Raw genomic sequence first — 103395 nt, forward strand, 5'->3', positions numbered from 1 at the left:
GAGGGCGCTCGCCTTCTATCGCCAGGACGAACCCGTGTTCGGCCCGCTGGATTTCCAGCTGGCCGAAGGCGAGATCGCCCTGGTCGAAGGCGACAACGGCAGCGGCAAGACCACCTTGCTGCGCATCCTGGCCGGCCTGCTGCATGTCGAGGAAGGCGAGCTGCGCTGGCGCGGCGAGGCCTGGCAGCGCGACGCGCAGCTGGGCGACGTGCTGTTCCTCGGCCATCACCTGGGCCTGAAGGGCGACCTCAGCGCGCGCGAGAATCTCGCCGTCGCCGCCGGCCTGTACGGCCGCCGCGACGAGCCGGGCCCGGCCGACGCGCTGCGCCGGATCGGCCTGGCCGGCTACGAAGACGAACCCGTGCGCCGCCTCTCCGCCGGCCAGAAGAAACGCGCCGCGCTGGTGCGCCTGCTGTTGCTGCCGGCCACCTTGTGGCTGCTCGACGAGCCCTACGCCAACCTCGACCGCACCGGCATCGAGCTGGTCAACGGCCTGCTCGCGCAGCATGCGGCGCGCGGCGGCGCGGCCCTGGTCACCAGCCATGGCGCGGTGAGCTTCCTCGGCGGCGAGCCGCGCCGCATCCGGATGCACGCATGAGCCGGCCGCCGCTGGCCGCCGCCTGCGCCGCCCTGCTGCGCCGCGACCTGGTGCTGGCCTGGCGCCGCCGTGGCGACATCGCCATGCCGGTGCTGTATGCGCTGATCGTGGCCACGCTGTTCCCGTTCGCGCTCGGCCCGGAAGAAGCCCTGCTGCAGCGCATCGCCGGCGGCGTGGTGCTGGTCACCGTGCTGCTGGCCATGCTGCTGGCGCTGGATGCGATGTTCCGCGGCGACATCGAAGACGGTTCGCTGGAGCAGCTGGTGCTGGCGCCGCAGCCGCTGGCGCTGATGCTGGCGATGAAGATCCTGGCGCACTGGATCACCACCGCGCTGCCGCTGATCGTGATCGCGCCCCTGCTCGCCGGCATGCTGCACCTGCCGGGCGCGGCGATGCCGGTGCTGCTGCTGGCGCTGCTGCTGGCGACGCCGCTGCTCAGCCTGCTCGGCGCGATCCTGGTGGCGCTGACGGCCGGCACGCGGCGCTCTGGTATGCTCCTCGCGCTGATGCTGCTGCCGCTCTGCGTGCCGGTGGTCATCTTCGCCGCCGGTGCGGTTTCCGCGGCCCAACAGGGGTTGCCCTGGCTGGCTCCCGTCGCCTGGCTGGGCGCGGCGCTTGCCCTGGCCCTGGTGCTCGCGCCGCTGGCCTGCGCCGCCGCCCTACGTATCGCCCTGGATGCCTGACACATGGCCAACTGGATCCCCCTCTGGCTGCACAAGCTCGGCTCGCCGCCGATCTTCTACCGCTTCGCCGGGACGCTGCGGCCATGGGCGCTGGGCCTGGCCCTGCTGCTCGGGGCGGCCGCGCTGTACGGCGGGCTGGTGCTGGCGCCGGCCGATTACCAGCAGGGCGACGCCTACCGCATCATCTTCATCCACGTGCCCAGCGCCTGGATGAGCCTGTTCATCTATGGCGTGATGGCGCTGGCCTCGTTCATCGCCCTGGTCTGGCGGATCAAGCTGGCCGAGGTGGTGGCGATGGAATCGGCGCCGATCGGCGCGGCCTTCACCTTCGTCACCCTGGTCACGGGCTCCTTGTGGGGCAAGCCGATGTGGGGCACCTGGTGGACCTGGGACGCCCGCCTCACCTCCGAGCTGGTGCTGCTGTTCCTGTACCTGGGCGTGATCGGCCTGTACCACGCCTTCGAGGATCGCCGGCAGGGCGCGCGCGCCGCGGCCTTCCTGGCCATCGTCGGCATCGTCAACGTGCCGATCGTGCATTTCTCGGTGAACTGGTGGAACACGCTGCACCAGGGTTCCACCGTGCGCATCCTGGGTCCCTCCAAGATGAGCGGCGACATGCTGTGGCCGCTGCTGACCATGATGCTGGCGACCAAGCTCTACTACATCGCCAGCCTGTTCGGCCGCGTGCGCGCCGACCTGCTGGCGCTGGAGAGCGGCAAGGACTGGGTGCGGCAGATCGCCGAAGCGGAGGAACGCCGGTGAGCCATTTCCTCGCCATGGGCGGCTACGCCGCCTACGTATGGCCGGCCTACGCGGTGTTCTTCATCGTCCTGGTCGCCGATTACCTGGCGCCCGGCATCCGCCGGCGCCGCCAGCTGCGCGAACTGCGCGCACGCCTGGCGCGCCAGAGCGCGCGCCAGCAACGCAACCCGACGCCCTCGTCCTGACACTTACGCTGATTGGGCGACGCAGAGTGACCTTATGAATCCCACCCGCAAACGCCGGCTCACCGTCGTACTCCTGGTTCTCGCGGCGGCCGTCGTGGCCATCGGCCTGACCGTATTCGCCCTGCAGCAGAACATGAATTACCTGTTCACGCCCAGCCAGGTGCAGTCCGGCGAGGCCGGCCAGTACAAGACCTTCCGCCTCGGCGGCATGGTCAAGGCCGGCTCGATCCAGCGCGCGGCCGATTCGCTCAAGGTCACTTTCACCGTGATCGACGCCAGCGGCGCGATGCCGGTCGAATACAACGGCATCCTTCCCGACCTGTTCCGCGACAACCAGTCGGTGATCGCCACCGGCCGTATGGACAACGCGCGCTTCATGGCCACCGAAGTGCTGGCCAAGCACGACGAGACCTACATGCCGAAAGAACTGAAGGACGCCATGGCCAAGGCGCACCAGGGCAAGACGATCAACGAGGCCGCCGCGCAGGACAAGCCGCGATGACGCCGGAACTGGGGCAACTCGCGCTGATCCTGGCCCTGCTGCTGGCGCTGGCGCAGGGCGTGCTGCCGCTGCTCGGCGCCTGGCGCGGCAACGGTGCGCTGATGGCGGTGGCGCGGCCGGCCGCGGCCGGCCAGGCGGTGTTCGTGGCGCTGGCCTTCGGCGTGCTGAGCTGGGCCTTCCTGCATTTCGATTTCTCGGTGCGCTACGTCGCCGACAACTCCAACCTGGCCCTGCCCTGGTACTACCGGCTGGCCGCGGTGTGGGGCGCGCACGAAGGCTCGCTGCTGCTGTGGATCTTCATCCTCAACCTGTGGACGGTGGCGCTGGCCGCGCTCAGCCACAAGCTGCCGGACGTATTCGTGGCGCGCGTGCTCGGCGTGCTCGGCCTGATCGCGGTGGGCTTCATCGCCTTCATCCTGTTCACCTCCAATCCGTTCGAGCGCCTGCTGCCGATGCCGCCGGACGGCGGCGATCTCAACCCGGTGCTGCAGGACCCGGGCATGACCTTCCATCCGCCCGTGCTGTACATGGGCTATGTAGGTTTCTCGGTGGCGTTCGCGTTCTCCATCGCCGCCCTGCTCGGCGGCGAGCTGGAACAGGCCTGGGTGCGCTGGGCGCGGCCGTGGACCAATGTCGCCTGGGGCTTTCTTTCCGCCGGCATCGTGGCGGGCAGCTGGTGGGCCTATGCGGAACTGGGCTGGGGCGGCTGGTGGTTCTGGGATCCGGTGGAGAACGCCAGCTTCATGCCGTGGCTGGTCGGCGCGGCGCTGATCCACGCGCAGGCGGTGACCGAAAAGCGCGGCGCGCTGCGCGCCTGGACCATCCTGCTATCGATCTTCGCCTTCTCGCTGTCGCTGCTGGGTACGTTCCTGGTGCGCTCGGGCGTGCTCACCTCGGTGCATGCGTTCGCCTCGGATCCGAAGCGCGGCCTGTTCATCCTGTGCTTCCTGGCTGTGGTGGTCGGCGGCTCGCTGCTGCTGTATGCGCTGCGCGCGCCCAAGGTCGCCGGCGGCAAGCCGTTCGGTGTGGTGTCGCGTGAAACCGCCATCCTGATCGGCAACCTGATGCTCACCGTAGCTGCGGCCATGGTGCTGCTCGGCACGCTGTTCCCGCTGCTGGGCGATGCGCTGAACCTGGGCAAGATTTCGGTGGGCCCGCCCTACTTCGGTTTCCTGTTCACTCTGCTGATGATTCCCATCGTGCTGCTGCTGCCGTTCGGCCCCTATCTGCGCTGGGGCGAGAAAGGCGGCCTGCCGCCGCTGAAGAACGTGGCCGTACGCGCCGGCATCGCCGCCCTGGCCTGCGCCATCGCCGCCGCCTTCACCACCGGCTGGGCGCTGAAGGCGATCGCCGGTACCGCCGCGGCGGTGTGGTGTTGCGTCGGCACGCTGCTGTATGTGCTCAAGCGCTGGCGCGAGATGCCCGCCGGCCGCCGCTATCCGGCCGAGATGGCCGGCATGCTGCTGGCGCATTTCGGCGTGGGCGTGTTCCTCGCCGGCGTGCTGCTGACCGAGGCACTGAGCGTCGAGCGCGACGTGCGCATGGCGCCGGGCCAGGTGCAGACCATCGGCGGCTATGACTTCCGCTTCGACGGCGTGCACGTTGCCGACGGCCCCAACTGGCAGGGCGACCAGGGCACGGTCACGGTGATGCGCGACGACCGCGAGATCGCGGTGATGCATCCGCAGAAGCGCACCTACACGCGCGGCCAGGTGCAGACGGAATCGGCGATCGATGCGGGCGTGACGCGCGATCTCTATGTCGCCCTGGGCGAGCCGATGGACCGCAACGATCCGGAAGGCGCCTGGGCGCTGCGCCTGTATCACAAGCCGTTCGTGCGCTGGATCTGGGCCGGCGGCCTGCTGATGATGCTGGGCGGTTTCTTCAGCGCGGCGGACAAGCGTTTCCGCCTGCGCCGCGAAGCTACGGAAAAGCTGCCGGCGAGCGCGCAGGAGTCGCACGCATGAGCCGGCTGGTACCGTTCTTCGCTTTCCTGCTGCTGGTGGCGCTGTTCGGTTTCGGCATCTGGTGGAACACCCGCCACGACCAGCGCGAAGTGCCCTCCCCGCTGATCGACAAGCCCGCGCCGGCGTATGCGCTGCCGAAGCTGGACGATCCCGCGCAGACGGTCACGCGCGAGGCGATGCTGGGCAAGCCGTATCTCATCAACGTGTTCGCCAGCTGGTGCGTCGCCTGCGGCGAGGAACACCCGGTGCTGATGAGCGAAGGCCAGCGCGTCGGCGTGCCGCTGGTCGGCTACAACTACAAGGACGAGCCGGACGAGGCCAAGGCCTGGCTGGAGCGCCACGGCAATCCCTACGGGCTGGTGATCGCCGACCGCGAAGGCCGCACCGCGATCGACTTCGGCGTGTACGGCGCGCCGGAAACCTTCCTGGTCGATGCCAAGGGCGTGATCCGCTACAAGCGCATCGGCCCGCTGACGCCCGAGGTGATCGAGCGGGAACTCAAGCCCGCGATCGCCGCGCTGCGCAAGGAAGCGCCATGAACGCCGTGTTCCGTCGTGCCCTCTTTGCGCTGGCGTTGGCGCTGTGCTGCGGCGCGCTGAACGCGCAGGCGATCGACCCGCTGCCGTTCAAGGACCACGCCGAGGAAACCCGCTTCCAGCAGCTCACCCGCGAACTGCGCTGCCTGGTCTGCCAGAACGAGAACCTCGCCGACTCCAACGCCGATCTGGCGCGCGACCTGCGCCACCAGGTGTTCGAGCTGATGCGGCAGGGCAAGAGCGATGCGCAGATCAAGCAGTACCTGGTCGACCGCTATTCCGACTTCGTGCTGTACGACCCGCCGGTGCAGGGCAGCACGCTGCTGCTGTGGTTCGGCCCGCTGGCGATCCTGCTTGCCGGCGCGGCCGTGGTGGTGGTGACCGTCCGCCGGCGCAGCCGCGCGCAGGCGCCCGCGTCGAACCAAAGCGCGAACGACAGCAGCCCGAACGACGAAGGGGACGATTGGTGAAGCCCGTTTTCTACCTGGCCGCCGCGGCGATGATCGCCGTGGCGCTGGCCCTGCTGCTGGTCCCGCTGGTCCGCCACGGGCGCCGCCAGGGCCGTCCGCGCGGCATCTTCGTGCTGGCCCTGATCGTGGCCTTCGCCCTGCCGCTGGGCGCGGCGGGGCTGTACCTGCTGATCGGCACGCCGGTCGCGCTCAACGGCGTGGAGAAGCAGCCCGAGCAGCCGCTGTCGATCGACCAGGCCGTGGCCGAGCTGCAGAGCCATCTGCAGGCCGAGCCGAAGGACGCGCAGGGCTGGCTGCTGCTGGCGCAGACCTACGCCACCCTGCGCAAGTCGGCCGAGGCGCGCGACGCCTACGAGCATGTGCTGAACCTGCAGCCGGACAGCACCATCGCGATGGTCGGCTGGGCCGAATCCGATTCGATCGTCCGCACCGACCACCGGATCGACGGCCGCGCGCTCGAACTGCTGCAGCGCGCCGTGCAACTGGAGCCGGACAACCAGCGCGGCCTGTGGCTGCTGGGCATCAGCCAGTTCCAGCACGACCGCTATGCCGAAGCCGCCACCACCTGGCGCAAGCTGCAGCCGCTGCTCGACCCCGGCTCGACCGTGGCGAAGGCGGTGGCCGAGCAGATCGCCGTCGCCGATGCGCGCGCCGGCCAGCCGCCGGTCGCGCAGGCAACCGCCACGCCCGACGGCCCCGCCTTGCAGGTGCAGGTCTCGCTGGCGCCGAAGCTGAAAGACCAGTTGCACGTGGGCCAGACGCTGTTTGTCTATGCCCGTGCCGAACAGGGCCCGCCGATGCCGCTGGCCGTGGCCAGGCTGGACGCCTCCACCCTGCCCGCCACGGTGACGCTCACCGATGCGATGGGCATGACGCCGCAGCTGAAGCTGTCGTCCGCGGCGCGCGTGTTCGTCGGCGCGCGCATCAGCAGCAGCGGCCAGGCCATCGCGCAATCCGGCGACCTGGAAGGCGATGCCGGCGTGGTCGAGGTGAGCACCAGGGCGCCGATCAAGATCGAAATCGATAAGGTTCACTGATGAGCCACGACGCGCGACGCTATTTCAGCCTTCCCTCTCCGTTCCCCATGAAGCGTGGCGGCGAACTGCACGGCGCCCGCGTGGCGTTCGAAACCTGGGGCGCGCTGAGCGACGCGCGCGATAACGCGCTGCTGATCCTCACCGGCCTGTCGCCGAGCGCACATGCCGCCTCGAACGAGCAGGATCCGTCGCCGGGCTGGTGGGAGGCGATGATCGGACCGGGCAAGGCGATCGATACGGACCGCTGGTTCGTGATCTGCGTGAATTCGCTGGGCAGCGACAAGGGTTCGACCTGCCCGGCCTCGATCGATCCGGCCACCGGCGAGCCGTACCGGCTCAGCTTTCCCGAATTGGCACTTGAAGACGTGGCCAACGCCGCGCATGCCGCGGTGAGTTCGCTCGGCATCGAGCAACTGGCCTGCCTGGTCGGCTGCTCGATGGGCGGCATGAGCGCGCTGGCCTACATGCTGCTGCACCCCGGCAGCGTGCGCACGCATATCAGCGTGGACACGGCGCCGCAGGCGCAGCCGTTCGCGATTGCGATCCGCTCGCTGCAGCGCGAGGCGATCCGGCTCGATCCGCAGTGGAACAATGGCCGCTACGACGACGCGCACTATCCGGAAACCGGCATGAGCATCGCGCGCAAGCTCGGCGTGATCACCTACCGCTCGGCGATGGAATGGAACGGCCGCTTCGCGCGTATCCGCCTGGACGCCGAGCAGCGCGACGACGACGTTCCCTTCGGCTTCGAGTTCCAGGTGGAGTCGTACCTGGAAGGCCATGCGCAGCGCTTCGTGCGCACCTTCGATCCCAACAGTTACCTCTACCTGTCGCGCGCCAGCGACTGGTTCGACATCTCCGAGTACGGCGAAGGCAGCATCCAGGCCGGCCTGAAGCGCATCCGCGTCGAGCAGGCGCTGGTGATCGGGGTCAGCACCGACATCCTGTTCCCGCTGGAGCAGCAGGAGCAGATCGCCGAGGGCCTGGAAGCGGCCGGTGCCGCGGTGGAATTCGTGGCGCTGGATTCGCCCCAGGGGCACGACGCCTTCCTGGTCGATATCGAGAATTACAGCCGGGCCATCGGGGGCTTCCTGGGCCGCCTTTGAGCCATCCGGGGCCCGCCGCCCCGCCCGGGGGCTGGTAAGATCGGCTTCTGTCGCAATCGCTCTTCCGAGAATCGCATGCTTACCGTCGAATTCCCTGGCTGTCGCAAGCTCATCGATGCCATCGACACTGCCGTCAGCAAGCCCAGCACCCATGAGATCACCGACAGCCTGCGCAACAGCCTGTGCCAGCTGATCCGCGGCCAGGAAGTGAAGCTCCCCGACTGCGTCTTCGAGACCGTGGAAGGCCGCTACGCGCGCCGCGAGCTGTACCGCAGCGAGGACCACGACTACTGCGTGGTCGCCATGACCTGGGGCCCCGGCCAGGGCACCCCCATCCACGACCATTGCGGCATGTGGTGCGTCGAGGGCGTCTGGAGCGGCGCGCTGGAAGTAGTCCAGTACGAGCGCCTGGCCGACGAAGGCAGCCAGTGGCGCTTCCAGCCGGTCGGCTCGATCCAGGCCGGCCCCGGCTCCGCCGGCAGCCTGATCCCGCCGCACGAGTACCACACCATCCGCAACCCCAGCGACGACGCCGTGGCGGTCAGCCTGCACATCTACTCCGGCCCGATGACCCACTGCGCCATCTTCAAGCCCGTCGTCGGCGCCACCCAGTGCTACGAACGCACCGACCGCCAGCTGGGCCTCGACCCCGTCCACTGAACCCGGCATAATGCCCCGCTGCAATGCCGGTGTGGCGGAATGGTAGACGCGGCGGACTCAAAATCCGCTTCTGGCGACAGAGTGGAGGTTCGAGTCCTCTCACCGGTACCAAGAGGTAGTTTTGGGACGTTCCATAGAGTCCAGAGCGCTTAAAAAAAAGCCCGCAGATATGCGGGCTTTTTTATGTCTATCGCCCGCCTAATCCAAGCAGACGGCCATTCTTTGCGTCTTCGACACCAGTGAGAAGATCGCGTCTTCCTGGTCGCCTCGATGGGCGACGAACCATTCCGGGATCGCGACATTTTGCGGCCAGCGAAATCAGCCGACTGTCATGACGCAGCCTATGGGCGGTGAGGGTCCCGACCAAATCACCCAAGACAACGTCGTGTGCCTTCCACGAGGCGTTCACCAAATCATTCCAGCAATGCCATACAGCCCTCAGGGACCCTAAGGGCGTCTTTCCGGCTCCGGCGGTCTCACGAAACGAGATGACGCTGTGTTTTACTGGTTCGACATAACTGGAAACGTGTGAAGTCCTGGGTGCACTCGTTTGCGTGGACACGAAGATTCGTCCGCCCCCGGAGGATCGCCCCTCCTGCGGAGTAAATCCGTAGCTAGGAGTCGTTAAGCCCGATGCACTGGGTGTGTTGGCACCCAATAGGGAAACCTTAGTACGATCGAATTACCTAGGATCGGGGGGGAGGGAAATGCCTAGTGCTGCTTCTATCTCAATTAAGGAGACGCTTGCACTCCTTGATAATGAATTCAAAGGACTGAGCGAGGGCATTGGGCGAGCTCAGTATGCTTTTTGGCTGGGCTCCGGAATATCCCGCGATCGGGTGATCGGACTCGACGGCGTCCTCGCGAAGCTCCTCGAGTTCCTGCGCATCCACACCACCGCAGCCGCTGATTGTAAGTATCGCGTGGCGCTGGAGAAAATTATCGCCATGGCGGCTCCCTCCGCAGACGAACGAGCGAGGATTGACTTCTCTCAGCCGGTAGCGACCTGGCCGGACCTGAGCATAATCCTGAAACGTCTGTGGAATCAGTATTCGGCCGTACTCTCAACAGATATCCCAGGTGAAAATCTCGACTATCTGTTATGGGTCGGCCTCGACTTCCCACACACCTTCAGCGCACAGCCCGCCGACGCCGAGCACTTAGCGATCGGCATGCTGGCCCTTGAAGGTGTCGTAACGGAATTGGCTACTGCCAATTGGGATGGTCTTCTTGAAGCCGCCATGAAGGAACTCGGCCACAACGAGACCTTCTATCAGATCACTGTAACCGGCGAGGAACTTCGCAATCCGGCTTCGGCCACCGTTCTCTACAAGTTCCATGGCTGTGCCCTGCGCGCGATCACCAACGAAGCTGAGTATCGTCCGCTACTCATCGCGCGTACGGCTCAGATCACCGGCTGGACTAGCAACGAAACGTTCAAGATCGTGCGTGACCAGCTTAGTGCCCTCCTTCAACGCAGCCGAACGCTCATGATCGGCATGTCGGCGCAAGATGAGGACATCAAACACCTCTTTGCGTCGGTAAACGCTCAGAAGGGTTGGAAATGGACCGATCAGCCGACGCCCATCGTGTTCTCTGCCGACGAGCTTGGCGATGATCAAAAGAACGTTCTGATCGGAGCGTATGGCGAACCTGACTATGAGGGCCATCGAGTCGAAATCTGCGAAGCCGCGCGACTCAGAGCATACGCCAAACCCCTTTTACTCGGGTTGCTTCTCCATGTCCTCGCAGCCAAGTTGAAGATCCTCGCTAGTGATGCGATGGACGGTCATCTCGACCAGACAGCCCGGGACGCGATTGAGGGAGGGATTAAGACGCTTCGCGACCGCATAGCCGATGCCGGTAACTCCGATCGTCTGGGCCTCGTACGTGCCATAGCCGCCGGACTTGCGCGCGCTCGCCATCAGTTGCAGAACGGAGTCAGCGACCCGGGGATACCATCCTATTTCCCGCTGGACGGTGATCCTACACACCGTATGAAGGACAAGTTGGCACTGAAAAGCTCGGGTCAACGAGAGGCAGCCGTTGCCCTAGGTTTGATCGGACTAGAGGAACAGGACGCAAACTGGGTTTGCTCCGTCGACGATCCGGTCGATGCGCGAACAGGCGCCTTGCGACTCACCTCACCCAACGCGAGTGCGCGCGTTATTTTTGCTGCCAATGACGATACGGTTACCAGTCTGCTCGACGTGGGTGCCTTCGATGAATCCGATGACGATGCCGTGGTCATTTGCTCCGGCCGCGTCTCAGAGCGACAACAACGCAGCCCCAGTGCCTCGATGCGCAGCGGTGCTCTTGGACCCAGATACGTTGCCTTTGGATCGATGCTCAGCGGCGTCTCGGATCTGGACGAGCTACGCGCCCAATTTCGTGGAGAGGCGGGTTTATGAGCACAACCGACAACGTAGTCGATATTCTCGTTCGCGAGGGTGGCTATCGCATACTCCCGAAGCCCCTAAAGGTAGGCTCCATACCATTCGACTTCACGTACGCCCTTGTCGCCGGCAATCGGGCAAATGATCTTGTCATCATCATCGAACTTAAGGGCGATACCACCGATGATGGCGTGACCCGGAAGGTTATGGCACTTACTCGCGCACTCGACGTCATGCAATCAAAGCGGCCCGTAACGGCAGTTCTCACATCCGGACAGCCGCTAGCCGAGACCGTCCGATCAATTGGCAAAGTCTGCCGTGTTTTACCGGTTGGCGCACCGACGGGTGCCGATGCTATGAGTGCGGTTCGGGACTGGCTTTCCGTTCTTCTACCACTCGCTCAACCGCCTGCTGTCGAAACGCTTCTCGATTGGCAGGCTGATCTGGGTACCGCCATCGCGGCATACAACAAGAATGAGTTCGTTGACACAGTGATCAAAGCTTCGCAACGCGGCAAGGACAGTGTCGAAAAGGTCTTAGCCGATGCGATCACTCTATCAATTGACGCCGCACTCAATGATGAGGGAGAGAGGAAATGAACGGAGCTCGACTTAAAAATCTCGTCATTGAGAACTTCCGCAGCCTTCGCGGCAAGATCGTTGTGCCTCTCGATGCCCAAGTCGTGCTGATCCATGGCACCAACGGCATGGGTAAGACGAGCATCCTGTCGGCAATCGAACTCGGACTTACGGGCAAGATCGCGCACCTTGCGACCGAAGGATCGAGCTATCGTTCCTACCTTACGACCCTCGGCGCTGAAAACGGCTCGATCTCAATCACCACGACCGCCTCTATCAGCGAACAGGCCATCGCGACCGGAACACTTACTTTTTCCGACACCACGTTCCTCCCGAAGCCCCTACTGAATGTCGACGATTCCCGGTTCTTCGCGGAACGATGCTATCTGCCGCAAGCGACTCTGAGCCGGCTACTCGAAATCTATGATGACCAGAAGGCGGGCAAGACCTCGCCATTGACCCTGTTTGTCAAGGAGCTCCTCGGCCTCGATCCGATCGACGCCCTGGTCGATGGCCTCGACCACGCCTTCAACGTGACACGAGTGCGCAAACTGGTGCCCGAGTACCGTCGCCTTGAGGAAATCAAGAACTTCTTGAAGGATGAGATCGTTAGAAAAGAGCAGTCGATTGATAGAGCAAGTAAAGCAGCCAACGAGCGACTCGGCCGCCTCAATGAAATCCTCTCTCTGATCGACGATGGATCGGCAATAACCGTCACGGAGAGCGCCGACCTAGGTCAATTGAAGGCTTTGCTCGAAGCTGCCCGTGACGGGGATAGACAACTCGTGGCACTCAGTCGAACGCGCTCAGAATTACGCGGACTGAGCGAAAGATGGCGAGATCTGCCACCGCAAGACTCAAGCCACGATCAGGCTACCAGAGAGAGGGCTGATCGGACTGCGAGCGACGCGCTTGTCGCCTGGCAGATCGATCGCGGCGACGCGCTTCAAAGCGCAATCGATGCGGCCCTCTCCCATTTCACCGACATCCCCTCGCTTCAGGACAGTCCCGAACAAAGTAGATCCGATGCGGAGCGACGCGCGCGGGCGGAGGCGGATCGTTGCGAGCGTCTGCTCGCAACACACGTTGCCGCCAGCGAACGCATGGAGGCTTTGAACGTGATCGTACAGCGCGCATCCACGCGAATCGACGAACTCAACCAAGATTTATCCGGAGCGGTTGAAGACGCAAAAGCGCTCGCGAACGCGCTCGCTGGCGTGACCCCCTACATCAAAGGCGAAACATGTCCTGTCTGCTCCCGGAACTATGCAGAGATGGATGCTGGATCACTCTCAGCCCATGTTGCCACCAAGATCGCCTCGCTCAGCAACGAAGCCGGGCGTCTCCAGGCGATGGCTGCGGTACGCGCTGAGGAAATTGCGCGACTTGCCTCCGCGAAACGTGATCTCCTCAGCGCCGCTAACGGCCTGCTTTCTTTGGAAGCTATTGCGGAGCTAACAGTTCGACAGGCTCAATTGACAGATATGGCACATCGCCTATCGAGACTGAAGGACGACGCCGCGGAAGGAAGCCGACTGATGATTGATCTGGCGATCGCTCGGCAGGCCGTCATAACGGCTCGCCGACGGGACGAGCAATCTCAATCACTACTTCCCGAAATCGATACCCTAGTTCAGTCCATCCTGCACTGCCCCACCAGCAGTTTTGAGAGCATCGACCTCGCACTGACCAATGCCCTTAAGGTCCTTGAGGAGCGCATCACCGCCGCCGAGCGCGTCACATCCGACAGGATCAAAGCAGGCTCTGAGATCGATTTGCGCATTAGCGACCTCGCACATATTGACGCCCTTCGAACGGAATGTGAAAAAGCGCGGACTCGCCTCCAATCAGTGAACGACGCATTCAAACAAACAGATGTCACGCGCAAGTATGCAAAGACCGTCTCCGAGGCCGCCGAGGGCGTACGCTCTGACATCGTGAAGAAGGTGTTCAACACCGGGCTCAACAAGGTTTGGCGCGATCTGTTCGTACGCTTGGCTCCATCGGAGCAGTTCGTTCCCGCATTTCGTCTGCCACTTGGTAATGGCGGAAAGGTCGACGCGGTTCTCGAGACGCTCCATCGAAGCGGGGTAGCTTCCGGATCCCCCGGCGCGATGCTGAGCCAAGGCAATCTCAACACAGCGGCGTTAACCCTCTTTCTTGCTCTCCATCTATCAGTGCCAGTACGCACCCCATGGTTGATCTTGGACGATCCCGTCCAATCAATGGACGATGTACATATTGCACAGTTTGCCGCGTTGCTTCGCTCACTTTCCAAAGGCATGAATCGGCAGGTAGTGATCGCTGTACACGAGCGCTCCCTATTCGACTACCTCTCCCTTGAGCTTAGTCCCGCGTTCCCCGGCGACAGTCTAATTACCATCGAAATTGCCCGGAGCTTCGCTGGTGAGGCGATCGCGACACCACGTGCATTTGCGTTTAAGGACGATCGGGCGATCGCCGCCTAAGGTATCGGCAGATCACGTCCGGCACTGGGAAGATCGTTGTGATCGTTTCGTGGAGGCAACTGCGACACGCGCGGCGGGTCAATTCGCCAGATCCTCACGCATCTCGCAGCATCAGCACCACCTTTAGGCGTCGACGCGTCCTGTTAAGCGAGGGATCAAGCGCTCTCACCTTTGCTGGCTACAGCTTCTAGTAGGGGCTGTCGGCGGGCTGGCCAGCAGCATTGGTCCACATGTCATCGGGGAGCGAGCGATCGCGAAGACATATCGGGTCATGGTCCGCATACGCACATAGGGGACGAGAGCACTTATCCGGTACTGCCACTCAGTGCCGCAGATGCACACCTTCCGGGACCGATGAAAACTTACATGCGACCATCGCTCAGAACGGCCGGTCTACGAAGAATGCACGCAACCACTCAGCAAATATTGCTTGGGCGCATCCATCACGTCCTTGGCAGAAATGACGGCGCTAATGGCCTCGCAATGCGCTCTGAGCGGAATACCTTGGGGAATCACCAAAGGGTGTCCATCAGGAGAGGTTCGATTGAGAATTACCCAGACCCTTGTTGCCGCCGCATCGGTCCCGGTGACGCCCAAGACATCCAGTCCCGATCCATTGACGTTCTCCTTCAAGATCGGATTTGGCTCCTTGCTGCCGCGGTTGTCGAATTCCACACCTTGCAGGACGGCGTAGTAATCCTTGGTGCCCAGTTCTCCGCGGCTGAAGTAACCAGCGAGCGCAAGGTAGAGCCCACCTGCGCCAATCACTAGAACCAGGAGAATTGCTGCGCCGTACATCCAGGCGCTGCTCGTCTGTGCTTCGTTGTTCAAGAGGTGGCCCTCAGTCAGTTCGTCTTGAGCTGTTGGCATTCGGACTACACCGAAATGCTGCTCTCAATCGACGCAACCTCGCTGTTTTGCCGCGCAACCCACCCCCACGCAGGCAATCCCCTACAGACAACCTCTGGTTGCTTTGATAATTTTCTTCGCGTTGCCCGCGCTGTTGCCGAAGACGCGTTGCGGGCAACCATGGCAGCAATGCTGTGAGAGCGCGGGCCAAGGGTGCAGCGAACACCCCTGACCCGCTAACCATCACCAACTGTACGAGAGTCGATCATGGCTACCCCAGATCATACGGCACGCACGCGCTCGCCGATCCCCTCGGCGACCTCCTCACCGCACATTCGGGCTGTCCGACGATCCAGCGGACACGATTGAAGAACCGCGGTTCAAGCGCTTTCGTAAGAATCATCTGAGCCGTATCTACCCGGCACGTCGCACTGTGCGACGGCGAAAGCCGCTGACACCGCACACCACTTCCTCCATCAAGCCGCCCGGGCCCAGCCTTGGGCCACTGGTGAACCTCGAGTCCGTGTGGTCGCGGCACGCCGTGCTGTCTGGCGACGTGCCGTTCTCGGAGCGAGGGCGCGGCGCCTTTTCAGCAAGGAGTTGCTTATGAATATCCACGGCGAGCCCTGGATGACCCGTCACGTGCACTACTTTTCCGATCCCGACGCGGGGCCGGATGCGATGTTGAACGATGCCACCGAGTGGTTGAAGTACGCCCATACTTCGATCCAGTTCCTCGCCGAGCTGGTCCACGAACGCGGCAGCCCGGATGCACAACGGTTGCCGATCATGCTGGATGGCATCGCGGCGTTCATCGAGATGGGGACGCGCTGCGTGGAGCAGGCGCATGGGCGGATGCAGTGGCAGCAGGTGCGGGATGAGGCGGAGAGGTCCGCGGCGGGGGTGTAGTTCGAGCGCCCGGCGTCGATGCCTCGTTCCGTAGTTCTGGATGAGGAGCGGAGGTCGGACATCTCCGCTCCATGCTCCCCTGGGGTGGCAAGGGCGGCCCTCAGGCCGCCCTTGGAAGATCAGCGATTCTTGTGACTCTGCTCGCCAGCCTTGACGTGCTGCTCGTGGCTGCCGCCGCGCTGCTCGCTCGAACCTGCCTGCTTGCTCTGATCCTGGCTTTGGTTCTTATGGCTTTGCTCGCCTGCCTTGACGTGCTGCTCGTGCGAAGCGCGGTCGCCGCCGCGATTACTGGTATTGCCTGTGTTAGCCATGATGAGATCCTCAAGTCGATGTATCGGAATGCGGGTCATCAAACGCTGCGCCCGCGAGATCCACTTTCGCGCCTGGGACCTGCACGCGACGTCGGTCGCGCATGAAAGAAGCTTGCATCTTGGTGAGGAGGCTCTTGCACGGAATGCCAGTAGCTTGGGCCACCGCGGTGCCGGTTCTCTTCGAGACGGGGGCGCATCGACCATAGCCAGCTCGTCATTCCGGCGCAGGCCGGAATCCAGTTTCGACGTGGGTCGGTGGTCGCGACAACCCGACGATATCGGCACTGGATTTCGGCCTGCGCCGGAATGACGGCAAAAAGCGTTACGCGGCGGCGATGGCGCTACAGCCTTAAGCAAGCTTAAAGAAACAGACTTTTCCTAAGGACATACTGAGTTTCCGCCGCCAGAATCGAACGGATGAGGAGGAAGCGGCGATGAATACGAGCATAGACAAACCATTCACGTTTCACGATGACCTGAGCGATTCCGCGCTCGCCGTCGGCATCGCGATGCACCTGGATGCGGCAATATCCCTGCTGCCGGAAACTCATGAGGCGGCTGAATCCCTGCGTTGCGCACGGCGGGCTGCCTTGAAACTGGTGCGGCGCCTGCAGGAACGCACGCGCGCCGCCGGCGCAAGCGAGTCCGCTGCCCTGGAACACGATCCCGCGTGATCGACTCGCTGCGTAGCGGCCTCAGACGCACGCAGCGCCGCGCTCACTCCGCGATGCGCGTCGTCTGGACGTTGACCACGCGCCACACGCTGCCTTCCTTCACATACGTGTCCGTATATCGATAGTGGCTGCGGAACGGCTTGCCCTGGTAGGTGCCGTGCATGTCGGTGCGACCGTTGATCAGCGCGGTATTGCCGTAGAGGCGAATCTTGAAGTCCTCGACCGTGTAGGGCTCGATCACCAGGTCGGGTGAGGTGAGATTCTGCAGGAACTGTGCTTTGTCCGCGGTGCTGCCGTCGCTGCCGATCTGAAAAAACGTGTCGGACATGTTCTTTGCAATCGCCTGCTTATCCTTTTTCACGATCGCCACGTCCCAGGCATCGGCCTGAGCCTTCAGCGCCGCGTGCAGGCCAGCGTCGGACGAGTCTTTTGCGAAACCAGGCAACGTAGCCAGCAGAAGCAGCAGGGATATCGAAGCGGTTCTTGGCATGATCATCGGTCACTCCCCCTCAGAATGTTCAACGAGCTTACTGGAAGGGATGGAGGCGCCTGAAGTACCTATCCCAGCCCCGCACGCCGACAAAAAAGCCCGGCGTCATGCCGGGCTTCTCAACCGAACAAAACGGCCGCCACTATTTACCGAAGTATTGGCGCACGGACGCCGAAGACACTCCGACCAGTTTCACCGCCGCCCGCAGTTCGTCCGGCGTGCAGCCGAATGCCTTGCACCAGTAGCGAACCTCCCATTCCTCGTGCACGTTCACCTTGGCCGCATCCTGCGGACCGCGCTTGCTCAGATCGTCAGACATGGCTCTCCCCGATCGCTGATAGCCCTGTCGACAACGCGATGCACATACCGCGCGCCCAGAGCCGGTCGCAGTGTTCGGCGCCAGCCCTGCCCGCGTCTTTAGATTAAATACGAAAATGCGCTCACGTCGGTTGTGTAAGACCGGCTGCATAGGGGTTCACTGACATCGCATCGAGCTGGTGGATCGTGCCGAGCGACAGTGTCGGAGTGGGATTGGCCGGTGCCTGCGACAGACATCCCGCGGTGCCACGCTGGTCGTTTCCCGCCTTGACCGCGGCCGCCGCCTCGGCGGCGAAGCTTGAGGCCTCCCGGGCGGCCTCATTGGCGGCCCGCACCGCCATCTCGGTGTCGTGACTGGGCTGCCTCGCCGCGGCAGCCACTGCCCTGTCCGCGGCAGCTTGTGCCACGTCGGCGGCTTGCTGAGCCTGGTGCGCCAGCGCCTCGGCGGTGCAGCTGTCTGGCGCGGCCATGGCCTTCCGCGTCGCATTCGCGGCATCGACAGCGGCGGACAGTGCCGCCTCCGCCGCATCCTGCGAGTCGATCTCGGCCGCCGTGCAGGGATTGCCCTCAGAACTGGTACATGCATTTTGCGCGGCGTTCGAGGTGTGATCGGCGGCATTGGAAGCCGAATTCGCACCGCTGGAACCGGAAACGGAACCTACCATGGCAACAACTCCTATCGGGGGGAGCCCCACCCTAGTCAGTCGCTCATCCACGATCACACTAGGACGTTCCCTAGGGGCGGGCTGGCAGCACCCCACCCGGGTCCACCGACGGGCACGGTACTTGCCTGATCGCTGGCAGTGAGCAACCGGGGATCGGAACCCATGAATGCCGCGGTGCGCGCGGAAAGCGCCAGACCTGTCTACACCGAAGCCGTCCGCCGGGTGCTCGCCCAGCCGCATCTGCGCGACCTGCCGCCCGCAGGGGCATCCACTCCAGTGCTGCGCCAGCATTTCACCGTGGGCGGCGAAGCCACGCGCCTGCAGATGCTGGCCTGGAGCGACTACGTGGGACGCATCCTCGACGTGCCGGTGTCGCGCGCCCAGGTCGCCAACGGCTTTCATGGCGAGCTCGATACCTATGTGTTCAAGGACCTGAGATTCCTCGACAGCCGCACGGATCCCGTGGCGCAGATGCGCACCGCGGCGAGGATCTCGACCGATAACGTAAGCGACTACGTCTTCCATATCGTGCTGGACGGCATCGCGGAAACCGAGGCAGGACCGCGCCGCAAATCGACGCAATTCATACCGGGCGTGCTCGCCCTGGACATGTGCCAGCCGATGCTGATGCAGCGGCCGACCAAGTCGCGGGTGATGGCATTCTTCCTGCCGCGCGCGATGGTGGACGCCGCCATCCCTGATGCCGAATCGCTGCATGGCAACGTGGTCACCTACAACACACCGCTGACGCTGCTGCTGCGCGAACAGCTGCTCACTATCGCCAGCGATCTGCCGAGCATGAGCGATGCGGAAGCGCAAAGCGCGGTGAGCACGGGCGCGCAGCTGGTGCTGGCCGCGTTCGGCAAGATGCACCACCTCAGCCATACCGCGCGGGCCGCCGCGCGCGCCGCCATGCTCGGACGCATCAAGCGCTATATCCGTGCCAACCTGCATGCGCGCGAACTGGCGCCCGAGCACATCCTGCGCGGCTTTCCGCTGGCCCGTCCCACGCTGTATCGCATGTTCGAAACGGAAGGCGGACTGCACGCCTATATCCGCAACTGCCGGCTGCGCGAGGCGGCGGATCGACTCGTCGGCATCAAGACGATGTCGGTGACGCAGATCGCCGACGGGCTTGGCTTCAACTGCCCTTCCGATTTCACGCGCGCCTTCCGTCGCGCCTACGGCGTGGCGCCGCAGGAGTTCAGGGCGTTGGGATTGGAGTGGTTGCGCGATACGGCCGAATAATCGCCATGCGATATCGCAGCCAAAGAAAAAGCGCCCAGGTTTCCCTGAGCGCTTTCTTTATTGGTGGGCCGTGTAGGATTCGAACCTACGACCAATTGATTAAGAGTCAACTGCTCTACCAACTGAGCTAACGGCCCTGAAACTTTAAATTTGGGGTGGACGATGGGACTCGAACCCACGACATCCGGAATCACAATCCGGTACTCTAACCAGCTGAGCTACGCCCACCATAACCTTTAAGATGTGCTGGCGCGCCCGACAGGAATCGAACCTGCAACCGTCGGCTTAGAAGGCCGATGCTCTATCCGGTTGAGCTACAGGCGCAATGCACTCAGGTGCAGAGCAACTGCTGGTCGGGGCAGAGGGATTCGAACCCACGACTTCCAGCTCCCAAAGCTGGCGCTCTACCAGGCTGAGCTATACCCCGATTTCGAACCTTCAGCCGCTTTCGCAACGCCGAAGCTTTGAAATGCTACGGGTGACGCTTCGCCCAGTCAATCCGTATCGAAGCACACCGAACACATCTTTCGTCCGGTTCCGAAAAACGATGTTCTGTTCTTCGGATGCAAACGGTGATGCGAACATCACTGCCTGCTTTGTATGGCGCGCCCGGAGAGATTCGAACTCCCGACCACCAAGTTCGTAGCCTGGTACTCTATCCAACTGAGCTACGGGCGCGTTGTAAAACCTTTGCCTTGATCGCTTAACCACCGGAGTGGAAAGCGCCGAAGCGAGAAGCGGAATTATTCAGATTCGGGCGGTGGTCGTCAATACTTTTTTCAGTTTTTTTTCACCGGCTGCCACAGCATTCATGTCCCGGTGGAGCGACCACGCATCGAAGGCGCGCATTCTAGCCGCCGAAAGCAGCATCGCCTAGAGGGTCAGCGGCGCTTGTCCGACGCTTCCTATACGACGCTCGCCCTCGCATGACATGCATCCCCAAACGAAGAAGGCGGCCATCGGCCGCCTTCTCGTTCAACTCGTTTCTGTCCCACGCTCAGACGTGCACGCTCAGACGTGCGGATGACGACTCTGCGTAGCCGGGTCGCCGACCTTGGCGCCCGCATCGCCGCGCGGCGGCGGAGGCGGCGGCGGTGTCGAGCCGGTGGCCGACTTGGTCCAATCCGCCGGCGGGCCCGGCACGCGGCCGGCCATGATCTCGTCGATCTGGTGCGCGTCGATGGTCTCGTACTGCAGCAGCGCCTCGGCCATCACGTGCAGCTTGTCGATGTTGTTGGTCAGCAGCTGCTTGGTGCGCGCGTAGTTGCGGTCGAGGATCGCGCGCACTTCCTCGTCGATCTTGCGCGCGGTCTCGTTGGAGACGTTCTTGTGCTGCGTGACGGCGCGGCCGAGGAACACCTCGTCCTCTTCCTCGCCGTAGGTCACCGGGCCGAGCGTGTCGGACAGGCCCCACTTGGTCGCCATGTTGCGCGCCATCTTGGTCGCGCGCTCGATGTCGTTGGAGGCGCCGGTGGTGACCTTGTCCTCGCCGAAGATCAGCGCCTCGGCGACGCGGCCGCCGTACAGCGAGCACAGCTGCGATTCGATCGCCACGCGGTTCATGCTGTACTTGTCGCCTTCCGGCAGGTACATGGTCACGCCCAGCGCGCGACCGCGCGGAATGATGGTGACCTTGTAGACCGGGTCGTGCTCCGGCACCAGGCGGCCGACGATGGCGTGGCCGGCCTCGTGATAGGCGGTGAGCTTCTTCTCGTCCTCGCTCATGGCCATGGAGCGGCGCTCCGTGCCCATCAGGATCTTGTCGCGCGCCTTGTCGAGGTGGCTCATGCGCACGTCGCGCGCGTTCTCGCGCGCCGCGAACAGCGCGGCCTCGTTGACCAGGTTGGCGAGGTCGGCGCCGGAGAAGCCCGGCGTGCCGCGCGCGATGGTCATGGCATCCACGTCCGGCCCGGTCGGGACCTTGCGCAGATGCACTTTGAGGATCTGCTCGCGGCCCTTCACGTCCGGCAGGCCGACCACCACCTGGCGGTCGAAGCGGCCCGGGCGCAGCAGCGCGGGGTCGAGCACGTCCGGGCGGTTGGTCGCGGCGATCACGATCACGCCCTCGGTGCCCTCGAAGCCATCCATCTCCACCAGCAGCTGGTTGAGGGTCTGCTCGCGCTCGTCGTGGCCGCCGCCCAGGCCGGCGCCGCGATGGCGGCCGACCGCATCGATCTCGTCGATGAAGATGATGCAGGGGGCGTGCTTCTTGGCCTGGTCGAACATGTCGCGCACGCGGCTGGCGCCGACGCCGACGAACATCTCGACGAAGTCCGAACCGGAGATCGAGAAGAACGGCACCTTGGCCTCGCCCGCAATGGCCTTGGCCAGCAGGGTCTTGCCGGTACCGGGCGGGCCGACCATCAGCACGCCGCGCGGGATCTTGCCGCCGAGCTTCTGGAACTTGCCCGGGTCGCGCAGGAACTCGACCAGCTCGCCGACTTCCTCCTTCGCTTCGTCGCAGCCGGCGACGTCGCTGAAATTGACCTTGATCTGGTCCTCGCCCTGCAGCTTGGCGCGCGAGCGGCCGAAGCTCATGGCGCCGCGCCCACCGGCGCCGGCCTGCATCTGGCGCATGAACCAGATGAACACGCCGACGATCAGGATGATCGGCAGCCAGTTGAGCAGCAGGCCGATCAGGGAGAAGCCGTTGTTGGCCGGCTCCTGCCGCACTTCCACGCCCTTGTCCTGCATCTGCTTGACCACCGAGCTGGTGGAGAAGCCGAGCACGGGGGCGACGGTGCGGAACGCGCTGCCGTCCTTGAGCTTGCCACTGATGGTGGCCGGCTGGTCGGCGCTGATCACGGCGGTGGACACGTTGCCGTTGTCCACGCTCTGCACAAAGCTGCTGTAAGGCAGGTCGGAGGACGACGCGCCATGCGGATTGAAGCTCTGGAACACCATCAGCAGGACCACAGCGATGATCAGCCAGAGCAACAGATTTTTAGCCATCTCGTTCATGCACGGTTCTCGCCCGGTTGAGCGCCACTGACCTTTCTTCCTGTGGCCAGCGCATAGACCTCACGCGAACGGGCGCGTGAGGCTTTGGGTTTACGCATAGTTACGCGCGAAAACTCCGCGCGCAAGCTACGAAGGTAATCGTCGAAGCCAGCTCCCTGGAATAACTTGATCAGGAACGAACCGCCCGGTTTCAGCCAATGGCGACTGAAGTCCAGCGCCAGCTCGGCCAGATCCATTGCCCGGATCTGGTCGGCCAGCGCGACACCACTCATATTGGGGGCCATGTCGGATAGGACAAGATCGAGCTGCTGCCCCTCCAGGCGGCTCTCCAGCTCGCGCAGCACGGACTCCTCGCGGAAGTCGCCCTGCAGGAAATCCACCCCCGCGATGCCCTGCATCGGCAGGATGTCCAGGGCCACCACCTTGCCGGTATCGCCCAGGCGCTGGCGCACCAGCTGCGACCACCCGCCCGGGGCGGCGCCCAGGTCGACCACGCGCATGCCCGGCTTGAGCAGCCGGTCGCGCTCGATCAGTTCTTCCAGCTTATAGACGGCACGGGAGCGCACGCCCTCGGCCTGCGCCTTCTTCACATAGACGTCATCGAAATGTTCCCGCAGCCAGCGGGAACTGCTTTTGCTGCGGGACATGGGTCGGCAACGGCCACAGATAGGGGGGAATGGGTCGGCATGATACCCTTGACGGTCCATTCGCCGCGAATCCGAGACTGAACGCATGTCGCTCTCCCCGTCACAGCGCCGCTATCTGCGCAGCCTGGCCCATGACCTGAAGCCGGTGATCCTGCTCGGCGCCAAGGGCGCGACCGAGGCCGTGGTCAAGGAACTGGACCTGGCCCTGACCCACCACGAGCTGGTCAAGGTGAAGCTGTCCGGCGGCGACAAGGACGAGCGCCAGGAGCAGATCGACTTCCTCGCCCAGGGCACCCGCGCCGAGAACGTGCAGCAGATCGGCCATATCGTGGTGCTGTTCCGCCGCAACGAGGACGAGCCCAAGCTCGCCCTGCCCCGCTGAGCCGCCGCGCATGGATCTCTCGCTCGACCGCCCCGGCGAATACCTGTTTGTCCGCCGCGTCGGCGCGCGCAGCATCACCGTAGTCGATCGCGAGTTCACCCGCAGCCTGGTGCTTTCCCCAGAGAAAGCCATCGAGAACTGGCCGGTCACCCATGCCGGCGAGCTGGACGCCGGCCACGTCGACGCGATCCTGGCGCTGGAACCGGAAGTGGTGGTGCTGGGCACCGGCGAACGCCAGGTGTTCCCCGCCGCCGCCTTCATAGCCGGCTTTCTGCGCAAGGGCGTGGGCGTGGAAGTGATGGACAACGCAGCCGCGGCCCGCACCTACGACCTGCTGGCCGGCGAGCGCCGCCGCGTGGTGGCGGCCTTCATCCTGCCGCCGGAAGCCTGAGCCGGCCTGCCGCCGCTCAGCGCGACGGCAGGTAACCCATCGGATCGACCGGATTGCCGTCGCGGCGGATCTGGAACTGCAGTTCGTCGCGGGTCGCGCCGGTGGAACCCATCTCGGCGATCTGCTGGCCCGCGCTGACGCGCTGCCCCTCCTTCACCAGGCGCTTGCTGTTGTGGCCGTAGGCCGACAGGAAGCTGTCGTTGTGTTTGATGATGACCAGCTCGCCGTAGCCGACCAGGCCGTTGCCGCTGTACACCACCACGCCATCGGCGGCGGCGCGGATCGGGTCGCCGGACTTGCCCAGGATCTCGATGCCGGGAATGGCGTCGCCCGACTGGAAGCGCTTGCCCAGCGAACCGTCCGCCGGCCAGCGCCAGTTAATGCCGGCGCTGGCGCGCGTGGCGCCCTGCGCCACGGCCTGCGGCGGCGCCGGCGGGGGTGTCGCGGCGGCCGCGGCGGTATGCGCGGTGGCGGGAGCGCCGGCGACCGGCACCACGGTGACGGCGGTCGATGCCGGCGCGGGAGCCGATACCGTCGCCGTGGCCGGCGCGGGCTTCACGGGAGCCGCCGGTGCAGGCGCGGGCGTTTCGGCGGTCGCCGCCGGATTGGCCGGCACCGTCTCGAAGCCGGCGCCGGCCGGAGTCCTGGCTGGCGGGTTCGCCGCCGGTTTCGGGGAAGTCGCGACCACGGCATGGCTCGCGGCGGGAGCCGCCGCTCCGCTCGCCGAGAGCTTCAGCGTCTGCCCCGGCCAGATCGTGTACGGCGCGGCGATGCCGTTCCACGAGGCCAGGTCGCGGAAATCCACGCCATTGCGGAACGCGATCGAATACAGCGTGTCGCCCTTCACCACGCGATAGCTGCCGCCCGGCGCCGCAGCGCGGGCCACCGGGGCCGGCGCCACCGTGCGTCCCTGCGTGCCGGCGGCCGGCTCGAACACCACCGAGCTGCGCGGCGACACGCAGGCGGCGAGCAACAGGGAAAGCGCGGCGGGGGCGAAGTAGCGGCAGTGTCCTTTCATGCGATGAGCATACCGAGCCATAACGTGATTTTCATACGGAAGTCCTGTTCGGGACTTCGCCGTAACATCAATGACGCAACAGCCACCATGCCAGCAGGCCGACCAGGATCACCACGGCGGCCCAGCCGATGCGCTCGATGTGCTTGTGCAGGACGCGCTCGGCGCGCTCGCCGAAGATGCGGATCAGCAGCGCCAGCAGCCACACGCGCTTGCCGCGGCCGACCGCCATGCAGACCAGGAACGGAATGATCGGCACGCCGACGATGCCGGCGGCCCAGGTGACGAACTTCATCGGCACCACCGGCTGCAGCGCGGCCAGCGCAAGCACCAGCAGCAGGCCGAGCCAATGCGTGTTCATCTGCGCACGCAGGCTTTCCACGCCCTGCTCGATCGGCGCCAACAGGTGCAGCGCCTCCAGCACCGGATGCAGGGCCTGGAACGCCCAGTGGCCGAGCGCATAGCCGACCAGCGAACCGAGCAGCGAGAACAGCAGGCTTAAGTTTGCGTAGAAAAACGCCTTGTGCCGCTTGCCGAGCATCATCGGCGCCAGCATCACTTCCGGCATGATCGGAAAGATGAAGGCCTCGACGAAGCTGAGCCCGCACAGGTAATAGACCGCCCTGGGGTGGCGCGCCCAGGTCAGGGCCCGGGCGTACAGCGTTCCGAACAAGCGCATCGAGCGTCCTTAAGGCATCAGCCGATGCCGCCCAGCAGCGGCACGAAGCTCACCGGTCCGAGTTCTTCCTGCAGGAAGTCGCCCTGCCCGTCGCCGCGCATGCGGATCAGGGTCTGGTGGCTGGGCGAACCGACGGGAGCGACCAGCACGCCGGTCGGGCTGAGCTGGTCCAGCAGCTGGGTGGGAATGGTGTCGCCGGCGGCGGTGAGGATGATCGCGTCGAACGGCGCCTCGTCCGGCCAGCCCAGCTTGCCGTCGTCGTGGCGCGAGCGCAGGTTGGTCAGCCCCAGCTGGCGGAAGCGGCGGCGCGCCTGGCGCAGCAGTTCCTCGATGCGCTCGACGGTGTAGAGCTGCGGCACCAGCGCGGCCAGTACCACGGCCTGGTAGCCGGAACCGGTGCCGATCTCCAGCACCTTCTGCGGCACGCCGAATTCCAGCAGCGCCTCGGTCATGCGCGCCACCACCCACGGCTGCGAAATGGTCTGGCCGTGGCCGATCGGCAGCGCGGTGTTCTCGTAGGCGCGCGAATGCAGCGCCTGGTCGATGAAGTGATGGCGCGGCAGGTTGCGGATCACCTCGATCACGCGCGCGTCCTTGATGCCGTCCTCCTTCAGCTTGGAGGCCAGCCGGTCGCGGGCGCGCTGCGAGGTCATGCCTTCGCCCTTCAGCGCGGACGGCGGCAGCGGATGCACGTTCATGCTCACGCGACTTTCTCTCCGCTGCGCGCGGCCATGTCGCCGCTGAGCGCGTTCATCCAGCTGCTGACCTTCTCCAGCGCCTGGAAGCGCGTGAGGTCGACGTGGATCGGCGTGACCGAGACATAGCCGCGGCGCACCGCGTCGAAGTCGGTGCCGGGACCGGCGTCGTCCACGTCGCCGGCCGGACCGATCCACCAGATCGGCTTGCCGCGCGGGTCGGTCTGCCGGATGCACGGCGCGGAACGGTGCCGCTTGCCCAGGCGGGTGACCTCGAAGCCGCGGATCTCTTCCCACGGCCGGTCCGGCACGTTGACGTTGAGGATGGTGTCGGCCGGCAGCGGATCGACCAGCAGGCGCTCCATCAGCATCAGCACGGCGCGCGCGGCGGAATCGTAGTGCTCGCCGTGGTGGTCCTGGCTGACCAGGGACACGGCGATCGCCGGCAGGCCGAGGAAGCGGCCCTCCATCGCGGCGGAGACCGTGCCCGAATAGATCACGTCGTCGCCCAGGTTGGCCGAGTTGTTGATGCCGGAGACCACGATGTCGGGCTCGTGCTCGAGCAGGCCGGCCAGCGCCAGGTGCACGCAGTCGGTGGGCGTGCCCGCCACGCGGTAGTAGCCGTTGTCCATCGGCAGCACGCGGATCGGCGCGTCGAGGGTCAGTGAATTGCTGGCGCCGGAGCGGTCCCGGTCGGGAGCCACCACGGTGACCTGGCCGACCGCACCGAGGCGTTCGGCGAGCACGCGGATGCCGGGAGCATCCACGCCGTCGTCGTTGCTTACGAGAACTCGCATCGTCATCCGTTCGAAAAACCCAGGGGCCGGTGCGTTCCCCGGCGCGCCAGCGATACGCCGAAGTCTACCCGAGCGGGACCGGGGTTTCATCGCCAGATGCACGCTCGCGGAGACTGCAACGAAGAATTCCTTCTCCCTCCGGGAGAAGGTGGCGGCAGCCGGATGAGGGTACGGGCGGAGCGCAACTCACAACTCCGCCCGTACCCTCACCCCAACCCCTCTCCCGGCGGGAGAGGGGCTTTAGTGCTCGCAATCTTGGTGGTCTAGGATGGCGCCCATGAAACGCCGCCTTCCCGCCACCGTGAACGACGACGACGCGCGCCTGTTCCGCGAGGCAATCGGCGAGATCCGCCGTCTCGACCCCGCCGAGCCGGCGCCGGCCGCGCCCCGGCCCGAGCCGCGCGCCCACATGCTGGAGGCGGACGAGGCCGCGGTGCCGGGCGAATTGCTCGACATGGCCTTCGATCCCGGTCTCATGGAAGTGGGAGAGGAGCTCAGCTATCTGCGCGACGGCTACCCGCCGAAGCTGCTCAGACAGCTCAAGCGTGGGCAGTTCAGCGTGCAGGACGAGATCGACCTGCACCAGATGAATGCGGCGGCGGCCACGGCGACCATCGCCGACTTCCTCGCCGAGGCGCGCGAGCGCGGCTTTCACTGTGTGCGCATCGTGCATGGCAAGGGTTTGCGCTCGAAAAGCGCCGGGCCGGTGCTGAAGGTGCTGACCGACCGGCTGCTGCGGCGGCGTGACGATGTGATCGCGTTTGCGTCGGCACGGCCGATGCAAGGGGGAACCGGGGCCGTGGTGGTACTGCTGAAGGGCTGAGCTCGCGCATCGGCGTAGGTTGGGGTGAGCGCAAGCGAACCCCAACGTGGCGACAGCGGTGCAGGCCTGTTGGGGTTCGCCTGCGGCTCACCCCAACCTACGAAGGTCAGGTGGTGGCGAGTTCGCGGACTACGACCGTGGCATACGCGCCAGCAGGCAAGCCGAACGTAAGCTCCAAAGCATCGTCCTCCAGCCACTGCCAGCGCAGCTGGTCCGGGATCAGGCGCAGCGGGCGGCGCTCCTGCTCCATGCGTGCCGCCACCAGGCCAGCGACGAGATCGGCGTTCGCACCCGCAAGCTCATTTTCCAACTGCGCCACTTCGGCACCCGCCGGCGACTCGCCCTGCCCCCACAGCGGGCCGGACGGATGGATATCGCCACGTCCCAGCCGCTCCGCCAGCACCGCGTCGAACGGTTCCGGCCCGAACCACGAACGGCTGCCGGCCAGCGACCACAGCTCGCCGTCCAGCGGCTTGTCCCAGGCATCGCGCTCGACGCGCGCGGCCAGCACTTCGTTGAACAGGTGCGAGCGCGCCGCCGACAGCAGGAACTGGCGCTTGTCGCGATCCACCCGGCGCCCGGCGAACATCGCCCGCGCCTGCTCCACATTGCCGCCGCCGCGGCCGAAACGCTGCTCGCCGAAATAATTAGGCACGCCGCGTGCGGCGATGCGTTCCAGCACTTCCCCGGCGCGCGCGCGATCGCCCTGCACGCCGCGCAGCACCAGCACGAAGCGATTGCCGCGCAAAGCGCCGCGCTTGAGCTTGCGCTTGTGGCGCGCAGCCGACAGCACCTTTACTTCGGCGTGCGGAAACGCCGACCAGTCCGGATCCGGCTTGCCGGCAAGCTGCACCGAGAAGGTCTGCCGCGTCACCGCGTGGCGATCCTTCAGTCCCGCATAGCCGACCGCCACCTGCGGCACGCCGGCATAGTTGGCCAATTCGCGTGCCACCCAATCCGTGGTGGCGCCACGCTTCTCCACCAGCAGCAGCGCGTGCTCGCCTTCGCCGTCGGCTTCGTAGCCGAGGATTTCTTCCACGCGGAAGTCCTCGGGGGAGCTGCGCAGCTGGGCGCTCAGCGGCGGGGTGCCATTGGCGTAAGGAAGATCGCTCATTCGATAAAAACCGGAAGGATGAAACCGCTCAGACCAGGAACACCGTCGCCAGCCCGAGGAAAATAAAAAAGCCGCCGCTGTCCGTCATCGCCGTGATCAGCACGCTCGACCCCAGCGCCGGATCGCGCCCATGCCGCGCCATCAGCATCGGAATGCCCACGCCGCAGAACGCCGCGAGCAATAAATTAAGCGTCATCGCCGCGGTCATCACCAGGCCCAGCGCCAGATGCCCGTACAGCGCCCAGGCCACCAGCCCGATCACCCCGCCCCAGACCAGGCCATTGGCCAGCGCCACGCCCATCTCCTTGCGCCATAGCCGCTTGGCGCTGGCCGGAGTGATCTGGTCCAGGGCCAGCGCGCGCACGATCATGGTGATGGTCTGGTTGCCGGAATTGCCGCCGATGCCGGCCACGATCGGCATCAGGGTGGCCAGCGCCACCAGCTTCTGGATCGAGCCCTCGAACAGGCCGATCACGCGCGAGGCGATGAAAGCGGTCACCAGGTTGATCGCCAGCCAGGTCCAGCGGTTGCGCACCGACTTCCACACCGAGGCGAAGATGTCTTCTTCCTCGCGCAGGCCGCCGCGGCTCAGCGCCTCGCTTTCGCCTTCCTCGCGGATCACGTCGACCATCGAGTCGATGGTGATGCGGCCGATCAGGTGGCTGCTGTCGTCCACCACCGGCGCGGTGACCAGGTCGTAGCGCTCGAAGGCCTGCGCGGTTTCGTAGGCGTCGTCGGCCGGGTGGAAGGTGTTGACGTCCGGCGCCATCACCTCGCTGACCATCTTTTCCGGCGAGTTGACCAGCAGCCAGTGCAGCGGCAGCACGCCGGTGAGCATGTTGTCGTGATTGACCACGAACAGCTTGTCGGTCTGCGCGGGCAGCTCGTCGAAGCGGCGCAGGTAGCGCAGCACCACCTCCAGGCTGACGTCCTCGCGGATGGTGACCATCTCGAAGTCCATCAGCGCGCCGACCTGGTCCTCCTGCCAGGACAGCGCCGACTGCAGCTGTTCGCGCTGCTGCGCGTCGAGGCTGGCCATCAGCTCGGGCAGCACCTCGGTCGGCAGGTCCTCGACCAGGTCGGCCAGCTCGTCCGCTTCCAGCGGCTCGACCGCGGCGAGGATCTCGCGCTGGTCCATGTCGGCGATCAGCGATTCGCGGACCGCGTCGGAGACCTCGAGCAGGATCTCGCCGTCGCGGTCGGCCTTGACCATCTGCCAGACGGTGAGGCGGTCCTCCAGCGGCAGCGCTTCGAGGATGTAGGCGATGTCGGCCGGATGCAGGCCGTCGAGCTGGCGCTGCAGTTCGGACAGGTGCTGGCGGTGCAGCAGGTTGTCGACCAGGTCCTGGTGCGGCCCGTGCTGCGCATGCGCGACCTGTTCCACCAGCTTGTGCCGGCGCAGCAGTTCGTTGATGCGCTCCAGCTGCTCGTGCAGCCGGTTGGCGGAACCGCGGACCTCGGCCTCGCTCACGCGAGAACCAGCAGCGCGCAGGCCTGGGCGGCGATGCCTTCGCCGCGGCCGGTGAAGCCGAGTTTCTCGGTGGTGGTCGCCTTGACGCTGACGCGGTCGACCTCGCAGTGCAGGTCCTCGGCCAGCCGTTCGCGCATCGCCTGCGCGTGCGGGCCGACCTTGGGCGCCTCGCAGATCACGGTGACGTCGACATTGCCGATGGCATAGCCGCGCTCGCGCATCAGCGTGTAGGCATGGCGCAGGAACAGCCGGCTCTCGGCGCCGCGCCAGCGCTCCTGCGAGGGCGGGAAATGCCGGCCGATGTCGCCCAGCGCCAGCGCGCCGAAGATCGCATCGCACAGCGCATGGATCACCACGTCGCCATCGGAGTGCGCCACCACGCCGCGACTGTGCGGCACGCGCACGCCGCCCAGCATCACGTGGTCGCCGTCGCCGAAGGCATGCACGTCGAAGCCCTGGCCGATCCGCATCATGCGCGCGCCCTCATGCCGTCCTGTCCAGAAGAAATTCGGCCAGCGCGAAATCGGCGGCCGTGGTCACCTTGATATTGTCCTCGGCGCCCTCGACGAGCAACGGGGCATGGCCCGCACGCTCCATCGCCATCGCCTCGTCGCTGGGCTTGAGCCCGCTGGCCGCCGCCGCGCGCAGGGCCGCGGCCAGTTCGCCGCGGCGGAACAGCTGCGGGGTGAAGGCGCGCCAGCGCTCCTCGCGCGGCTCGGTCGCCGCGCTGCGATGGGCGGCATCGGCGCGCTTGAGCGTGTCGCGCAGCGGCGCGCCGAGCAGGCCGCCGCCGGCTGGCACGGCCAGCTCGATCAGGCGGGCGATGTCGGCGGCGCGCACGCAGGGGCGCGCGGCGTCGTGCACCAGCACGAAATCGTCCGCGGCCACGTCGTTCGGCAAGGCATCCAGACCGGCCAGCACCGAATCGCAGCGCTCCGCACCGCCGATGGTGGTCAGCACCGGCTTGCCGCCGATGCGCTCCACGCCCGGCCAGCGCTCGTCGCCCGCGCCCAGCACCACCATCACGCCGGCGATGCGCGGATGGGTGGCCAGGCGCGCCAGCGTGTGTTCGATCAGCGGCCGGCCGGCCAGCGGCAGGTATTGCTTAGGTGTATCGCCACCGACCCGCGCGCCGCGCCCGGCGGCCGGCACCACGCACCACAGGGAACTCATCTCAGTGTCCGCCGCTGCTGGCGGCGGGCGCGGGCGTCGCCGCGCTCGCGGCGGCGCCCGGCTGCTCGACCACCTGGTAGAAGGTCTCGCCCGGCTTGATCAGGCCCAGCTCGCCGCGCGCGCGCGCCTCGACTGCCTGCTCGCCGTGCTTGAGGTCGTCCACGTCCGCGCCCAGCGCCTGGTTGCGCTGGAGCAGGCGCTGGTTGTCGTCGCTCTGCTTCTTCACCGCGGCGCGCAGGGTTTCCACCTCGTGCACGCCGCCGTTGCCGGTCCACAGCTTCACCTGCAGACCGATCAGCACGAGCAGCAGGATGAGAGCGATCCAGCGCAGCATGGAGGTGGCGTGACTCCGTCAGCCCGGCAGCTTGGCCAGGCTCGGGAACGCGTTGCGGCCGGCGTACTGCGCGGCGGCGCCCAGCTGTTCCTCGATGCGCAGCAACTGGTTGTACTTGGCCACGCGGTCGGTGCGGCACAGCGAACCGGTCTTGATCTGGGTCGCGGTGGTGGCCACGGCGATATCGGAAATCGTGGTGTCTTCCGTCTCGCCCGAGCGGTGCGACACGATCGCGGCGTACTTGGCTGCGTCGGCCATGGCGATCGCTTCCAGCGTCTCCGACAGCGTGCCGATCTGGTTCACCTTGATCAGGATCGCGTTGGCGATGTGCTTGTCGATGCCTTCCTTGAAGATCGCCGGATTGGTCACGAACAGGTCGTCGCCGACCAGCTGCACCTGCTTGCCGATGGTGTCGGTGAGCAGCTTCCAGCCGTCCCAGTCGCCTTCGGCCATGCCGTCCTCGATGGTGACGATCGGGTACTGCTTCGCCCAGCTGGCGAGCAGGTCGACGAACTGCGCCGGCGTGTAGACCTTGCCCTCGCCTTCCAGGTCGTACTTGCCGTCCTTGAAGAACTCGGAACTGGCCACGTCCAGGCCCAGCAGGATGTCGCTGCCGATCTTGTAGCCGGTCTTGCCGACGGCTTCGAGGATGGTGTCCAGCGCCTCGATGTTGGAGCGCAGGTTCGGCGCGAAGCCGCCCTCGTCGCCCACCGCGGTGTTCAGGCCCTTGCCCTTCAGCACGCTCTTGAGCGCGTGGAAGATCTCGGTGCCGGCGCGCAACGCCTCGGCGAAGCTGGGCAGGCCGACCGGCAGCACCATGAATTCCTGCACGTCGACGTTGTTATCGGCGTGCGCGCCGCCGTTGATGATGTTCATCATCGGCACCGGCAGCGCGCCGGGCTTGCCGGTGGTGCCGTTGATGGTGGCCAGGTACTGCCACAGCGGACGGCCCTGCTGCGCGGCCACCGCGTGGGCGGCGGCCATCGACACGCCGAGGAGAGCATTGGCGCCGAGCTTGCCCTTGTTCGGCGTGCCGTCCAGCGCGATCAGCTTCGCGTCCAGGCCCTTCTGGTCGGCCGCGTCGAAGCCCTTCAGCGCACCGGCGATGGCGCCGTTGACGTTGCCCACCGCGTTCTGCACACCCTTGCCCAGGTAACGCGACTTGTCGCCATCGCGCAGTTCCACCGCCTCGCGGGTACCGGTGGACGCACCGCTGGGCACCGCCGCGCGACCGAAGCCGCCGCCGGCCAGGGTCACTTCCGCTTCGAGCGTGGGATTGCCGCGGGAGTCGAGGATTTCGCGGGCGTGGATGCGGGTGATGTCGGTGCTCATGCAGTTCCTGTCCAGAAAGGGCGAAGGGGACGAACTAAAGCGGGGATAAAACTTTTGAAGATCAGAGCGTCTGTTCGAGGAAGCCGTGGCGCTTGGTGACGGCGTCCAGTTCCATCAGCGTTTCCAGCAGCGCTTCCATCTTGCCGAGCGGCCAGGCATTGGGGCCGTCGCTGAGCGCCTTGGAAGGATCCGGATGGGTCTCGGCGAACAGGCCGGCCACGCCGACCGCGATGGCCGCGCGCGCCAGCACCGGCACGAATTCGCGCTGGCCGCCGGAACTGGTGCCCTGCCCGCCCGGCAGCTGCACCGAATGGGTGGCGTCGAACACCACCGGGCAGCCGGTGTCGCGCATCACCGCCAGCGAACGCATGTCGGAGACCAGGTTGTTGTAGCCGAAGCTGGCGCCGCGCTCGCATACCAGGATGTCGTCGTTGCCGACGGCCTTGGCCTTGTCCACGACGTTCTTCATGTCCCACGGCGCCAGGAACTGGCCCTTCTTGATGTTCACCGGCTTGCCGGCGCGCGCCACCGCCTGGATGAAATCGGTCTGGCGGCACAGGAAGGCCGGGGTCTGCAGCACGTCGACCACCGAGGCCACTTCGGCGAACGGGGTGTATTCGTGCACGTCGGTCAGCACCGGCACGCCGACCTGGCGCTTCACTTCGCCGAGGATGCGCAGGCCTTCTTCCATGCCCAGGCCGCGGAAGCTCGAGCCGGAGGAACGGTTGGCCTTGTCGAAGCTGGACTTGAAGATGAAGTTGATGCCGAGCCGGCCGGTGATTTCCTTGAGCTTGCCGGCGGTGTCCACCTGCAGCTGCTCCGACTCGACCACGCAGGGGCCGGCGATCAGGAACAGTGGCTGGTCCTGGCCGACCGCGAAACCGCATAACTTCATGCGACGTTCTCCTTCGGTGCCGACGCCAGGCGCTCGCCTTCGCGCACCGCCTTGTACTCGCGCGCCGAACGCACGAAGCCGATGAACAGCGGGTGGCCGTCGCGCGGGGTGGAGGTGAATTCCGGATGCGCCTGGCAACCGAGGAACCACGGATGCTGCTGCTGCGGCAGCTCGACGATCTCCACCAGCAGGTCGTCCATCGACTTGCCGGAGATCACCATGCCCAGATCCTCGAAGGACTGGCGATAGCGGTTGTTGAACTCGTAGCGGTGGCGATGGCGCTCGCGCACCACTTCCTGGCCGTACAGCTCGCGCGCCAGGGTGCCGGCCTTGAGGCGGCACTCCTGCGCGCCCAGGCGCATGGTGCCGCCCAGGTCCGAGCGTTCGGTGCGCGTTTCCACTTCGCCGGCGGAGGTGGTCCACTCGGTGATCAGCGCGATCACCGGGTTGGGCGTGTTGCGGTCGTTCTCGCTGGAATCGGCGTCGCCGAGGCCGGCCACGTGGCGGGCGAAATCCACCACCGCCGCATGCATGCCGTAGCAGATGCCGAAGTACGGCACGCCATGCTCGCGGGCGTACCTGGCGGCCAGCACCTTGCCCTCGAAGCCGCGCTTGCCGAAGCCGCCCGGCACCAGGATGGCGTCGACGCCGCCCAGCACCTTGGCTGCGCCCTCCGCTTCCACCTGCTCGGAATCGACCCACTGCAGGTTCACCCGCGTCTGCTGCTTGATGCCGCCGTGGCGCAGGGCTTCGCCCAGCGACTTGTAGGCGTCCTTGTGCTCGACGTACTTGCCGACAATGGCGACGTTGACCTCGTCCTTGGGATGCTCCACCGCTTCCACGGTGCGCTGCCAGGCCGACAGATCCGCGGGACCGGCGTCGAGGCCGAGGCGCTTGACCACGATCTCGTCCAGGCCCTGCTTGTGCAGCCACAGCGGCTGCTTGTAGATGATGTCCACGTCGGTGGCGCTGATCACCGCCTGCTCCGGCACGTTGGTGAACAGCGCGATCTTGCGGCGCTCGCCGTCCGGCAGCGGCTGCTCGCAGCGGCACAGCAGCACGTCCGGCTGGATGCCGATCGAGCGCAGTTCCTTCACCGAATGCTGGGTGGGCTTGGTCTTGATCTCGCCGGCGGCCTTGATGTACGGCACCAGGGTCAGGTGCATGAACAGGCACTTCTCGGGGCCGTGCTCGATGCGCAGCTGGCGGATCGCCTCCAGGAACGGCAGCGACTCGATGTCGCCGACGGTGCCGCCGATCTCCACCAGGGCCACGTCGAAGCCGCGGGTGGCCTCGTGGATGCAGTGCTTGATCTCGTCGGTGATGTGCGGGATGACCTGCACGGTGGCGCCGAGATAATCGCCGCGGCGCTCCTTGCGGATCACCGACTCGTAGATCTTGCCGGTGGTGATGGAGTTCTTGCCGGTTAGGCGGGTGTGGACGAAACGCTCGTAGTGGCCCAGGTCCAGGTCGGTCTCGGCGCCGTCGTCGGTGACGTAGACCTCGCCGTGCTGGAAGGGGCTCATGGTGCCCGGGTCCACGTTGATGTACGGGTCGAGCTTCATCATGGTGACCGAGAGGCCACGCGCTTCCAGAATGGAAGCCAGCGACGCCGCGGCGATGCCCTTGCCAAGCGAGGACACCACACCGCCGGTGACGAAAATCAGGGGGGTCATGGGATGCAGCCGTGCTGGAAATCGGCATTTTAGCGGAGGTCGCTCCGTGCCGCGAGCGGTACGACGAAAATTCCTGTGGCGATTCATCGAGCCGCGCGCCGACCGGCTTCACCTCGGCTGCTAGCATGAACGGATGAGCGATTCCATTCCGTCCCGTCTTGCCCTCCTGCGCCAGGCCATGCGCCGCCACGGCGTCGATGCCTGCCTCGTGCCCAGCGCCGATCCGCACCTGTCCGAATACCTGCCGGAGCATTGGCAGGCGCGGAGCTGGCTGTCCGGCTTCACCGGTTCGGCCGGCACCCTGGTGGTCGCCCTGGAATGGGCCGGGCTGTGGACCGATTCGCGCTACTTCGCCCAGGCCGAGCGCGAGCTGGCCGGCAGCGGCATCGAACTGATGCGCCAGCGCGCCACCAGCGTGCCCGAGCACCTGGAATGGCTGCGCCAGCAGCTGGAGCCGGGCCAGCTGCTGGCGGTGGCCGGCGACAGCCTGCCGCTGGCCACCCGCGCGCGGATCGAACGCCAGTTCGAAAACACCGGCGCGCGCCTGCGCACCGACCTGGACCTGCCCGGCGAAGCCTGGTCCGCCCGCCCACCGCTGCCCGCCGCGCCGGTCACCGAACATCCGATCCGCTACGCCTGCATCGCCCGCGCCGACAAGCTCGCCCGGCTGCGCACCGCCATGCGCAAGCACGGCGCCACGCATCACCTGGTCTGCAGCCTGGACGACGTGGCCTGGCTGACCAACCTGCGCGGCAGCGACGTCGAGTGCAATCCGGTGTTCCTGGCCCATCTGCTGGTCGCCACCGACGGCCCGGCCACGCTGTTCGTCGACCGCCGCAAGCTCACCGACGCGCTGGTCGGCGCGCTCGCCGCCGACGGCGTGCGCATCGCCGACTACGCCACTGTCACCGACGCGCTCGGCGAGCTGGGCGCCGGCGACCGCCTGTTGCTGGACGGCTATCGCGTGGCCTGCGCCGTGGCCGATGCGGTGGCGCCGACGGTCCAGCTGATCGATGCGGCCAACCCATCCACCGCCTTCAAGGCGCGCAAGAGCGCCGGCGAGCTCGATCATGTGCGCGAAGTGATGCGCCGCGACGGCGCCGCCCTGGCGCGCGCCTTCCGCCGGCTGGAGGAACGCCTGACCGCCGGCATGAGCCAGACCGAACTGGACGTCGACACCCTGCTGCGCGAGGAACGCTCGGCCCAGCCCGACTTCGTCGGCGAAAGCTTCGCCACCATCGCCGGCTACCAGGCCAACGGCGCCCTGCCGCACTACCGCGCCACGCCCGCGCACCACAGCGTGCTCAAGCCGCAGGGACTCCTGCTGGTCGATTCCGGCGGCCAGTACCTGGGCGGCACCACGGATGTCACCCGCGTGCTGGCGCTGGGCGAGACCACGGCCGAGCAGCGCCGCGACGCCACCCTGGTGCTGAAGGGCCTGATCGCGCTGTCGCGCGCACGCTTTCCCAAGGGCGCCAGCGGTCCGCAGCTCGACGCGCTGGCACGCGCGCCGCTGTGGGCCTCGGGCATGGACTACGGCCACGGCACCGGCCACGGCGTGGGCTACTTCCTCAATGTGCACGAGGGGCCGCAGAACATCCGCCCGCCGACCAGCGGCGCGATGGTGGCGCTGGAGCCGGGCATGATCACCTCGATCGAGCCGGGCCTGTACAAGCCGGGCCGGCACGGCATCCGCCACGAGAACCTGGCGGCGGTGGCCGAGGCGGACCAGACCGAATTCGGTGAATTCCACGCCTTCGAGACGCTGACCCTGTGCCCGTTCGACCGCCGCGCGCTGGAACCGGGCCTGCTCAACCCGGAGGAGCGCGCCTGGCTGGACGACTACCACGCCCGCGTGCGCGCCGCGCTGAGCCCGCTGCTGGAAGGCGCCGACCTGGTCTGGCTGGAGCGGCATTGCGCGCCGCTGTGACATCGCGGCCGGCTTGACCTCCCCGGCCGGCCACCCCATCCTCCCGCGGCTATTTCCCCGCTTAACTTCCGGCAGAACCCCCGAGCATGAGCAGTCGCTACAACGCCGCCGACATCGAAGTCCTCTCCGGCCTTGACCCGGTCAAGCGCCGGCCGGGCATGTACACCGACACCAGCCGCCCGAACCACCTGGCGCAGGAAGTCATCGACAACTCGGTGGACGAGGCCCTGGCCGGCCACGCCAGCGCGATCGAGGTGATCGTGCACACCGACGGCTCGGTGCAGGTCAGCGACGACGGCCGCGGCATGCCGGTGGACATCCATCCGGAGGAAGGCATCCCGGGCGTGGAGCTGATCCTCACCAGGCTGCATGCGGGCGGCAAGTTCTCCGGCAAGAACTACAACTTCTCCGGCGGCCTGCACGGCGTGGGCGTGTCGGTGGTCAATGCGCTGTCCAGCCGGGTGGAAGTGACCATCCGCCGCGACGGCAGCGAATACCGCATGGCCTTCGAGCACGGCGATCGCGCCAGCGCGCTGGAAGTGATCGGCAGCGTGCCGAAGAAGAAGACCGGCACCACCGTGCACTTCTGGCCCGATCCGAAGTATTTCGACTCGCCGAAGATCCTGCTGTCCAAGCTCAAGCACCTGCTGCGCGCCAAGGCCGTGCTGTGCGCCGGCCTCAACGTCAAGCTCACCGACGAAGCCACCGGCGAAGTCGTGTCGTGGCATTACGAGGACGGCCTGCGCGACTACCTGCGCGGGGAACTCGAGGGCGCCGAGTCGCTGCCGGCCGAGCTGTTCGTGCATCACGTGGCGCGCGACACCGAAGGCCTGGACGTCGCCCTGGCCTGGCTGCCGGAAGGCGAGCTGGTGCAGGAGAGCTACGTCAACCTGATTCCCACCGCGCAGGGCGGCACCCACGTGAACGGCCTGCGCAGCGGCCTGACCAACGCCGTGCGCGAGTTCTGCGACATCCGCAACCTGCTGCCGCGCGGCGTGAAGCTGGCGCCGGAAGACGTGTGGGAGCGGCTGTCGTTCGTGCTCTCGGCCAAGCTGCTGGATCCGCAGTTCGCCGGGCAGACCAAGGAGCGCCTCTCCTCGCGCAACGCCGCCGCCCTGGTGGAAGGCGTGGTGCACGACGCCTTCAGCCTGTGGCTGAACCAGCACGTGGAACTGGGCGAGCGCATCGCCACGCTGGCGATCGAGCGCGCCAGCGCGCGCCTGAAGGCGTCCAAGCAGGTCATCCGCAAGAAGATCACCCAGGGCCCCGCCCTGCCCGGCAAGCTGGCCGACTGCACCGCCACGGATCTGAGCCGCACGGAACTGTTCCTGGTCGAGGGCGACTCCGCCGGCGGCAGCGCCAAGCAGGCGCGCGACAAGGAATTCCAGGCGATCCTTCCGCTGCGCGGCAAGATCCTCAATACCTGGGAAGTCGAATCCGGCTCGGTGCTGGGCTCGGAGGAAGTGCACAACCTCGCCGTGGCGATCGGTTGCGATCCGGGCAAGGACGACCTCAGCGGCCTGCGCTACGGCAAGGTGATCATCCTGGCCGATGCCGACTCCGATGGCCTGCATATCGCGACCCTGCTCAGCGCGCTGTTCCTGCGCCACTTCCCCGCCCTGGTGCGCGACGGCCACGTGTTCGTGGCAATGCCGCCGCTGTTTCGCGTGGACGTGGGCAAGCAGGTGTTCTACTGCCTGGACGAGAACGAGAAGACCGCGCTGCTGGCGCGCATCGAGCGCGAGAAAATGAAGGGCCAGGTCAGCACCACCCGCTTCAAGGGCCTGGGCGAGATGAATCCCGGGCAGCTGCGCGAGTCGACCATCCATCCGGATACGCGCCGCCTGGTGCAGCTCACGGTCGAGGACGGCGAAGGCACGGCGAAGCTGATGGACATGCTGCTGGCGAAGAAGCGGGCTGGCGATCGCAAGGCGTGGCTGGAAGAGAAAGGCGATCTGGCTACCCTCGAGGTCTAAAGCACCGCAACGTGAGCCCCTCTCCCCTCGGGAGAGGGGTTGGGGTGAGGGTACGGGCGAAGCGCAAGAGTGATGTGCACCGCTCCGCCCGTACCCTCATCCGGCTGCCGCCACCTTCTCCCGGAGGGAGAAGGATTCAAAGGTGAAGACTGAGGAAATGGCGGAGCGCCCGCTGCGGCGCTAAGGTACGCCGACTTCATCCGAGCCCCTCCACCATGGCCCTCCCGCCACCGCTGGACCTGCAACGCTGGATCGACGAACACCGCCACCTGCTCAAGCCGCCGGTGGGCAACAAATGCATCGTCGACGGCGACTTCATCGTGATGATCGTCGGCGGCCCGAACGCGCGCACCGATTACCACTACGACGAAGGCCCGGAATTCTTCTACCAGCTCGAAGGCGAGATGGTGCTGAAGGTGCAGGACGACGGCGCGGCGCGCGATATCCCGATCCGCGCCGGCCAGATGTTCTACCTGCCGCCGCGCGTGCCGCATTCGCCGCAGCGCATGCCCGATTCCATCGGCCTGGTGATCGAGCGCCGCCGCCTGGCCGGCGAGCAGGACGGCCTCATGTGGTTCTGCCAGCAGTGCAACCACAAGCTGTACGAGGAATATTTCACGCTCGACAGCATCGAGCGCGATTTCCCGCCGGTGTTCGAGCGCTTCTACCGCTCACTCGAGGCGCGCACCTGCACGCAGTGCGGCACCGTGCATCCGGCGCCGGCCAAATATGCGTAGGTTGGGGTGACAACCCCAACGCAACGGCGCGGTCAACGTGACGATGTTGGGATTGTCACCCCAACCTGCGCAGCCATTTCCTAGCCATCCGCCGCAGCGATTCGTCTGCGGCCGGATCGGCGGCAATCTCCGCCACCGGCTTCCAAGCCAGCGCCAGCGATTCCTCGCTGACCGCGAAATCCTCGCTGCCGGTGGCGCGCACCACGTAGCGCACGTCGTAATGCCAGTGCCCGGGTTCGCCGGCGCGGGCGGGAATCCAGTGGCAGTCCAGGTCGAACGGCGCCGGCTCGGCTACCAGCTCGGCCAAGCCGGATTCCTCCTCCGCCTCGCGCAGCGCCACGCCGGCCAGGTCGGTGTCGCCGTCCGCATGGCCGCCCAGCTGCAGCCAGCGGCCGAGCTTGCGGTGGTGGGTCAGCAGCACGCGCGCGCCGTCGGCGCTGACCAGCCAGGCCGAGCCGGTGAAATGCCCGGCCGCATGGTCGCGCTCGAACACGGTGGGCGCCGAGCGTAGGAATTCGCCGAATCCGGCGGCGACTTCGCCCTCGTCCGGATGCGCCTCGGCGTAGGCGGTCAAATGCGCGGAAAAAGCCTGGCGATGATCGTGCATGACTTGTGACATATAGGATCGGGATGAAGTGGACATCATAGCTGCGGCGCGTCTTGTACCCCTCCCAGCGCTCGGCTAAGGTTCGGTGCTTCCGCGCCGAGCACAACCTGTTCGTGGCGCCGAAATCCTTTGCCGGACCAGCCTTCTGGGCCCGCCGTTCGGTAGTCGTCCCAATAATGACAAGCGGCCATTCCCGGAGGGGGGAACCCATGCTGAAAAACCTGTTTGCGACGACGCAGATTTCGCCTGCGTCCGCCGATCTGCCGGGGGGCGGCGCGCACGGCGAGGCCACCCTCAAGCGCGCGTTGACCGCGCGGCATCTGGTCCTGCTGGGCATCGGCGCGATCATCGGCGCGGGTATCTTCGTCATCACCGGACAGGCCGCGGCCGAGCACGCCGGCCCCGCGATCGTGCTGAGCTTCGTATTCGCCGGCATCGCCTGCGCCCTGGCGGCGCTGTGCTACGCCGAGTTCGCGGCGATGCTGCCGGTGTCCGGCAGCGCTTACTCCTATTCCTACGCCACGCTGGGCGAATACGTCGCCTGGTTCGTCGGCTGGAGCCTGGTGCTGGAATACCTGTTCACCGTGGCCACGGTGGCGGCGGGCTGGTCGGGCTATTTCAACAAGCTGCTGGCCCTGATCAGCGGCTGGATCGGGCATGACGTGAGCTTGCCGCAGACCCTGGCGGCGGCGCCGTTCACCGTGGTCGACGGCCATATCCAGGCCACCGGCATGTTCATCAACCTGCCGGCGGTGGCGATCATCGCCGCGATCACCGGCCTGTGCTACGTGGGCATCACCCAGTCGGCCTTCGTCAACTCGATCATCGTGGCGATCAAGGTTACCGTGATCCTGCTGTTCATCGCCTTCGCCACCAAGTACATCAACCCGGACAACTGGCATCCCTTCATCCCGGCCTCCGAAGGCGCATCCAAGTACGGCTGGGCCGGCGTGGGCCGCGCGGCGGCGATCGTGTTCTTCTCCTATATCGGCTTCGACGCGGTCTCCACCGCGGCCGGCGAGGCGAAGAACCCGCAGCGCGACATGCCGATCGGCATCATCGGCTCGCTGATCCTGTGCACCATCCTGTACATCATCGTCGCCGGCATCCTTACCGGCATCGCCGATTTCCGCCTGCTCGGCACGCCGGAGCCGGTGTCCACCGCGCTGGACAACTACCCCAGCCTGCACTGGCTGCAGATCATCGTGGTGATCGGCGCGGTCACCGGCCTGAGCTCGGTGATGCTGGTGATGCTGATGGGCCAGCCGCGCATCTTCTATTCGATGGCGCGCGACGGCCTGATCCCGGCGGTGTTCGGCCGCATCCACCAGAAGTTCCGCACGCCGCACGTCGGCACCGTGGTGGTGGGCGTGCTGGCCGCCGCGCTGGGCGGACTGTTCAACATCGGCGTGCTGGGCGAAATGGTGGCGATGGGCACCCTGCTGGCTTTCGCCACCGTGTGCATCGGCGTGCTGGTGCTGCGCTATACCCGTCCCGAGCTGCCGCGCGCGTTCCGCGTGCCGGTGCCGTGGATCGTCTGCCCGCTCGGCGCGCTGGCCTGCATGGCGCTGTTCCTGCAATCGTTCCTGGAGCACTGGCGCTGGATGCTGGCCTGGATCGCGATCGGCCAGGCGATCTATTTCCTCTACGGCTATTCGCACAGCAAGCTGCGCAAGCCGGCCGCCTGATCCGCACCTCCGAGGGCCGGCTTCGCGCCGGCCCTCCCTTTTTGGCCGGCCGCGATCCGGCGCCCGCACCACCCAGGTCCACGCATGCTCAAGCAGCTTTTCGCCCGCAAGACCGATTTCTCTGACGCCGACGACTGCCACGGCGGCCCCTCGCTGCGCCGCACCCTGGGCAAGTGGGGCATCACCGCACTGGGCATCGGCGCGGTGATCGGTACCGGCATCTTCGTGGTGACCGGCCAGGCCGCGGCGGAGCATGCGGGCCCGGCAGTGCTGATCTCGTTCATGCTGGCGGCGATCTGCAGCGGCTTCACCGCGCTGTGCTACGCGGAATTCGCGACGCTGATCCCGATCTCCGGCAGCTCGTATTCCTATGCCTACGCCACCCTGGGCGAGCTGGTGGCCTGGTTCATCGGCTGGAACATGGTGCTGGAATACGGCATCTCCGCCTCCGCGGTGGCGGCGAGCTGGACCGGCTATTTCACCAGCCTGCTCGACCACGTCGGCATCCACCTGCCCGTCGCGCTGACCGAGGCGCCGCTGGCCTTCAAGGACGGGCACCTGGTCACCACCGGCCACCTGCTCAACCTGCCCGCGGTGGCGATCGTGCTGGCGCTGACCTGGCTGTGCTACGTCGGCATCCGCGAATCCTCGGGCCTGAACGTGCTGATGGTGGCGCTCAAGGTCGGCCTGATCATCGTGGTGGTGGTCGCCGGCTACCGCTACGTGGATCCGGCCAACTGGCATCCCTTCATCCCGGCCGAACAGGAACCGGGCAAGTACGGCTGGTCCGGCATCATGCGCGGCGCGGCGATGGTGTTCTTCGCCTACATCGGCTTCGAGGCGACTTCGACCGCGGCGCAGGAATGCAAGAACCCGCAGAAGGACCTGCCCTTCGGCACCCTGGTCTCGCTGGTGATCTGCACCGTGCTGTACCTGGCGATGGCGGCGGTGCTGACCGGCCTGATTCCCTATACGGAACTGGGCACCAGCGAGCCGGTGGTCACCGCGATCCGCAATCATCCGGAACTGGGCTGGCTGCGCCTGGTGGTGGAGATCGGCGCGATGATCGGCCTGTCCTCGGTGATCCTGGTGATGATCATCGCGCAGCCGCGCATCTTCATGATCATGTCGCGCGACGGCCTGCTGCCGCCGGTGTTCAACCGCATCCACCCCAAGCACCGCACGCCGCACCTCAACACGGTGATCACCGGCATCGGCATCGCCATCCTGGCCGCGGTGTTCCCGCTGGACCTGCTGGCCGACCTCACCTCGATGGGCACCCTGATCGCCTTCGTCGCGGTCTGCGCCGGCGTGCTGATCCTGCGCTACACCGCGCCGGAGCTGCCGCGCCTGTTCCGCGTGCCGGCGGCCTGGTTCGTGTGCACCGCCGGCGTGTTCAGCTGCCTGGCCCTGCTGTACTTCATGGCCTGGTTCAACTGGCTGCTGATGATCATCTGGACCGCGATCGGCCTGGCCATCTACTTCGGCTACGGCATGCGCCACAGCCGCCTGCGCCGCGCCTCCTGAGGCGATCTCCGCCGAATGCCCGCCAATGGCGGGCAATGCCGCAAAACGCCGGCGTATGGTGGCCAACTGAACAGAACTGCCGGGAAATACGCAATCCACCGGCATTTTTGATGTGTAGTCACGAATAGTTACATAACTATTTGTTTTCTCTCGTTTTAACGAGACTTTTTCGGGAAAAATTTTTCGCCCGGGCGCCCCAAACGGCGCTTTGGGGAGTAACATCTGCCGTCCGTGGGTTGATCACTTGGCAGTGGGCCCCGGATTGCCGCCCGGCGCGTCAGGCGGGTCAGCTCCTCGGCCTGACGCGTCTGGGCTGCATCTTCCTCCGGCTCGATCATTCGATCGCCGGGGAAGCTCCCAGACTCTCTCTTTCGAACGCGCTGCGGCGCGTTTTTTCATGCCTGTTCCACGCAAACAAAAAGGCCGGCACCAAGGCCGGCCTTCTTACGCATGTCGGTAACGCTCAGGCCTTCTTCGAATGCGACACGCACCAGCCCTTCGCATTCACCGACTTGCCCGGGAACAGCTGGCACGGGCCATAACCCGAGGCGCCGCCCGAATAGAACTGGCAGTTGGCGCAGGCGTCGCCGGCCTTGCGCTTGGCGTCCTTGGTCGTATTCGCGTCCTCGACATAACCCAGCGCCTTCGCGGTCGGATCGTCGGGGCTCACATGCGGCAGGTCGGCGGCGCGCGCCGTGCGCGGCAGCGCGCCGATCATCGCGGCCGCCGCGACCGTGCCGCCGGCAATCTTCAGGAACTGGCGGCGGGACTCGAGTTCTTTGTCGTTCGACATTGGGGACAACCTCCGTCTTGGGGACATGGCGCCGCGCCGGGCGGCGAATCGGCGGCCATGGTACGCCCGGCCCGCACAACACCATGAGAATGGCTCGCATTCGGCGCCGCCGCGGTCAAAAGGGCCAGCGGAGCGGCGTGCTATAGTCCCCTGCCATTTGGACGTCCATATCGCATGAGCCAGGTCCTTCCCTCCTCCATCGCCGCCGAGCTGTTCGCCGGGCGCGCCGACGCGATCGCCGATGCCGCGCGCGACCTTGCGCTGGCCGGCTGGACGCCCGCCACCAGCAGCAATTTCTCCATGCGCATCGACGCGGAGCATGCGGCCATCACCATCTCCGGCCGCGACAAGGGCAAGCTCGGCCGCGACGACATCATGCTGATCGACATGCAGGGCAAGGCCGTCGGCACCGATGCGCGCCCCAGTGCGGAAACCGAACTGCACACGCAGATCTATCGCCGCCTGCCGCAGATGAACGTAGTGCTGCACACCCACTCGCGCACGCAGAGCGTGGCCTCGCGCCTGTTCGCGAAGGAAGGCGTGGTGCTGCTCGAGGGCTGGGAGCTGCAGAAGGCCATCGCCGGCGAAACCACCCACGAGGCCGCGCTGGCCATCCCGGTCTTCCCCAACACCCAGCACATGCCCGAGCTGGTCGCCCAGGTCGACGCCTGGCTGGACAGCGGCAAGCCGCTGCACGCCTACTTGATCAACGGCCACGGCATCTACACCTGGGGACGTGACATGGCCGAAACCCGCCGTCACCTGGAAGCCCTGGAATTCCTGCTGGGCTGCGAACTGGATTTGAGGAGACTGTCCGCATGAGCCGCCTGCGCATTTTCGACGAGCAGCGCCCCGACGCACCGCTTGCCGTCCACGCCGAGCACGCCGCCATCGCGCGCGAACTGGGCCAGGTCGGCGTGCGCTTCGAGCAATGGGAAGCCAGCCAGCCGATCGCCCCCGGCGCCAGCCAGGACGAGGTGATCGCCGCCTACCGCGCCGACATCGACCGCCTGATGGGCGAAGCGGGCTACCAGGCGGTCGACGTGATCAGCCTTACGCCCGACCACCCGGACCGCGCCGCGCTGCGCCAGAAGTTCCTCAGCGAACACACCCACAGCGAGGACGAGGTGCGCTTCTTCGTCGCCGGCGCCGGCCAGTTCACCCTGCACATCGACGGCAAGGTCTACGACGTGCTGTGCGAACAGGGCGACCTGATCGGCGTGCCGGACGGCACCCGCCACTGGTTCGACATGAGCGAGGCGCCCTACTTCGTGGCGATCCGCCTGTTCACCAACAAGGACGGCTGGGTCGCCAACTTCACCGGCGAGGACATCGCCCAGCGCTTCCCGCGCATGCTGCCGCAAGCATCGGGCCAGGCCACGGCCTGAGCTTCCGCTGTGCATCGGCGGGCCCGGTTCGACGGGCCCGCGTTTCCGCTATCGCTTCCACGGCTAACCGCATGACCGTCATCCGCGCCATCGTCACCGACATCGAAGGCACCACCAGCTCGATCAGCTTCGTCAAGGACGTGCTGTTCCCCTATGCGCGCAAGCGCCTGCCGGCCTACGTGGAAACCCACGTCGACACGCCCGAGCTGCAGCACTGGCTGCACGAGGCGGCGAAGGAAGCCGGCCTGGTCGAAGCCAGCCGGCAGGAAGTGATCGACCTGCTGCTGCGCTGGATCGACGAGGACCGCAAGTCCACCGCGCTCAAGGCGCTGCAGGGCATGATCTGGAAGGACGGCTACGCCAGCGGCGAATACCGCGCCCACGTCTACCCGGAAGTCGCCGCCCGCCTGCGCGCATGGCGCGGCGACGGACTGCATCTGTACGTGTATTCCTCCGGCTCCGTGGCCGCGCAGAAGCTGTTCTTCCAGTACAGCGAAGCCGGCGACCTGACCCCGCTGTTCGGCGGCTACTTCGACACCGAGACGGGCCCCAAGCGCGAGCAGGCCTCGTACGAGAAGATCGCCGCGGCGATCGGCGAGCAGCCGGAGCACCTGCTGTTCCTCTCCGACATCGTGGAGGAGCTGGACGCGGCCAAGGCTGCCGGCTTCCACACCGCCTGGCTGCTGCGCCCGCCGTTGGCGATGCCGGCCGAGCCGCGCCACCCGGCGTATACCGATTTCGACGCCATCGCTCCCTGATTCGGCCGCGTACCTCGCCATGCGCATCGCCCTGACCGCCCTGCTCGCCTTCGCCGCCGGCGTGCTGCTGACCCTGCTGGCGCACCGCGCCGCACCGGCGCTGGCGGATGTACGCCATCCGGCCGTGCCTGCCGTCGCGGCAACGGTCCATGCGCCCGCCGTCGCCGCCAGTTCGGCCGGGATCGCCGCCCCGGCCGCGGAAGAGGAAGCCGACCGCTGGCCGGAGCAAGCCTCGACGCCGGAACAGGTCGCCTACGCCCAGCCCCGCCTGCTGCGCGACGCGGTCGCCAAGCTCGGGCCGCGCGTACAGGGCACGCCCAATCTCTACCTGGTGGCCTTCGCCGGCGACGGCGGCGAGGACGTATTCCACAACGAGGCCGAATACGCCGGCAAGCTGTTCGCCGACCGCTTCGGCGCCACGGTGCACCCGTTGCTGCTGGCCAACAGCCCCGACACGCTGGACACCCGGCCGCTGGCCACCTGGAGCAACCTGGAAAGCGCGCTGGACGCGCTGTCCGGCACGATGGACAAGGACCAGGACATCCTCGTGCTCTACCTCACCTCGCACGGCGATCCGGACCACAACCTGCTGGTCGACATGGACCCGCTGCCGCTGGACCAGATCGGCGCGCCGGACCTGGCCGGCATCCTGACCAGGCATCCGTTCAAGTGGAAAGTGGTGGTGGTGAACGCCTGCTATTCCGGCGGCTTCGTGCCGCCGCTGAAAGGCCCCGGCACCCTGGTGCTCACCGCCGCGCGCGCCGACCGCAGTTCGTTCGGCTGCGGCAGCGATTCCGACATCACCTATTTCGGCCGCGCCTGGCTGGTCGATGCACTGAACCGCACCGCCGATTTCATCGCCGCGTTCCAGCAGGCCAGGGGCGAGATCGCGCAGTGGGAAACGCGCGACCATCTGACGCCGTCCGAACCGCAGATCGATGTCGGCGCCGGCATCGCGGACCAGCTGGCGCGCTGGCGCGGGCATGTGAAGCCGGGCCCGGCGGTGGCGTTCGAGCCGACGCATGCGGACGCGGAGCCGGCCGGCCAGCGCTGAGCCATGGCTCGTCATTCCGGCGCAGGCCGGAATCCAGTGACCTCGGCGTCAGGTTTTCGCGATAACGCGAAGGCATCCTGTCGCGAACATCCAACGTGACTGTCACTGGATTACGGCCTGCGCCGGAATGACGGCGGTGGGTTATTGCGCAGGATTTCTGTCGTATCAACTCGACTGGTGACGCGCTTCCAGCACGCGACACACATCGCTCGTACTCAAGCCGCGCGCACGCAGCGCGACCATCAGATGGAAGACCAGATCGGCGGCTTCGCCGAGCAGTGCTTCGTCATCCTGCACCACGGCGGCGAGTGCGGTTTCCACGCCTTCCTCGCCGACCTTCTGTGCGATGCGGCGGATGCCGTCTTCGAACAGCCGCGTGGTGTAGCTGCCGGCGGGACGTTCGGCGGCGCGCTGCTCCACCAGGCGATCCAGCGTGGCGAGAAAGCCCAGCGGCGGTGCGACGTCTGCGCGCTCGCCGAAGCAGCTGGAGGTGCCCAGGTGGCAGGTCGGCCCTTGCGGCTCGGCCTGCAGCAGCAGTGTGTCGCCGTCGCAATCGATGCGGGCGGACTTCAGCGCCAGCACATGTCCGGAGCTTTCGCCCTTGGTCCACAGGCGCTGCTTGCTGCGGCTGAAGAAGGTGACCTGAGCGGAACTCAAGCTGTGCGCCAGCGCTTCGGCATTCATATAGCCGAGCATCAGCACCTCACCCGTCAGCCAGTGCTGCACGATCGCGGGCAGCAGGCCATCGCCCTTGCTCCAGTCGAGCCGCGAGAAATCGGTGTTGAGGTCGCTCATGGTCGGTTCCGGTCAAAGCCGCGTGGCGATGCCCGCACGGCGCAGGTACTGCTTCAACGAGGGAATGGCGATGGCGCCGCTGTGGAACACGCTCGCGGCAAGCGCGCCGTCGACGTCGGCCACGGCGAAGGCATCGCGGAAATGCTCCGGCGCACCGGCACCGCCCGACGCCACCAGCGGCACGCGGCACAGCGCGCGCGCCGCGTGCAGCTGTTCGAGGTCGTAGCCTTCGCGCACGCCGTCGCTGCCCATGCAGTTGAGCACGATCTCGCCGGCGCCCAGGCGCTGCGCCTCGTCGATCCAGTCCAGCGTGCGCCGCGCCAGCGCCTGGGTCTTGGTGGGGTCGCCGGTGTACTGGCGCACGCGCCATTCGCCGTCGGCATCGCGCAGGCTGTCCACGCCCACCACCACGCATTGCACGCCGAAGGCCGCGGCCAGTTCGCCGATCAGGGCCGGGCGCTCCAGCGCGGGCGAATTGACCGAGATCTTGTCGGCGCCGGCATGCAGCACCTCGCGCGCATCTTCCACGCTGCGGATGCCGCCGGCCACGCAGAACGGGATATCGATCGCGCGCGCCACGCGCTCGACCCAGCCGCGGTCCACGCTGCGACCCTCGGGGCTGGCGGTGATGTCGTAGAACACCAGCTCGTCGGCGCCTTCGTCGCGATAGCGCAGCGCCAGCTCGACGATCTCGCCCATCACCACGTGGTCGCGGAAGCGCACGCCCTTGACCACCTTGCCGTCGCGCACGTCCAGGCAGGGAATGATGCGGCGGCTCAGCATGCCAGCGCCTCCTCGATGGTGAAGCGGCCTTCCAGCAGCGCACGGCCCAGGATCACGCCCTGCGCGCCGGCCGCGCGCGCGGCGACGATGTCGTCCACCGAGCGCACGCCGCCGGAGGCCTGCACGGCCAGGGTCGGCGCGGTCCTGGCGAGATCGCGGTAAAGCTCCAGGTTGAAGCCGGCCAGCATGCCGTCGCGATCGATGTCGGTGCACAACAGGTGGCGCGCGCCGCGCGCGGCGTACCAGGGCGCCAGCTCGTCCAGCGAACGCGCTTCCAGCTCGGTCCAGCCGGCGCTGGGCAGTGCCCAGCGGCCGTCGATGCGGCGCGTGTCCAGCGCGACGGTGAGCTTGTCCGTGCCGAACTTGCCCAGCCAAGCGCCGACCAGCGCCGGTTCGCGGATCGCCACGCTGCCGACCACCACACGCGCGACGCCGGCATCGAACAGGCGCTGCAGGTCTGCTTCGCTGCGTACGCCGCCGCCGGCCTGCACCTGCATGCCGTCGCGCGCGAGCGCTTCGATCACCTGCAGGTTGTCCAGGCTGCCGGAACGCGCGCCGTCGAGGTCCACCACGTGCAGCCACGCAGCGCCTGCCTCTGCATAGCGCCGCGCCAGCTCGCGCGGCTCGAACTCATAAGTGGTCTGCTGGCCGTAGTCGCCCTGACGCAGGCGCACCACGCGGCCGGTGCGCAGATCGATGGCGGGGATGACGGTGAAGCTCATAGTTCCAGGAAATTCTTGAGGAGCCGTGCGCCGACACCGGCGGAACGCTCGGGATGGAATTGCATGCCGTGGAAATTGCCGCGCGCCACGACGGCGGAGAACGCGCCGCCGAAGTCGGCGGTGGCCAGCGTGCTGTCGTTGGCCGGCACGGCGTAGCTGTGCACGAAATAGGCCCAGGCATCGGTGCCCAGTCCGGCCACCAGCGGATGCGCGCGCTCGACCCGCAGGCGGTTCCAGCCCATGTGCGGCACGCGCAGGCCCGGCGCCTCGGCAAAACGGCTCGCCGCGCCCGGGATCACGGCGAGGCATTCGGTGGCGCCTTCTTCAGAGCGCTCGAACAGCAGCTGCATCCCTAAGCACACGCCCAGCACCGGCTGCGTCAGCGAACGTATCAGCTCGACCAGGCCCAGCTCGCGCAGGCGCGCCATGCCGGGGCCGGCCGCGCCCACGCCGGGCAGGATCACCCTGTCGGCCTGGCGGATGGCGTTCGCATCGGAGGTCAGCGCGGCATCGACGCCCAGCCGCTGCAGCGCATAGCGCACCGAACCGATATTGGTGCCGCCGGCATCGACCAGGACCACGGCCATTACAACGCTCCCTTGGTGCTGGGCAGCTCGCTGCCCTCGCGGCGCAGGGCCTGGCGCAGCGCCCGCGCCACCACCTTGAAGCAGGCCTCGACCATGTGGTGCGCGTTGTCGCCGTACACGCTCAGGTGCAGGTTGGCGCCCAGCGTCTCGCACAGCGAGCGGAAGAAATGCGGCACCAGTTCGGTCGGCACGTCGCCGACGCGCTCGCGCGGGAAGCTGCCCTCGAACACGAAGTACGGGCGGCCGGACAGGTCCAGCGCCGCGCTGGCCTGCGATTCGTCCATCGGCAGGGTGAAGCCGTAGCGCGCGATGCCGCGCTTGTCGCCCAGCGCCTGGCGCAGTGCCTGGCCCAGCGCAAGCGCGCAGTCTTCGATGGTGTGGTGCTCGTCGATCCGGGTGTCGCCGTCGCACTCCAGTTCCAGCGCGAAGCCGCCGTGCTTGCCGATCTGCTCCAGCATGTGGTCGAAGAAACCCAGGCCGGTCTGCGCCTTGGGCTCGGCGACGCGATCCAGGTCCACGCGCACGGTGATGCGCGTTTCCCTGGTGTTGCGCGTAACCGTCGCGGTGCGCGGCGCATCCAGCAGCTGGTGCGCGATCTCCTCCCAGGCCAGGCCCTTGGGGCCGACCAGGAAACCGCGCACGCCCATGTTGGCGGCGAACTGCAGGTCGGTCTGGCGGTCGCCGACCATCGCCGAGGCCGCGCGGCTCCAGCCGTCGTCGGCCAGGTAATGGCGCAGCATGCCGATGCCCGGCTTGCGGGTGTCCAGGCCGTCGCGGGGGAAGCTGCGGTCGATCAGCACTTCGCGGAAGCGCACGCCCTGCGAGGCGAGGATGCGCATCAGCAGTTCGTGCGGGCCGGTGAAATGCGCCTCGGGGAAGCTGTCGGTGCCCAGGCCGTCCTGGTTGGTCACCATCACCAGTTCGTAGCCCGCCGCCACGCAACGTTGCAGCGCGGCGATCACGCCCGGCAGCAGGGCCAGTTTCTCGTAGCTGTCGATCTGTTCGTCGGCCGGTTCTTCGATCAGGCAGCCGTCGCGATCGACGAAAAGCAGTTTGCGGCTCATGCGCGGTCTCCATTCAATACGTCGAGCACACGCGCATTCTCTGCCGGCGTACCGATGGTGATGCGCAGTGCATCGCCCAGATTGGGATAACGCCGCACATCGCGCACGACGATGCCGGCGGCGAACAGGCGCTGGTAGGCGGCGCCAGCGTCGTCGAAGCGCACCGCCAGAAAGTTCGCCTGCGATGGCAGCACCTCGCGCACACCCGGCAAGGCGGCCAGCGCGGGCGTCATGCGCGCGCGCTCCGCACGCACGATGCGGATGTGCTCCGCCGCCTCCGCCTGGCCCTGCGCCGACAGGCCTTCCAGCGCCGCCGTCACGCACGGCAAGGGCAGCGGATACGGCGGGATGATCTTCCGCAGCAGGGCGATCACCTCGGCATGCGCCAGCAGCGTGCCGATGCGCGCGCCGGCCAGCGCCCAGGCCTTGGACAGTGTGCGCAGCACGGCGAGGTTGTCGTAGGTATCGATCAGCCCGGCGACGCTGCCGCCGTCCGCAAACTCGACATAGGCCTCGTCCACCACCAGCAGCGCGCGCCCGGCCAGTTCGCGCGCAAGACGTTCGATCGTCGCGCGCGGCACCGGCTGTCCGGTGGGATTGTTCGGCGTGCAGACGAAGACCAGCTTCACCGCCGGCGTCAGCGCGGCCAGCAAGGCATCGGCGTCCACCGTGAAGTCGGCCGCGAGCGGAACCTCGACGATGCCCGCGTCCTGGATGCGCGCGCAGACCGAGTACATGCCGAAGGTCGGCGGCTGGATCGCGATGGCATCGCGGCCCGCGCGGCAGAACGCGCGCACCAGCAGGTCGATCGCCTCGTCGCTGCCGCGGCCGACCAGCAGCTGCTCTTCGCGCACGCCGTAGAGCGCCGCCAGGGCGCGCAGCAGCGCTGCCGGCTGCGGATCGGGATAGCGGTTGCAGCCGCGCCCCGCCTCGCCCGCCGGCGCCCAGGCCGATTCGTTGGCATTGAGCAGGATCGCGCCGCCGCTGGCTTCCATGCGCGCCGAGGAATACGGCTGCATGGCGCGGAGCTCCGGGCGGGCCAGGTCGAGCACGCTCATGCCCTTGCCTCCAGCGCGGCCAGGCGCAGCGTCACCGCACGGCGGTGCGCTTCGAGCTGCTCGGCTTCGGCCAGCGTCGCGGTGCACGGGCCGATCGCGCGCAGGCCGTCGGCGCTCAGTTCCTGCACGGTGATCTGCTTCTGGAAACTGGCCACGGACACGCCGCTGTAGCTGCGCGCATAACCGTAGGTGGGCAGCACATGATTGCTGCCGCTGCAGTAGTCGCCCACCGATTCCGGCGTCCATGCGCCGAGGAAGATCGAGCCGGCGCTGTCGATGCCGTCCAGCAGCGCGCGCGGTTCGGTCACCTGCAGGATCAGGTGTTCCGGCGCGTAGCGATTGCTCACCGCCACCGCCTGCGCCAGCGAGTCGACCAGGATCAGCCGGCTCTGCGCCAGCGCCTGCGTGGCGATGGAGGCGCGCGGCAGCGCGGCGCACTGGCGCTCCACTTCCACCGCGACGCGGTCGAGCAGCGCATCGGAGGGGCTGAGCAGGATCACCTGCGAATCGGGGCCATGCTCGGCCTGCGACAGCAGGTCGGCGGCGACGAATTCCGGATCGGCCTTGCCGTCGGCGATCACCAGCACTTCCGAAGGGCCGGCCGGCATGTCGATGGCCGCGCCGTCCGGGTCGCCGGAAACCTGCAGCTTGGCCTCGGTGACCCAGGCATTGCCGGGGCCGAACAGCTTGTCGCAACGGGGCACACTCCCGGTGCCGTACGCCATCGCCGCGATCGCCTGCGCGCCGCCCAGCTTGAACACGCGATGCACGCCAGTGACGCGCGCGGCGTACAGCACCGCCTCGTCGCAGCGGCCGTCGGCGCGCGCGGGCGAGCACAGCACCACTTCGCGGCAGCCGGCCAGGCCCGCCGGCACGCCGAGCATCAGCGCGGTCGAGGGCAGCGGCGCGCTGCCGGCCGGCACGTACAGGCCGACCTTGGCGATCGGGCGCAGCACACGCTCGACACGCACGCCCGGCGCGGTTTCCACCGCCACGGGGCGCGGCGCGGATTCGCGATGGAAGGCGGCGATGCGTGCGGCGGCTTCTTCGATGGCGGCTTTCAGTTCGGGGGCAAGGGCCGCTTCGGCCGCGGCGAATTCTTCGACCGTCACTTCGATGGCGTCGATCGCGCAGCGGTCGTATTTCGCGCTCAGCTCGCGCAGCGCGGTATCGCCTTCGGCGCGCACCTTGGCCACGATCGCTTCCACGCCGCGGCGCAGTTCCTCCGCACGCGATTGCGCGGGACGGGCCAGCGCCTGCAGCTGCGCCGCGGGGTCGAGCGCGTTCCAGTCGAGTCGTTTCATGCCAGCATCTTCTCCACCGGCAGCACGAACATCTCGCGCGCGCCGGCCTTCTTGATCTCTTCGAGCTGCCGCCAGCTCACCTCGCCCGCGCACAGCGCCTGCAGCATCAGCTGGTCCGGCTGCCCGGCGACCGGCAACAGGGTCGGCTGCGGGCCGCCCGGCAGCAGTCGGGTCACCGCGTCCAGGTGCTGGCGCGAGGTCTGCAGCAGCAGCAGGCGCGATTCGCGCACCTGCATCACGCCGTCGAGGCGCTTGAGTAGCAGCTCGATCATGTCGCCGCGTTCGTCGGTGGGCAGCGTGCGCGGGCCGGCCAGCACCGCCTCGCTTTCCAGCAGCACGTCCGCTTCGCGCAGCTGGTTGGCGACCAGGGTGCCGCCGCTCTGCACCAGATCGCAGATCAGGTCGGCCGTGCCCAGGCGCGGGGCGATCTCCACCGAGCCGGCCAGCGTCACCACGCCGGCGTCGACGCCCTGGTTGCGCAGCCAGTCGCGCAGCAGGCCGGGATAAGAGGTGGCGATGCGCAGGCCGGCGAGCTGCTGCGGCTGCTCGTAGTTCATCTCCTGCGGCACCGCGATCGACAGGCGGCAGCGGCCGAAGCCGAGCGAACGCCATTCGGCCAGCGGCCCGGCTTCGCGCCCGTCGGTGAACGAGTATTCGCTCAGCACATTGCGGCCGACGATGCCCAGGTCGCATACGCCCTGGGCGATCAGGCCCGGGATGTCGTCGTCGCGCACCAGCAGCAGGTCGACCGGCTCGCCTTCGCCGAACAGGAACAGCTTGTCGCGGCTCTGGCGGAAGGTGAGGCCGCAGCGGTTGAGCAGGTCCAGCGCCGGCTCCGTCAGCCGGCCGGATTTCTGCATGGCGATACGCAGGCGGTCGCGCGGTTTCATGCCTTGCCCTTCCCTGCCGCGCCTTTCTTCGCCGCACGGCGGCGCGAAGCGCGCGCCGCGGCCGCGAGATAGCCGCCATTGCCCTGGTTGAGGAAGCGCGCCACGCGCCCGATGGTGGTGATGCTCACCGCGGTGCGCTCGTGGATCTCCCGATACGGCACCTCGTCCAGCAGGTACGGCACCACCCGCCAGCGATCCACCAGCACTTCAAGCTCCGCCGGCGTGCACAGGTCGCGCAGGAAGGCGCTCATCTCCTCAGTGTTCTTCAGCGACAGCAAGGCCTCGCTGAGACTGAGTTCGGCGGACTCGGCGGGCAGTTCGGGATCCAGCGATCGACGCTTCATAATGTACTAACGCGTTAATACAGTGGAGCAGACTATACCCGGGTTGTGCGCTTGCAGCAAGCCGCTTGCCTTGCCCCTCTTCTCCCCTCCGGGGTGAGGGGCCGGGCGAAGCGCGGCCTCCACGCCACTACAATCCCCCGACCTCCTGGCCCGACACCTGTTTCATGACACCCACCCGTCCAGCCATCATCCTCCCCACCGCCCACCTCCTGCTCTTCACCGTCACCGCCTTCGCCCTGATCTGCGGCGCTGCCCAGTTCTGGCGCCACGACCTCGACCCCATCGCCGTTCCCTTGAGCATCTATCTCACCGGCCCCGGCGGCGCATACGTGCGGCTGGCCTACTACCTGATCTCAGTGGGTTTACTGGGTTTTGCCCTGGGCAGTTATCGCGCCACTGCGCCCGCGCTGCGCAGCCGCCTGGCTTCGACGCTGTTTGCAGGCGCCGGCCTCGCCTTGCCACTCGTCGCCATCACCGAACTCTTCGCCGGCACTCCGCACGAGAACCAGGCCCGCCTGGTCCACGGCCTGGCGGCCCAGGCCACGTTTCTGTGGCTGAGTTTCGGGATGCTGCTGTTGAGCGCGCGGTGGCGACGCGATCCTCGCTTGAGCGCCGGCACGGCACCGGGATGGATCATCGCCTGGCTCGCAACGATCATGCTCTGGCTACAGGTCTTCCTGCGCGACCTGCCGCATGGACTGATGCAGAAACTGACGATCGCCTTGATTCTGGTGTGGCTGGCGTGGGCTGCGCGGCATATGCGGCGCGCGGCTTTGCATCAAGCTACCGATTGAAGAAGCGTCGAACGTCTCGCTCCGCCCGGCCCCTCACCCTGCCCTCTCCCCGGAGGGGAGAGGGGTGAAAGGGTGTCGCAAGAAGCGCAGCGCTAAAGCTGGCCTCAGTCCGGCTCTTAGGCCATTTCTCTTGGGTTACTTTCTCTTTGGGCCAGCAAAGAGAAAGTGACCCGGGCGCCGGCAGGCGCACGGAACGCCCGCTGCGTAAGCGGCCAAGTCGAGGTAGCGCGACAATCAGGCGATACCGCAACTGGATTCCGGCCTGCGCCGGAATGACGAGCAAAAGCAGGCGCACGGAACGCCCGCTGCGTAAGCGGCCAAGTCGCGGTATCGCGACCATCGAGCGATACCGCTACTGGATTCCTGCCTGCGCAGGAATGACGAGCAAAGCGCACGGAACGCCCGCCGCGCGAGCGGCCAATCACCCCACCGCGCGCCGCTGCACCAACTCGCACACCGTGCGCACATCCCCATCCATCGCGCGATCGCGCGACATGAACCCGATATGCCCACGCAACACATCATGCGCCTTGCGCACCGCCTCACCCGCGTGGAAATCGCCCACCTCCGCCAGCGCCAGCGTCAGCTGCTGCACCTCAGCGGCAAACTGCGCGTAATGCGCATGATCCTCGCGCGGCGCGTTCGACACCTTCGCCGCCAGCGCCTTCCAATCGCCGCGCGCAGCGAGACGGCGCGCCGCATTGAGCATCGCCTGGCGGAAATCCAGCGCCTGCGCCGCGGTGTACAGCTCCAGCGCGATCACATGACTGAGATCGTCCAGCATCTCCAGCACATGCCGCGCCTCGTTCGCACCCATGGACACATGATCCTCGGCGTTCGCGCTGGTCGGCACCGAGTACACGCTGGCCGGATGCGCACGCGTGGCCAGGTCGTTGACCAGCGCGGCCGCGGTGTACTGCACGATCATGAAACCCGAATCGGTACCGTCCTCGTTGCCGGTCAGGAATGCCGGCAGGCCATCGTTGGTCGCCGGGTCGACCAGCTTGTTGAGGCGGCGCTCGGAAATCGACGCCAGCACCGGGATCGCCGCCTTCACGTAGCTCATCGCCAGCGCCAGCGGCATGCCGTGGAAGTGGCCGGCGGAAATCACCTGCTCCTCGATGAACTGCGCGCCTTCCGCATCGGGGAAGATCAGCGGATTGTCGGTGACCGCATTGAGCTCGATATCGATCACGCGGCAAGCCTGCGCCCAGGCATCGCGCACGGCGCCATGCACCTGCGGCATGCAGCGCAGGCAGTAGGCGTCCTGCGGCTGGTGCTTCTTGCCACCCTTGAACGGCAGGAAGCGGCTGTAGAAAGCCTCGCGCCCGTGGCGCTGGTTGGCCGGCACCCAGTCCCAGCCGATGTCGAAGCTGAGCGCCTGGTCCTCCGGCGCCGTCCATGCGTCGGCCGCCCACTGCTTGAAGCGCGGCACCAGGTGATAGGGGATGTCGACCAGGGTGCTTTCGGTCAGCAGGTCGCGCACGTGCCCGGCCGTCTCGACCTGGCCGGGATGCGGGCGCAACGCGTGCACTTCGGGGCGCAGCGCGCCGCTGCGGCCGGCAAAGGCGTCGAGCGTCATCGCCGCGGCGAGGTCGGCGGTGTCCAGCAGGTATTCCAGCGTGTCCAGCGCCAGCGCGGCGGTGGCGAGCATCTGCGCGGTGCCGTTGTTCAGCGCCAGGCCTTCCTTGAAGGACAGGCGGATCGGCGCGAGACCGACGCGCTCCAGCGCCTCGGCGCCGGGCAGGCGCTCGCCCTGGTAAAAGGCTTCGCCGCCGCCGAGCAGCACGATGGCCAGGTGCGAGAGCGGCGCGAGGTCGCCGCTGGCGCCCACCGAGCCCTTCTCCGGCACCACCGGCACCACGCCGCTGTTGAGCAGCGCGGCGAGCGCGCGCAGGGTTGCCACGCGGATGCCCGAGTGGCCGCGCATCAGGGTATTGATGCGGATCACCAGCATGGCGCGCACCACGTCCTCGGCGAACGGCTTGCCGACGCAGACGGCATGGGTGGTGATGAGGTTGTGCTGCAGTTCTTCGAGCAGCGTGCCTTCCGGCTTTTCAGGATGCCCCCCGGGCAGTTCGTCGCGCAGGCGATGCGCACCGAGCAGCTTGTCCGCGTTGCTGCCGAAGCCGGTGGTGACGCCATAGGTCGGCTCGCCGCAGCTCACCTTGTCGGCGAGGAAATCCGCCGCGCGCTGCACGCGCGCCAGCTGCGCCTCGTCCAGCGCCACCGGCACGCGCTGGCGCGCGGCGGCGACCAGTTGCGCGCGGGTGAGGCTGCTGCCATCGAGTCGGATCTGCTCAACGCTCATAGAGGTACTCCGCGCCTGACGGCGCCGATCAGAATGGGGAAAGGGAATCGGGGGAAGCGGCGCCGCGGCAGCGCGCGACGGCGCGCATCACCGCGGTCGGGCACTCGCCGGTGACCGCCGAGCCGCGCATGCCGCCGCGGCCGAGCTGCGGCTCGTCCAGTTCGTAGCCATGCGTGCAGCGGGCGGCGGCGGTGCGTTCGATCTCGGCGCGCAGGCGCTGCGCGGTGGCGGTATCGACGGAAAATCCGCAGTCGGTGCGGACGATCTCGTAGACGCCCGGCTGCAGGCGCCGCACCTCGGTGTCCGCGATGCAGCCGGAAAGCGCGAACGCCGCCGTCAGCAACAGCGCCCGCGCTGGCCTCACGGCGCGATCTCGGCCTGGGCCAGCTCCACGCGCAGCGTCTTGATCAATTCGGCGCGCGCGACTTCGAACTGGTCCTGGCGGCGCATGTCCTTGACCGTGACCACGCCCTTGGCCAGCTCGTCCTCGCCCAGCACCAGCACGAAGCGGATGCCGGCGCGGTCGGCGTACTTGAACTGCCTGGCCAGCTTGCCGCCCTCGAGCACCACCTCGGTGGCGATGCCGGCACCGCGCAGTTCGCTGGCGAGCGCCAGGTAGGCCGGCATGCGCGCTTCGTCCATCTGCGTCACCAGCACCTCGACGGTGCTGCGCGCGGTGTTGATCAGGCCAGCCTCGCGCAGCTGCCAGTACAGGCGGGTCAGGCCGATCGAGATGCCCACGCCCGGCAGGCGCGACTTGGTGTACTGGCCGGCCAGGTTCTCGTAGCGGCCGCCGGAGCAGATCGAGCCGATCTGCGGATAGTCGTTGAGCGTGGTCTCGTAGACCGTGCCGGTGTAGTAGTCCAGCCCGCGCGCGATGGAGAGGTTCAGCGCGAAATGCGATTCCGGCACGCCGAAGTCGCGGATCAGGCCCAGCACTTCCTTCAGCTCGGCGCGGCCCTGCTCCATCGATTCCGGGCCGGGACCGAGCGCGTCCAGCTGCTCAAGGGCCTGCTGCAGCGAGCTGGAACGCACCTGCACGAAGGCGAGGATCTTGTCCGCCACCTCGGCGGCGAGGCCGAAGTTCGTGCCGGTCAGCGTCTCGCGCACGTAGTCGGCGCCGCGCTTGTCCAGCTTGTCCACTTCGCGCAGCACCAGGGTCTGCTGCTCCGCGTCCAGCACGCCCAGGCTCTCGAAGAAGCCGCGCATCAGCTTGCGGTTGTTGAGCTGGATGGTGAACGCGCCAATGTTCAGTTCGCGGAACACACTGTAGATCACCGCCGGCAGCTCGGCGTCGTAGCGCACCGACAGGCCGTCCTTGCCGATCACGTCGATGTCGCACTGATAGAACTCGCGGAAGCGGCCGCGCTGGGCGCGCTCGCCGCGGTACACGCGCTGCATCTGGTAGCGGCGGAACGGGAAGCTCAGGTCGTGCTCGTGCTCGGCCACGTAGCGGGCCAGCGGCACGGTGAGGTCGAAGCGCAGCGCCAGCTCGGGCTTCTCGCCCTGCTCGAGCGAACCGGTGGACTGCACGAAGTAGACCTGGCGCTCGGTCTCGCCGCCGGTCTTGGTCAGCAGCACATCGGAGTACTCCATCACCGGCGTCTCCACCGGCAGGAAGCCAAAACGCTCGTAATTGCGGCGGATCGTGTCGAGCACGCGCTGGAAAGCGATCTGGTCGAGCGGCAGCAGCTCGAGTACACCGGGCATGGTGCGGGCCTGGGTAAGCGCCATGAAATCCTCTGCTTCAAGAAGAAGAAAACGGCTGGGCGCCGATCGCGCGCAGCGGTAGCCGCATAGGTTAGCAGAAGGCCCGCGCGGCCCTTGGCCGGCCACGCCGCGCAATCCGAATGATCCGGACCTGTTGCGAAGTCCGCCAAGGGTCATTAAGATACGCGGCTCCCACGGGGTGTAGCTCAGCCTGGTAGAGCGCTACGTTCGGGACGTAGAAGTCGCATGTTCGAATCATGTCACCCCGACCAAATTCGATGAAAAAGCCGGCCCCGCGCCGGCTTTTTTATTGCGCCCGGTTCGGCCGCTGCGCGCACCGCGGCCCGCCGCTCAGTCGGTAAGCGCCAGCTCCGCCAGCCGGTCCATTTCCTCCGCGTCGAAACCCGCCTCCAGCCGCGCGGCGCGATTGAACGGCCCGCGCGGCACGCGCCCCATGTAGTCGCGCAGCAGATCGAGGAAGGCCTGGCGCGGCTCCAGCCCGTCGCGCTCGCAGCAATGGCGGAACCAGCGGGTGCCGGCGGCGACGTGGGCCACTTCCTCGCGCAGGATCACTTCCAGGATGGCGATGGTGCGCTCGTCGCCCGCGCCGCGCAGGCGCTCGATGATGCCGGGCGTCACGTCCAGCCCACGCGCCTCCAGCACGCGCGGCACCAGGGCCATGCGGGCGGTGTCGTGGTGCGCGGTCTTCTCGGCCATTTCCCACAGGCCGTTGTGCGCGTCGAAATCGCCGTAGGCATGGCCCAGTTCCGCCAGGCGGCCGCTGAGCATGTCGAAGTGGCGCGCCTCGTCGTGCGCGCAGCTGGCCCAGTCGCGGTAGTACGCCTCCGGCTTGCCGCGGAAGCGGTACACCGCGTCCCAGGCCAGGTTGATCGCGTTGAATTCGATATGCGCGACGGCGTGCACCAGCGCGGCGCGGCCTTCCGAGGTGCCCAGGCCGCGGCTGGGCACCTTGCTGGCGTGCACCAGCAGCGGACGTTCCGGACGGCCTGGGGCGCCGATCGGTTCGGGCGGGGGCGAGGCCGGGTCGGGCTGCAATTCACCGGCCAGCAGCGCATTCCACGCTTCGCGCGTCAGGCGCACTTTCTGCGCCGGATCGGTGGCGTCGAGGCAGCGCCTGGCGGCTTGGTGCAGATCGGTCATGCGGCAAGTGTAGGTTGGGGTGAGCCGCAGGCGAACCCCAACATCGTTTTCCATCATGCGCCTCGCCATGTTGGGGTTCGCCTGCGGCTCACCCCAACCTGCGCGGCACGGCAGGCGCTTACGCGCTGCGGCGCGCCGCCTTGGCGTCGTCCGAGCGCAGCATCTCGATCTGCTCCAGATACTGCTTGTCCAGGCCGGTGACGTATTCGCCGTTGAAGCAGGACGCGTCGAACTGGGTCAGCGATTCGTTGCCGTCCTGCACCGCCCAGAACAGGTCCTTCAGGTCCTGGTAGATCAGCCAGTCGGCGCCGAGCATCTGCTCGACTTCCTTCTCGGTATGGCCGGCGGCGACCAGCTCCGACGCGGCCGGCATGTCGATGCCATAGACGTTCGGGTAGCGCACCGGCGGCGCCGCGGAGGCGAAGAATACGTTGCGGGCGCCGGCGTCGCGCGCCATCTGGATGATCTGGCGCGAGGTGGTGCCGCGCACGATGGAGTCGTCCACCAGCAGCACGTTCTTCTTGCGGAACTCCAGCTCCACCGGATTGAGCTTGCGGCGCACCGATTTCACGCGCTCGCCCTGCCCCGGCATGATGAAGGTGCGGCCGATGTAGCGGTTCTTGACGAAGCCCTCGCGGAACGGCACGCCCAGCGCCTCGGCCAGCGCGCTGGCGGCGGTGCGCGCGGTGTCGGGGATCGGGATCACCGCCTCGATGCCGTGGTCCGGACGCTCGCGCAGGATTTTCTCGGCCAGCTTCTGGCCCATGCGCAGGCGTGCCTTGTAGACCGAGACGTTCTCGATCATCGAATCCGGGCGCGCCAGGTACACGTATTCGAAGATGCACGGCGCATGCGTCGCGCCCTCGGCGCACATGCGGCTGAACAGCTGGCCGTCGACGCTGATGAACACCGCCTCGCCCGGCGCCAGGTCGCGCAGGCGCTTGAAGCCCAGGATGTCCAGCGCCACCGACTCGGAGGCCACCGCGTACTCGCGCCCTTCGGCGGTGACGCGCTCGCCCAGCACCAGCGGGCGGATGCCGTTGGGATCGCGGAAGGCCAGCAGGCCGTAGCCCAGGATCAGCGCCAGGCAGGCGTAGCCGCCGCGCGCGCGGGCGTGCACGCCGGCCACGGCCTTGAAGATATGGTCCGGGGTCAGCGCCATGCGATCCTGGATCTGCAGCTCGTGCGCGAGCACGTTGAGCAGTACTTCGGAATCCGAATCCGTATTGATGTGGCGACGGTCGTCCTCGAACATCTCGCGCCGCAGCGTCTCGGTGTTGACCAGGTTGCCGTTGTGCGCGAAGGCGATGCCATAGGGCGAGTTGACGTAGAACGGCTGCGCCTCGGAGGAACCCTCGGAGCCGGCCGTCGGATAGCGGCAATGGCCCAGGCCGATGCGGCCGCGCAGGCCGTTCATCGCGGTCTGGTTGAACACGTCGCGCACCAGTCCGTTGCCCTTGTGCAGGCGCAGCCGCGCGCCCTCGACGGTGGCGATGCCCGCCGCGTCCTGGCCGCGGTGCTGCAGCACGGTCAAGCCGTCATAGAGAGCCGATGCCACCTCGGTGGTACCGACGATGCCGATGATTCCGCACATGGTTGTGATGCCTGTAAGTGCTTTAAGGATTCGTTGTCTGGCGCGGGGCGGCTTCCACTGCCTTCGGATCCCGTGCGGCGCTGGTCGCGGCGGGGTCGCGCGGCACGCCGGCATCCACGCCCGGCGCGCGCGCTGCGCTGCGCGCCGGTGCGGGCGCCAGGCCCTGCAGCGCCGCCGGCAAGCCCTGCAAGCCCTGCAGCTGGCTCGGCAGTTGCGGCAGCTGGCTGGGCAACTGCGTGGGCAGGCGCAGCTCCGGCAGCTTGTCCGGCAGCGAGGGCAGCTGGTCCATCGCCGCCGTCGGCTGCTGCAGGAAGCGCCTCGCGCTGCTCGGCACCTGCTGGCTCAGCCAGCCGGCCACGCCGGTGAACTGCGGCAACAGCGCCGACTGCTGCCACCATGGATCGCGCGTCAGCGCGGTGAGACTGACCAGGAACACGCCGACCGTCACCACCAGCACGCCGCGCGCCAGACCGAACAGCATGCCCAGCAGGCGATCCGTGCCGCTCAGGCCGGTACCTTCCACCAGCCTGGCCAACAGGAATCGCGCCAGGATGCCGAGCACCAGCACGCCGACGAAGGTGGTGGCGTAGCCGGCCGCCAGGCGCGCCGACGGCAGGCTGATCTTGTTGGCGTAGAGCTCGGCCACGTGCGGGCCGAAGGTCCAGGTGATCCACGCCGCGGTGACCCAGATCAGCAGGCCCAGGACCTCGGAGATGAGGCCGCGCCACAAGCCGATCAAGACCGAGATGCCCAGTACCGCCAAGATGATGTAGTCAGCCCAGTTCATGGCGGCGCGGGTCTCGAGGCTCAGGGCGCGGAAACGACGTTGCCGGCGAGGCCGAGCTTGGTCTTGATCTGGTCGCGCACCCGTAGCGCATCGTCGCGCTGGGTCTGCGGACCGGCGCGCACGCGCCACAGCTGCTTGCCGCTGGCATTGACCGTGTCGACATAGCCGTCGAAGCCGCTGGCGCGCAGCTTGTCGCGCAGCGCATTGGCGTCGGCCTGGCTGCCCATGGCGGCGACCTGCACCGCCCAGCCGCCCGCACGCGCAGGCGTGGCAGGCGCGGCCGCCGGCTTGGCGGCGGGTGCGGCGGCGGCCTGGGCCGGCGCGTCGTCCTGCGCGGGTGTGCCGGCGCTGCCTTCGAGGCGGGCCGGCACGCCGGGGATGGTCTGGGTGATCTTCAGGCGCGCGGCCTCGGCGGCGGCGCGGGTATCGAACGGGCCGGCGGTGACCAGGGTGAGCTGCTTGCCGCCCTGGTTGAGCGGGCGGCTGGCTACCGGGTAGCCGAGCGAGCGCACGCGCTGCAGCAGGTTCTGCGCGCTGGCGGTAGAAGCGTAGGCGCTGAGGTTGAGCGTGAAGCGGCCGTGCGCCGCGGTCGCGGCCGGCAGGTCGGCGACCGGGGCCGGCGTCGTGGCCGCCGGCTTGGGCTGGGCGGGCTTGCTCTGGTCCGCAATGGCCGGCGTCGTGGGCTTGGGCGGCTGCGTCTGCGCCTGGTTCGGGATCACCGGCTGGCCCGGCGCGCCGGGGCGGGTGACCGTGGTCGGCGCGGGCTGCTGGCCGGCGGCCGGGTCGGTTTCCACGTCGCGCGGACGGTTGGAACCGATGTCCACCGTGGCCAGCCGGTCCGAGCCGGCCGGCGTGGCGGCCTGCCCGGCCGCGGACGAAGCCGGCGTCGGCGCCGCGGCGGTGCCGGCCGGGGCAGCGCCCGGGGTGAGGCTCATGGTGCGCGTCTGCAGGTCGCGGTCCGGGGCCGGCGGGATGGCCAGGCTGACCGTTTCGTCGCCGCCCGTGCTCGGCGGCGTGCTGGAAAAGAACATCGGCACGAACAGAACCGCCAGCGCGATCAGGACGGCGGCACCCAGCAGACGTGTTTTCAAGACAGGCTCCAAGGCGGTAAGCGCAAACACGAAACGACGGGATTATACCCGACGCCGGCGATCACCCATGCGAACGCTGCAATGACGGTTCAGAGGACACCCGGCGCGCTCATTTCTGCAGCACCGCCGCGGCCACGAAGAAGGAACCGAAGGCCAGGATCCGCTCGCCGGGCCGCGCCGCCGTGCGTGCGGCAGCCAATGCGCCCTGCACGTCGGCGTGAAGATCGAACGCGGCCGCCGGCAGCTCGCGCTGCAATGGCTGGCGCAGCGCCTCGGCGGACAGGCCGCGCGGCGTATCGCGCTCCAGCCCCGCCAGGTGCCAATGACCGATGCGCCCGCCCAGCGCGGCGATCACGCCGGCCACGTCTTTGTCCGCCAGCGCGCCGTACACCGCATGCACGGGTCCGCCCGGATGCGCATCCAGCCATTCGGCCAGCGCGCGCGCGGCCTGCGGGTTGTGCCCGACGTCGACGATCAGCTCGGGATCGCCGCCCAGCGACTGCAGGCGCGCGGCGACGCGGGCGGTCCGCACACCCTCGGCGGCGCCGCCGGCGAGCTGCGCGATGGGAATCGTCGCGCTGGCCCCGCGCGACGCATGCAGCGCGGCGATCGCGGCGGCGGCGTTGGCGTACTGCACCGGCGCGGCCAGCGACGGATCGGGCAGCTCGAACGCGGTGCCGTCGCGATGGCGCCACACCCAGCCATGCGCGGCGCGCTCCACCGCGAAATCCACGCCGGCACGCTCAATCCGTGCGCCCAGCGCGGCCAGCTCGTCCAGCAAGCCGGCCGGCGGTGCGGTCTCGCCCACGATCGCCGGACGGCCGCTGCGGGCGATGCCGGCCTTTTCGCGGCCGATGCTGTCGCGGTCGTTGCCCAGCCAGTCCATGTGATCCAGGTCGACCGTGGTGATCACCGCCACGTCGGCATCGACGATATTGATCGCGTCCAGCCGCCCGCCCAGGCCCACTTCCAGTACGGCGGCATCCAGGCCGGCGCGCGCGAACAGGTCCAGCGCCGCCAGCGTGCCGAATTCGAAGTAAGTCAGCGCCAGCTCGCCGCGTGCGGCCTCGATGCGCTCGAAGCTGTCCACCAGCGCCTGGTCGTCCGCGTCGCGCCCGTCGATGCGGATGCGCTCGTTGTAGTGCAGCAGATGCGGCGAGGTGTAGCAGCCGACGCGGCGGCCGGCGGCGCGCAGCATGGCTTCCAGCATCGCCACGGTGGAGCCCTTGCCGTTGGTGCCGCCGACGGTGACGGTCCAGCGCGCCGGCGCCGGCGCGCCCATGCGGCGCCACACTTCGCGCACGCGGTCCAGGCCCAGCTCGATGCTGCGCGGGTTGACGCCTTCCTGATAGCTCAGCCACTCGGCCAGCGTGCGCGACATGCAAGGGTTTCCAGAAGAGAAGGAATCAGGCGTCCAGCGGACGCAGCCAGAAGCGCAACGGATGGGTGGTCGGCGCATCGTCGCCCGCCTCCTTCCAGTCCAGCGCGCAGAACATGTCTTCCTGGCGCACGTAGCCGCGCTTGCGCCAGAAGACGTCGTTGGGACGGTAGCCGGCCGGGCGGCGCGGATCGCCATCGGCGCGCTCCACCGCGCAGAATGCCGTGACGCGAAACCCGCCCAGGCGCTGCGCACGCGCTTCGCGCTCGTCGAAGAAGCGATGGCCGAGTCCTTGTCCGCGATACTCCGGCAACAGCACCGACTCGCCGAAATAGAACACCTCGCTCAACGGCAGCCCGCGTTCCAGGAAGGGCCGATGAAACGCCTCGCCGTCGTCCACCAGCGGCAGGCCGGTGGAAGCGCCGACCACGCGGCCGCCATCCAGTGCAAGTACGAACACGCTGCGCGGCGAGCGCGCGTAGGCGGCGAGATAGCGCTGCTCGTACTGCGCGTCGCCTTCATATAAGTAGGGATACTCGCGAAACACCGCGATGCGCAGCCGCGCCAGGTCGCCCAGGTAGGGAGCGACCGCCTCGCCGCTGCAGGTCACGACCTCGATCGCCATGCTCAGCCGCCGACCTGGGCGATCCAGTCGTTGAGGTTGTAGTAGTTGCTGACGCGGGCGATCCGGCCGTCGCGGATCTCGAAGAACGCACCGCCCGGCAGCACGTAGCGCTGGCCCCGCGCGGGCGGCAGGCCTTCGTCGTCGGCGAGGTATTCGCCATGCACCACGTATTCGGCGGCGGCGCGGGTGCCGTCGGCGCTCGCCATCACCACGATGTCCTTCAGCTGTTCGCGATAGCTGCGCTCCATGCGGCCGAGGAAGGCCCGGAACGCCTCGATGCCGGTATCGCGGCCGCCCTGGTTGATGTCGTGGGCAATGTCGTCGGTCAGGCAGTCGAGCATGGCCGGCCAGTCGGCGGCGTTGAAGGCGGCGTAGTAGCGGCGGATGAGGGCTTCGGCGGGGGACATCGAGCGACCATGGACAAGGATGCAGTCGGAACAGAGTAACGCGTAGGTTGGGGTGAGCGCAGCGAAGCCCAACGTGGCCCTCGTCTTGCGAGGTTCGTTGGGGTTCGCTGCGCTCACCCCAACCTGCGTCTTCTCAACCCCGCCGCCACCAACCTCCGCAACACTCGATCCTGCAGACTCCCGCGCCCGATCAGCTCCATCCGCACCAGCGCCTCGTCCTCGCCGTCCACACGCTCCCCCGGATGGAACAGCGCGCGCAGCAAATCCCAGCGCCCGCGCCACGATCCGCTCTTGGACTTCAACCACGCCAGCGCCGGCAGCAGCCGCTGCTCCACCTCGGTGAAATCGCTGCCGAACGGAAACGCCGGAAACAGGCCCTTCTGCTCCAGCGGCCCAAGCACCTCGCGCAGATGCTCGGGCCGGTTCCGGCGCCATTTCTCGGGAATCTGGAAATCCGGCGACAGCTTGCCCGCCGCCTTCGCCTCCGCGCACAGCGCATCGAGGAAACGCGCATCGCTGATCGCCAGCATCGCCTCCACGCATTCGCCGTCGCTCTTGCCGCGCAGGTCGGCCACGCCGTACTCGGTGACGAACAGGTCGCGCAGGTGCCGCGCAATGGTGCAATGGCCGTAGTTGAAACGGATATTGGTCTCCACCGCGCCGCGCACGTTGCGCGTGGCGCGCAGCAGCAGCGCCGAGCGGCCGTCCGGCAACTCGTGCGCCATCGCCACGAAGTTGTATTGCCCGCCGACGCCGCTGACCACGCGGCCGTCTTCCAGTCCGTCGGACACCGCCGAACCCAGCAGCGTGGCCATCATGCACGTGTTGAAGAAGCGCGCGCCGCGCCGCTGCAGGGCGGCCAGGTTCTGGTGGTTGCCGTACAGCTGGTTGACGTTGGACACGCGGCACATGTCGATCGCATCGGGATCGGCCGCCTCGATCTCGTCCAGCCAGCGGTACAGCTGGCGCGTGCCGAGGAAGAACGCGCCGCGCAGGTAATGCCCGCCGGGTGTTTCCGCCGCCAGCCGCCCGGCCGCCGAGGCGCGCTCCAGGCCGAGGTTGTCCCAGCTGCGCCGCCGCAGGATGCCGCCGCGCTGCAGATGCATGAAGCCGTCCATGACCATTTCGCTGGCGCCGTACAGGCCGGTGGCGAACGGCGCCAGGCCGCCGATGCGCGCGGCCAGCGCGTGGGTGGCGCCGCGCGGGTCCAGCGCCACCAGCGCGCGGCGCCAGTGCACGTTGTCGCGCTGGCGCAGCAGCAGCGCATGCACCAGCGCATCGGACAGGGCGCCGATGCCGATCTGCAGGCAGCCGCCGTCCTTGACCAGCGCGCTGGCGTGCAGGCCCAGCGCGTATTCGGCCAGGTCGACCGGCTGGCGCGGCAGGGCGAACAGCGGCGGGCTGGTTTCGGGCTGCAGTTCCAGGTCGAAGAAATCCTCCGGCACTTCGGCGTGGCCGCTCAGGTACGGCAGCTCCGGATGCACCACCGCCACGCACAGCGGCCGCGCCCGGCCGGCGGCCTTGGCCTGGTCGAGGAAGTCCAGCGTGAGGTCCGGATTGCACGACAGGCTGTAGCGCACTCCCGCCGCGGTTTCGCGGCGCGCCACCAGCTGCACCAGCAGGTTGATGTCCTGCACCACCAGGTCGCGGGCGACGTGGGTGTAGTTCTGGCTGATGTAGTTGCGCTGCGCGCTGCCCGACTGCAGCAAGGCGCCGGACTGCATGTAGAACTCGTGCACCGCCACGTTCGGCGGCAAGGCATTGCGCGCCTGGTCCAGCGCGTACTGCGGGTCTTCCGCGTCGAGGCCGAAATGGCGATCCAGGAACGGCTTGGCGAAGCGCTCTTCCAGGCCCGGCTGCGGCCGCGGGCGGGTGAGCGAGAGCGCGGTGTACAGCGTCATCGAGCGCGAGCCGTCGGCCTGGGTCAGCCGGTACAGCGCATTGAGCAGGCCATGCGGCTTGCCCAGGCCGAGCGGCGCGGCGATGCGCAGATCGGGACCAAGCCGTTCGGCGATGTGCCGGGCACAGGCTTCCGTGTCGGTGCGACGTTGCTCGGGCGTCATGGGCGCGGAGCATGCCAGAAACACCGCGAAGCATGTCATTGGCCGGATGGGCGCCGCATGGCCTCACTTCATGCCCTCTTCATTCACGCCGCCTGCACCGACGGCGACGGTCACAAGCCATGCCCTACACTGCCGGCATGAACTTCGCCGCGTCCCCGACTTCGCCCACCCGGCGCCTGGCCGAACAGGCGCTCAGCCGCGCCGCCGGCGCGCCGTTGCTGCCGGGCAACCGCATCGACCTGCTGATCGACGCGGCCGTGCATTTCGAGACCTGGCTGGCGGCGATCCGCGGCGCGCGGCAACGCGTGCTGCTGGAGAACTACATCATCCGCGACGACGAGATCGGCCGCGCCTTCCGCGACGCGCTGGTGGAGCGCGCGAAGGACGGCGTGACCGTGGCGGTGGTGTATGACTGGATCGGCTGCCTGGGCCAGTCGCGCGCCAGTTTCTGGGCGCCGCTGCGCGCTGCCGGCGGCCAGGTGCGCACGTTCAATCCGCCGCAGTTGGGCCAGCCGTTCGGCTGGATCAGCCGCGACCACCGCAAGCTGCTGGTGGTCGACGGCGAGGTGGGTTTTCTTTCCGGCGTATGCATCAGCCAGAAATGGCTGGGCGATCCGGCGCGCGGCATCGCGCCCTGGCGCGACACCGGCGTCGCCCTGCACGGCCCGGCGGTGGCGGAACTGGAACTGGCGTTCGCGCAGAGCTGGTCCAGCATCGGCGAGCCGCTGCCGGAGTTTCCGCCGGTAGCGATACAACCGGCCGGCGAGGTCGCCCTGCGCGTGATCGCCACCCAGCCTTCCACCGCCGGCATGTACCGGATGGACCAGCTGATCGCCGCGATGGCGCGGCGCACGCTGTGGCTGACCGACGCCTACTTCGTCGGCGTCGCACCCTATGTGCAGGCGCTGGCGTCGGCGGCGCGCGACGGCGTCGACGTGCGCCTGCTGGTGCCGGGCAGCAGCGATATCCCGGTCGTCGCCGGCATGTCGCGCTCCGGCTACCGGCCGCTGCTGAAGGCCGGCATCCGCGTGTTCGAATGGAACGGCTCGATGCTGCACGCCAAGACCGCGGTGGCCGACAGCCAGTGGGCGCGGGTCGGCTCGTCCAATCTCAATATCGCCAGCTGGCTGAGCAACCGCGAGATTGACGTGGCGGTGGAAGATGCCGCCTTTGCGCAACAGCTGGCGGCGCAGTACGAGCAGGACCTGGCCAACGCCACCGAGATCGTGCTCACCCCGCGCCCGAACCGGCCGCACCGCGATCGCGTCAGCGCCTCCGCCCGGCCCAGCCGCACCGGCCGCATGGGCGGCAGCTCCAGCCGCGCCGCCGCCGGCGCGCTGCGCATCGCCAACACCATGGGCGCCGCGCTGACCGACCGCCGCGTGCTGGGCGATACCGAGACCGGCCCGCTGCTGTCCGGCACCGCCGCGCTGCTGGTGCTGGCGGCGGTGGCGATCCTGTGGCCGGCGGTGGTCGGCTGGCCGATCGCGGTGCTGGCGCTGTGGTTTGCGCTCAACTTCGGCATCCGCGGGTGGCGGGCGCGGAGGAAGCACCAGCGGCGGATCTCGGCCACCGAAGAGCCGGATGCCTGAGCGTCGAAACTGGCGTAGGTTGGGGTGAGCCAAGGGCGAACCCCAACATGGCGGGGCATCGCATCGTTGGGGTTCGCCCCTGGCTCACCCCAACCTACGCCTCAAGTCTTTCCGCCAAGCCCATGACAGCCCGGCAGTTCCTGCGCTAGTCTCCCGCTTTCCATGCACGCCCCCGACGCTCCCACGCCGCCCTCGCGGCACATCCTCACGCCGAGCACGCTCAACCGGCTGGTGCGCGACCTGCTGGAGGACGCGCTGCCGCTGGTATGGATCGAGGGCGAGCTGTCCAACGTGGCGCGGCCGGCCTCGGGGCATCTGTATTTCACCCTCAAGGACGCCAACGCCCAGGTGCGTTGCGCGATGTTCCGCCCCAAGGCTGTCGGCCTGCGCTTCCGTCCCGTCGATGGCACCCATGTGCTGGTGCGCGCCCGCGTGGGGCTGTACGAACCGCGCGGCGAGTTCCAGCTCGTCGCCGAGCATATGGAGCCGGCCGGCGAAGGCGCGCTGCAGCGCGAGTTCGAGCAGCTCAAGGCCAGGCTCGACGCCGAAGGCCTGTTCGACCGTGCGCGCAAGCGCCCCCTGCCCGCCTTCGCCCGCCGCATCGGCGTGATCACCTCGGCCACCGGCGCCGCCGTGCGCGACGTGCTGAGCGTGCTGTCGCGCCGCTGGCCGCTGGCCGAGGTCGAGGTGCTGCCGGTGCCGGTGCAGGGCCGCGAGGCGCCGCCGGCGATCGTCTCGATGCTGCGCCGCGCCTCCGCCAGCGGCCGCTACGACGTGCTCCTGCTGACCCGCGGCGGCGGCTCGCTGGAAGACCTGTGGGCATTCAACGACGAGCAGGTCGCGCGTGCCGTGCACGCCAGCGCGGTGCCGGTGGTGTCGGCGGTCGGCCACGAGGTGGATTTCAGCATCGCCGACTTCGTCGCCGACCTGCGCGCGCCCACGCCGTCCGCCGCGGCGGAACTGCTGGTCCCCGACGCCGCCTCGCTGGAGCGCCACCTGCGCCAGCTGCGCCAGCGCCTGGCCACCCTGCAGCAGCGCCGCCTGCACGCGCTGATCCAACGCACCGACCACCTGCTCGCCCGCCTGCAGGCCCAGCGCCCGCAGACCCGCCTGTCGCGCGACCGCGAACGCCTCGCCCACCTGCGCCACCGCCTCGCCGTCGCCATGCGCGAAACCCTGCGCGAAAGCAGCCGCCGCCTGGAACGCGACCACGCCCGCCTGCTCACCCGCCATCCCCGCCAGCGCCTGCCGCTGTACGCACAACAACTCGCACAACAGGACCGCCGCCTGCGCCAGGCCATCCAGCGCATCCTCGAACGCCACCGCGCCGCCTTAGGCCAGAGCGCCCGCGCACTGCATGCGGTGAGTCCGCTTGCCACGCTGGAGCGTGGCTACGCGATTCTGTTCGACGAGCAGGGACGCGTGATCCGCACGGCCGCTGCCGTGGCGCCCGATGCGCGGGTGCGGGCGAGGCTGGCGGATGGGGAGTTGGTGTTGAAGAACGAGGCGTAGCGCGTATTAAGCGCTAGTGGCGAGCCTCAACTCCTCGCTCCGCCCGGCCCCTCACCCCAACCCTCTCCCCGACGGGGAGAGGGGGACGCAGGCACTCGCGAAGATCCAACGAGAGCACGCGGCACAGCCCGCGGCGTTCCGCTTGTGCGCTTTTGATCTTGCTCTTGATCTTCAACCCCCTTGGCGCGGCGGTGAGGGCTGGACGATCAGGCCCCGAAGGGGGCGAGGACAGGAGTCCTCGCCTTTTTGACGGGACATGGATGTCCCGTCAAAAAGCCCGGCCAGCCCTCACGTACCCGCAGCAGCGAAGCTGCGGAGGGCGCCGTGCAGGGTGCCCTTCTCTTTGGTTACTTTCTCTTGGGCAGCCACATGAGATTCCATATAGACTTCGCAGCTTGCTCAGGGATCGACGCTTCACGTGGACGCAAACATCAAGGTTTATAGCTATTTACGCTTCAGTGACGCCCGACAGTCCACCGGCAGCAGTGCCCATCGCCAGATCGAATTTGCGGCCAACTGGGCCAAGGGCCGGCAGCTGCAGCTTGATGCCTCGCTCTCCCTCCGCGACGAAGGATTGAGCGCCTACCACCAGCGTCATGTAAAGCAAGGCGCCTTGGGCACCTTCCTCCGCGCCGTGGACGAGGGCCAAATTGGCGCCGGGTCCGTGCTGGTCGTGGAAGGTCTGGATCGGCTGAGCCGTGCCGAACCGCTCCAGGCCCAGGCACAGCTCGCCCAGATCATCAATGCCGGCATCACCGTGGTGACCGCCAGCGATGGCCGGGAATACAACCGGGAGGGACTGAAGGCCAATCCCATGGAGCTGGTCCATAGCCTGCTGGTGATGATCCGGGCACATGAGGAAAGCGATACCAAGAGCAAGCGGGTTAAAGCGGCCATTCGTCGTCAGTGCCAGCAGTGGCTGGACGGCGCCTATCGCGGTCGTATCCGCAATGGCAAGGATCCCCAATGGCTCACTTGGCGGTCGGATGGCTGGCAACTCATCCCGGAACGGGTCGACGCCGTCCGAATGGCCATCGACTTGTTCCGCGCCGGGCATGGGGCGGTCGCCATTGTCGATCGTCTCAATGCCGCGGGACTCTCCGTCTCGGACAAAGGGACTCGGGCGACGCACCTCTATAAGGTGTTTCGCCTGCCCGCCCTCCGAGGTGCCAAGACCTTGTCGGTCGATGGGGTCGACTACACGCTGTCCGACTACTACCCGGCCATCCTAAGTCCGGAGGACTTCGACGAACTGCAGGGCCTGTTCTCGCAGTCGGGTCGGCGTAAGGGTAAAGGCGAACTGCCCGGCATCATCACCGGCCTACGCCTTACCCAGTGCGGGTACTGCGGATCGGCCATGGTGGCCCAGAACCTGATGAGCCGGAAAAAGGACGAGGACGGCCGGGTCCATGACACCTATCGTCGCCTGTCCTGCGGCTCCGGGCAGGCCTATCGTCGTTGCCCGGTGGGCGGCAGCACGAGCATCGCCCCAATCGAACGGGCGATCCTGGACTTCTGTTCGGACCAGATCAATCTGGACGCCCTACTGGAACGCGGCGTCGTTGACCCGCCGGCTCGCCAGAAACTCGCCGCCGCCAAGGCACGCGTCGCCGACGTGGAGGCGCAGCTCAAGCGCTTGACCGACGCCTTGCTGCAGGATGATGGTGCGGTTCCAGCGATCATCCTTCGTAAGGTCCGTGAGTTGGAAGAGGAGCTAGAGCACCTAAGGCAAGAGGTGACTGACGCCGACACGGAATGGGCAGCCGTGTCCCGCAAGGCGCCGACGACCGCAGAGGCCTGGCGTGAGCTCGTGGTCCAGGTGAAAAGCCAGGATTACGATGCGCGACTGAAAGCCCGCCAACTCGTGGCCGACACCTTTGCGCGCATCGTGGTCTACCGCGTTGGTGTCGAACCCGGCGAGCCTGCCAACCCTGCGCTAGATCTGGTTCTGGTACCGCATGGCGGCCATCCCAGGGCGCTACGCATTCACCGCAAAACGGGCCAATGGCTTAGCGCAGAAGACGTAAGTACTCGAGCCTTAGCCGGCTGATCCGCATATGTCCCTGCGCCGCGAAATGCAGTCGACTCGAAGTCAGGCATAGGTGTATCACCACAGCCACAACGAATTGAGGATGGAGAGGGTAATGCGAGAATTCAACGGATTCGATGATCCCACGAGCCATAACCTTTGGGTCTTGGAGCGGCAGTCTGAAGCCGAACCATATGGCGACCATGAAGCCCTGCAAAGGTTTCTGGAGCATGTGATTACGATTGTCAAAATGCTGCCGACGCCTGTAAGGACCCTCTTTCCGATGGGCAACTGCTTTATTGGGGATCTTCATTGGAAAAAGCCGCCAGCGTGGTGCCATAAGCACTGGCGATCCATCGCGGCGGACATAATCGTTGGGCTGGACCGCGTCCAAGCCGAGCGCGAACGCCTCCTCGCCGATACGGTTGGTTTGGCCGACCGCAAGCAAAGTGTAGGTGAACAAATACTGGAGGCATGTCGTGAACTGCGTGCTCAGGGGCACGACGTCGCGATTGCCCGACGCATCCAGCACTTAGGCGCAGGGACGGAGATGGGTGGGGATGCTCGAGAACTGGAGCGCCTGTTCTCCAGAAAGCGAGTGGCGGACTGGACGGCTCACGAGCAAGAAATCCACCGGCGCATCGCGCACATCGAAGTCATTGCGCGTCGGTTTCATCATCGCTAATCAGTCGCGATCACGATCCTTAGGGTCAATGGGGTCCGGCTCAAACACACTGCTAAGCCATCGAGGTTCAGTCCACTGGATGGTGTCACCGGCCAGACTAGCCGTCGTGAGTTCCATAAGGCTCTCCGGCATCGGTCTCTCTGCCCGGGGATGGACATAGAGCGTATCCTGAGCAACATGTCTGTTGTAGACGTGTAGGCCTCTGAAAATCCATGCACCAGACACTTGCTCCCGACGGGGACGCCCGCCTTCATACCAAAATCCGCCTAATGGTCCTAACACGGTGGCCGAGGCGGCGGCGTGACCGGCAAGGCGAACATGATCTCCGTAGAGCGCCTGAGCCTCATCCATGCGGCTAAGGAAACCAGACGTTACGTTGAGACTAGCGCCGCGATGCAGGCACCAGCACGAGGCGTGGCTTACGTGAAGCTTGCGTAAAAAAAGACTTGAATTCGTGTTGATCACCCATATGTGGGGGTTGTAGAGACGAGTCACCCCCAAAAGGTGTGGTTGTCGCAAGTAATGAGATTCGATGGGAGCACTCTGTCTCTGGGGCGGCCGAGCGGCCGAAGCGAGACGTTGCGTGGGGAATCCATCGATGAGCACCAAGCACGAGATTGTTTTTTACCCGGTTGGAAATGGAGATTCGGTCCAGATCATTTTGGACCAGGGGCGCCGTGTTCTCTTCGACTTTTGTCACCGAGACAAAGGAGAAGACGAGGAAACACCGGAGATCGATCTTAAGAAGCGACTGCGTGACGAATTGAAGGCTGCCGGCCGCGACTATTTCGACGTGGTGGCTTTTACGCACGCCGACAACGATCACATTCAGGGCAGCACAGCGTATTTCGAACTGGAGTATGCGGCCTGCTACCAGGGCGGTGATCGCATCAAGATCCGAGAGCTGTGGGTGCCGGCGGCCATGCTGTTAGAGGAGGCCGAACGCGATCAGTTGTCCGATGAATTCGTGGTGCTCCGTCAGGAAGCGCGGCATCGGTTGCTGGAGGGCAAAGGCATCTTGGTGTTCTCGCAACCCGAGGCGCTGATGGAATGGCTGAGGCCCAAGCTTGAGGAGCGTGGCGAGGCCGCCACAGCGCGAGATCACCTGTTCATCGATGCGGGCAATCTTGTTCCCGGATTCACCCTGGATCGCGACGGTGCGGAGTTCTTCTGCCACTCGCCCTTCATTGAGCACTGTGATGGCGATGGCGACATTATCCGAAACCGTGCGGCACTGATCTTCAACGTTCGATTCGACGCGGACGGTCAGCGGTACGACTTCCTGGAAGTCGGTGACGCCGAACATGGCGATCTCGAGGACATCGTCGAGGCAACCCGCTACCACGGTAATGATGATCGCCTCGACTGGGACCTGTTCAACATCCCCCATCACTGCAGCTATAAGGCGCTGAGCAGCGAAAAAGGAGATCGCGAAACGGTTCCGACGCCATTGGTCGATGAACTGTTGCGGCAGGGCAAGCCTGATTCCTACCTCGTGAGCTCCAGCAAGCCGATTACGGATATTGAAGAGTCCTACGAACAGATCCAGCCACCGCATATCCAGGCTCGCAAGGCGTACGAGCGAATCCTCCGCGAGATTGGTGGGCGCAAGTTTCTGGTGACGATGGAGGAGCCGAACGGCTATCACCCCGAGCCACTGACTTTCGCTATTGAACGCCGCGGAATCAGCTGGCTCAGCAAGGCAACGCTGGGCGCAGCGGCAATCATTACGTCTCGTCCGCCCAGGGCTGGCTAATGAGTGATGCTTATTACAGCACTCCAGGTGCGACTCCTATTGCCGACCCGCAGGAGCTCCGTATTCCGCGGGCCCAGGCACTGGTAGAGGCGGTTGTTCGTGACCGCGACGCAGAGCTGGTTGCATTGTCGCGTGCCGATGACACAGGGAGTGGTGCCGTCGAATGCATCGTGTTGGACATCACCTGCGACGGCGTTCCCAGTAGAGATTCCTTTGGCATTCGCTACCGGGAACGCTTAGCTCTACTCGTGTCCGCCGATGAGGGGGAGCTGCCTGTCGTGCTGGCTCTCCGCAAAGATTTTCCGGCACTCCCACATCAAAATCGAGTCGCGCCGTCGGCACCTGCCAGTTTATGCTTGTACTTCGAGCCGCCCCGCTCTGTACTTCGAGCGTGGACGCCTCAGCGCTTCTTGCAGCGCATTCGTTGGTGGCTTGAGAAAAGTGCTCGTGGCGAACTCCATCCAGCCGATCAGGCAGTGGAGTCGCTCTTTTTTGCGTCAAATCATCAGCTCGTATTGCCTTGGAACTACGAGGCCCTGCGCGCGCAGGGGGCAACCTGGCGGATCACCAAAGGCGATGATCGTGATAACGGTGGCGCGACGTACTTCCTTGTGGCGGGCGACCGCGGGTTGTCAGAGAAAGTCGGCATTCCCATCGCGATCACGACACAGCCGGTACTGAGCGGTGCCGTCGAGTACGACCCGGCCACCCTTGGTGCGCTCGCCGATCTCCTGAAGGCTCACGGCATCGATCTATTGGCCGAGTTGCAGTCGCCGCTGCGGAGCTTGGTGAATACGAACGGGGCGACTCGTCCGTCGGTATCGCCCTTCACCGTCATGCTGATGCATTTCCCTATATGTCGTTCGCTGGAAAGTATTCCCGAGCGGATCCAACGACGCGCCTTCATTCTCCTGACGGACCCGCTGAGCTTAGGGGCGGCAACCGGGGCCCTCACCGAGCTCGATGGCCGTTACTACACCTCTGAGGTTGACCTTAGGCCGGCCGATCCTGGTGATGCGTGGCGAGCTCTGAGAGTCTGTTCGATGGAAGTGCTTTCGGAAATTACCCCGGAGGCGGCGCGCAAGCAGTCCGGCGTCACCGACCCTGGCCCTTGCGGCGTGATGGTTGGCGCAGGGGCACTCGGCAGCGCCATGCTCAATCTGTGGGGGCGATCTGGGTGGGGAGTCTGGTCAGTAATCGATAGCGATTATCTGCGGCCTCACAACCTGTCGCGCCATACCGCCTTCGCGCAACATGTTGGCCATCCTAAGGCGCAGGTAGTGGCCTTCTTGCATGACGCGGTCATGCAAGGCGCCGGAGTCATGACCCCTATCGTCGGGGATGCCAATCAATCTCCGGCCTTTGACGAGGCACTCAAAGAAGCAACCACAGTGATCGATGCTTCCGCTGGCCTGGATTACCCGCGGCGAGCGAGTGTTATGGATGAGTGGCCGCGACATGCTTCAGTTTACCTTACGCCAAGCGGCAATGCCGCGGTTGCTCTGGTCGAGGACCGGAGCCGATTACAGCGATTGCGCACGCTTGAAGCTCAATATTATCGAGCGCTTCTGGATCAGCCCTGGGGCGCGAATCATCTCTCGGAGGCCCCCACCTTCTGGAGCGGCGCCAGTTGCCGCGACATTTCGGTAGTGATGCCGTACAGCCAAGTGGTGGTTGCGGCAGCCACGTTGGCGGATCGCTTGCCAGATCTCCTCGCTTCGGATGCCGCCTCCATTGGTGTCTGGCAACGTGATCCCCAAACTGGGGGCATCACGGTGCATGACGTGCCCGTGGAGGTAGAGCGACGATTCGAGCTAGGGGGACTCCGAGTCTACATAGATGCGGGTCTCCAGCGGCAGCTCCGCGCCATGCGTAACCAAGCCTTGCCCCTGGAAACCGGAGGCATCTTGCTGGGCTACTACGACCTGAATATCGGGGAGCTCGTGCTGGTGAGTGCACTCCCCGCACCTGTCGATAGCCAGTCGTCCAAAGCGTCATTTGAGCGGGGAATCGCCGGCCTCAAAGAACGTGTCGAAGAAGCGGCGAAACGTACCGCAGGTATCGTCCAGTACGTCGGTGAATGGCACAGTCATCCCCCCGGTGCATCAGCCGATCCCAGTGGCGATGACCTCTACCAATTGATTCATCTCGCTCTTGCCATGGGCGAAGAAGGGCTACCTGGTGTGCAGCTGATCGTGGGCGAGAGTGACTTGGTCATCAGCGCTGGAGGGCGGGCCGCATGATCATGCCCGTCGATAAACCCATTGCGCTCGTGCTGTCCGGCGGCGGTATCCGTGCGATGGCCTTCCATGTGGGGGTTCTCCGATACCTCGCTGAGCTTGAGGCTCTGGAGCATGTCACCCGAATTTCGAGCGTGTCCGGCGGCAGCTTGATCATGGGCCTGGTGCTCAAGTGCAACAACTACCGATGGCCCACATCCAAGGAGTATCTCGGTGAGGTGTATGGGCGGCTTCAGAGCGATTTGTGCCGTCGAAGTATGCAATGGGGTGCCGCACGCCAGCTGCTTCGCCCAACGAATTGGCGGTTCCTCTTGTCACGAGCCAACCTGCTGGCCGGCGCGCTTCGGCGTGAATGGGGTATTGCCGCCAACCTCTCTGACCTCCCCGCGTCACCCGAGTGGTCAATCAACGGCACGACTGCGGAAAATGGCCGGCGCTTCCGATTCAAGCATTCTGGATTTGGCGACTATCAATATGGCTATGTGCAGTCTGGAGATTTTCCCCTAGCCAATGCATTGGCGGTATCCGCCGCGTTTCCGGGAGGCTTCGGTCCACTAAGCCTCAAGACGGAACAGTTCGCATGGATGAAGCGACCATGGGATGCGCCAGCGGGTAGCGAAGAACGCGTTTCGCTTAACCACCGCATCCTGCACCTGTATGACGGCGGCGTTTACGACAACCTTGGCTTGGAGTCCGTATTTGATGCTGGGCGCGGCCGGTCAAAATACCCAGATCATTTCATTGTCGTCTCTGACGCGGGCAAGCCACTGTCGGATGGTCTTGCTCCAGGACAGCTGAATCCATTTCGGTTCACGCGAGTGCTCGACATCATGTCCGACCAATCGCATGCGCTCCGCGTTCGCACATTCATCCACTACGTACAGGGTGATTCGGAACGCGGCTCCCTGCTGTCTATGGACGACAAGTCGTCGACGCTGGACGGCGACGCGCGATCCACCGCAGTGAACTTCCCAACGACGTTGCGCAAATTGACGAAGAACGACTTCGATCAGCTGACACGCCATGGATACAACGTGGCACGTCTTCGCCTAGCAGATGGAACACCTTCCTAATTAAGGCTCATTCGGCTATTTCTTCACGAGGAAATTGGTATGTCGCATAGTCTCCGAACGGTTTCGACGCGATTTCGGGCGTATCAGCTAGATCAGCCAGGCAGTTCGTATTCTTATATGGCCGGCGACCACTTCACGCTCATCGAGGCCATGGCCACGACGATGAGCCGGGAGTCAATCAAGCATGAGCTTGATCTATGCCGCCGAACGACCATCGATACGCTTCACATTACCAGCTGGGATACCGACCACTGCAATGTGTCAGGGCTGGAGTGGATCCTCGAAAACTGCCGCCCCACCCGCATCGAGTACCCGGGGTATGAACCTCATACCGACACGGCAAAAGATGCCAAGAAGATGATACTTGCCTACAAACAACGACACTCCAGCAATTCGCGCCCCATTCGGTTGCAGCAGGTTGATCCACCATATGTACTCAGCCTCAATCCGGCGGAGGGTCTCGGCTACAACGACATTGTTTATCACCCGAAGGGCCTGGTTGAAAAATCCAACGACAACTCGACCATCAAGTTCTTTCGGGCGGGCATGTTCAACGTACTTAGCCTGGGTGATGTCGAACACGCCAACATCGGCGCAGGGCTTCGGCGATGCAAGATTCTTTGCCGTGAAACGGACATCATGATTTTGGCCCACCACGGGGCAGAGGGCGGTATCACGACGCGCAAGTTTCTTAATCACATTGACCCTCTGCTCGGCATTTGCACGAGCAATCACGGCAATCAGTACGAGCATCCATCGCCAAGCACACGCGCACTTTTTGATAACGACAGGCCGCTCTACACGACGAAGCGCGGGGATGTGGTCATTCGTTCGATCGACTCGCATGGCGATAAATTTGAAGTCGTCGATCTGGAAGCCAGCTCCACCAAGGAGGCCGAGCGTCGGGTGTTTACCTCACGAAAATCTCGCTTGCTTCGAGCTAACGCGGATGCGATACGCAACACCTACAACAGGGGCGGCTTCAAGATGGGAACCCCGCGCACCTGACCGAGCCTTTTTTGGGAGGTCCTGCAAGGTGTTTGAATTTTGGCGTGCGATGGCGCCGAGGCATTTTCATGACCTTTGATTTGCGATCGTCTACTTGTGCATCTAGTCAATGAGGAGGGTCCGACGTGCAGACTTCAGGAAGAAAACGAGACAAAGACGACTACATCCTACGTCTTCCTTCGCTGGAATCTCAGTTCGCCGCCTGGGTCTGTGCGGTAGATAGGAACCTTGCGAGTCGCAATTTGACGCTGAAGCGCGCGGGCTTTAGAGCTTATGTTCGCCGATCGTATCGGAAGCTTGATGGTATTCCGGTCGTTACCCTGGATATTGCATCGATCAGCATTCCAGAGCGATTTCGTGGGCGAGGCTGGTTTCGACAGTTCAGGCAGATTGTAGAGGCGATGAATCCTTGGAACGCGACCTATTACGAGTCAGTGCACAATCCGCAGTTAGCGTCATATTTTCGATCCGAGGGATTGTCTCGTGATGGATCATGCAGCTTTTATGTAATGCACTCTTTAACACCCGGCTGGGCTGAACCCACGTCGCTATCACTGCATGAAGATTCGCCGATCCCGGTTGATCAACGAGCTGCGCTGTGAGTGCTTCCTTCGCCATGGTTTAGTGATCATCAGTGGCATGGCGATACTTATCGGTTTAGGCTGGCCGATGATCACGATCATCGGTTTCTGTACCGGGCCGGTGATCATGAATGACAGTGGCGCAATCGTTCGTCATCTATATCAGTCCATTGATCACGACAGATCGGTCCTCATGATCATTCTCGCCGGTGTACGCATTATCGTTACGCACCAATCCGTTAGGGCATAGTCGAGGATCGTGGTTACCTTCATCACCTATTCCCGCACCCAGCCCACGGCTACTTAGATCGCGCGCCTCCTGCCACGCATGCCGGCGCTTGAGTAGGTCACCCCCGAACCGCATCAATTCGCATCACGGAACGGACCTCATACCTCAACCACAAGGAGAGATAGCGCTATGGCCAATCTGGATGAGATTCAAGAACGCATTAAGTCGATGGCTGATGTCGTAAATGCCTTCAAGAGCGAGGCGGTACAGCTTCGTGTCATTGAGGCCCTTCTGGGGCAGCTAGATGGAGTGCCCGCCCTAGACCTGGCTAGCGTTGAGGCGGGAGCGGGGGGCGCCCAAGGGCGTCGAACAGGTCGCCGCAAGGGCGGAGGCAAGAGGCGCTCCAAGGCCGCGCAGGAGGAGTCGTCCCATGCGCCGGCGGCAAGCAAGGCTGCCAAAACAGCCAAGAAGGCGCGTAGCTCGGGATCGCCCGGCGGCTTCGCCATGGTGTCTCAGCTACTCGATGATGGCTTTTTCCGTAAAGCACAGACCATTGGAAGCATCACGAACCATTGCAGCACCTCCAAAGGTCACCACTACAAGGCGAATGAAATCTCACCAGGACTACTCCGACTGATCCGCAACGGGACACTGAAACGCGCAAAGAACAAGGACGGCCAGTATGAGTACACCCAAGCCTAAGTCGCCGCTCCAGGATGCGCTCGCTAATGTTCCGAGTGATTTTAGAGCCAGGATCATCAAGGCCTACTTGGAACTCAAGTCAAGACAAGCCGAGGGCAGGCATGACTCAGCAGGCCTAAGCGCGGGCAAGCTGTGCGAGTCCATCGCCCGTCTGCTTCAGCATGAGCTTAAGAAGGCCTTCACACCCTTCGGCCAGCAGATAACGAACTTCAGCGCCGAGTGCGAGAGTTTCAGTCAGACGCCGAAGAACTCAGGCAGCGATTCGTTGCGCATCGTCATCCCCAAGGCGCTTTCGTTCCTCTATACGCTGAGGAACAAGAGAGGCATAGGACACGCTGGCGGAGATGTGGATGCCAATGGGATTGACGGCGCGACCATTGGTCGAGTTGCTGACTGGGTGCTATGCGAGCTGATCCGCATCTATCACAGCATGTCACTTGAGGAAGCGGATGCGCTGATTGCCTCACTCTCAACTCGGAATATCCCGGACATCTGGGAAGTTGGCGGTAAGAAGCGGATTCTGCGGAGCGACCTTGACTTCAAGCAGAAGACCTTGTTGCTGCTGTATTCGTCAGTAGACAGCGCTGTGCTTGCCGAGGATCTGTTCTCTTGGACCAAGTACAGCAACTACGGTGTTTACCGAACAAAGATTCTAGGTCAACTCGATAGCGCCAATCTTATTGAGTACGACCGCGACGGCGAGACAGCGATTATCTCTCCATTGGGCATTAAACAGGTCGAGGAAGAGCTTCTGCGACAGCCCACGGGAGACAACAACCCGACAGCCGTCGCCAAGCCGGCTAAACGCCGAGCAAGACGTAGAAAAGTTACGAAGCTCTGATAGGGCTTTGACAGACTCTTTCGTATCCTCGTACTTAAGGTGTGCGACTCGCCTTGCGGCCACGCCCCGCCGGCTTCGTCGGCACCGTTCTTCCGTACTCATTCCACCAAGCGGTGAGCGCTTCCATGGTGGGTCCAAGTCCGCGCGCTTTCTGAGTAATTTCGTACTCAACTCGCGGCGGCACCTCGGCGTACACCGTGCGCGATACCAGGCCATCTGATTCCAGTTCGCGAAGCTGCGCCGTCAGCATGTGCTGAGTAATCCCAGGAATGGCCTTCCGCAGCTCGCCAAAGCGATACATCCGCTGGTTGAGCAACCACATGATTTCCAACTTCCACTTGCCCGAGAGCAACGCGAAGGCGCGACGCATTTCGTCGTGCATGTTTATTTGTTTATCGCCATTAGTCTGATTTTCCATACTAGGTGTCATTAATTCATCCTTCTTGCGGATTTTCATATTGGCTCAGATCCTAGTTCATGTCGAAGCCATATACCTATCCGAGGAGAAGGTTGCAGTGGAAAACTACGTTTATTGGATCAGCACGGCGCTGCTAACCCTGCTTTATCTGACATCCGCCATGATGTACATCACGAAGCGGAATTGGGTTCGCCAGGCCCTCGGCGACCTTGGCTATCCCGGCTATCTCGTATCGACCCTTGCGGCCGTCAAGCTGCTTGCGGTGGCGGTGATTCTGTCCCGTCTCCACGTGGCATTGAGTGACTTTGCCTATGCGGGCATGTTTTTCCATCTCATTCTCGCGGCAGGGGCACACCTTGGCGTCCATAAGCCTAAGGACGCCTTGCCCGCTTTCATTGGCCTGATGCTTCTGTCGGTGTCGTTCCTGACACAGAACGCCGCTCGCGACATTCATTCCCCCTATGCACCGGATGCAGCGACACACCTGGTCTCGGGTCATCGCACCGGCGGTCTTGTTCCTGGCTAGCAGACATGAACATCACCCTTTTCGGTGCCACCGGAAAAACCGGCAGGTACCTCATCGATGAAGGGCAGCGTCGCGGCGTCAACCTGACGGTATTTGCGCGATCGGGCAGCTCCTTCCAGCAAGCCGATATCCGCATCATCCGCGGGGACCTGACGGATCGAGCGCTAGTGCGGGAGGCTGTTCGTGGCGCGGATACGGTGCTTTCGGCCCTGGGCCCCACGTCGCCCAGCCACCCCAGGAACCTTCCCATCACTCGGGCGACTGAAACTATCCTCACCGCCATGACGGAAGAACATGTCACTCGCTTCATCGCGATCTCTACCGGTACGGCGGCGGATCCGGGCGACGGCTTTGATTGGAAGATCAAGGCGCCCGCGCAACTGATCCGGCTCTTCATGCCGAGTTCTTACCGGGACATCATTGGTATGGCGAAGACGGTGCGGGCGTCGCCGCTGGAGTGGACCATGGTCCGGGTGGCTCTGCTTAAGGATCTGCCGGCATCTCACCGTTTGAATGTGGGGCTGTACGGCCATACCAGGCACTCGCTGGGGATATCCCGAGCCGACGTGGCTTCCTTCATGTTCGATCAGGCCGAAAATCGGGCGTTCATTCGACAAGCCCCAGGAATCAGCACCTTCGCGTCCTGAATGAGCGACAGACCTGCTGCTCGAGCACCGGCGGAAGCGGAGTCAGCGCGCGACAGCCGCTGCTTTCAAGGCGCGCGGTGACGATTGGCAGGAGTAGCACGGTGAAAGACAAAGACACTCATATTGCTGCCGCTCTAGAGCGGGTGATGGAGCACGTGGACGCTATCGATACATTGGGCGCGAGCCTGGCGGCCGGCCTTCATGCCGGCGTGGTCACTCACGATCACGTCCAAACACTCATGATGATGATGGCTACGCAACTACGAGGGCACTTGAAGGAGTTAAGTGCCGTGATGGGGCGGCCTTTGTTGTGATGCATGACGATCATCTTGTCGATGGTCATCCCCTATATAGAGAGGTTTGCATGGGCGTCACTGATTTGGCGTTTGCCTACAAGCACCACCCCCTGCGAGCTCGACTGATCAACACGGTCGCATGGTATGACTTAGCCGATCTATGTGCCTTGCTGGGCCGACCATCGCCCGATGACGCGATCGCCTTCGTGACTGCCTGCCATCCCCAGCGCTTACGCCAGCTGGCCGGTGGCGGTAGCACCCAGTGGATAGACGACGACGGGCTATGGTCGATCGCGAGCCTTGCTGGTTATCACGTCACCGACGATCCGGTCCGCTGGCTTTTTCTGGAAGTGGCGCCGAAGATCCGCCACGCCATGTACGAGCAAGCGCCCAATGGGAATGCCCCCGATGTGCGCGAACTGTGGCATGTGATTGACCAACTTATCGACATCGGCGAAATGAGGGACTACGGCCGCGATACGGAGATGCTGGCCATCAACCTCAACGACGCGATGCTTGCCGCGTTCCGTCGTGGCCTTCCCTTGCCCGGCAAGGCAAGAACGAACCGCCTCCTCGCATTATCCAGAGCCCCGCAATACCGGGGGCGGACGTACGTCACCCACCACGGTCGCGAGATTTCCTGTCTGGTCTTCGATCGAGCTGACCCGGAGCTCATTCCAGGCGTGCATCAATTTGCATCACGCACCACCTCATAGAGATCCCCCTCCACCGTAGACCTGACAAGGCTCGGCGCTAGCGCATCCGTTGCATCAAAAGTGAGGAAAGAAGTGCGCAGGCGAGGAGGGGGGACGACCGCGCGCGCTGAGGGCATCGGGCCCTAATTTGTTCAGATCTTGACCAGCCGCTATGGCCTCGATGGCGAGCCACCACGCCCTCAACCAACTCAATGGGTGCACGAGCGCAGTGACTACTTGGTCAGCCGTTGCAGTGAGCGCAAAGACGACGTGGCCCAGCACGCCCTGGCACAGGCCGCCGGTGCAATGGAGAAGATTTAACACTTTCCTCTTGCTGACGACCGACGCCCCTTGCTGGAAGGCAGCCGGCTAGACGCGGCTAGACGGCACCGAGCAAGTAGGTCATTTTGGGATCGCGCCCCTCTTCCTCACCCTCACAACCAGCTTAACAGCCAGATAAATGAGGCCGACAAAAACAAGCGAATTCAGCGGAAGAAGAATCGTGAGCATCTCGCCCGAGTAGTGGCTTCCAGATGAACTAAACAAGCTCATGAGCGAAAAAATTGGAAAGCCCATAGCTTGATTCCACACATAGTCGGAATGTTTAACGCAGCCTTCCAAAATCCCACAATTAGCTATCTTGAGAACACTCGTGAATGTCAGCGCGAGATGCAGGAAAAATATAGCCCAAAATAGCGCAGCCTTGATCCAAGCTTTCATGGTTCACCAGTAGGGATTCGACGCCCCCCGTTTTGAGTAGCGAATCGATTTGGAGTCCAATCCCTCAGTCGAAGGAGATTGGACGAAGACGCCTTTTACCGAAGAGCATATCTTCGAGATGGCGCAACTCGTTCCCCACGCCAGGATGAGTGCTGATCGCTTCGCTGTTGTACCGCACACCAACGCCTCAGTTGGGCGCTAGAACAGAGTACCCCTAATTGATAAGTATGAAGTGGAACTCAGAGACAATTTTGCCGCCACGAATCAGCGCGTAATAGTACGGATCCCCAACATTTGTAGATCGACCGGCCCTTAAACAGTCGACCAAACGTAGTTGATCTCCTGGCCGAATGCTTGCGGTCATTTCAATCCACTCCGGATAGCTTTCCGGCCTTGGATTACCCATCCTCTTTGCATCTGCAATGACTTCGGCCTGACTGAGCGGAACTGATACCCGGCAACTCGGAAAGCCTAGCTCCCTGGCTATCGACTTTGGCTCCATCTCTACCGCTGTTGGTGCAGAGGCGCAGCCGGCAACCGCGAAAGCGATGGTGATGGCAGCGACGAATCCGCAGCCCACGGAAGCCCCACCGGAGCGAGAGCGTTCATTGAATCGCATCGGAAGCCTCGTTGAAGGGTGTCTGATGATCAAGATTGAACTGCGGGTTGGCCCAGCCGTGATTTTGTAGGTCGGCACCAGAATAGAGTGTATGGAGAATTTCGTGCCCAAATATCTGGCCAAGATTCTGCGATGATTTGCCGCCACCGTTGAAGAATGTAACTGGACCTTCAGAAGGCGCCCCTCCTGATCCGGGGGGCGTGGAGGCAATCACGAAGGAACTTGCTTGAGCCGCCGCTATGGTCTGGATAGTCTCCATATGACTGACGATGCTGGCTCCGGATATTTTTTGATCCGGAATTTCCAGCTTCTCGCTCCCCTTGATTGTGACCTCCCCTCCTTTAGCTGAAAGATCCTTGGCCGCTGAATATTTGGCTGTCATCGCGGCTTCCGCGCGAAGTACGCGAGTTCCCATGTTGGTACCGAAAAGCCTGGAAAACATGCCTCCGCTCGACAGGGCTTGCTCCCGCGAAATGGTATTCCCATCCTTATCTTTGAACGAATCGAAGGTGCATTCGGCCTTTCCATCCGTCGTCCTGCACACCCGGCCGTCAGGATCCACGAATCTTGCAGGGTTGTTGTTAGCATAAGTGTATCGGCCGAAGTTAAAGAGAGCTCCTGACTTTGGGGATACGGGGTCACGGCTTAAAAAGCGCCCTGCCATGGGATCGTAATAGCGTGCCTGCATGTAGACGAGCGCCGTATCGGGGTCATTCACATGCCCCGTATATCCAAGGCCGGCCGACGGGTTGCCTAATGCCTGACTCCCGTAAGGCCTGTAATCGAAAGTCGCAGTGATATTTCCGCTCGCATCAGCTTCAGCTAACGGAGTGCCCTGCGGGTCGGTATAAACATACGTGACCTTGCCTGCCTGTGCGGCCAGACAAGGAAGCAGCGTCAGTAGGACGTACAAACCTTTCCGCAATCCAGCCAGCATAGCTCTATCCATATGCGTTGAAATCAGGTCCGCGCACATCACAGTGACACGGTTCTGTAGTCACTCCACCCCGAACATCCCGCGCTATTACAGGCGCGCAGCCGGTACTGGATGTCGCCACTGACGTCGGTGAGTTCACTGAACGAAGTACTAGGCCCCGTATAGGCGATAAAAGTGCCATCGTTGGGATTGGTTTCTTCGAGGTCGTACCTGGCGGCGCCAGGCACAGACGACCAGTTCAGATTCACATTGTGCTTGGTCCCACCACCGCTGAGGCTATAGTCGGGGGCAGCCGGCGTGGCGGGAATGCGGGTGACCACTACATTTGCCGTGCCGCTCCAAGGCCCGCACCCGCCGGCGTTGCAGGCTTGCGCGTGATACCCATACGTGGCGGTACCTTTGCCCGACGCACCCCAACTGGTCGAACCGTTGGCCTGTACTTGCGTCCAGCCACCGCCGTTCACCTGCTCCTGCAGGTTGTACGACGTCGCGCCGCCGACCGCCGACCAACTCACTGTATAGCTGCCAGAGTTGTTGCTGCCAGGCGCGCTGATACTCGGCGCGCTGCCCGGCGGGATTGTCACGGTGACCAGGGAGCTGTTATTGACCGCGCCGTTCCAGCCGCTCGCGTTGAAGGCGGCAACGAAGAACTGGTAGCCACCGGAGGTCGTCGCCGTGACTGTCACGCTGGTTGCGGCGGTACTGGTGATGAGCGTCCAGCCGGCGCCGTTAATGTTCTGGTACAGGTCGTAACGCGTGGCGGTCGGACTGGCGTTCCAGCTGACCGGAATCGGGCCGTTGCTAGTTGCCGGCACCGTGATGCCGGTCGGCGTGGGCGGCGGCAGCAGCACGGTGGTGGTGCCCGTGCTGCTCCATCCGCTTGCACAGCCGCCCACGTTGCAGGCCTGCACGCGATAGCTGTAGTTGCCGTTGCCGCGGCCGCTGGTGGACCAGTTGGTGTTGCCGTTGGCCTGCATCTGCGTCCAGCCGCCGCCGCTGACGCTCTCCTGCAACGTGTAGCTAGTGGCCGTGCTCACCGCGGTCCAGCTGATGGTGTAGCTGCCGTTGGTGCTGTTGGCCGGTGCGGTCAGTGTCGGCACGCCGGTCGGCGGATGCGTCACCACCAGCGCACTGCTGCCAGCTTTCCATGCGCTGCAGTTGTAAGCATTGCAGGCTTCCACGCGGTACTGGTAGGTGCCATTGGCAAGACCGCTCAGCGCGGTGGTGGTGGCGGTGCCGTCATACAGGCCCGTCCAATTGCTGCCGCCGTCGCTGCTCTGCTGCACCACGTAGTGGGTGATCTGGCTGACGGAAGCCCAGCTCAGCGCAACGTTGCCGTCGGCGCTGGCCGCCGGCACGCTCAGGCTGGCCGGGGCCGGAGGCACCACGCCGTAGGTAGTGTCCACCGTCACCGCGCTGGATGTCACCCAGCCACGCGTGCCGTGGCTGTTCTTGGCTTGCACCTGGTAGGTGTAGCTACCGCTGCTGGTACCCGGGCGGCTGATCGAGGTTGCCGTGGTGTCGGTGGCGATCGCCGTCCACGCGCCGCCGTTGACCGCCTCCTGCACGTCATAGGCGGTGGCTGACACCGGCGCCGTCCAACTCACCGTGTAGTTGCCGTTGACGATGCTGCCCGGCACCGTGATCACCGGCGCCACCGGCGTCACGCCCAACACGTTGGAGACGGTCCAGCCGCCGACACAGCCACTGGCCGCGCATGCCTGCACCCGATACAAAAATTCGCCGCCGTCCTGGTTGATCACCGCCAGGCTCGGCGTGCTCAGCGTGCCGCTTCCCGCTATGTTCCAGCTGGTGCCGCCATCGGCGCTCACCTGCAGGTTGTAGCCGGTGGCGCCCGGCACCGCCGTCCAGCTCACCGTGTAGCTGCCGGCGCTGGGATTGGCGCTGAAGCTGATGCTGGTGGGGTTGCTGAGCTTGAGCGATTCGTTGCGCGCGATCAGCTTCTTGCCCAGGTACACGTAGTTGGTGGCCTTGGAGCTGTTCGCATCGAAGGCGTATATCAGCTGCCCGGCCTGCGTGTAGAAGTAATACGTCGCCCCCGACCCGTTCGTCGGCGCCTTCACCACGCGCCGGCCCGCTGCGTCGTACTGATACATGTCGTACCCGGGGATGCCGGTGAGCTGGTTCTTCTGATCGAAGTTCAGCGTCACCCCGTTGCGGCGGGTGACATTGCCGCGGGTGTCGTACCCCAGAGTGATCACGTTGCTGCCGCCTTGGGTGATGCTGGCCAGGCGCTTGCTGCCGTCGTAGTTGTAGGTAAAGGTCTGGCCGCCGCTGATCCGGCTGGCGATATTGTTGACCGGGTCGTAGCCGTAGCTCTCGCTGCCCCACAGGTGCGTGGCCTGGGCCTGGGTCAATCGGTTCAGCGCGTCGTAGCCGAAGCTCTTGGTCCGCGTACCGTCGATCAGGTCGTTGATGGCGGTGATATTGCCGTTGGGGTCGTAGCTGAAGTCCTCGCTCAGCTTCAGCGTGCCGCCGCTGCCGTAGCTGAAGTTGCTGAGCAGCTGGCGGGTGTTCTTCTGCACCGCGTACGCGTCGCCGTTGCCGAAGGTAAACGAGGCCACGTCCCCGTCCGGGTAGTAGCCGATACCGGAGGCGTAGCTGCCCGCCTGGGTCGCCCGGCCCAGTGCATCGGGCGCATAGCTGATCGCCTCGCCATCGGGGTACTGGATGGTGCTGACGGCGCCGTACGCATCATGGGCATAACCCATGCGCCATAGATCCTGGCCGTTCACCTGGAGCGACTCGCCGGTGAGCTGGCCCAGCTTGTTGCGGTAGCCGGTCCAGTAGGTCACGCCGGAGTTGGCGGTCTGCAAGTTGCCCAGCAGGTCGTAGGTGTAGGTGGTGTTCTGCGTACCGCTCGGTGGCGTCAGTGTCCACAGGCGGTTCATGGGGTCGTAGCTGCGCATGGTCTGCGCCGCCGCCGCGACCTGCTCGGCGCCGCAATCATCGCCGGCAATGCTCAGGCCCGACGCCGTCCAAGCTACGTTGTTGGCGCCGTCGTAGGCCGTCACCTCGCTGCCGCTCTCCGGTTCAGTGGTGCGGCACAAACGGTGGTAGCTGTCGTAGACCAGGGTCTTGGTGACATCGCCGCTGAAGCCGTTGGCGCTGCCCCACTGGTGGATCACCTGCGGGTTGCCATACACGTCGCGGGTGATGGTCTGGTTGACGCCTTCCGGCGCCGTCACCTGAGTCACCGCGTCGTAGCTGGGCTGGTCGAACACCTGATAGGTGGTGGTGGTGACGTTGTTTCTCGGATCGGTGATCTGCCTGCGCGCGCCGGACAGATAGGTGGTGAGCGTCGTCAGCGTGCCCAGCTCTGAGTTCTGCTGGGTCTGGGTCAGGCGGCCCAGTGCATCGTAGGTGCTGCTGGTGCCGGCGGTGATCGTGCTCAGATCCGGCGTTCCGTTGACCGGATAGGATACGAAGGTCTTCTGGCCCTTCCAGTCGTAGTCGGTGCGCGCGCTGATCGCGGCACCGGTGCCGGCGATCGCAGCGGTGCTCAGCACCGGGCGCAGCATCGCGTCGAAATACGTGGTGGTGACCGCGTTGCCCTTGGTGCTGGTACGGCGCCAGTGGTTAGCCGGCACGCCCTGCTCGGCGGTGCCGACGTAGGTGTAGGCGAAGGTCTTGGGCAGCCACGCCACTTCGTCGCCGGCTGGGTAGCTGATGCCCGCGATGCGGCCGATCGCGTCGTAGCTGTAGCTGGTGGTGCTGCCGGCCTGGTCGGTGATCGAGGCGATCTGGCCGAAGTCGTCCACCACCAGGCTCTGGGTGGTGCTGTCCGGGTAGCTGATCGACTGCGGAATGCCGCGCTTGTAATTTCCCAGCGTGGTGGTGTGCTGGTTGCCGTCGGTGAAGCTCGCCAACTGGCCCTGGGCATTGAACGTGTAGCTCATCACCAGCTGGCCGAAGCGGTAGCGCTGGGACAGCGTGAGGGTGTTCGAGTCGTAGTTGTACTTGTCGGTGGTCTCGCCCCGGGTGAGGTTGTCCACCTGGGTGGGTAGGCCCAGCACCCAGTGCGGCAGATCGTTGAGGTAGGCGGTCTGCTCCTCCACCACGGCCTGACCATTGTTGTACTGGCGCTTGACCTTGGTAGTCTGCGCAAAATCGTTGAACGCCTCGGCCAGCCAGGTATAGGTATCCCCGTCCTGCTGGATATCCTTCTGTAGGAGCGGCGCCACCTGCGAGGTCACAGCCGTATTGAGGCGCTGACCCTGGAAGCTGTCGCCGAACCAGCTGGGCCATGGGCCATTTGACTCGCTGGCGTACTGGTCGATTTCCGCGCGCGCGACGGCGCTGCTCGTGTTTCCGACGTACATGTCCGTGCGCAGCATCCTTCCTTCGGTGACATTGAACCAGTTACTGAAGGTGTAGCGCGTGGTTCTGCCATCCGGATTGACCACATCGGTCCAGACTGTCGATGGGCAGCTGTTGTTAACGCAGTCGTTGTCCCAGCTGTCATTGGCTGGCGAATAGTTGTAGCTCCAGCTTTGCGATACGGGCAGGCCCGCACCACTGAAGGTCTTATTGGTGATCGTGTACGAGTACCAGGCTCGCGGAAAAAGCGCGTAGCCGCTCTCGTTGTCTCCACCCCAGCAAGATTTCGGCGTGTGGGAGCGGCCATGTCTGATCGCAGCAACGGTGAACGAGCCCGTGAGTCCGGAAGGATGGGTAATGCTGCCAGACCAGGAGACCGGCCCAAGCACGCCAGGGCTGTTGCAATCGCCGAGTATGGCTGGCGTCAGATCGGGCTGGTACTTGAGGTTTTCCATGGCAAACCCCCAATGACTCTGGTCCGGCGGGGTCACGCTGGTCAGCGTCGGTTGTCCGGTGGCGGGAAACGTGCCGTAGCTGTACGTCCAGGTCCGTGGCGCGACGCTAGCCGGTTGCGCGACGACGCTGGCGACCGTGCCATTGCTGTTGTACCGCAGCGAGATCTCGCGCCCATCGCTGGCGGTGATACTGGTGAGGTTCGCTCCGGTGTAGTTGTAGTGCAGCCAGTTGCCAAAGCGGTCTTCGACCTTCGTGACCAGCAAGGCGGCGTATTCGCGATAGAGATCGTCCGTTTCTCCCTCTGACAGCGGTATCGGCTTGGAGATGGTCGGTGCCTGGCTATAGCCGAAATGATCGAATGTGTACTTGGTGCCATCCGGAGCAAGCGCGAAGAACGCCTCGCGCGTCGAATCGTTGGCGGCCTGCGGCAGGCAGCCAATCATCCAGTGTTTTTTGGTAAGCGCGGGAAACACCTGCCCGGGTATCCGCGGTGCGTTGACGTAGTTGCCGTTGGCGCGGCCGAGAATGTCCTGTGAATCGCCGCCGGGCATGACCAGCTGATAACCATGCCACCACTCCTCCGAACCCCAGTTCTGGCGGCTGGTGATGCCACCGGGCTTCAGCACGATGGGCGGGATACCTATATGCGTGCAGATCGCCAAGGGCGACGGGCCGTCGACCATCCAGCCCTGCACGTTCTGCTGGGTCGCGACAATGGTGGTGATGCGGGGAAGATCGAGATCCCAGTCGGCGAATGCCCCGTTGGCAAAACCATCGGTATCATCCTTGCCAGTGATGCGGAACGATCGCGTCAACTGCAACAGCGGACCCGTGCCAGACAGGCTGATGTCTGCCTGTGAGAACGATAGATTGCCGTTGTACAGGCCGACATTCTCGCCGAAGGGATTCTCGCCAAGCGGCTGGACCTCCTCATCGACCTTGAGCAGCTTCTTGTATTCCAGCTCGGGAGAAATGCTCTGCTGGGCGGCAAGGCCCGTCGACAGAAGCAGAAGCGCGGCCGCAACCCATCCATGGCGCGAAATGCGCCCCCAACAACATGCCATGTTTCCCCCGATCGAAAGGTCGTGCCCCCGCACGCATGAGGTCTTGGAAAGAGGGCTTTCCTATCCCTATCCCACACCTCGTCGCCGCCCAGCCCGTACAGTGGGTGACTACCAAACAATTAACAGATCGAAAAATTTTGCGCAAGTCTCTTACGCAAATGACACCGCTTGATAAGAACGGCTACCACTCACCAAAAAAGGAAGTGCGTTCGGTGTTGAAAACCTTCACCGCTGACATACCTCAGTGCGGCCACGAGAATGCCCGTCTTCACTGTTTCAGGTGAACCGAGCAACTCCAACTCGGCCCCTATCGCCACTAGTTTGGCTTGCATCATGGGATGGCTGAGAAGGTCAGCGGCTCAGTCCAGCCGTGCATCAATCTGCATCACGCACCACCTCCTCAAAACCGTCCATAACGCTAAGCGCGCCAATGCTTGCCGCCACTGCATCAACCGCATCGAAAGCAAGGGGACAAGTGTGCAGGCGAGGAGGGGGGACGACAGCGCGCGCGGATCAATAACCTTCCCGCTACCGGATGGGGGCGACTCGTCGCCGTCTGACCTGGCAAGCCAGCCACGGTCATTGAGGCGGCAGCTGACGCGCATGCCAGTCCCGTAGAATCTTGCCATGACATTTCAAATTAAATTTCGCCTTCCATTGTTCGAATCCGCCTGCCTCACCGATCGCGACCGGGGGTTACCTGAAAGGCATCCATCCGCTTGCCGACGGCACGGCCGTCGTCCATCTTTCGACATACCAAGAGGACGAGTTCGAAACGTCCCTCATCCATGTCGGAAACGGTATCCGGCGGCGGCTGCCGGTTCCCACCGCGGTCCGCGACTGCATTTCGCGGTGCCGTGAGGACGAGGTGACCGAGTCCGCCAGCTACGGCGCGCCCGTGTCGTTCCAAGTGGACGAAAGGGTGGGGCTGCTGGTCACCGACCGGTGGGCGTGGCTCTTCGATCCCCGTGGCGAAGCGGAGCCTGTCGCGATAGAAATCGACCCCCTCCCCCGGCTGCGTGCATCCTCGGCAAACGCAGCTATATCCCGGTGCGTGCCGGCGCCAGCCGCGATGGCCGGGTGCCGATCATCCTGCGCCACCCGGACGCCCGTCCTGACTACCCCGGTTATCTCGCGATGCTCGAATTCGACCTAGATGCGAGTACCGCTCGCTGAAACGCTCGCGCGCTTGCGGATGGCCCGTTCATGGTGCTCTATCGTGTCGATCCCGAAGGCCTGAACGGCGTTTCCGAGTATGCGGGCACCTCGCTGGGCGATGCAGTCCAGTTGGGTGACCGCCTTCACGTGTTCACCATGGGCAGCAATACGCACTACGGCCGCATGGGCATGCAGCACCCTTCGGCGCTCGAAGCGGACGCCGATGGCTCGAACCCGCGTTGCCTGCGCGAAATCGACGAGAGCAGCCATGGCCTGTTCTCGTCCGATGGACGGCACATGCTGCTGCTTCCGTTCTTCAAGAGCGGCCCGCGCAAGGGCAAGCCATCGCTGGTCGATTTCGACTCGGGCGCCGAGACGCCGCTGTCTCTGCGCGGCCTGGCCGCTTATCACCCCCTCGCCTGCTGCGATGGATGGGTCTGGTTCGCGGGCAAGGGCGACTGGGCCGACTGGAATGCGCTGGTACTCAGCGAAGGCAAACCCGGCGAGTTGGTTGCCTGCCGAGACGACTGATGCCGCTCCGACCGGACATCTTCAGCGCGAGCCGGATGGGAGCACTTCGAGTGCGCCTGGTCCTCTGCATCCATGCCACAATGGCATGCTCGAAAAGATAAAGAAGTGCACCGAGAGCTGCTCCACCGGTGCATGTATCGAAGAATGGCGGCAAGGGAACCGGCTTGTATTTGCGATCATGCGGAGGAACGAAATGCAACGCGAATTCAAGCCATTGATTAAAGCCATCCTTATTGTCGCTGGAAGCTTCCTGATCGGCTGGATCTCCTACTGGGCCGGCTTCAGCAAGAGCCTCGAAATCAGCTTACACATAAACCAGCGTAACTGGCCTTCTCAAGCGACTGAATACGACCGCTTCGTCACCAAGCTCGACTCTGGGAAGATCGAAGAAGTCACCGCAGAGCTGAAAGCAATGAGCGCCATGTTGAAGGAGCAAGCAAGCGTACCTGTCGGCGCGCCCAATTCCGTTTCAGACCTACTTGTGCCGACGGGCGGGTTGGCACTCCTTCGTGACTACAACGCAGATCGAGCAAAGTCGGCGCAGCCACAACACGCGAATTGAAGCCTACTGGCCTGAGTAGCGACCGGAGCACGAAAGAAAGGCGGACCGTTGGCCGCCTTTTCTCTTTCACGCATCTTTGAAGCAGAAGAACCTAGCACCACTCTGTCGCGAAAACTCAATCAAGAAAGAATCCAGCTTTTCTCAATATCTCGCCGACGCTCTGCTGGCTAAGATAGCAGCGACCGTCGACCTGAATGACCTTTCCCGAGTAGCTGTAGACCAACGACGCCTTGTCGCCGATCTCGACCAGCACATTTTTCTGCCCCACGAGGCATTTGCCAGGTGTTGCACCGGACAGATGATCCAGCAAAGGCTTGAGGAACATCCGGCAGTTCCCCCCGCAGCTTCTGAAAACCCGCAGCGTCGAGGCTTTCTTGAAAGCCTCCCCTTGAAGCGAGTATCTGCCTGTACTCGCGACCACATAAAAAGATACAGACTGGACATTGCCAGCGATGGCACCGAGTTGCACCGCTTCATCCTTGGCTGCTCGATACTCGGCATGAGCCGCACCTGCCAGCAAGGAAGCGACCAGCCAACCGGCGAACATCAACATTGGTTTGTGGTTGTAGGGCTGCACGTAGTCACCTCACCGCTGGTGTCGTTGTAGTTCTTGCGCGTCGGTTCACCCAATTCTTTCGCCATCTGGACTTGAGGTCGAAAGCGGATCAGCGACGGACGCGATAGCGGATGTGTGTGGCATCCGGCGTATCGATCACCCGAACAATCTCCAACTCGACGCGCGACGGCAATACATCGAACAGTCGGAGGCCACCGCCAAATAGCACCGGGATCTGGTGGATCTGCAACTCGTCCAGCACACCAGCCTCGAGCGCCCGTTGCGCCGTGTACGCCCCAAGCATCAGTACGTTGCGGTCCCCGGCGGCGGCCTTGGCCTGCGCCATAGCGCTCTCAATCCCGTCGAGCACGTACTTCACCAATGGATAGTTCGCCACCGAGGGGCCGGGCGGGTGGTGGCTTGGCACGATGATGCGGACACCGTGATTGTCACCGCCCCAGTGATCGATCTGCTCCACAGTACGCCGCCCTGCCAGAATCGCGCCCGGTGAGTTCCATTCGTCCCACAACTGTCCGACCGCCCCCGATGGCCGGGAGAAGTCTCCATACCACTCGTGCAGCCGGTCGAAGCCGTCGCCGCCGGGGTTGCCTGGTTCGTCGTTGGGGCCCGCGATGTATCCGTCGAGTGACATGGACATGAATAGCACCGACATCGACATTTGAGTCTCCTACGGTCTCAATGACGTTCGACAGAGCTCCGCATTGCCATCTAGGTCTTTGGTGGTCATGACCTTTCCACTCTGAGGGTCAAACGCAACACCGCCGAAGTTCTTCACCAGCACCTCGGCGGATCGCATGGCTGCGATGCATTCATGCGCATCACCTCCGAACGAAAGCTGATAGGCAACGCCGCCGCTGAGGCCAGCCGTCGCCACCATCGGGTAGTCCGAGGCAAGCTCCTTCGCGTCATTCCTGAAGAAGAAAAAGCCCGTGGTCTTACCATCCACAACAAGGGGCAGAAAGCCGCTGTGTTTCGCGAGGTTTACCGGGGCGACGAAGTGCATTTCGGGGCGACTCGCCCGCATGGCCTTTTGCCAGGCGTCGAAGTCTGGCGCTCGATTGAGCGCCAGGAATACAAAGATGTCGACTGACATTTCCCCCCCAAAGAGTCTGACCACGTCGAACTATCTCAGATGTCCGCTTCGAGTCGAAAGCGAACCTTTCTAGAATATAGCGGCCAGCATCCACTGTCGCCTTGGTCAGTAAGGCGGAAGGCGATGACCTGACGCGAGCGCCGGCATGCCCCTGAGCTGCGCAGTCACCCCTGCCGCACCCGCGCAGCTTTTCTGTGACGATTTCGACGCATCAATCCACAGATGGGCCCACCATCTATTGTTCTCGAGACTTCTCACAACATCTCGCTCCGGCACGGAATTTGCGCTTGGCTGAACGAGGGGGGCACGCTATTCCGCCGGAAGTATTACCTCAACGGCTCGCATGCGGGAATACATCCTCTACGTCATCGATGCGCTGGCCGACGAGAGCAGGTGAACGGTATCCGAGAGGCGCTCAAGAACAGCAAAGGGCCGGGCAATTTCCGTAACCTCTTCATCTATGCGCCGAACGGCAAGAAGGATGGCCTATAGCTGATGCTGATCAGCGAAGTGGCAGCCAAGGACGAGTTCTTCAGTATCAAGAATGTCACACGTGACGATGTGCTGGCTGCGCACCGCGTCCCGCCGCAGTTGCTTGGCCTGGCGCCCATCGGCACCACCGGATTCGGGTCGGTGGTGCCGGCGGCGCAGGTGTTTGCCATCAATGAACTATTGCCGCTGATGGCACGCTTTCGCCAGGTCAATGACTGGCTTGGCGAAGAGCTGGTGTCTTTCAATGACTATGCAGCACTGGGCTCGCAAACAACGGCCGAAAATAGTCGATTGACTTGATGACGCAACCTTCGCATGCTACTCACTGCCAATAGCTACTCTTTCTTTTCAGATCGACCTTTTGCCCATTGCCGCTAAAGGTCCCAACTAAGTGGCCACCGGAAATATTTCCCTTAAAAGTCCCGCGAGTATCCATTTCCATGGGTACAGTGAAGGTTACCGCCGATCCAGCAACCTTAACTGGTACGACGACCGGGGCAGATGGTTCTCCTTCGCTTAACTGAAGTATGGCGAAGTAGCCAGATTTGGAAAAAACTATAAATACTTCCTGGCCTACGACATCGCCTCCCTCCCGGTTGTATTGCATGTCGGAATAGATGCCTGTCACTTTTTGACTGGAGGGCTCCTGCGCAACGCCCTTAGATGTGATGCCTAAAGCACAGATTGCGGCGAATAGAAGGAGCGCCATTGAATGCGGTTTCACAGTTTTGTCCTCAGTGCTGTTGGCCTGTTAGTCTCAGATAATCACGCGTCGCGTTATCAATCGCCGTTGCCCTATCAATGCTTGGCTCGATGAAAAAATGGGGTGGATCTGGAGTGCGGAACGCCCCTCCCCAGCTAAGTCCCGCAGACTGAGCAGCCTCTCTAATGATCTGTTGTTGCGCCGCTGGCAGCGTCGAGTAGTTGACATCCACAGCGAAGCCGCAGGAATGCAGACTTTGATCCGCAGGAGTTATGGCGTTTGGGTCATTGTGAAGCTGAGCCTGATGAGCTGGGGTTCTGTACGCACTATTGAAGTGAAGCTCAACTCCATGTGCCGAGGCATTCGCGATAAACCGCTCGACGTTCGGCGAAAATGAATCATCAAGATAAGTGGCGCCGAGCCCCGGAAGATCCACGGGTGTGAGCGCAAGCCCAAAAAAATCGAACTGGGTCAGCGGATCTCCTGCTGCATAAGCATAGGTGTTCCAGCCCGCCGCCAAACCTATCGGATCACTCTGTACATAGCGACCAGTCGCAGGCTCGTAGTCGCGATTAGTGTTGTACGCGAGGCCCCTTTCGAAATCAACGTATTGGCCTGGGAGGCGCAAGTTGAACGCATATCCCGTCGCAGAAACGGGTTGCATTTCGCCAAACGCGTTCCCCTGATAGGGCCACTGCCATTGAACTGCCCCGGTATCGTCCTTAATGACTCGCGGCGTGCCCAACTCATCCGCGGTCACATAGCTCAACTTGGCCGCTACACCAACACCATCGACGACTGCCACCGGTAGCCCACCCATCCAGATGTAGTCGCGGTTCGTCGTGCCATACTCGCTCAGCAGCTGGCTGCCTTCGTCATAGGCAAAGCGCTGGTTCGCCGCCTGCGGCGCCATGACTGCCTTCGCGACCCGCTGTCCCATCGCGTTGTAGCTGTAGTTAGCCACAGTCTGACCATTCCGCTGCACCACCGTCATCCGGTTGCGCCCGTTATAGCCATAGCCAAACGCATCGCCGCCGGTGGAATTTCCGGTGATATTGCCGTTGGCGTCGTAGGTGCGGGCACTGCTGCCGATGCTGGTAAGCCAATGCGTGCCGCTCTGGTACCCGTAGGTGCCGGTGGCGAGGCCGCTGGCGCTCTTGCTCAGGCGGTCTCCGGTCTTGTTATAGGTGTAGGCCTCGATCGCTACGCCGGCGGCATCGTTGATTGCGTTCAACCGATACAACGCGTCGTAGCGATACGTCTCCGTAGCCGGATTGGCCCCCGCCGCACTGCCCAGCGCCGTGATATTGCCCATCACATCCCGGGCAAAGTGCAGGTTGAGCGATGAGCTGGAGATATCAGTCAAAGCATAGTTCGCGTCGTATGTGCGCGTGATTAGCTGGCTGAAACCAATCTTCCCTAGCATATAGCTGGCAATTGGACCCAGCGGCATATAGTTGACCGAGTCGACGATCGTCCAGGTTGTGCCTGATGTCGTCACCGCCAGCGACTGCACCCGCCCGACAATATCCCGCTTATAAGCCACCATCGTTCCGCTGGGATACGTCAGCGCCGCCAGGCGATCCGCAAGGGTATAGGTATAAGCCACCACATCCGTCTGCGTACCCTGCGTCTGACTCTTGCGCACCACATTGCCGCGCTTGTCGTAGCAGTAGATCGTGGTGACGTTCGCTTCTACGACCCGAGTCAGACGACCAATGGGATACGAACCAGTGCAACCCGTCACGCTGTTGGGCTCGTCGTAGAACCAGGCGATGTTGTCGCTGGTCGACGGATACGAGGCCGAAGTGCGCCTATTCAGCGCATCGAAGGTCTGATTGACCTGGATGCCCCGCGCATCGGTCACCGAAGTGGCGTTGCCCGCTTTGTCGACATTGGCGCTGGAGTTACCCGTGTCGGGACTATGCAAGCCAACCTGATCACCAAATGCATTGTGGTCATACAAGGTATTTAGCGCATCCGGATCGCCGGCGCCCGCCATGCGGCCGAGTGCATCGTACTGATAGATCGTCTGCGTATTCCGCGTCGCCTGATCGCTGCCATTGAAGTCGTCGGTCGTGGCTATCACACGGTTCAAGGCGTCATAGTCGCGCTTGAGCTGGACATTCAGGCCATCAGCTGCATGCACCAGGTTGCCGTTGGCATCGTAGCTGTCCGCATAGGTGGCGCTAAGGACGCTGCGATTCAGCGCATCCTGCACCCCGGTGAGCTGCCCCAGGGCGTTGTACGACCGGGTCAAGCTGCGCGTAACGACGCTATTGCTCCCCTTCACCTCTTCCTTGGTGCGATTACCAGCGGCGTCCAGCGTGAAAGTCACATTCTCGCCATTGCCGTTACGGATAGACGTCAGGCGATGCGAGGGATCATAGCCATATGTGATGGTGACGTTGTCCGGATCGGTCACGGAGATGAGATTTCCGGCGCGGCTGTAACCGAACTGGGTGACCGCATCGTTCGAGGAGGCAGAGCCATCGGCATTGGCCCGCACCGTGCGCTTGAGCAACCATCCGCGCGGGTTATACGACAGATCGGTGATGACCCCATTCGGGTCGATGGTGCGCGTGGGCAGCCCGTTCTTGTCGTAGGCGGCAAAGGTGATGACCTGCCCAAGCGCATTCGTCACCGACTTGAGGTCGCCGTGCTGCCACTGCGTGCCGTCGGTGAGGTAGTACTGATAGGTCGTGGTCTGGGCCACGTCAATACGCGGGCTGGTCGCAGTGAGCATCAGCCCGACCAGCGGGCACTGTGTTGTATCGACAGCGGTGCAATATGTATACGTCGTACGGCGCACGCCCTCCGGGGCCGTCCCTGTATTCGAGCAGGTATAGCCGGCTGCGGATGGCGCCTGCGGGTCGATCTCGCAATAGGCCAGCACCTGACCCAGGGCGTTATAGGCCCACCCGGTAGAGGCGACCGCGTGGCCCTGGCTGTCCAGCACGGTCCGGCTCAACGGGCGGCGAATCTGCTTGTCCCACACCGTGGTGGTCGTGCGCTGTTCGGTCGTGCCCACCGCCTCGATGGTCTGCAGCAGCAGGCCATACTCGTCGTAGGTGACCTGGGTCGTTACGCCCTTGAAATCGACATACGTCGCCGGGAAGCCACGGCTGTCGTAGGTGCGACTCTTCCAATGCTGCCCGCAATCCGGAGCGCACGGGGCGTCCATGGAGCTGACGCGCACCAACCCGGCAACCGACGACATGCCGATCTTGACCGTATTGCCCAACGGATAAGTGACGGAAGCGGAGCCGTCGGCGTTATAGGCAATCTTGGTGGCGCCCACGCCGCCGACGAAGGTGGACGAGGTCGCCCGGCCCGCGTTGTCGTAGGTGATGCTCTCGTAGCGCGCGCCGTTCTCGTCCTGGATGCCGGTCATCGCGTTGGGCAGGCTGGTTTGCCCGATGTAGGCAGCCTCGTTGAAGCCATAGAGACGATAACGAGCGTCGGGATACGTCACCTGGGCGATATTGCTGCTGGCGGAGACGTAGTAGTAGTAGAGCGATTTATTGTCCGGCAGCGTGATGGAGTTCAGGCGCGCGGAGCTGTCGTAGAAGAACGTCAGCTTCCTGCC

Annotated in this window: 99 protein-coding genes and 7 tRNA genes (1 of these 106 running past the window's edge); 50 read left to right on the plus strand and 56 right to left on the minus strand. The window is 65.0% G+C overall.

What is annotated here, in order from left to right; genetic code table 11:
- From ccmA to BM172_RS02485, 15 genes are all read left to right on the plus strand, one after another.
- Positions 1–598: the 3' portion of a cytochrome c biogenesis heme-transporting ATPase CcmA gene (ccmA, locus tag BM172_RS02415; protein ID WP_026634497.1), read on the plus strand. It extends 38 nt beyond the left edge of the window; only the last 598 of its 636 coding nucleotides appear in the window; its start codon lies beyond the left edge, outside the window; its stop codon occupies positions 596–598.
- On the plus strand, positions 595–1281 hold the full coding sequence (gene ccmB, locus BM172_RS02420) for a heme exporter protein CcmB (RefSeq protein ID WP_026634498.1): 687 nt from the start codon (positions 595–597) through the stop codon (positions 1279–1281). Before ccmA ends, ccmB begins: the two co-directional genes overlap by 4 nt.
- A gap of 3 nt (positions 1282–1284) precedes the next feature.
- The gene (locus tag BM172_RS02425; RefSeq protein ID WP_026634499.1) at positions 1285–2043 is read left to right on the plus strand and encodes a heme ABC transporter permease; all 759 of its coding nucleotides are present in this window, start codon (positions 1285–1287) and stop codon (positions 2041–2043) included.
- Positions 2040–2228, plus strand: coding sequence for a heme exporter protein CcmD (ccmD, locus tag BM172_RS02430; RefSeq protein WP_026634500.1), 189 nt, complete (start codon positions 2040–2042; stop codon positions 2226–2228). Before BM172_RS02425 ends, ccmD begins: the two co-directional genes overlap by 4 nt.
- A gap of 34 nt (positions 2229–2262) precedes the next feature.
- Complete coding sequence (ccmE, locus tag BM172_RS02435; protein ID WP_026634501.1) at positions 2263–2730, plus strand: cytochrome c maturation protein CcmE; 468 nt, start codon at positions 2263–2265, stop codon at positions 2728–2730.
- Positions 2727–4697: a heme lyase CcmF/NrfE family subunit gene (locus BM172_RS02440; protein ID WP_026634502.1), complete on the plus strand. Its 1971-nt coding sequence runs from the start codon at positions 2727–2729 to the stop codon at positions 4695–4697. The genes ccmE and BM172_RS02440 overlap by 4 nt, the downstream gene beginning before the upstream one ends.
- A complete protein-coding gene (locus BM172_RS02445; protein ID WP_026634503.1) occupies positions 4694–5236 on the plus strand; it encodes a DsbE family thiol:disulfide interchange protein in 543 nt (180 codons plus the stop codon). The genes BM172_RS02440 and BM172_RS02445 overlap by 4 nt, the downstream gene beginning before the upstream one ends.
- Complete coding sequence (locus BM172_RS02450; RefSeq protein ID WP_026634504.1) at positions 5233–5703, plus strand: cytochrome c-type biogenesis protein; 471 nt, start codon at positions 5233–5235, stop codon at positions 5701–5703. Before BM172_RS02445 ends, BM172_RS02450 begins: the two co-directional genes overlap by 4 nt.
- The gene (locus BM172_RS02455) at positions 5700–6740 is read left to right on the plus strand and encodes a tetratricopeptide repeat protein (RefSeq protein WP_026634505.1); all 1041 of its coding nucleotides are present in this window, start codon (positions 5700–5702) and stop codon (positions 6738–6740) included. The genes BM172_RS02450 and BM172_RS02455 overlap by 4 nt, the downstream gene beginning before the upstream one ends.
- Positions 6740–7846 (plus strand): homoserine O-acetyltransferase MetX, encoded by a 1107-nt coding sequence (gene metX / locus BM172_RS02460; protein ID WP_026634506.1) that lies wholly within the window; start codon positions 6740–6742, stop codon positions 7844–7846. Before BM172_RS02455 ends, metX begins: the two co-directional genes overlap by 1 nt.
- Before the next feature lie 75 nt (positions 7847–7921).
- The gene (locus BM172_RS02465) at positions 7922–8506 is read left to right on the plus strand and encodes a cysteine dioxygenase family protein (RefSeq protein ID WP_026634507.1); all 585 of its coding nucleotides are present in this window, start codon (positions 7922–7924) and stop codon (positions 8504–8506) included.
- 25 nt (positions 8507–8531) lie between these two features.
- Positions 8532–8617 (plus strand) — tRNA-Leu (locus BM172_RS02470).
- A 596-nt stretch (positions 8618–9213) separates the two neighbouring features.
- On the plus strand, positions 9214–10917 hold the full coding sequence (locus BM172_RS02475) for an SIR2 family protein (protein ID WP_081805106.1): 1704 nt from the start codon (positions 9214–9216) through the stop codon (positions 10915–10917).
- Positions 10914–11501, plus strand: coding sequence for a hypothetical protein (locus BM172_RS02480; protein ID WP_035322858.1), 588 nt, complete (start codon positions 10914–10916; stop codon positions 11499–11501). Before BM172_RS02475 ends, BM172_RS02480 begins: the two co-directional genes overlap by 4 nt.
- Positions 11498–13948, plus strand: a complete 2451-nt coding sequence (locus BM172_RS02485) for an AAA family ATPase (protein ID WP_026634509.1) — start codon at positions 11498–11500, stop codon at positions 13946–13948. The genes BM172_RS02480 and BM172_RS02485 overlap by 4 nt, the downstream gene beginning before the upstream one ends.
- Positions 13949–14341: 393 nt before the next feature.
- Here BM172_RS02485 and BM172_RS02495 read toward each other — a convergent pair whose 3' ends face one another.
- Positions 14342–14779, minus strand: coding sequence for a hypothetical protein (locus BM172_RS02495; protein ID WP_143096427.1), 438 nt, complete (start codon positions 14777–14779; stop codon positions 14342–14344).
- Positions 14780–15403: 624 nt separating this feature from the next.
- On the opposite strand from BM172_RS02495, the gene BM172_RS02500 reads away from it, so the two are divergent.
- Complete coding sequence (locus BM172_RS02500) at positions 15404–15706, plus strand: hypothetical protein (RefSeq protein ID WP_026634511.1); 303 nt, start codon at positions 15404–15406, stop codon at positions 15704–15706.
- A gap of 119 nt (positions 15707–15825) precedes the next feature.
- On the opposite strand, the gene BM172_RS02505 is transcribed toward BM172_RS02500, so the two are convergent.
- Positions 15826–16017, minus strand: a complete 192-nt coding sequence (locus tag BM172_RS02505; protein ID WP_026634512.1) for a hypothetical protein — start codon at positions 16015–16017, stop codon at positions 15826–15828.
- Positions 16018–16451: 434 nt separating this feature from the next.
- On the opposite strand from BM172_RS02505, the gene BM172_RS02510 reads away from it, so the two are divergent.
- Positions 16452–16691: a hypothetical protein gene (locus BM172_RS02510; protein WP_026634513.1), complete on the plus strand. Its 240-nt coding sequence runs from the start codon at positions 16452–16454 to the stop codon at positions 16689–16691.
- A gap of 43 nt (positions 16692–16734) precedes the next feature.
- On the opposite strand, the gene BM172_RS02515 is transcribed toward BM172_RS02510, so the two are convergent.
- The 3 genes from BM172_RS02515 to BM172_RS02525 form a co-directional block, all read right to left on the minus strand.
- Positions 16735–17187 (minus strand): nuclear transport factor 2 family protein, encoded by a 453-nt coding sequence (locus BM172_RS02515; protein WP_026634514.1) that lies wholly within the window; start codon positions 17185–17187, stop codon positions 16735–16737.
- A 136-nt stretch (positions 17188–17323) separates the two neighbouring features.
- Positions 17324–17500, minus strand: coding sequence for a DUF3606 domain-containing protein (locus BM172_RS02520; protein ID WP_081805107.1), 177 nt, complete (start codon positions 17498–17500; stop codon positions 17324–17326).
- Positions 17501–17621: 121 nt separating this feature from the next.
- Positions 17622–18164: a hypothetical protein gene (locus BM172_RS02525; RefSeq protein WP_051548471.1), complete on the minus strand. Its 543-nt coding sequence runs from the start codon at positions 18162–18164 to the stop codon at positions 17622–17624.
- Between the two features lie 162 nt (positions 18165–18326).
- Between BM172_RS02525 and BM172_RS02530 the strand changes: the two genes are divergently transcribed.
- Positions 18327–19412, plus strand: a complete 1086-nt coding sequence (locus tag BM172_RS02530) for a helix-turn-helix domain-containing protein (protein WP_197022848.1) — start codon at positions 18327–18329, stop codon at positions 19410–19412.
- Positions 19413–19473: 61 nt separating this feature from the next.
- On the opposite strand, the gene BM172_RS02535 is transcribed toward BM172_RS02530, so the two are convergent.
- The 7 genes from BM172_RS02535 to rlmE form a co-directional block, all read right to left on the minus strand.
- Positions 19474–19549, minus strand: a tRNA-Lys gene (locus BM172_RS02535).
- A 14-nt stretch (positions 19550–19563) separates the two neighbouring features.
- Positions 19564–19640: transfer RNA gene (locus BM172_RS02540), tRNA-His, on the minus strand.
- 19 nt (positions 19641–19659) lie between these two features.
- A tRNA-Arg gene (locus BM172_RS02545) sits at positions 19660–19736 on the minus strand.
- Between the two features lie 26 nt (positions 19737–19762).
- A tRNA-Pro gene (locus tag BM172_RS02550) sits at positions 19763–19839 on the minus strand.
- Between the two features lie 174 nt (positions 19840–20013).
- Positions 20014–20090: transfer RNA gene (locus BM172_RS02555), tRNA-Arg, on the minus strand.
- A gap of 333 nt (positions 20091–20423) precedes the next feature.
- Entirely contained in the window at positions 20424–22373 is a 1950-nt protein-coding gene (ftsH, locus tag BM172_RS02560; protein WP_026634516.1) for an ATP-dependent zinc metalloprotease FtsH, read from the minus strand.
- The gene (rlmE, locus tag BM172_RS02565; RefSeq protein ID WP_026634517.1) at positions 22370–23020 is read right to left on the minus strand and encodes a 23S rRNA (uridine(2552)-2'-O)-methyltransferase RlmE; all 651 of its coding nucleotides are present in this window, start codon (positions 23018–23020) and stop codon (positions 22370–22372) included. Before rlmE ends, ftsH begins: the two co-directional genes overlap by 4 nt.
- Before the next feature lie 85 nt (positions 23021–23105).
- Here rlmE and yhbY point away from each other — a divergent pair, with 85 nt between their 5' ends.
- Positions 23106–23402, plus strand: coding sequence for a ribosome assembly RNA-binding protein YhbY (yhbY, locus tag BM172_RS02570; protein ID WP_026634518.1), 297 nt, complete (start codon positions 23106–23108; stop codon positions 23400–23402).
- Between the two features lie 10 nt (positions 23403–23412).
- The gene (locus BM172_RS02575; RefSeq protein ID WP_026634519.1) at positions 23413–23793 is read left to right on the plus strand and encodes an Mth938-like domain-containing protein; all 381 of its coding nucleotides are present in this window, start codon (positions 23413–23415) and stop codon (positions 23791–23793) included.
- 16 nt (positions 23794–23809) lie between these two features.
- Here BM172_RS02575 and BM172_RS02580 read toward each other — a convergent pair whose 3' ends face one another.
- From BM172_RS02580 to surE, 4 genes are all read right to left on the minus strand, one after another.
- Complete coding sequence (locus tag BM172_RS02580; protein WP_026634520.1) at positions 23810–24811, minus strand: peptidoglycan DD-metalloendopeptidase family protein; 1002 nt, start codon at positions 24809–24811, stop codon at positions 23810–23812.
- Between the two features lie 67 nt (positions 24812–24878).
- Complete coding sequence (locus BM172_RS02585; protein ID WP_026634521.1) at positions 24879–25487, minus strand: YqaA family protein; 609 nt, start codon at positions 25485–25487, stop codon at positions 24879–24881.
- 17 nt (positions 25488–25504) lie between these two features.
- Positions 25505–26185 carry a protein-L-isoaspartate(D-aspartate) O-methyltransferase gene (locus tag BM172_RS02590; RefSeq protein ID WP_026634522.1) on the minus strand — a complete coding sequence of 227 codons (681 nt, stop codon included), beginning with the start codon at positions 26183–26185 and terminating at the stop codon, positions 25505–25507.
- A 2-nt stretch (positions 26186–26187) separates the two neighbouring features.
- Entirely contained in the window at positions 26188–26979 is a 792-nt protein-coding gene (gene surE / locus BM172_RS02595) for a 5'/3'-nucleotidase SurE (protein WP_026634523.1), read from the minus strand.
- A 277-nt stretch (positions 26980–27256) separates the two neighbouring features.
- Here surE and BM172_RS02600 point away from each other — a divergent pair, with 277 nt between their 5' ends.
- Positions 27257–27802 carry a Smr/MutS family protein gene (locus tag BM172_RS02600; protein WP_026634524.1) on the plus strand — a complete coding sequence of 182 codons (546 nt, stop codon included), beginning with the start codon at positions 27257–27259 and terminating at the stop codon, positions 27800–27802.
- Between the two features lie 106 nt (positions 27803–27908).
- Here the strand turns inward: BM172_RS02600 and truD are convergent, their stop codons facing one another.
- The 8 genes from truD to BM172_RS02640 all read right to left on the minus strand — a co-directional run bounded on the left by truD (position 27909) and on the right by BM172_RS02640 (position 35797).
- Positions 27909–28916, minus strand: coding sequence for a tRNA pseudouridine(13) synthase TruD (truD, locus tag BM172_RS02605; protein ID WP_026634525.1), 1008 nt, complete (start codon positions 28914–28916; stop codon positions 27909–27911).
- Between the two features lie 28 nt (positions 28917–28944).
- The gene (mgtE, locus tag BM172_RS02610) at positions 28945–30387 is read right to left on the minus strand and encodes a magnesium transporter (protein WP_026634526.1); all 1443 of its coding nucleotides are present in this window, start codon (positions 30385–30387) and stop codon (positions 28945–28947) included.
- A complete protein-coding gene (gene ispF / locus BM172_RS02615; RefSeq protein WP_026634527.1) occupies positions 30384–30857 on the minus strand; it encodes a 2-C-methyl-D-erythritol 2,4-cyclodiphosphate synthase in 474 nt (157 codons plus the stop codon). The genes mgtE and ispF overlap by 4 nt, the downstream gene beginning before the upstream one ends.
- A 13-nt stretch (positions 30858–30870) precedes the next feature.
- The gene (gene ispD / locus BM172_RS02620) at positions 30871–31560 is read right to left on the minus strand and encodes a 2-C-methyl-D-erythritol 4-phosphate cytidylyltransferase (RefSeq protein WP_026634528.1); all 690 of its coding nucleotides are present in this window, start codon (positions 31558–31560) and stop codon (positions 30871–30873) included.
- A 1-nt stretch (position 31561) separates the two neighbouring features.
- On the minus strand, positions 31562–31894 hold the full coding sequence (gene ftsB / locus BM172_RS02625) for a cell division protein FtsB (RefSeq protein ID WP_026634529.1): 333 nt from the start codon (positions 31892–31894) through the stop codon (positions 31562–31564).
- Between the two features lie 18 nt (positions 31895–31912).
- Entirely contained in the window at positions 31913–33226 is a 1314-nt protein-coding gene (gene eno / locus BM172_RS02630) for a phosphopyruvate hydratase (protein ID WP_026634530.1), read from the minus strand.
- Positions 33227–33287: 61 nt separating this feature from the next.
- Positions 33288–34121 (minus strand): 3-deoxy-8-phosphooctulonate synthase, encoded by an 834-nt coding sequence (kdsA, locus tag BM172_RS02635; RefSeq protein WP_026634531.1) that lies wholly within the window; start codon positions 34119–34121, stop codon positions 33288–33290.
- Positions 34118–35797: a CTP synthase gene (locus tag BM172_RS02640; RefSeq protein ID WP_026634532.1), complete on the minus strand. Its 1680-nt coding sequence runs from the start codon at positions 35795–35797 to the stop codon at positions 34118–34120. Before BM172_RS02640 ends, kdsA begins: the two co-directional genes overlap by 4 nt.
- Before the next feature lie 133 nt (positions 35798–35930).
- On the opposite strand from BM172_RS02640, the gene BM172_RS02645 reads away from it, so the two are divergent.
- From BM172_RS02645 to BM172_RS02655, 3 genes are all read left to right on the plus strand, one after another.
- Positions 35931–37727, plus strand: a complete 1797-nt coding sequence (locus BM172_RS02645) for an aminopeptidase P family protein (RefSeq protein WP_026634533.1) — start codon at positions 35931–35933, stop codon at positions 37725–37727.
- A gap of 86 nt (positions 37728–37813) precedes the next feature.
- Positions 37814–39703, plus strand: coding sequence for a DNA topoisomerase IV subunit B (parE, locus tag BM172_RS02650; protein ID WP_026634534.1), 1890 nt, complete (start codon positions 37814–37816; stop codon positions 39701–39703).
- Positions 39704–39918: 215 nt separating this feature from the next.
- Complete coding sequence (locus BM172_RS02655; RefSeq protein WP_026634535.1) at positions 39919–40440, plus strand: 3-hydroxyanthranilate 3,4-dioxygenase; 522 nt, start codon at positions 39919–39921, stop codon at positions 40438–40440.
- 55 nt (positions 40441–40495) lie between these two features.
- Here BM172_RS02655 and BM172_RS02660 read toward each other — a convergent pair whose 3' ends face one another.
- Complete coding sequence (locus BM172_RS02660) at positions 40496–41059, minus strand: NUDIX hydrolase (protein WP_081805108.1); 564 nt, start codon at positions 41057–41059, stop codon at positions 40496–40498.
- A gap of 197 nt (positions 41060–41256) precedes the next feature.
- Between BM172_RS02660 and BM172_RS02665 the strand changes: the two genes are divergently transcribed.
- Together BM172_RS02665 and BM172_RS02670 are read left to right on the plus strand one after the other, a co-directional pair.
- Positions 41257–42735 (plus strand): amino acid permease, encoded by a 1479-nt coding sequence (locus BM172_RS02665; protein ID WP_026634537.1) that lies wholly within the window; start codon positions 41257–41259, stop codon positions 42733–42735.
- 84 nt (positions 42736–42819) lie between these two features.
- Entirely contained in the window at positions 42820–44262 is a 1443-nt protein-coding gene (locus BM172_RS02670; protein WP_026634538.1) for an amino acid permease, read from the plus strand.
- A 463-nt stretch (positions 44263–44725) separates the two neighbouring features.
- Here BM172_RS02670 and BM172_RS02675 read toward each other — a convergent pair whose 3' ends face one another.
- Positions 44726–45055: a high-potential iron-sulfur protein gene (locus tag BM172_RS02675; protein ID WP_026634539.1), complete on the minus strand. Its 330-nt coding sequence runs from the start codon at positions 45053–45055 to the stop codon at positions 44726–44728.
- A gap of 174 nt (positions 45056–45229) precedes the next feature.
- Here BM172_RS02675 and BM172_RS02680 point away from each other — a divergent pair, with 174 nt between their 5' ends.
- The 4 genes from BM172_RS02680 to BM172_RS02695 all read left to right on the plus strand — a co-directional run bounded on the left by BM172_RS02680 (position 45230) and on the right by BM172_RS02695 (position 48255).
- On the plus strand, positions 45230–45877 hold the full coding sequence (locus BM172_RS02680; protein ID WP_026634540.1) for a methylthioribulose 1-phosphate dehydratase: 648 nt from the start codon (positions 45230–45232) through the stop codon (positions 45875–45877).
- On the plus strand, positions 45874–46443 hold the full coding sequence (locus BM172_RS02685; RefSeq protein ID WP_026634541.1) for a 1,2-dihydroxy-3-keto-5-methylthiopentene dioxygenase: 570 nt from the start codon (positions 45874–45876) through the stop codon (positions 46441–46443). The genes BM172_RS02680 and BM172_RS02685 overlap by 4 nt, the downstream gene beginning before the upstream one ends.
- A 71-nt stretch (positions 46444–46514) precedes the next feature.
- The gene (gene mtnC, locus BM172_RS02690; protein ID WP_026634542.1) at positions 46515–47201 is read left to right on the plus strand and encodes an acireductone synthase; all 687 of its coding nucleotides are present in this window, start codon (positions 46515–46517) and stop codon (positions 47199–47201) included.
- 19 nt (positions 47202–47220) lie between these two features.
- A complete protein-coding gene (locus BM172_RS02695; protein ID WP_026634543.1) occupies positions 47221–48255 on the plus strand; it encodes a C13 family peptidase in 1035 nt (344 codons plus the stop codon).
- 165 nt (positions 48256–48420) lie between these two features.
- On the opposite strand, the gene hisIE is transcribed toward BM172_RS02695, so the two are convergent.
- From hisIE to BM172_RS02740, 9 genes are read right to left on the minus strand one after another with little or no spacing between them, the layout of a single operon-like run.
- On the minus strand, positions 48421–49050 hold the full coding sequence (gene hisIE, locus BM172_RS02700) for a bifunctional phosphoribosyl-AMP cyclohydrolase/phosphoribosyl-ATP diphosphatase HisIE (protein ID WP_026634544.1): 630 nt from the start codon (positions 49048–49050) through the stop codon (positions 48421–48423).
- Between the two features lie 12 nt (positions 49051–49062).
- Positions 49063–49833: an imidazole glycerol phosphate synthase subunit HisF gene (hisF, locus tag BM172_RS02705; RefSeq protein ID WP_026634545.1), complete on the minus strand. Its 771-nt coding sequence runs from the start codon at positions 49831–49833 to the stop codon at positions 49063–49065.
- Positions 49827–50555, minus strand: coding sequence for a 1-(5-phosphoribosyl)-5-[(5-phosphoribosylamino)methylideneamino]imidazole-4-carboxamide isomerase (hisA, locus tag BM172_RS02710; RefSeq protein WP_026634546.1), 729 nt, complete (start codon positions 50553–50555; stop codon positions 49827–49829). Before hisA ends, hisF begins: the two co-directional genes overlap by 7 nt.
- A complete protein-coding gene (gene hisH, locus BM172_RS02715; RefSeq protein ID WP_026634547.1) occupies positions 50552–51142 on the minus strand; it encodes an imidazole glycerol phosphate synthase subunit HisH in 591 nt (196 codons plus the stop codon). Before hisH ends, hisA begins: the two co-directional genes overlap by 4 nt.
- Positions 51142–52206 (minus strand): bifunctional histidinol-phosphatase/imidazoleglycerol-phosphate dehydratase HisB, encoded by a 1065-nt coding sequence (gene hisB / locus BM172_RS02720; protein WP_026634548.1) that lies wholly within the window; start codon positions 52204–52206, stop codon positions 51142–51144. The genes hisH and hisB overlap by 1 nt, the downstream gene beginning before the upstream one ends.
- Positions 52203–53264 (minus strand): histidinol-phosphate transaminase, encoded by a 1062-nt coding sequence (gene hisC, locus BM172_RS02725; RefSeq protein WP_026634549.1) that lies wholly within the window; start codon positions 53262–53264, stop codon positions 52203–52205. The genes hisB and hisC overlap by 4 nt, the downstream gene beginning before the upstream one ends.
- A complete protein-coding gene (gene hisD / locus BM172_RS02730; protein WP_026634550.1) occupies positions 53261–54568 on the minus strand; it encodes a histidinol dehydrogenase in 1308 nt (435 codons plus the stop codon). Before hisD ends, hisC begins: the two co-directional genes overlap by 4 nt.
- Entirely contained in the window at positions 54565–55458 is an 894-nt protein-coding gene (hisG, locus tag BM172_RS02735; protein WP_026634551.1) for an ATP phosphoribosyltransferase, read from the minus strand. Before hisG ends, hisD begins: the two co-directional genes overlap by 4 nt.
- The gene (locus BM172_RS02740; protein WP_026634552.1) at positions 55455–55802 is read right to left on the minus strand and encodes a YerC/YecD family TrpR-related protein; all 348 of its coding nucleotides are present in this window, start codon (positions 55800–55802) and stop codon (positions 55455–55457) included. The genes hisG and BM172_RS02740 overlap by 4 nt, the downstream gene beginning before the upstream one ends.
- A gap of 164 nt (positions 55803–55966) precedes the next feature.
- On the opposite strand from BM172_RS02740, the gene BM172_RS02745 reads away from it, so the two are divergent.
- Positions 55967–56596, plus strand: a complete 630-nt coding sequence (locus BM172_RS02745; protein WP_026634553.1) for a DUF998 domain-containing protein — start codon at positions 55967–55969, stop codon at positions 56594–56596.
- Between the two features lie 421 nt (positions 56597–57017).
- Here the strand turns inward: BM172_RS02745 and BM172_RS02750 are convergent, their stop codons facing one another.
- Genes BM172_RS02750 through hisS form a run of 3 tightly spaced genes read right to left on the minus strand, consistent with a single transcriptional unit; the run spans position 57018 to position 60641 of the window.
- A complete protein-coding gene (locus tag BM172_RS02750; protein ID WP_026634554.1) occupies positions 57018–58907 on the minus strand; it encodes an HAL/PAL/TAL family ammonia-lyase in 1890 nt (629 codons plus the stop codon).
- 28 nt (positions 58908–58935) lie between these two features.
- Positions 58936–59271 (minus strand): hypothetical protein, encoded by a 336-nt coding sequence (locus BM172_RS02755; protein WP_143096428.1) that lies wholly within the window; start codon positions 59269–59271, stop codon positions 58936–58938.
- Positions 59268–60641, minus strand: a complete 1374-nt coding sequence (gene hisS / locus BM172_RS02760) for a histidine--tRNA ligase (protein ID WP_026634556.1) — start codon at positions 60639–60641, stop codon at positions 59268–59270. The genes BM172_RS02755 and hisS overlap by 4 nt, the downstream gene beginning before the upstream one ends.
- 171 nt (positions 60642–60812) lie before the next feature.
- On the opposite strand from hisS, the gene BM172_RS02765 reads away from it, so the two are divergent.
- Positions 60813–60889, plus strand: a tRNA-Pro gene (locus tag BM172_RS02765).
- A gap of 79 nt (positions 60890–60968) precedes the next feature.
- Here BM172_RS02765 and BM172_RS02770 read toward each other — a convergent pair.
- The 8 genes from BM172_RS02770 to BM172_RS02805 form a co-directional block, all read right to left on the minus strand.
- Positions 60969–61778 carry a ferritin-like domain-containing protein gene (locus BM172_RS02770; RefSeq protein WP_026634557.1) on the minus strand — a complete coding sequence of 270 codons (810 nt, stop codon included), beginning with the start codon at positions 61776–61778 and terminating at the stop codon, positions 60969–60971.
- Between the two features lie 118 nt (positions 61779–61896).
- Positions 61897–63372: an amidophosphoribosyltransferase gene (gene purF / locus BM172_RS02775; RefSeq protein ID WP_026634558.1), complete on the minus strand. Its 1476-nt coding sequence runs from the start codon at positions 63370–63372 to the stop codon at positions 61897–61899.
- Positions 63373–63394: 22 nt separating this feature from the next.
- A complete protein-coding gene (locus BM172_RS02780; RefSeq protein ID WP_051548473.1) occupies positions 63395–64159 on the minus strand; it encodes a CvpA family protein in 765 nt (254 codons plus the stop codon).
- Positions 64160–64179: 20 nt separating this feature from the next.
- Positions 64180–65250, minus strand: coding sequence for an SPOR domain-containing protein (locus tag BM172_RS02785; protein ID WP_026634559.1), 1071 nt, complete (start codon positions 65248–65250; stop codon positions 64180–64182).
- Between the two features lie 109 nt (positions 65251–65359).
- Complete coding sequence (folC, locus tag BM172_RS02790) at positions 65360–66631, minus strand: bifunctional tetrahydrofolate synthase/dihydrofolate synthase (RefSeq protein ID WP_026634560.1); 1272 nt, start codon at positions 66629–66631, stop codon at positions 65360–65362.
- A gap of 25 nt (positions 66632–66656) precedes the next feature.
- Complete coding sequence (locus tag BM172_RS02795; RefSeq protein WP_026634561.1) at positions 66657–67253, minus strand: GNAT family N-acetyltransferase; 597 nt, start codon at positions 67251–67253, stop codon at positions 66657–66659.
- 2 nt (positions 67254–67255) lie between these two features.
- Positions 67256–67660 carry a ketosteroid isomerase-related protein gene (locus BM172_RS02800; RefSeq protein WP_026634562.1) on the minus strand — a complete coding sequence of 135 codons (405 nt, stop codon included), beginning with the start codon at positions 67658–67660 and terminating at the stop codon, positions 67256–67258.
- Positions 67661–67773: 113 nt separating this feature from the next.
- A complete protein-coding gene (locus BM172_RS02805) occupies positions 67774–69723 on the minus strand; it encodes an acetyl-CoA hydrolase/transferase C-terminal domain-containing protein (protein WP_026634563.1) in 1950 nt (649 codons plus the stop codon).
- Between the two features lie 119 nt (positions 69724–69842).
- Here BM172_RS02805 and BM172_RS02810 point away from each other — a divergent pair, with 119 nt between their 5' ends.
- The 11 genes from BM172_RS02810 (at position 69843) to BM172_RS02860 (ending at position 83971) form a co-directional block, all read left to right on the plus strand.
- The gene (locus BM172_RS02810) at positions 69843–71315 is read left to right on the plus strand and encodes a phospholipase D-like domain-containing protein (RefSeq protein WP_026634564.1); all 1473 of its coding nucleotides are present in this window, start codon (positions 69843–69845) and stop codon (positions 71313–71315) included.
- 162 nt (positions 71316–71477) lie between these two features.
- Positions 71478–72827, plus strand: coding sequence for an exodeoxyribonuclease VII large subunit (gene xseA / locus BM172_RS02815; RefSeq protein ID WP_026634565.1), 1350 nt, complete (start codon positions 71478–71480; stop codon positions 72825–72827).
- Positions 72828–73245: 418 nt separating this feature from the next.
- Entirely contained in the window at positions 73246–74877 is a 1632-nt protein-coding gene (locus BM172_RS02820) for a recombinase family protein (protein ID WP_026634566.1), read from the plus strand.
- 94 nt (positions 74878–74971) lie between these two features.
- Complete coding sequence (locus BM172_RS02825; protein WP_143096429.1) at positions 74972–75541, plus strand: hypothetical protein; 570 nt, start codon at positions 74972–74974, stop codon at positions 75539–75541.
- A 598-nt stretch (positions 75542–76139) separates the two neighbouring features.
- Entirely contained in the window at positions 76140–77297 is a 1158-nt protein-coding gene (locus BM172_RS02830) for a ComEC/Rec2 family competence protein (protein WP_026634568.1), read from the plus strand.
- The gene (locus BM172_RS02835) at positions 77297–79540 is read left to right on the plus strand and encodes a Mov34/MPN/PAD-1 family protein (RefSeq protein ID WP_026634569.1); all 2244 of its coding nucleotides are present in this window, start codon (positions 77297–77299) and stop codon (positions 79538–79540) included. The genes BM172_RS02830 and BM172_RS02835 overlap by 1 nt, the downstream gene beginning before the upstream one ends.
- Positions 79537–80610: a patatin-like phospholipase family protein gene (locus BM172_RS02840; RefSeq protein ID WP_026634570.1), complete on the plus strand. Its 1074-nt coding sequence runs from the start codon at positions 79537–79539 to the stop codon at positions 80608–80610. The genes BM172_RS02835 and BM172_RS02840 overlap by 4 nt, the downstream gene beginning before the upstream one ends.
- Before the next feature lie 39 nt (positions 80611–80649).
- Positions 80650–81618: a ComEC/Rec2 family competence protein gene (locus BM172_RS02845; RefSeq protein WP_035322863.1), complete on the plus strand. Its 969-nt coding sequence runs from the start codon at positions 80650–80652 to the stop codon at positions 81616–81618.
- Positions 81619–81743: 125 nt separating this feature from the next.
- Entirely contained in the window at positions 81744–82220 is a 477-nt protein-coding gene (locus BM172_RS22015) for a hypothetical protein (protein ID WP_143096430.1), read from the plus strand.
- A 397-nt stretch (positions 82221–82617) separates the two neighbouring features.
- The gene (locus tag BM172_RS02855) at positions 82618–83130 is read left to right on the plus strand and encodes a hypothetical protein (protein ID WP_026634573.1); all 513 of its coding nucleotides are present in this window, start codon (positions 82618–82620) and stop codon (positions 83128–83130) included.
- A complete protein-coding gene (locus BM172_RS02860) occupies positions 83111–83971 on the plus strand; it encodes a hypothetical protein (protein WP_177218769.1) in 861 nt (286 codons plus the stop codon). Before BM172_RS02855 ends, BM172_RS02860 begins: the two co-directional genes overlap by 20 nt.
- A 34-nt stretch (positions 83972–84005) precedes the next feature.
- Here BM172_RS02860 and BM172_RS02865 read toward each other — a convergent pair whose 3' ends face one another.
- Positions 84006–84428, minus strand: a complete 423-nt coding sequence (locus BM172_RS02865; protein WP_269320409.1) for a winged helix-turn-helix transcriptional regulator — start codon at positions 84426–84428, stop codon at positions 84006–84008.
- Position 84429: 1 nt separating this feature from the next.
- Between BM172_RS02865 and BM172_RS02870 the strand changes: the two genes are divergently transcribed.
- The 4 genes from BM172_RS02870 to BM172_RS02885 all read left to right on the plus strand — a co-directional run bounded on the left by BM172_RS02870 (position 84430) and on the right by BM172_RS02885 (position 86574).
- Positions 84430–84915 carry a DoxX family protein gene (locus BM172_RS02870; protein WP_231504158.1) on the plus strand — a complete coding sequence of 162 codons (486 nt, stop codon included), beginning with the start codon at positions 84430–84432 and terminating at the stop codon, positions 84913–84915.
- A 5-nt stretch (positions 84916–84920) separates the two neighbouring features.
- Complete coding sequence (locus BM172_RS02875; protein ID WP_026634575.1) at positions 84921–85562, plus strand: NAD(P)-dependent oxidoreductase; 642 nt, start codon at positions 84921–84923, stop codon at positions 85560–85562.
- A 101-nt stretch (positions 85563–85663) separates the two neighbouring features.
- Positions 85664–85876 (plus strand): hypothetical protein, encoded by a 213-nt coding sequence (locus tag BM172_RS02880; protein ID WP_026634576.1) that lies wholly within the window; start codon positions 85664–85666, stop codon positions 85874–85876.
- A 50-nt stretch (positions 85877–85926) separates the two neighbouring features.
- On the plus strand, positions 85927–86574 hold the full coding sequence (locus BM172_RS02885) for a hypothetical protein (protein ID WP_143096431.1): 648 nt from the start codon (positions 85927–85929) through the stop codon (positions 86572–86574).
- Between the two features lie 381 nt (positions 86575–86955).
- Here the strand turns inward: BM172_RS02885 and BM172_RS22025 are convergent, their stop codons facing one another.
- The 4 genes from BM172_RS22025 to BM172_RS02895 all read right to left on the minus strand — a co-directional run bounded on the left by BM172_RS22025 (position 86956) and on the right by BM172_RS02895 (position 94690).
- Positions 86956–87273 carry a hypothetical protein gene (locus BM172_RS22025; RefSeq protein ID WP_143096432.1) on the minus strand — a complete coding sequence of 106 codons (318 nt, stop codon included), beginning with the start codon at positions 87271–87273 and terminating at the stop codon, positions 86956–86958.
- 214 nt (positions 87274–87487) lie between these two features.
- A complete protein-coding gene (locus BM172_RS22030) occupies positions 87488–87892 on the minus strand; it encodes a hypothetical protein (RefSeq protein ID WP_143096433.1) in 405 nt (134 codons plus the stop codon).
- Complete coding sequence (locus BM172_RS02890) at positions 87879–88829, minus strand: RHS repeat domain-containing protein (RefSeq protein ID WP_177218770.1); 951 nt, start codon at positions 88827–88829, stop codon at positions 87879–87881. The genes BM172_RS22030 and BM172_RS02890 overlap by 14 nt, the downstream gene beginning before the upstream one ends.
- 38 nt (positions 88830–88867) lie before the next feature.
- Positions 88868–94690 (minus strand): hypothetical protein, encoded by a 5823-nt coding sequence (locus BM172_RS02895; RefSeq protein ID WP_026634578.1) that lies wholly within the window; start codon positions 94688–94690, stop codon positions 88868–88870.
- 1206 nt (positions 94691–95896) lie between these two features.
- Between BM172_RS02895 and BM172_RS02905 the strand changes: the two genes are divergently transcribed.
- Positions 95897–96379 carry a hypothetical protein gene (locus BM172_RS02905; RefSeq protein WP_026634580.1) on the plus strand — a complete coding sequence of 161 codons (483 nt, stop codon included), beginning with the start codon at positions 95897–95899 and terminating at the stop codon, positions 96377–96379.
- A 193-nt stretch (positions 96380–96572) separates the two neighbouring features.
- Positions 96573–96941 (plus strand): hypothetical protein, encoded by a 369-nt coding sequence (locus BM172_RS02910; RefSeq protein WP_026634581.1) that lies wholly within the window; start codon positions 96573–96575, stop codon positions 96939–96941.
- Positions 96942–97056: 115 nt separating this feature from the next.
- Here BM172_RS02910 and BM172_RS22035 read toward each other — a convergent pair whose 3' ends face one another.
- The 3 genes from BM172_RS22035 to BM172_RS02925 form a co-directional block, all read right to left on the minus strand.
- A complete protein-coding gene (locus BM172_RS22035) occupies positions 97057–97518 on the minus strand; it encodes a hypothetical protein (protein ID WP_143096434.1) in 462 nt (153 codons plus the stop codon).
- Between the two features lie 88 nt (positions 97519–97606).
- Entirely contained in the window at positions 97607–98176 is a 570-nt protein-coding gene (locus BM172_RS02920) for a dihydrofolate reductase family protein (protein WP_026634583.1), read from the minus strand.
- Between the two features lie 9 nt (positions 98177–98185).
- Positions 98186–98611, minus strand: a complete 426-nt coding sequence (locus tag BM172_RS02925) for a hypothetical protein (protein ID WP_026634584.1) — start codon at positions 98609–98611, stop codon at positions 98186–98188.
- A 495-nt stretch (positions 98612–99106) separates the two neighbouring features.
- Here BM172_RS02925 and BM172_RS02930 point away from each other — a divergent pair, with 495 nt between their 5' ends.
- Positions 99107–99403, plus strand: coding sequence for a phage portal family protein (locus BM172_RS02930; protein ID WP_026634585.1), 297 nt, complete (start codon positions 99107–99109; stop codon positions 99401–99403).
- Positions 99404–99425: 22 nt separating this feature from the next.
- Here BM172_RS02930 and BM172_RS22040 read toward each other — a convergent pair whose 3' ends face one another.
- Together BM172_RS22040 and BM172_RS02935 are read right to left on the minus strand one after the other, a co-directional pair.
- Positions 99426–99827: a hypothetical protein gene (locus tag BM172_RS22040; protein ID WP_143096435.1), complete on the minus strand. Its 402-nt coding sequence runs from the start codon at positions 99825–99827 to the stop codon at positions 99426–99428.
- Between the two features lie 10 nt (positions 99828–99837).
- The coding region (locus BM172_RS02935; RefSeq protein ID WP_051548475.1) for an RHS repeat-associated core domain-containing protein at positions 99838–103395 on the minus strand (3558 nt) is incomplete at its 5' end.

It is taken from the genome of Dyella marensis, from assembly GCF_900112865.1.
In the GTDB taxonomy this organism is placed as follows: domain Bacteria; phylum Pseudomonadota; class Gammaproteobacteria; order Xanthomonadales; family Rhodanobacteraceae; genus Dyella_D; species Dyella_D marensis_A.

Bases quoted from the DNA above. Each gene is read 5' to 3' on its own strand.
- BM172_RS02770 (WP_026634557.1), bottom strand. From the start codon at position 61,778: ATGACCGATCTGCACCAAGCCGCCAGGCGCTGCCTCGACGCCACCGAT.
- BM172_RS02855 (WP_026634573.1), top strand. From the start codon at position 82,618: ATGGCCAATCTGGATGAGATTCAAGAACGCATTAAGTCGATGGCTGAT.
- BM172_RS02685 (WP_026634541.1), top strand. From the start codon at position 45,874: ATGAGCCGCCTGCGCATTTTCGACGAGCAGCGCCCCGACGCACCGCTT.
- ispD (WP_026634528.1), bottom strand. From the start codon at position 31,560: ATGAGTTCCCTGTGGTGCGTGGTGCCGGCCGCCGGGCGCGGCGCGCGG.
- BM172_RS02575 (WP_026634519.1), top strand. From the start codon at position 23,413: ATGGATCTCTCGCTCGACCGCCCCGGCGAATACCTGTTTGTCCGCCGC.
- BM172_RS02465 (WP_026634507.1), top strand. From the start codon at position 7,922: ATGCTTACCGTCGAATTCCCTGGCTGTCGCAAGCTCATCGATGCCATC.
- hisIE (WP_026634544.1), bottom strand. From the start codon at position 49,050: ATGAGCGACCTCAACACCGATTTCTCGCGGCTCGACTGGAGCAAGGGC.
- BM172_RS02930 (WP_026634585.1), top strand. From the start codon at position 99,107: ATGCTGATCAGCGAAGTGGCAGCCAAGGACGAGTTCTTCAGTATCAAG.
- BM172_RS22025 (WP_143096432.1), bottom strand. From the start codon at position 87,273: ATGAAAGCTTGGATCAAGGCTGCGCTATTTTGGGCTATATTTTTCCTG.
- ispF (WP_026634527.1), bottom strand. From the start codon at position 30,857: ATGCGGATCGGCCAGGGCTTCGACGTGCATGCCTTCGGCGACGGCGAC.
- BM172_RS02520 (WP_081805107.1), bottom strand. From the start codon at position 17,500: ATGTCTGACGATCTGAGCAAGCGCGGTCCGCAGGATGCGGCCAAGGTG.
- BM172_RS02670 (WP_026634538.1), top strand. From the start codon at position 42,820: ATGCTCAAGCAGCTTTTCGCCCGCAAGACCGATTTCTCTGACGCCGAC.
- folC (WP_026634560.1), bottom strand. From the start codon at position 66,631: ATGTCGCGCACGCTGGCCGAGTGGCTGAGCTATCAGGAAGGCGTCAAC.
- BM172_RS02925 (WP_026634584.1), bottom strand. From the start codon at position 98,611: ATGTCAGTCGACATCTTTGTATTCCTGGCGCTCAATCGAGCGCCAGAC.
- BM172_RS02585 (WP_026634521.1), bottom strand. From the start codon at position 25,487: ATGCGCTTGTTCGGAACGCTGTACGCCCGGGCCCTGACCTGGGCGCGC.
- ccmE (WP_026634501.1), top strand. From the start codon at position 2,263: ATGAATCCCACCCGCAAACGCCGGCTCACCGTCGTACTCCTGGTTCTC.
- purF (WP_026634558.1), bottom strand. From the start codon at position 63,372: ATGTGCGGAATCATCGGCATCGTCGGTACCACCGAGGTGGCATCGGCT.
- BM172_RS02745 (WP_026634553.1), top strand. From the start codon at position 55,967: ATGACACCCACCCGTCCAGCCATCATCCTCCCCACCGCCCACCTCCTG.
- eno (WP_026634530.1), bottom strand. From the start codon at position 33,226: ATGAGCACCGACATCACCCGCATCCACGCCCGCGAAATCCTCGACTCC.
- BM172_RS02890 (WP_177218770.1), bottom strand. From the start codon at position 88,829: ATGCTGGCTGGATTGCGGAAAGGTTTGTACGTCCTACTGACGCTGCTT.
- BM172_RS02895 (WP_026634578.1), bottom strand. From the start codon at position 94,690: ATGGCATGTTGTTGGGGGCGCATTTCGCGCCATGGATGGGTTGCGGCC.
- BM172_RS02450 (WP_026634504.1), top strand. From the start codon at position 5,233: ATGAACGCCGTGTTCCGTCGTGCCCTCTTTGCGCTGGCGTTGGCGCTG.
- BM172_RS02475 (WP_081805106.1), top strand. From the start codon at position 9,214: ATGCCTAGTGCTGCTTCTATCTCAATTAAGGAGACGCTTGCACTCCTT.
- BM172_RS02835 (WP_026634569.1), top strand. From the start codon at position 77,297: ATGAGTGATGCTTATTACAGCACTCCAGGTGCGACTCCTATTGCCGAC.
- BM172_RS02530 (WP_197022848.1), top strand. From the start codon at position 18,327: ATGAATGCCGCGGTGCGCGCGGAAAGCGCCAGACCTGTCTACACCGAA.
- BM172_RS02480 (WP_035322858.1), top strand. From the start codon at position 10,914: ATGAGCACAACCGACAACGTAGTCGATATTCTCGTTCGCGAGGGTGGC.
- BM172_RS02780 (WP_051548473.1), bottom strand. From the start codon at position 64,159: ATGAACTGGGCTGACTACATCATCTTGGCGGTACTGGGCATCTCGGTC.
- BM172_RS02750 (WP_026634554.1), bottom strand. From the start codon at position 58,907: ATGAGCGTTGAGCAGATCCGACTCGATGGCAGCAGCCTCACCCGCGCG.
- BM172_RS02500 (WP_026634511.1), top strand. From the start codon at position 15,404: ATGAATATCCACGGCGAGCCCTGGATGACCCGTCACGTGCACTACTTT.
- BM172_RS02640 (WP_026634532.1), bottom strand. From the start codon at position 35,797: ATGACCCCCCTGATTTTCGTCACCGGCGGTGTGGTGTCCTCGCTTGGC.
- BM172_RS02515 (WP_026634514.1), bottom strand. From the start codon at position 17,187: ATGATCATGCCAAGAACCGCTTCGATATCCCTGCTGCTTCTGCTGGCT.
- BM172_RS02740 (WP_026634552.1), bottom strand. From the start codon at position 55,802: ATGAAGCGTCGATCGCTGGATCCCGAACTGCCCGCCGAGTCCGCCGAA.
- surE (WP_026634523.1), bottom strand. From the start codon at position 26,979: ATGCGAGTTCTCGTAAGCAACGACGACGGCGTGGATGCTCCCGGCATC.
- BM172_RS02510 (WP_026634513.1), top strand. From the start codon at position 16,452: ATGAATACGAGCATAGACAAACCATTCACGTTTCACGATGACCTGAGC.
- BM172_RS02795 (WP_026634561.1), bottom strand. From the start codon at position 67,253: ATGGCGATCGAGGTCGTGACCTGCAGCGGCGAGGCGGTCGCTCCCTAC.
- BM172_RS02680 (WP_026634540.1), top strand. From the start codon at position 45,230: ATGAGCCAGGTCCTTCCCTCCTCCATCGCCGCCGAGCTGTTCGCCGGG.
- ftsB (WP_026634529.1), bottom strand. From the start codon at position 31,894: ATGCTGCGCTGGATCGCTCTCATCCTGCTGCTCGTGCTGATCGGTCTG.
- BM172_RS22030 (WP_143096433.1), bottom strand. From the start codon at position 87,892: ATGCGATTCAATGAACGCTCTCGCTCCGGTGGGGCTTCCGTGGGCTGC.
- hisC (WP_026634549.1), bottom strand. From the start codon at position 53,264: ATGAGCGTGCTCGACCTGGCCCGCCCGGAGCTCCGCGCCATGCAGCCG.
- BM172_RS02920 (WP_026634583.1), bottom strand. From the start codon at position 98,176: ATGTCGATGTCGGTGCTATTCATGTCCATGTCACTCGACGGATACATC.
- hisS (WP_026634556.1), bottom strand. From the start codon at position 60,641: ATGGCGCTTACCCAGGCCCGCACCATGCCCGGTGTACTCGAGCTGCTG.
- hisB (WP_026634548.1), bottom strand. From the start codon at position 52,206: ATGAGCCGCAAACTGCTTTTCGTCGATCGCGACGGCTGCCTGATCGAA.
- BM172_RS02875 (WP_026634575.1), top strand. From the start codon at position 84,921: ATGAACATCACCCTTTTCGGTGCCACCGGAAAAACCGGCAGGTACCTC.
- BM172_RS02905 (WP_026634580.1), top strand. From the start codon at position 95,897: ATGGTGCTCTATCGTGTCGATCCCGAAGGCCTGAACGGCGTTTCCGAG.
- BM172_RS02840 (WP_026634570.1), top strand. From the start codon at position 79,537: ATGATCATGCCCGTCGATAAACCCATTGCGCTCGTGCTGTCCGGCGGC.
- ccmB (WP_026634498.1), top strand. From the start codon at position 595: ATGAGCCGGCCGCCGCTGGCCGCCGCCTGCGCCGCCCTGCTGCGCCGC.
- BM172_RS02525 (WP_051548471.1), bottom strand. From the start codon at position 18,164: ATGGTAGGTTCCGTTTCCGGTTCCAGCGGTGCGAATTCGGCTTCCAAT.
- rlmE (WP_026634517.1), bottom strand. From the start codon at position 23,020: ATGTCCCGCAGCAAAAGCAGTTCCCGCTGGCTGCGGGAACATTTCGAT.
- hisF (WP_026634545.1), bottom strand. From the start codon at position 49,833: ATGCTGAGCCGCCGCATCATTCCCTGCCTGGACGTGCGCGACGGCAAG.
- hisD (WP_026634550.1), bottom strand. From the start codon at position 54,568: ATGAAACGACTCGACTGGAACGCGCTCGACCCCGCGGCGCAGCTGCAG.
- metX (WP_026634506.1), top strand. From the start codon at position 6,740: ATGAGCCACGACGCGCGACGCTATTTCAGCCTTCCCTCTCCGTTCCCC.
- BM172_RS02425 (WP_026634499.1), top strand. From the start codon at position 1,285: ATGGCCAACTGGATCCCCCTCTGGCTGCACAAGCTCGGCTCGCCGCCG.
- mtnC (WP_026634542.1), top strand. From the start codon at position 46,515: ATGACCGTCATCCGCGCCATCGTCACCGACATCGAAGGCACCACCAGC.
- BM172_RS02580 (WP_026634520.1), bottom strand. From the start codon at position 24,811: ATGAAAGGACACTGCCGCTACTTCGCCCCCGCCGCGCTTTCCCTGTTG.
- BM172_RS02830 (WP_026634568.1), top strand. From the start codon at position 76,140: ATGAGCACCAAGCACGAGATTGTTTTTTACCCGGTTGGAAATGGAGAT.
- hisH (WP_026634547.1), bottom strand. From the start codon at position 51,142: ATGGCCGTGGTCCTGGTCGATGCCGGCGGCACCAATATCGGTTCGGTG.
- BM172_RS02910 (WP_026634581.1), top strand. From the start codon at position 96,573: ATGCAACGCGAATTCAAGCCATTGATTAAAGCCATCCTTATTGTCGCT.
- truD (WP_026634525.1), bottom strand. From the start codon at position 28,916: ATGAGCGATCTTCCTTACGCCAATGGCACCCCGCCGCTGAGCGCCCAG.
- BM172_RS02800 (WP_026634562.1), bottom strand. From the start codon at position 67,660: ATGTCCCCCGCCGAAGCCCTCATCCGCCGCTACTACGCCGCCTTCAAC.
- yhbY (WP_026634518.1), top strand. From the start codon at position 23,106: ATGTCGCTCTCCCCGTCACAGCGCCGCTATCTGCGCAGCCTGGCCCAT.
- BM172_RS02660 (WP_081805108.1), bottom strand. From the start codon at position 41,059: ATGTCACAAGTCATGCACGATCATCGCCAGGCTTTTTCCGCGCATTTG.
- BM172_RS02505 (WP_026634512.1), bottom strand. From the start codon at position 16,017: ATGGCTAACACAGGCAATACCAGTAATCGCGGCGGCGACCGCGCTTCG.
- ftsH (WP_026634516.1), bottom strand. From the start codon at position 22,373: ATGAACGAGATGGCTAAAAATCTGTTGCTCTGGCTGATCATCGCTGTG.
- BM172_RS02665 (WP_026634537.1), top strand. From the start codon at position 41,257: ATGCTGAAAAACCTGTTTGCGACGACGCAGATTTCGCCTGCGTCCGCC.
- hisA (WP_026634546.1), bottom strand. From the start codon at position 50,555: ATGAGCTTCACCGTCATCCCCGCCATCGATCTGCGCACCGGCCGCGTG.
- BM172_RS02805 (WP_026634563.1), bottom strand. From the start codon at position 69,723: ATGACGCCCGAGCAACGTCGCACCGACACGGAAGCCTGTGCCCGGCAC.
- hisG (WP_026634551.1), bottom strand. From the start codon at position 55,458: ATGAAACCGCGCGACCGCCTGCGTATCGCCATGCAGAAATCCGGCCGG.
- BM172_RS02885 (WP_143096431.1), top strand. From the start codon at position 85,927: ATGGGCGTCACTGATTTGGCGTTTGCCTACAAGCACCACCCCCTGCGA.
- BM172_RS02860 (WP_177218769.1), top strand. From the start codon at position 83,111: ATGAGTACACCCAAGCCTAAGTCGCCGCTCCAGGATGCGCTCGCTAAT.
- BM172_RS02695 (WP_026634543.1), top strand. From the start codon at position 47,221: ATGCGCATCGCCCTGACCGCCCTGCTCGCCTTCGCCGCCGGCGTGCTG.
- BM172_RS02825 (WP_143096429.1), top strand. From the start codon at position 74,972: ATGCGAGAATTCAACGGATTCGATGATCCCACGAGCCATAACCTTTGG.
- BM172_RS02645 (WP_026634533.1), top strand. From the start codon at position 35,931: ATGAGCGATTCCATTCCGTCCCGTCTTGCCCTCCTGCGCCAGGCCATG.
- BM172_RS02600 (WP_026634524.1), top strand. From the start codon at position 27,257: ATGAAACGCCGCCTTCCCGCCACCGTGAACGACGACGACGCGCGCCTG.
- BM172_RS02865 (WP_269320409.1), bottom strand. From the start codon at position 84,428: ATGAAAATCCGCAAGAAGGATGAATTAATGACACCTAGTATGGAAAAT.
- BM172_RS02655 (WP_026634535.1), top strand. From the start codon at position 39,919: ATGGCCCTCCCGCCACCGCTGGACCTGCAACGCTGGATCGACGAACAC.
- xseA (WP_026634565.1), top strand. From the start codon at position 71,478: ATGCACGCCCCCGACGCTCCCACGCCGCCCTCGCGGCACATCCTCACG.
- BM172_RS02590 (WP_026634522.1), bottom strand. From the start codon at position 26,185: ATGAACGTGCATCCGCTGCCGCCGTCCGCGCTGAAGGGCGAAGGCATG.
- BM172_RS02440 (WP_026634502.1), top strand. From the start codon at position 2,727: ATGACGCCGGAACTGGGGCAACTCGCGCTGATCCTGGCCCTGCTGCTG.
- BM172_RS02845 (WP_035322863.1), top strand. From the start codon at position 80,650: ATGTCGCATAGTCTCCGAACGGTTTCGACGCGATTTCGGGCGTATCAG.
- kdsA (WP_026634531.1), bottom strand. From the start codon at position 34,121: ATGAAGTTATGCGGTTTCGCGGTCGGCCAGGACCAGCCACTGTTCCTG.
- parE (WP_026634534.1), top strand. From the start codon at position 37,814: ATGAGCAGTCGCTACAACGCCGCCGACATCGAAGTCCTCTCCGGCCTT.
- BM172_RS02675 (WP_026634539.1), bottom strand. From the start codon at position 45,055: ATGTCGAACGACAAAGAACTCGAGTCCCGCCGCCAGTTCCTGAAGATT.
- BM172_RS02445 (WP_026634503.1), top strand. From the start codon at position 4,694: ATGAGCCGGCTGGTACCGTTCTTCGCTTTCCTGCTGCTGGTGGCGCTG.
- BM172_RS02485 (WP_026634509.1), top strand. From the start codon at position 11,498: ATGAACGGAGCTCGACTTAAAAATCTCGTCATTGAGAACTTCCGCAGC.
- BM172_RS02810 (WP_026634564.1), top strand. From the start codon at position 69,843: ATGCCCTACACTGCCGGCATGAACTTCGCCGCGTCCCCGACTTCGCCC.